Source organism: Massilia sp. S19_KUP03_FR1, from assembly GCF_036688685.1.
Classification (GTDB): domain Bacteria; phylum Pseudomonadota; class Gammaproteobacteria; order Burkholderiales; family Burkholderiaceae_D; genus JALYUM01.
The window spans coordinates 1-115,343 of record NZ_JAQQPS010000017.1 but is presented as its reverse complement, the minus strand read 5'-3'; the positions used below and the strand labels follow the sequence as shown (position 1 = coordinate 115,343).

Here is a 115,343-nt window from a genome sequence, read left to right as displayed (position 1 = left end):
GCAAGTGCAAGGTTCCGTGGCCGAGATCCAGGTCGACGTGCCGCACCGGGACGGCACCCGCATCCCGATGCTGATGAATATCGTGCGCCAGCACATCGACGGCCATTGCCACGACGAAGTGGCGTTCTTCATTACCAAGGAACGGCGCTCGTACGAACGCGAACTGGTGCAAGCACGCAAAACCGCCGAGGCCGCGCTCGAAGCGCGCCGCGACGCCGAGTCGAAATTGCTGGAACTGAACGCCGCGCTGTCACAGGCGGACCGCCGCAAGGACGAGTTCCTGGCCACCCTCGCCCATGAGCTGCGCAACCCGCTGGCGCCGATTCGCAACGTCATCGAATTGCTGAAACTGCAGCTGCCCGCCAACGAACAGGCCACCCGGCCGCTGGCGGTGCTGGAACGCCAGGTGGGCCACCTGCGCCACCTGGTCGACGACCTGCTCGACATTTCGCGCATCACGCTGGGCCAGGTGGCGCTGCGCAAGGCACGCGTGCTGCTGGCCGAGACCATGCAGGCCGCCGCCGACGACACCCGTCCTCTGGCAGCAAAAGCCGGGCACCGGCTGCACCTGGTGCTGCCCGACCCAGGCGTCACGCTCGACGCCGACCCGACCCGCCTGATGCAGGTGATCCTGAACCTGCTCAATAACGCCGTAAAATACACACCGCCCGGCGGCGATATCTGGCTGACGGCCAGCTTCGACGATGGCCAGGCCGTGATCACCGTGCGCGACACCGGCATCGGGATGCCGCAGCAATCGCTGTCGACCATATTCCACATGTTCTCCCAGCTGACCCCGGCGCTGGAACGTTCCCAGGGCGGCCTGGGCATTGGCCTGGCGCTGGTGCGTGGCCTGGTTGAGCTGCATGGCGGCAGCATCAGTGCCGCCAGCGACGGGGTCGGCCTGGGCAGCCGGTTCGAGGTGCGCCTGCCGGCCCACGCCAGCGCAGCGCTTGTACTGGCGCCGGCCACGGCGCTGGCCGTCGCGGCGGCGCAGCGCCGGATTCTGGTGGTCGACGACAACGTCGACGTCACCGAAACCATGACGATGCTGCTCGAGACGGTCGGCCACCACACGGCGTGCGCGCACAATGGCGCCGATGCGCTGTCCCTTGCTGCGGCATACCGCCCGCATATCGTGATCCTCGATATCGGCCTGCCCGATCAGAACGGGTATGAAGTGGCGCGCAAGTTGCGCCAGCGCGAAGAAGGCGCGACCGTGTTCCTGGTGGCCGCCACCGGCTGGGGCCAGGACGCCGACCGCGAGCGGGCCAGGCTCGCCGGCTTCGACCTGCACATGACCAAGCCGATCGACTTCGGAAAATTGCAGGAAGCAATCGCTGCCTTGCCGTAAAAGCACGTTTTTGAAACGCTGAAACAGTCACAAAAAGTCACCTGTGCCACGCCTTTTTATGTGCACAATTCAAGTCCCGGACCAATCTCACGCAATTCTCACAACGCACGATTCTTTGTTACTTCAAGGCGACAGTATTTGCCTTAAAAAATGACGATTTCATGCTCGCGGGATATGATTCTGTATTGCAATACGATTCCCGAACAAAAAGAACCCACCCTGGGCCATCGTGCCGGCGTTGCGGGGTACCCGAAAGTTCAACTTGGCACCACTCGACAATATCGCGCATTGGCGCACGCAGATTTTCTCTTCGCTGGTGTCCTTCATCGTGGCGATGGCCTTCGTCACCGCGATTCCAAGCATGGCGATGCTGGCCAACGAAGGCCGCTGGCCGATGTTCTTCGTCGATGCGGCAGCGCTGTGCTGGCTGGTCGGCCTGTGGTATTTCAAACATGCCGCTTACCGGACCCGGGTCCTCAATTTCCTCGCCATCCCGGTGCTGGTGGGCACGGGGATGATGATGTACGCCGGCCCGGTCAGCCAGATCTACCTGGTTGCCGCGCCGCTGCTGGCCGCTGTCCTGCTGGGTACCGGGCCCGCCATCATCGCGCTGGCAGGCACGACGATCCTGGTATTTATCCTGGCCATCAGCGGCTACGCGCGCCTGCCCGACCATGCCCTGCTGCCGTCCCTCACGATTTCCCTGAATTACCTGTTCATCGGCGCCGTCATCACCATGTCGAGCGCCATCATGCTGCAGCGGCTGGCCAAGTCGCTGGAGGATTTGCGCGCCGTCGCCACCTCGCTGCAGGAAGGCCAGGATGCCCTGCATGCGGTCAATGCCGAACTGCGCCTGACTGCCGCCGCAGTGGCGCGCCTGAACGATATGGTGATCATCTCCAAGGTGATGCCGGGCGACCTGGCGAACCAGCAGATCATTTTTGTCAATGAAGCATTCGAGCGCCGTACCGGCTACCAGCGGCCGGAGGTGATCGGCCGCGGCTGGCACCTGATGCTGGGCGCCGATACCGACGTGGCAGAAGTGGCCCGCATCGGCGAGGCGGTGGCGCGTATGGAAGCGGTCAGCGCCGAACTGCTCTACTACACCAAGGACCACGATCCGTACTGGATCGAAATGGAAATGGTGCCGTTCAACGATGAACATGGCACCAACACGCACTGGGTCATGGTCGGGCGCGACATCACCGAGCGCAAGAAGTCGGAAAAACACATCCATCGCCTGGCGTTCTTCGACGTCCTCACTGGCCTGCCGAACCGGCGCCTGCTGATGGAGCGCATCGAGCGCCTGCTGGCGCACGCACGCGAACAGGCTGGCCACGGCGCACTGCTGTTCATCGACCTGGATCACTTCAAATACATCAACGATGCGCGCGGCCATGGCGTCGGCGACGCACTGCTGCGCAATATCGCGGGCCGCCTGGCGGCACTGGTGCGCAAGGGTGACACCGTAGCGCGGGTCGGCGGCGACGAGTTCGTGGTGCTGCTGGCGCACCTCGGCGACGATGCGCGTCTGGCCACGCACTCGGCCCTGCTGGTGGCCGAAAAAATCCGCCGCGCGATTACCGAAAGCGTTGAAGTCGACAACCAGTTCTACGATACCTCCGCCTCGATCGGCGTGACCTTGCTGTCGCATCCGAACCAGTCTGCCCACGACCTGCTGCGCGAAGCCGATACCGCCATGTACCGCGCCAAGGCCGATGGGCGCAATCGCGTGTCGTTCTTCGAAGCGACCATGCAGGCCGAAGTCGAGCGCCGCCTGACGCTCGAACGCGACCTGGCCGCGGCGCTCGACAACGGCGAACTGTCGATGCACTGGCAGTTGCAGGTGGACGCGCGCGGCCTGCCCGTCGGCGCCGAACTGCTGATGCGCTGGCAGCGCCCGAACGGCACCTTCGTGCCACCCGATGTGTTCATTCCCGTGGCCGAAGAATGCGGCCTGATCGTCTCGCTGGGCCAGTGGGCGCTGCGCCAGGCCTGCCTGGGTTTCCTGGAACTGCGCCAGGCCGGCTTTGCGATGCCGCTGTCGGTGAATGTCAGCCCGTCGCAATTTCGCCAGACCGATTTCGTTGCCCAGGTCCGCACGATCCTGGGCGAAACCGGCGCGCCTGCCTCGGAACTGATTTTCGAAGTGACCGAAGGGCTGCTGATCGAGAACCTGGACGACACCATCGGCCGCATGCACGAACTGGCGGCGCTGGGCATTCGCCTGTCGATCGACGATTTCGGCACCGGCTATTCGAGCCTGTCGTACCTGAAGCGCATGCCGCTGTACGAACTCAAAATCGACAAGAGTTTTATTCGCGATACGCCCTGCGACGCCAACGGCACGGCCATCGTGCAATCGATCCTGGCCATGGCCAGCCACCTTGGCTTGTCGGTCGTGGCCGAAGGCGTCGAGACGCGCGAGCAGGCCGACTTCCTCGCGGCCAACGGCGCCCCGCGCATGCAGGGTTACCTGTTTGCGCGCCCGATGCCGCTCGAGCAGATGGTGGCACGCCTGTGCGCCACCGGGCCGCTGCAAGTGACGGGCATGCCAGAAACATTTCCGGGTTAAGTTGTATCGGATGTAAGCGAATGATTCCTGTGCGCCATAAATAGAATGCAAGCGCTATAGTGAAGTCACTTAACCAATCAAGGAGACGTGATGAAACGCATTCTTACAGCAGCAGCAGCAGCCATTGCCATCAGTAGCGCAGCATTCATTCCCGCCACCGCATCGGCCGCTGGCGCCGGGTATGTCGGCGCAGGCGCCGGCGACGTGATCATCGTCCGCACCCAGCCACCAGCACCACGCCGCGAAGCCATGCCGGGCGCACGCCGCGGTTACGAATGGGCGCCGGGTTACTGGAACTGGAATGGCCGCAAATATGTCTGGACCAAGGGCCATTGGGAACGCACCCGTCCTGGCTACGCTTATGCCCGTCCAGTCTGGTCGCAAGGCAAAGACGGCTGGGAACTGGACCGCGGCGGCTGGCGCCATGGCGACCGCGCCGACGGCCCACGCCGTGGCGACCGTGACGGCGACGGCGTACCGAACCGGGCCGACGATCACCCGAACAACCCGCGCCGTAATTAATCCGGCAGGGTAAAACAAAAGCGCGGCATGCAAATGCCGCGCTTTTTTATTGGCCTGCCAGCGGCAATACCCGCACGCCAAAAATATCCACCTTGTTCAAGGCCCCGCCCTTGCCGCCACCGTTCGCATACACGGCGTTCGCTTCCAGATAACTCATATTATAAAAGTCGTCCAGGCGCACCGCGTAGGTCCCGGCCTTGAGCAGGATATCGGCCGGTGTCGAGTACATCGGCGCTGATTCGGGTGGCAAATGCGGCATCTGGATCACGCGCCGTGCCACGGTGTGGCCGGCAGCATCGACCACCGACAGCACCTTGACGCCATTGCTGATGCCGGTGTTGATGGCGTTCCCGTGATTCGTGTAGCGCACCTGGAAGCTGAAGCGGCCCGCGCCGAGCTGCACCTGGTCGACGCTGAAGCGGTCCTGCGGCGCGCCCCAGCCGGCGATGCGCGCGCCGCTGCGCGCCACGCTGCTGCGCACGCGCGCGTCGTCGACGCCAATCAGGATACCCGCCTCGGCGCACACGGCGCCGCTGTGATGCGAGACATTGCCAGATGCCGCATCGACCACCTCGACCGCGTAGCAGTTGGCCTGCGCCAGCGGAGCAATATCGCGCCAGGCCGGCTGCTTGAGCTGGTCGGCGACCAATACCCCATTACGGTATAAACGATATACCACAGGCCCGGCCTGCTGTGCGTCGGCGATGCCGACATCAATACCCGTGACTGCGGCCACGACGTGCGAGATGGCCGCTTCGCGCGGCGCGAACAGCGCGCCGCTCAACGCAGCCGGGTCGCCCGCCACGCTGCGAATGGCCTGGCGACCGGCCTGCAGCGCACCCAGCGTCACCTCGATCAGGTTGTCTTCCTCGAGCGTATCCCATGCAATCAAACCACCGGCCACCGGTTTGCCGTTGAGGGTGACCGCATCGACCGCATAGTGACCCTCGCTGCTCGATACAGGCGGCAAGGCCACGCGCACAGCCAGCTTTTTGCCGCGCACGGACAGATCGTCCAGGACGATCCGATTGCTATCCTTGAAACTGTCGCGCCGCAGTCTGGCGGTGATGAACGGCGCCACGTGCACGCCGTCGTCGGCGTAACGCACGCCGAAGACATTCCGCACCACCATCCCGACGTAGGCGCCGACCGACCATAGCTGGCGGCGCGAGTTGACCACCGGTCCGCCCAGCTCGGGGTGACCGGCATCGGTGACGATTTGCTGACCCGACAACCACTCCATGTTTTCCATGTTCGACAAATGCACCGATGCGCCGCGCTGCAGCGAGGCATACGCCGCGTCGGCCACGCTGACATTGGCGCCGGCAATCGCGGCATCGAGGCCATACGCAGTCACGAACGGCCAGATGGCGCGGTTGTGATACACCGGCACGCCCTGCTGCTGCGGGAAGATGACCGGGGCACCCACCGGGCCGTGCGGATAGCTGGCCAGGATGCGCTCGCGCCGCGTTTCGTCGGCAATGCCGGTGACAATTGCCAGCGACAGGCCGAGCCAGTCATATTTGTGCAGCGGCGCGCCGTCGGAATGGGCCGCCGTGAGGCTGGCGTACATGCCGGCGTCTTCCAGCCAGAAGCGCGCGTTGATCGCAGTTTTCAGTTGCGCCGCCCATGCGGCGTAGCGCTGCGCGCGCGCGCTGTCGCTCTGGTCGGCGGCCAGGTTTGCCGCCAGCGTCAGGGCCTTGTAATGGGCCACATTGGTCGACAATGCTTTGGCGGTCGCCATGCGCGCCAGGTCCGTTTCGATGTCGCGGCCGTAGCTTTGTTCGCGCCAGTCGAGGAACGATTGTTCGCCCGTGTACAGGCCGTCGCGCGGGTCGAAGGCCGCAATGCGGTCGTTCTCGATCGTGTTCGAGAGGGCTTTCAGGGCGGTCACGCCAAACGCCGCGCGTTCGGGGCCGGACAGTGCAGTGAGCGCCTGCTCCGCGCCAAACGCCCACGTGACACGGTCGGTGCTGACTGGCCAGCTGCCGCCGCTGCCGGTGTCCTGGATGATTTGCAGGCCGTCGGCCGTGCCAGCCGCCTCGCGCGGCTTGCTGCTGCCGGGCCGGTAGCCGGACAATTTGAAGGTGAGCGAATCGCGCACCCGACGCGGGTCGAGCATGGCCAGGCCGAGGTTGGCGCCGTATGCCAAATCGCGGGTCCAGACGTAATGCCATTTTTCGCCGGTCTCGAAGCAGTGGCAGGCAATCGGCTGGTCGTCGTTGTACGCGCCGTCGCGGATCGCGTCCACGGACAGTTCCTTCATCTCGGAAATCGCGTGCGCAAACAGGGCATCAAAGGCAACGCTGCCGGTACGGATGAACGGCTGGCCGGGCACCTCGGCGTAGCGAATCGTCGCTGGCGCCTGCTCGCGCGTGGGCATGGTGCTGCTCTGGATGTAGCCGCTGGCGCCGTCGCGGGCGAAGCGTACCTGCACATTGGCGGCGCCGGCGACGGCAAAGTCGCGCACCTCGGTGGCGGGCGCTCTGGCGGGCGTTGTGGCGCAGCCGGACAGCGCACACAGGCTGGCGACAGCAGCCGCAATGGAAGGTTTCAACATGCGTTTTCCAGGAAACAATTAAGGAGAACGCATTATGTATGAATACTACTTAGGGAATCAAACGATCGGCCCGCAACTGGGCGAACAGGTCGAAGAAGGAATCTTCGGTGCTCTGGTAGGTCGTGAACCCGAGCTTGCGACTTTTCGACATATCGGTCATCACATCGATCGGGCGTCCGAGGTCGAGGTCGGTATGCCAGGCGGACGCCAGTTGCTGCAAGTCGGGTTCGACCAGCTGCAGGCGTTCGGCCATGGCGCGCCAGCGCGCCTCGTCACCGACCATTTGCGTGGCCAGCGGCTTGACACTGCCGTCGAACCCGGCCGCCTCGACGCCGAACCAGTTCGCCAGGCGCGGCCACAGCCACTTCCAGCGGAAGTAGTCGCCATTGACGACGTTGAACGCTTCGTTGCGTGCGGCCGGGGTGGTGGCGGCCCAGATCAGCTGGGCCGCCAGTACCCGCGCGTCGGTCACGTCCGAAATGCCTTCCCACTGCGCTTGCGAGCCGGGAAAGTGGAACGGGCGCCCGGTTTCCTTGCACAGCGACGCGAACACCGCCAGCGTGGTGCCCATGTTCATGGCGTTGCCGACCGCTTTGCCGATCACGGTGTGCGGGCGGTGCACGCTCCAGCTAAAGCCGTCGCGGCGCGCTGCGGCATAGACTTCGTCTTCCTGGGCGTAGTAAAAATTTTCCAGCGGCAGGCGCGGCTGCTCTTCGCGCAGCGGCGTGTCGGGCAAGGTGCCGGCCTTGGCGTAGGCTTCGAACGGCCCCAGATAGTGCTTCAGCCCGGTAACCAGCGCCACGTGCTGCACGCTTTTTTGCGGCGCCAGCGCGTCCAGCAAGTTGCGCACCATGGCACCGTTGACGCGGATATTTTCCGCTTCGGTGGCGTTGCGCATCCAGGTGGTGATGAACACGTGGGTCGGCTGCAAGCTGGTCAATGCCACGGCCAGGCTGCCAGGGTCCATCAGGTCGGCGGCCACCGGCACCACACCTGGCACTTCATCGCGCGGACGGCGCGCCAGCCCCGCGACATCCCAGCCCTGCGCGATCAGGGCGCGCGCCAGATTGCTGCCAGCAATTCCGCTGGCGCCGACGACCAGTGCTTTTCGTTGGGGCATGCATCCTCCGTCTGAATGGTAAAAACCCATTGTAGGACCTTGAGGCGCGATCGGCCGCACGGATGCATTCGGGGAAGGAAGAGAACTGCGATGCGGGCCGGCGCGTGTGCGCGGCCGCGGGAGGCACGACGCGCGCCGCCGACCGGGTCGGCGTGCGCGATCAAACAATTAGTCGAGTTTCCAGGCGTAGTCGACTTTGGTCCAGGTCTGGGCCGGCGCGCCGTCCTTGCTGCCTGGTTTGAATTTGCACGCCGACAGCGACTTGATCGCTGCTTTGTCCAGGCCTTTGAAGCCGCTCGACTTTTCCAGCTTCGACTCGGCCACGGAACCGTCGGCGCCGATCAGGAACGACATCGAGGTCGTGCCCTGCTCTTCGTTCATCAGCGATGCTTTTGGATAGTCGACTTTGCAGTTTTTCGGATCAAAGCTGGCCGGCACTTCGGCTGCCATAGCCAGTCCAGCGATGCTCGAGAGGGCCAGGGCGGCGATGAAGTTAATTTTGGACATATTATTTTCCTTAAAAGTGTGTCACTAAAAAACGATAAAAATGCGGCGGGTTGCGGAACATTGAACACGCCACCGGTCAGGCAAACTTAAAACTCTTCCCAATCGTCGCTGGAGGCGGCGGCAGCGGCTTTTGGTGCAGCTTTTTTCGGGGCCGGGGCGGCCGGTGCCGCCTTCGCTGCGGTTTTCGCTGGCGCCGGACGTGCGACTGGTGCCGGACGCTTCAGGGCGGCGCGCGGTGCGACCGGCCTGGCGGCCGGTGCCGGGGCACGGACCGCAACGGCGCGACTTGCCACCGGCGCGGCGGCGGCCTGCTGCACCTGTTCACCTTCGATCAGGCGGAACACGCTCACCACCCGCTGCAATTCGCCGGCCTGGTCTTGCAGGCTTTGCGCTGCGGCGGCGGCTTGCTCCACCAGTGCGGCATTTTGCTGGGTCATGCCATCCATCTCGATGATCGACAGGTTGACCTGTTCGATGCCGGCACTCTGTTCCTGGCTGGCGCTGGCGATCTCGCTCATGATGTCGGTCACGCGTTTCACGCTGGCCACCACTTCATCCATCGTCACACCGGCCTGGCCAACCAGCTTGCTGCCGGCGGCGACCTTCTCGACCGAATCGCCGATCAGCGTCTTGATTTCCTTGGCTGCTGCCGCCGAGCGCTGGGCCAGGTTGCGCACTTCAGACGCCACCACCGCAAAGCCGCGGCCTTGTTCGCCGGCACGGGCTGCTTCCACGGCAGCGTTCAGCGCCAGGATGTTGGTCTGGAAGGCGATGCCATCGATCACGCCGATGATGTCGACAATCTTGTTGGCCGAGGTGTTGATCGAACCCATGGTGTCGACCACTTGCGAGACCACTTCACCACCCTTGCGGGCCACTTCCGAAGCGCTGGCGGCCAGCAAATTGGCTTCACGGGCGTTGTCGGCGTTCTGTTTCACGGTCGAGGTCAACTCTTCCATGGCCGACGCGGTTTTCTCCAGCGAACTGGCTTGCATTTCTGTACGGGACGACAGGTCGATGTTGCCGGCTGCAATTTCGCGCGAGGCGGTGCCGATGGTTTCGGTGCCGGCACGAACCTGGCCGACGATATCGACCAGGCTGCCACGCATATTGTTCATTTCCACCAGCAGGCTGCCAGCGACGGCACGGTCGGTGTTGATGTCGATGGCCAGGTCGCCATGGGCGATGCTGGTGGCAATTTTTGCGGTGTAGCCAGGCTCGGCGCCGAGTTGACGCAGCAGGCTGCGGGTAATCACGACCGCAGCGGCGACGCCCAGGGCGACCGCGACGGCCAGCAGGATCAGCATGAAGTTACGGGCATTGGCGAACGCCGCGCCGGCATCGACCTGGCTCTGGGCATTCTGCTTGTCTTCCATCGTGGCCAGTTGCTCCAGGCCTTCCATCCATTTTTTCTGGACTGGACGGATTTCCTTGATCATCACGCGGGTAGCGTCTTCAGCTTTGTTGGCCAGGTACAGTTCCGATGCTTTGGCGATGGCTGGCATCGCGCTGCTTTCGTAACCTTCGATCTGGCTCAGCAAGGTTTTTTCCTGCGGAGTGGACTCAGCGGCAAATTTGGCAGCCAGCTTTTTCTTCAGTTCATTGTACTTTGCGGTCTGAACTTTGAAGCGATCAAGTTCCGGCTCCATGTCGTCCGGATTGGTCATCAGGGTCAGGGTGCGCAGTGAGGTGAGGCGCTCGCTGACGTTGTTGCGCATGTCGACCACGAGGCGGGTAACGACGTTATTCACACTGACCACGTGATCGAGACGGTCCTGGATTTGCGCCATGCGCAAGATCCCGACGACAGTGACTGCCACCAGCAGCACCAGCACCAAGGCGAATCCCAAGCCGAGGCGTTGCCCAACCTTCATGTTCGATAAATTCATTTCGTCCTATTTCCTCTGTCGTGTTTATCAAGCCGCTCGGCGGCCGCGTCATTTCGACGGTGCATTTTTGGTGCCTTAACGGCAACTCTGGGTCCATCAGGATAAGTCAAAAAAACGCGATGCAGACAGAAACCGTTCCCACGTGGCAATTTATTCCGCTTGCGCAACGACAGCCGTCAAAGCTAGCGCCGGGAACTGCGTCCACGAGGAAAGTATAAGAGGATAGTTTGCCGAACAGCAAGCTTTCTATGCGGAATTAGATTGTTGTGTGGAAATTTTCACACGCTTTTTGCCACAACAGGGGCACGGCAGGAAAAAATTACTATGCAAACTGAATACGTGCTGCAGCCTCCAGCAGCAAGGCTGGATCGGCCTCGGCCAGGCGGGTCGGATCGGACATCAGCTGGCGAAACGCGCGCGCACCGGGCAAACCGGTCATGATGCCGAGCATGTGGCGGGTGATGCTGTTGAGCTTGAGTCCGCGCTCGCCATGTTCGGCCAACTGTGACGCAATATAGGGCAGCATGGCGGCCAGCACCTCGGTGCGCGACTTGACGGCTGCGTCGTCGCCGTAAAAACGGGCATCGTAGTCGGCCATCACGTACGGGTTATGGTATGCCTCGCGCCCCAGCATCACGCCGTCGACATGTTCCAGGTGCAGGGCCACCTCATCGCTGGTCTTGATCCCGCCGTTGATGATAATTTCGAGCGACGGGAACTCGCGCTTGAGCTGGTAGGCGACCTCATACTTGAGTGGCGGGATTTCGCGGTTTTCCTTTGGCGACAAGCCCTTCAGGATAGCGTTGCGGGCGTGCACGATAAAGGTGTTGCAGCCGGCGTCGGCGATGGTGCCGACGAAATCGCGCACAAAACCGTAGTCCTCGTTCTTGTCGATACCGATGCGGTGCTTCACCGTGACGTCGATGGAAACCGCATCGCGCATGGCTTTCACGCAATCGGCCACCAGTTGCGGCTCGGCCATCAGGCAAGCGCCGAACGCGCCGCGCTGCACCCGCTCGGACGGGCAGCCGCAGTTCAGGTTGATTTCGTCGTAGCCCCAGTCCTGGCCGAGCTTTGCGCTGACGGCCAGGTCGGCCGGGTCGCTGCCGCCCAGTTGCAGCGCGACCGGATGTTCGATCTCGTCGTAGCGCAGATGGCGCGCCACGTCGCCATGGATCAGCGCGCCGGTCGTCACCATCTCTGTATACAACCAGGTGTGGCGCGTGATCTGGCGGTGGAAGACGCGGCAGTGGCGGTCGGTCCAGTCCATCATGGGTGCGACGGAGAGCTTGCGGCTTTTGTAAGTTGCTGATTTCATTGAGGGTCGATGTGCTGCGGAAGGCGCAATTCTATTACATTGCAGCGTCGCGGGCTGTGTCAGGCATCGCCTCCGACCGCGGCACGGGTCGCTCGCCAATCTGCTGGCGCCACATTGCGTAGTACAGCCCTTTCTTCTCCAGCAACCCAGCATGGCCGCCGCTTTCGACGATCTTGCCCTTCTCCAGCACAAAAATCGTATCGGCATGCATGATGGTCGACAGGCGGTGGGCAATCAACAGCGTGATCTGGCTGTCGCGCGCGGAAATTTCGCGCACGGTGTTGGTGATCTGCTCTTCGGTCAGCGAATCGAGCGCCGACGTGGCTTCGTCGAAAATCAGCAGGCGCGGCTGGCGCACCAGCGCGCGCGCGATCGAGAGCCGCTGCTTTTCGCCGCCCGACAATTTCATGCCTTGCTCGCCGATCACGGTATCGAGCCCTTCCGGCGATTTATCGAGCAGGTAGGCGCAGGAAGCCTGCTGCATGGCTGCGATGATGTCCGCGTCGGTGGCGTCCTGTTTCACGAAGCAGATATTCTCGCGCAGCGTGCCGGCAAACAAATGCGTGTCTTGCGTCACAAAACCGATCTGGCGGCGCGCCTCGTTGTAGCGCAAATCGGTGGTGGATATCTCGTTATAAAACACTTCCCCGCTAACCGGTGTGTACAGCCCCACCAGCAATTTCACCAGCGTCGACTTGCCGGAACCGGACGGGCCGACGAACGCGAGGGTATTGCCCAGCTGGGCCTGGAACGAGATCTGTTGCAGCGCATCGTCGACGGCGCCCCGATGGCGAAAACGCACGTCGGCAAAGCGCACCTGGGTGACGGGACCGACTTCGACCGGATCGGCCGACCGCCGCTCGATCGGTTTCTGCATCAAGGCCTCGAAGTTCAGCAGGGAGGCCTCGGCTTCGCGCCAGGCCAGGATGATATTGCCTAGCTCCTGCAGCGGGGCGAAGATGGCCACCGTGATGAACTGCATCGCGATCAGTTCGCCGGTCGACAGCACATCGCGGAAAATTAGCCACAGTAACGCGAACAGGATCGCCAGTTTCAGCATGGAAAGTGTGGTGCCCTGCAGAAACGACAGCCGGCGGATGCGCTTCACCTTTTCCATTTCGAGCGCGAAGATCGCGTCGGTCTGAGCTTTCAGGCGCCGGATTTCGGTGAAGGTCAGGCCCAGGCTTTTGATCAGTTCAATATTGCGCAGTGACTCCGTGATGAAGCCCGAGTTGCGGTTCGTCTCGCGCGTGATGGAGCGTTGCTGACCCTTGATTTCGCGGCTCAGGAGTCCCGTCAGCCCGCCCAGTAACAGGATGCCGATCAAAAACACCGGGACCAGCAGCCAGTGTTTGGTCACCGCATACCAGGTCAAAAAGCCGATCCCGACCACGCTGGCGAACACGGTATTGATGAACGCGTTGATGAAACGCTCGCTGTCTTGCCGCACCTTTTGCAGCAGCGACAAGGTTTCGCCGCTGCGCAGGTCTTCGAATTCCTGGAACTTCAGGCGCATCAGGTGGCGTAGGCCATCATTGAAAATCTGCGTGCCGATTTTCTGCACCACCAGGCGGGTGACGTATTCCTGAAACGCTTTCGCCGCCCGCGACGCGATCGCCACCAGCACGGCGAGCGCCAGCAGCCTCAGCACGCCATGGACCAGCTCGTCGCTGGTCTGGTTGCCGCGGTGGATAGCGTACTTGTCGATGATCGTGCCGAAGATGATCGGGTCGACCAGGGCGAGAATTTGACCGGCGGCCGCCAGGATCAGGGCCAGCAGGGCAAGGCGGGCGTGGGGGCGGAGGTAAGTCCAGAGAATATGCATGTTGAAATTTTACCAACGGCATGCGGTGGCCGATGTTCTGCAGGAAAAGCCGGATCCGCGCGCCTGTCAAGTGCGCACCGGATCTCGACCGCTGATATGGCGCAGTTGTCGCGCGACCTGCGGCGCGTATCGTTGCATGACTGCGGCGTTTTTCCACCGCCATGCATCTGATCAATCTTCGCCGAGGTTTGTCATGCTTATGCACAAATTCTTTGCTGTAATGATGCTGTTTTCCGCGCTACTGGCGCCCGGTTTCAGCCAAGCCGCGCCAGTTTACATCGCCAGCTTCCTGCCTGGCGCCGACTTCGCGCCAACGGGCATGAACAATGCCGGGCAAATCGTCGGGTTCGCCGGCACCGGCGCAGTTGCCATCCACACCGTGCTGTATGACGGCGGCATGCTGTCCGATCTGGGCAGCATGGGCGGCCGGGACAGCTACGCGCTGGCCATCAACGACGCCGGCGACCTGACTGGTTCCCTCGTCACCGCCAACGGCGAGGAACATGCATTCCTGTACCGGAACGGGCAGGTGACGGATCTGGGGGGCGGTACAGTCGGCTACGGCATCAACGCGCGCGCCGATATCGTCGGAAAGAAACAAACTGCCATGGGCTGGACCGGGTTTCTGTTTAGCGACGGCAAGCTCACCGAGATCGCCAATCTGGACACCGGCCTTGATGGCTGTGCGGTCGGCATCAACGACCACGGCCAGATCGTCGGCGAGTCGCGCATTGCCGCCGAGATGCCGGCCCCGACGCGGCATCCCTACCTGTACCGCCAGGGTGTCATGACCGACCTGGGTGCGCTGTCCGACGGCGACAACAACGGTGCGGTCGCCATCAATAACCGCGGCCAGGTTGCCGGGTACAGCGAGGGTGCGGACGGCGTCATGCATGCCTTCCTGTACCAGCACGGCGCCCTGCAGGATCTGGGCAGCCTGGGCGACGCCGAACTGACCATCCATGACCTCAACGAACACGGCACGCTGGTCGGCACCGCCAGCAACGAGGACGACGGTCTGGTTCCCTTCATGAATCTGGACGGCGCCCTGGTCGACCTGAATACCTTGCTTGACCCTGCCCTTGGCTGGCACATCTACAGCGCGTACGCCAACAACGATCTCGGCCAGATCGTCGGGTATGGCTGCCGCGACGCGGCGTGCGGGCTGGTCCGCCTCGACCTGGCCAGCGCCGTGCCGGCACCAGGCGGCGCCTTGCTGTTGTTGGCCGGCTTGCCGACGCTGGCGCGAGCAAGGCAACGGCAGCACGGCAGGCGCGCGGCGGCACATGCCATGCAGCGGCGGACGGCCTGACTGTCCCGCTTCACAGCACGCTGTTCGATCAAGCATCCAGCCTGCCTTTATCACCTTCGCGAGGTCACCATGATTTTCCGACGATACGTTCTGGCCCTGGCACTGGTGCCGGCCCTCCTGCTACCAGCGCTGGCACAGGCTGATGCAATTTATACCGTCCACTTCCTGCCCAAGAATTTCTATCCTGCAGACATTAACAATGCGGGCCAGATTGCCGGCACAGCCGATTTTGGCGACAACAACGCGCATGCCGCGATTTACGCGGGGGGTGTCGTCACCGATCTCGGCTCGTTTGGGGATAATTACGTGAACGTTGTCGCGATCACCGAGGCCGGCACCGTACTGGGTAACGCCGGTTCGCCCGCGGGGGAAAACCGTGCTTTTGTTCGCGGCAACGGCGCTATGCAGGAAATCGCCGGTCTGTACGGGTATGGCATCAACGCCGGCGGCGATATCGTCGGGTACAACAATACCAGCGGTGCGATTCTGTACAGCCAGGGCACATTGACTGAACTGGGGCATCTGGGCAGCGGCGACTTCAGCGTCGCGCGGGGCATCAACGATGCGGGCGCCATCGTCGGCACCTCCACCATCGACCTCGATTTTCATTCCCGCCAACATCCCTTCCTGTACCGCGACGGCGTCTTGCATGACCTTGGCACGCTCGACGAACGCGAATTCAACAGCGCGGTCGCCATCAACAGCGCCGGCCAGATTGCCGGTTACAGCGAAGGAACGGGCGGTGGCATGCATGCCTTTTTCTATGAAAATGGCGTCATGACCGATCTCGGCAGCTTTGGCGGCTTGAACCTCGACGTGGGGGGCATGAACGAGCACGGTCAAGTCGTCGGTAGTGGCGATCCATGGGAAGGCGAGAGGATCTGATTCATCTCGCAGGGCGGTGGCCTGGTGGACTTGAACACCCTGATCGATCCTGCGTCTGGCTGGCAAATCGGCGGCGCCATCGACATCAACGATAACGGTCAGATTCTCGCTTACGCCTGCCGTGAGTTCCAGTGTACCAACGTGCGGCTTGACCTTGCCAGCGCGGTGCCGGAACCGGTGGCGGCAGGGATGCTCGTACCCGGCCTGCTGGCATTGGCCGGGGTATGGCGCCGACAAAAACGCCGTGGCGCCCCCCCCGGCCGTAATCGGTTCCTGCACGGCGCCGCGGCGCCCCGGATTACTTGCCGTTCGTCGTTTGCGGCATGCCGCCATCCTGACTCGTTTTGCCGACGCCATTCATGGTGCCGGCGCCTTCTGCGCTGCCGTTACCAGAATTGCCGGACGTTCCGGTCTGGCCGGCACCAGACGCACCGGTGCTGGTCGACGATTTGGTTTTTTTGGCCTTGGTCTTTTTCGCTTTTGGCGTCGTGGCGGCGGACGTGGCATTGTCCATCGTTTTGTCCTGCGCCGTGGTGGTGGCATTGTCCTGACCCGCAGCTTGGGCGCCGCCAGCCAATGTCAACGCAATCGACGCACCGATAATACCTTTGAGGATGTGATTCATTTGTTTCTCCTGAAATGTTGGAAAAAGTTCAGTCGTTACTGAACCAGTTATCAAACAGTCTAGGCTTTCGCGCAGCTTACCAGCGCACGGTACCGCGTGGAAATTTATGACATTGACCAATCAAGCCAATCCGGCTAGCTGCACAGGCGAAAAAAAGCCGCCGGCCCTTGCGGGTACGGCGGCTTCTTACGCTACGACGCTGGTATTACGCGTCGCGGCCAGCGCGTTTGCGCTCATTTTCTTTCAGGTAGCGCTTGCGCAGGCGGATCGATTTCGGGGTGATTTCGACCAGCTCGTCGTCCTCGATGAACTCGACAGCGTACTCGAGCGACATCAGGATTGGCGGTACCAGGCGTACGGCTTCATCGGTACCCGACGAACGCACGTTGGTCAGCTGCTTGCCCTTGATCGGGTTGACGACCAGGTCGTTGTCACGCGAGTGAATGCCGATGATCATGCCTTCGTAGACTGGGTCGTTGTGGCTCACGAACATGCGGCCGCGATCCTGCAGTTTCCAGATAGCGTAGGCAACGGCTGCGCCGTCATCCTGCGACACCAGCACGCCGTTACGACGGCCAGCCATTTCACCGCGGGTGTTATCCACTGCGCCGTAGGCATCGAACACGTGGCTCATCAAGCCGGTGCCGCGGGTCAGGGTCATGAATTCGCCCTGGAAACCGATCAGGCCACGCGCAGGAATACGGTATTCCAGACGCACACGGCCTTTGCCATCCGATTCCATGTTTTGCAGGTCGCCACGACGACGGCCCAGCTCTTCCATGACGCCGCCCTGGTTGACTTCTTCAACGTCGACCGACAGGTTCTCGAACGGCTCGTGACGCACGCCGTCGACCATTTTGTAGACCACGCGTGGACGCGACACAGCCAATTCAAAACCTTCGCGACGCATGTTTTCCAGCAAAATCGTCAGGTGCAGCTCGCCGCGTCCCGACACTTCGAAAATCGTGTCGTCGTCGGTTGGGGCAACGCGCAGAGCAACGTTGGCTTTCAGTTCGCGGTCGAGACGTTCGCGCAGCTGGCGGCTGGTAACGAACTTGCCTTCGCGGCCAGCCAGTGGCGAGTTGTTGACCATGAAGTTCATGGTCAAGGTTGGCTCGTCGACGGTCAGCATCGGCAGCGCATCTGGGGTGTCTGGCTGGCAAATCGTCGAACCGATACCGATTTCTTCGATACCGTTGATCAGCACAATGTCGCCGGCAACTGCTTCGTCGACCAGAACGCGCTCGAGGCCTTTAAAGTTCAGAACCTGGTTGATGCGGCCACGGATCGGGGTCGAATCAGGACCGTTCAGGACAACCACGTCCTGGCCAGCCTTGATGCGGCCGCGGCTGATACGGCCAATGCCGATTTTGCCGACGTACGACGAGTAGTCGAGCGAGGTCACTTGCATCTGCAGCGGGCCGTCTGGATTGTCGTCACGAACTGGCACGTATTTCAGGATGGCTTCGAACAGTGGCTTCATGTCGCCTTCGCGCACATCTTCGGTCAAGCCAGCATAGCCGTTCAGGCCCGATGCGTAGATGATCGGGAAGTCCAGCTGCTCGTCGGTTGCGCCGAGCTTGTCGAACAGTTCGAACGTCTGGTTGACGGCCCAGTCAGCGCGTGCGCCCGGACGGTCGACCTTGTTGACGACGACGATTGGCTTCAGGCCCAGGGCCAGCGCTTTACGCGTGACGAAACGGGTCTGTGGCATCGGGCCTTCCTGCGCATCGATCAGCAGCAGAACCGAGTCAACCATCGACAGCACGCGCTCGACTTCGCCGCCGAAGTCGGCGTGGCCTGGGGTGTCAACGATGTTGATGTGGGTGCCTTCGTACTCAACAGCGCAGTTCTTCGACAGAATCGTAATGCCGCGCTCTTTTTCGAGGTCGTTCGAGTCCATCACGCGGGTTTCCACCGCCTGGTTCTCACGGAAAGTACCCGATTGGCGCAGCAGCATGTCCACGAGGGTGGTTTTGCCGTGGTCAACGTGGGCGATGATTGCGATATTGCGAATCGCGCGTTTGGTATCTGACATAGGTATTTAGCGGAGAAAAAGGCGTGGTGTACGAAAGTGTACGGTGTTGCGTATTTCGATAGCCGGCTAGTATAGCACGGTTAATGGGGCGGTTCACATGCTCGCGGGAAAGTCGTGCAGATTCAATGGCTTAATGCTTGCCGATATACGTTACTACTTGCTCTGCATCGTACACGGCATGTGTGACAGGCGTGTGGCAAACGCCTGTCACGCTACTAGTTACCACTATACCGCTTTGGCGATCAGTCGTTCCGGCGCGAGGATGGCATATTCCTGCAACTGTGCCGTACCCAGCAACTTACCCTCCGAGTAGACGCGCACCCGACCCAGATCGGCAGGGACTGCTACAGCTTCCTTACCCAAGGCCAGGCGCTGCCCTTGCAGAAAGCGCACCGCCAGTTCGGGCGACAATTCAAGCGCCGGAAACGACGCCAACAAGGCATCCACCGGCGCGAGCAAGGTCAGCGGCTCGGCATGCGCCTGCAAGGCCTCCATCGTGATCATCCCATCGATGGTGAGCGGACCGACCTGCGTGCGCCGCAGCGCATTCAGGTGCGCGCCGCAACCGAGTGCCGCGCCGATGTCTTCCCCCAGCACGCGCACATACGTGCCCTTGCTGCAAGTTACGCGAATTTTTAAAAACGGGGCCTCGTACGACATGAATTCCAAACCATGGATCGTCACGGGCCGCGCTTCGCGTTCGAGCGTGATGCCTTCGCGCGCGTACTCGTAGTACGCCTTGCCGTCGCGCTTGAGCGCAGAATACATGGGAGGAATTTGCATGATCGGCCCGCGAAAACGCGCCAGCGCCGCCTCGATCTGCGCCTCGGTCACGTCGACAGGCAGTGTTTCGATGGCCTCGCCTTCGGTGTCGCCGGTATTCGTCATGATGCCGAGGTGAACCGTCGCTTCGTAGGTTTTATCGGCTTCCAGCAAATCCTGCGAAAACTTGGTCGCCTCGCCAAAGCATAGCGGCAGCAAACCGGTGGCAAACGGATCGAGCGTGCCGGTATGACCGGCCTTCTTTGCGTTGAGCACGCGCTTGGCGCGGATCAGGGCGTCGTTCGACGACAGGCCCACCGGCTTGTCCAGCAAGAGCACGCCGTCGACCAGGTCGCGCATGCGCTTGATGTGCTTCGGATCCCTGCCCTGCGTCACGCTGCCGGCTCTTCTTTTGGACCGGCGGCCGCTGCCGCGTCGCCCGCTGGCGCGTCGCCAATCTCATCGTCGGCCGCGCGGGTGGCGTTGGCGGCGTCAATCAACAGCGACATTTCCATGCCGCGCGAGGTCGACGTGTCGTGCACGAAGTGCAGCATCGGCAGCGTGTGGATGTGCAGGCGCTTGCCCAGCAGGTTGCGCATGTAGCCGGCGGCGGCGGCCAGGCCTTCGACCGTGTTCTTGATGACGTCTTTATTGTCATTGAGCATGGTGAAGAAGATTTTCGCGTGGGCGTAGTCGGGGGTGACCTGCACTTCGGTGATCGTGATCATGCCGACGCGCGGGTCCTTCAGTTCGTAGGCGACGATCTCGGCGAGGTCACGCTGGATCTGGTCAGCCACGCGAAGGCCGCGGGCGGGGATGTTTTTACTGTGTTTGGCCATGGTTTGCTTATTTTATTTAATTCACTACCGCTAACACGTCATCCCCGCGAAGGCGGGGACCTATAGCCCGTCAGCTACTTCGGACAAGTGTTATGGGTCCCGGCCTTCGCCGGGATGACGGTTTTTAGGGTGGTGGTAAAACGCCGCCAACTTCACGCAACATTTCACCAATTACTTCTGCTCAAAAAAATAGGGCCAGTGCATCTTCACGGGCAAGCCCGCAAAAATCACACTGACCCCATCGTACTCCCAAGCCTGAAATTACAGCGTACGAGCCACTTCTTGCACTTCGAAGACTTCCAGGGTGTCGCCAACCTGAATGTCGTTGTAGTTCTTCAGCGACAGGCCGCACTCGAGGCCGGCGCGTACTTCTTTGGCGTCGTCCTTGAAGCGCTTGAGCGAATCGATCTCGCCAGTCCAGACCACCAGGTTGTTGCGCAGCAGGCGGACCGACGAGGTACGCTTGACGACACCATCGGTGACCAGGCAACCGGCAATCGCACCGACTTTCGAGACCAGGATGACCTGGCGAATCTCGACCTGGCCGGTAATGGTTTCGCGGCGTTCCGGCGACAGCATGCCCGACAGTGCAGCACGGACTTCGTCGATCGCATCGTAAATGATGTTGTAGTAACGAATGTCCACGCCGTTCGACTCGGCCAGCTTGCGACCCTGGGCATCGGCACGGGCATTGAAGCCGATGATGACTGCTTTCGAAGCCACGGCCAGGTTGACGTCGGACTCGGTAATGCCACCCACCGCTGCGTGCACGATCTGCACCCGCACTTCGGAAGTCGACAATTTCTGGAGCGACGACACCAGCGCTTCTTGCGAACCCTGCACGTCGGTCTTGACGATCAGCGGCAGGTTTTTGACCTCGCCCTCGGCCATCTGGTCGAACATGTTTTCCAGCTTCGCTGCTTGCTGCTTGGCCAGTTTCACATCACGGAATTTACCTTGACGGAACAGACCGATTTCACGTGCTTTACGCTCGTCGGCCATGACCATGACTTCTTCACCGGCAACCGGCACTTCGGTCAAGCCCTGGATTTCGACCGGAATCGATGGACCCGCTTCGGTGATGGCCTTGCCGTTTTCGTCCAGCATCGCACGAACGCGACCGAAGGAAGAACCCGCCAAAATCACATCGCCGCGGCGCAAGGTACCCGACTGCACCAGGATCGTCGCAACCGGACCACGACCTTTATCCAGACGGCCCTCAACCACCAGGCCACGCGCTGGCGCGTCGACCGGGGCTTTCAGTTCCAGCACTTCAGCTTGCAGCAAGACTTGCTCGAGCAACTGGTCGATACCGACGCCGGTTTTGGCCGACACTGGCACGAATGGCGATTCGCCACCGTATTCTTCCGGCAGCACGCCTTCGGCTACCAGTTCCTGCGTCACACGGTCCAGGTTGGCACCCGGCTTGTCGATCTTGTTGATGGCAACCACCAGCGGTACGCCGGCAGCTTTTGCGTGAGCAATAGCTTCCTTCGTTTGCGGCATCACGCCGTCGTCCGCCGCCACCACCAGGATGACGATGTCGGTGGCCTTCGCACCGCGGGCACGCATGGCCGTAAAGGCTTCGTGACCTGGCGTGTCGAGGAAGGTAATGATGCCGCGCGGCGTTTCGACGTGGTAAGCGCCGATGTGCTGCGTAATCCCGCCCGCTTCGCCGGATGCCACTTTGGCGCGACGGATGTAATCGAGCAGCGAGGTTTTACCATGGTCGACGTGACCCATGACGGTGACCACCGGTGCGCGCGGGGTCGACTCGAAGTGAGCGTGCTCACCCTGGTCGGCCAGCAGCGCTTCCGGATCGTCCTGCTCGGCTGCGAATGCTTTGTGGCCCATTTCCTCGACCAGAATCATCGCGGTTTCCTGGTCCAGCACCTGGTTGATGGTGCACATCTGGCCCAGTTTCATCAATTGCTTGATGACTTCGGATGCCTTGACGGACATTTTGTGCGCCAGTTCAGCCACGGTGATGGTTTCAGGGACGTAGACGTCCTTGATGACCGCTTCGGTCGGGGCCTGGAAATTCGTTTCGCGGTCGTCGTGACTATTCCGACGGCCACCTTTGGCACCACCGCGCCAGCCATCACGGCCGGTCGGTGCGTTGCCGCGCGGCTTGATGCCACCCGGTGCGCCACCACGTTTTTTATCATCCGACCAGGTCGACGAAACGTTCGCCGATTTGATCGATTTTTTGTCAGCACCAGCTGGCTTTTTATCGGCCGGCTTCGCTTCGCCCGGCTTTTTATCGGCTGGCTTGTGCAGCGTGCCTTCTGGCGGCTTCGGTTTCACCACGACAGCGACCGGCACCGGCTCAGGGGCTTTGATGACGCGACGTGGCGCGTTCATCATGGCCTTGATCTGGGCCACTTCGTCAGCCACGGCTTTGCGGGCTTTCTCGGTGGCGGCAGCGCGGTCGGCAGCTTCCTTGGCAGCACCGTCGGCTTTAAGCTTGGCGGCTTCGGCGTCGGCTTTCTTGGCGTCGTCGCTGGCAGCAGTGGCGACCCCGGCAGCGCCGGCAGCACCAGCAGCGGCGGTCGCGGCAGCAGCTGCGGCACGTTTCACCTGGGCGTCTGCTTCGCGCTTGGCGTCGATTTCAGCCTGCTTGGCCTGGGCTTCCTTTTCGGACTCCAGCTTGGCCAGGCGTTCCTGCTTTTCACGCAGGTCGGCTTCCTGACGCGCCACGAGTTCGGCGTGCTTGCGCACTTCTTCCTCGCGGCGGGCGATTTCTGCAGTATCGATCACCGGCTCGGCGACCGCTTCGACAGCAACCGGTGCAGCGGCGACATCGTCGCGCTGTACAAAGGTACGCTTCTTGCGGACTTCAACCTGGATGGTGCGCGACTTGCCGCTGGAATCAGCTTGCTTGATTTCAGTGGTTTCTTTGCGCGTTACCGTGATCTTTTTCTTCTCGGAATTCTCCACTGCACCGTGGGTACGGCGCAGGTGGTTGAGCAGCTTGTCCTTATCATCCTTTGACAAGGGATCTGACGTCGAACTTTTTTCCACGCCAGCAGAACGCAGCTGCGTCAGCAGCAAGTCTGCAGGCATCTTCAGTTCGGTGGCAAATTGGGCTACGTTGTTACTCGCCATTCAGTCCTCTTTTCTATGTGTCGCGGAGATGATAAAGATTTGCAAATTATGCCTTGGCCGTTTCTGCCATGCTCCAGGCCTTGGCCTGGAGCGCCTTGGCGCGGTCGTCATACTTTGCGTCGACCAGCTTCATCTCGTCGTCGGTCACATCATTAAATTCATTGTCGATCAATGCACGGGCACGTTCCGACGGGAGGGCCAGGATGGCGCCGAACTCGTCGTATGCAAGGCCGGTAAAGGCTGCCACGGTCTTGATGCCTGCCAGGCCCAGCTTGCCAGCGGTGTTGCGATCCATGCCCTCGAGGGTGACCAGTGCTTCTTCCATGCCTTCGAGACCTTCTTCGGAGGCGATGGCTTCGGTCACCAGTGCATCACGGGCACGGGTACGCAATTCGTTGACGGTGTCTTCGTCGAACGATTCGATTTCCAGCATTTCGGAAATTGGCACGTAGGCGATTTCTTCCAGGCTGGCAAAGCCTTCTTCCACCAGGATGTCGGCCACTTCCTGGTCGACGTCCAGTTTTTCCATGAACAGCGCACGCACGGCAGCCGTTTCGGCAGCCGATTTGTTGTGCGACTCTTCAGCGGTCATGATGTTGATTTTCCAACCGGTCAGCTCGGCCGCCAGGCGGACGTTCTGTCCCGAGCGACCAATCGCGATCGCCAGGTTTTCTTCATCAACAACCACGTCCATCGCGTGCTTTTCTTCATCGACCATGATCGACGACACGTTGGCCGGGGCCAGTGCGCCAATCACGAACTGCGCCGGGTCTTCCGACCACAACACAATGTCGACGCGCTCGCCGCCCAGTTCACCGGTCACGGCCTGGACGCGCGAACCGCGCATGCCGACACAGGTACCGATCGGGTCGATGCGTTTATCCGCCGTGTAGACGGCGATTTTGGCGCGCACGCCGGCATCGCGGGCCGCGGATTTAATATCCAGCAGGCCTTGCTCGATTTCCGGCACTTCCAGCTCAAACAATTTCATGATGAACTCTGGCGCGGTACGCGACAGGATCACTTGCGGGCCGCGCATATTGCGGTCGACGCGCAGGATATAAGCACGCACACGGTCGCCGATACGCAGATTCTCTTTCGGGATCATCTGGTCGCGCGGCAGGCGCGCTTCGATCTTGCCCGACTCGACGATGGCGTCGCCGCGTTCCATGCGCTTGATGGTGCCGGTGACGAGCGAATCGCCACGTTCCAGGAAGTCGGCCAGGATCTGTTCGCGCTCGGCATCACGCACGCGCTGCAGGACAACTTGTTTCGTGTCCTGGGCAAAGCGGCGGCCGAAGTCGACCGATTCAATCGGCTCTTCAATGTATTCGTCGACTTCGATGTCCGGGATCTGGTCCAGGGCTTCAAAGTGCAGGATCTCTTGATCAGGCAATTGCAGGCCGGCTTCGTCGGGAACGACGTGCCAGCGACGGAACGACTCGAACTCGCCGCTTTCTCGGTCGATGGACACGCGAATATCGACTTCGCCCTCGTAACGCTTTTTCGTGGCTTGCGCCAAGGCGAATTCAAGCGCGCCGAAGACAACTTCCTTGTCGACGTTTTTTTCGCGCGCAAGCGCATCAACCAATAATAATACTTCGCGACTCATGCTTTGCGACTCCTAAAATCCACTTGCGGCACCAACCGTGCCTTATCCAGATCGGCGAGCGTAAACTCCAGCAACACCGGACCATCCTTGCTTTCAAATTCCAGGCCAATTTTATCGCCTTCCGGTGCATGCAGAATGCCCGTGAAGGTTTTCCGGTTGGCGCTACCCGGCATGGCGACGTGCAGCTTGACGGTGCATTCGCAACCCGCAAAGCGCTCAAAGTCGGCCATGGTGCGCACCGGGCGATCGAGCCCCGGCGACGAAATTTCCAAACGTTCGTAGTTGACGTTTTCCACCGTCAGCACATGTGACAGCTGGTGACTCACGGTCGCGCAATCCTCGACCGTAATCAAGCCCTTTTCGAGTGCATCGGCAGCCGAAAAATCGATATAGACGCGCAGGATGCCGCGATCACCGCGCTCCACGTCCACCAGTTCGTAGCCGAGTCCGGCGACGGTCTTGTTGATCAATTCAAACTGCTGCACAGCACATCTCCAGAGCACGCAACCCGATCGGACCAGGATGCGCAAAACGATTTAGCAAAAAAAAAATGGGCACATGCCCATCTTCTTGTATTACACCCGAATACAGGACCTGCACCGTGCAACGGCGCCGAGAACGTTAATTGGGATGCACATTATAACGCGTTCCCCACGTTGCTGCAATCGCACAAGCAAGCGTGTACGGTTAAACAACAGTTGGCAAAGTTCCCACCCGCGACCTTAAAACGTCATCCCCGCGCAGACGCGGGACCCATAGCACGCATGCTACTTCGGACACGTGTTATGGATCCCGGCCTTCGCCGGGACGACGGTCTGCAGCGTTGCGGTGAAAAATCAGCCTCGACGGCCGCGCCGCGGCAAGCCGTGATCGGCAGCACGCGGACCTTGCGGGCCCTGCGGACGGCGCGCACCACTGGCATTGCCGAAACCGAAAGTCGTCTGCAATGGATCCGGCTGGCGTGGGCGACCGCCTTGTCCACCTGCGCCACCTGCACCGCCCGCACCACCACTACCCGGACGACCCGACGACGCCGCGCCGAACGGCTTGGCGCCGCGCGCCTGCCCCATGCCAGCACCTTGACCGCCATCGGTCGGACGCCCCGAACCAGGCCGCCCACCCGGACGGCCAGGACGGCCGGTGGCAGGACCAAATGGCTCGGCATTGCGGTTCGCATCGACGCGGTCGACCCGGTTACCGTCCGAGCGACGCGGATCTTCCGTGCGCGGCTTGCCGCCCTGAAAGGTTTTGCCGCCGCCAGCAGCCGCAGCGCCCTTCTTCTCGACGCCGAACGCGGTCAGCAGCGAACGGACATCGTTTTCTTCCAGCTCTTCCCAGCGACCACGTTTCAGGCCGCTCGGCAGGGTCATGGCGCCGTAGCGCGTACGGATCAGGCGCGACACGGTCAGGCCGATCGCTTCGAACATGCGGCGCACTTCGCGGTTACGGCCTTCGCCAATCACCACGCGGTACCATTTATTAATACCCTCACCGCCGCCATCGGCGATTTTGGTGAAACTTGCCACACCGTCGTCCAGCTCGACGCCGGCCAGCAGTTTCTGGCGCATGCCTTCTTCCAGCTCGCCCAGGGTGCGGACGGCGTATTCGCGGTCGATGTTGTAACGCGGGTGCATCAGGCGGTTGGCCAGGTCACCCGAGGTGGTGAAAATGAGCAAGCCTTCGGTGTTGAAGTCGAGGCGGCCGACGGCCAGCCATTTGCCGGCTTTCATGGTCGGCAAGCGATCGAATACCGATGGCCGGCCTTCCGGATCGTCATGGCTGACAATTTCGCCGGCCGGCTTGTGGTACACCAGCACGCGCGGTGGCTTGCTGCTGACTTTGCGCTGGATGAGCTTGCCGTTGATGCGCACTGCATCGGTCGGCAGGATGCGCTGGCCGATGTGGGCTGGCTCGCCGTTCACCGACACGCGGCCGGCAACGATCAGGTCTTCCATATCGCGGCGCGAACCGAGGCCCGCTTCGGCCAGCACCTTGTGCAGCTTCGGTGCGTCGTCGTCCGAGGTCAGGTCGCGGCGCACGGTTTTGGCCGGGCCGCCACGGCCGCCTTCGAGGGCATCGTAGTCGTCCGAGGTGACGAACGAGAAGGCCGTATCGGCTTCGTTCATCTTGGTGTGCGCCGGGCGCGCCTGCTTGCCCTGCGGCTTGTTGCCGTGGGCGCCAGGGACGCGCGGCTGGCCGTTGGCCTGCAGACCCGGCTGCTTGCGCTGGCCCGGCTTGCCTTGACGGCCGTCGCGGCGCGGCTGGCCTGCTTCAGCAGCGCCTTCGCTGGCCGCCTCAATGGCGACTGCAGCTGGTGCTGCGATATCGGCGACTGGCGCCGGCGGATTCGCCGCAGCATCGGCAGCGGCTGTCAGCTCGCGGATTTCGCGCTGGGCGCGCATCTGGCGCGGGCCGCGCGGCGTGCGGGCGACCGGTGCTTCACCCTCGGCGCCAGGCACGGCCTGGGCAGCCGACTCGGCCACCTCGGCAGCCTTCACAGCGCGGGCCGGACGCGTCTTGCGCGGCGCCGGCTCGGCAGTTTCAGCAGCCGGCGCAGTGGCATCGGCCGGCAGCGCGGCTTTACGCGGTGCGCGTTTCGGCTTGGCGTCAACCGCCGCGTCGCCGGCCTCCCCTGCTACTTTGGCGCGGCGTTTCGGCTTGGCGGCAGCGTCGGTCGGGGCGGCGTCTGCCGGCAAGGTCTCTTTAGTATGGATGTCGTCGTTCATTATTCGTGTCTAGGTTGTTGACCCGGCAGCGCGTGGTCGTGATTCAAGCCGTCTTCAGGTGAAGGCGCGGCCTCATGTCCGGCCGCCGTGGCTGCCGCTTTGTCAAAATTTTCCTGCAAGGCGGCTTCCAGCGCCGCCATTCCGCGTCCATCCTGCTCTGCCGCCTGCTGCAACGGCGGCAATTGCGACAGCATGCCCAGGCCCAGGTCGTCGAGAAACTGCTTCGTCGTCCCCAGCAAGGCTGGCCGCCCCACCACTTCGCGGTGGCCGATCACATCGATCCAGCCCCGGTCTTCCAGCATCTTGATCGTCTGCGAATTGACGGCGACACCGCGGATTTCTTCGATGTCGCCGCGCGTCACGGGCTGGCGGTAGGCAATGATGGCCAGCGTTTCCAGCGTCGCACGCGAATATTTCGGCGGTTTTTCCGGGCTCAGCCGGTCGAGATAAGGTTTCATCTCGGGCCGGCTCTGGAAGCGCCAGCCGGTTGCCAGGCTGACGATTTCAATGCCGCGGTCCGCCCAGTCGTGGCGCAGTTGTTCCAGCATCAACCGGATGGTATCGAGCCCCACGCCCGGTGGGGCATGGCGGCCGCCATCGACATCGATGAACAGCTTTTTCATGCCCTGGATGGTCATCGGCTCGCGCGCGCACAGCAATGCAGTTTCCAGCACCCGTTTCGCCTCGGCAGTATTCATCGCGGTAGATGGTTCAAAAAATACAATAGTGAATAGCTCACACGAAGCTCGTCGAAACCGGAATGGTTGCTGAATTCGTCGCTGAAATGCGTCACCCGGGCCGATGCGCGCCGGGCAGAAATGCCGTGGTGATCTTGCGGGTCTGTTGCTTGTACCTAAGCGAAAGTGTGTACTGCGTCGATAACCTGGAGGGCCAGCGCGACGCGAGCGAACACGACGTTTCCTGCAACTAACAGCCATTGTAACCGATAAAACCGGCAGATGGACATCTGCCAGGATAGCGCCGCGTCGCTGTGGCTTTTACGCCGCCAATCGTTCGGCGAGCAAGGCCGAAACGCCGACGAACGCAGGGTATTTCGCCGTAATGACAAAGGTCGGCACTTGCGCCAGGTAGGCGACGAAGCGGCCCTTGTGTTCAAAGCGGCGCCGGAACGGCGATTTGGCGAAGCGCTCGCCCAGGCGCGGCACAATCCCGCCGCCAATATAAATGCCGCCCTGCGCACCGAGCGTCACGGCCAGGTTGCCGGCCACGGTACCGAGCATGCCGCAAAACATGTCGATGGTTTCATCACACAGCGGGCAGCTACCCTCGAGCGCGCGGCGGGCGATGTCCGGGGCGGCCAGGCGCTCATCGGGCTGGCCCGCGTTGTCGGCCAGGGCGCGGTAGATCAGTTCCAGCCCGGCGCCAGACAACAAACGTTCGGCCGACACATGTTCGAATTCGCGCCAGGCGTACTGCAGCACGGCGACTTCCTTTTCGTTGGCCGGCGAGAACGTCACATGACCGCCTTCGCTGCACAGGGCGGTCCAGCCGGCGGCCTCGGTACTGTCATCAGCGCCTGATGACATGCTCTTGCCGGTGGGGATCATCCCGGACACACCCAGGCCGGTGCCGGCGCCCAGCAGGCCGAGCGGCGTACCGGGACGCACGCTGCCGCCGCCGATTTGCAGTTTTTCGCTGTCCTGCAAATGCGGCAAGGCACTCGCCAGTGCGCTGAAATCGTTCACGACAATCAAAATGCCGAAATCCAGCTCGGCCTGCAGTGCCGCGATCGAAAACTCCCAATGATGATTGGTCATGCGCACAAAATCGTCGACCACCGGGTTGGCAATGGCAATGGCCGCGTGGTGCACCAGGCCGAGGCCGGCGCTGGCAAGCTGCTCCGAGTCGAGGTAGGCCCGGATGGCGTCGGCCAGGCGCGGATAGTCGGCGCAGGCCAGCACCTCGATGAACTCGATGCGGCCGGGCGCCAGCTCGAGTGCGAAGCGCGCATTGGTGCCGCCCACGTCCGCTAGCAGGCGCGGTCCGCCCGCATGCAAAGGGACGGCGGTGGAGGTCGGCGGGAGAGCGTGGGTAGCGGTCATGGCAACATTGGTCAAAAAGCGATCCACAAGCTTAAGGAGTTATAACTATATACGCAAGTAATTTTGTAGTTTAGGTACAGTGCGTCGTTCTACTACGTAAATGAACGAGGAAATAGCGTAGTTCTGCTACGCGGCTTGCGCCTTGACGGGATTCGCCGCGGCCGCATTCCAGGCGTCGAGCCCGCCATGCAAGGGTTTCGCACGGTGAAAGCCGTGGGTCAGGAACTGGTGCGCCACCTGGGCCGCCGTCACGTCGTTCGGGCAACTGCAAAACACCACGATGTGGCGGTCCTTGTCGAGCGTGGCCATCAGCCGGTCGGGGCCGCATTCACCATACACCAGCGCACCCGGAATACCGTCTTCCATGCCGCGCGCCGTCAGGCTGCGCGCATCGACGATGACGGGGTCGTGGCCGGCCGCGATCAGCGCGTTCAACTCTTTCAGGCTGATGCGCTCGACGGCGTTGATGCGCGCGCGCCGGCGCCGCTGCACATACTTGTAAAGGACGAACCCGCCCAGCGCGGCGCCGAGTACCAGCAAGGCCCGGCCACCCATCAGTTGCAGAAAGCTCAGTACCTGGTCAACCCTGTCATTGAACAGAAAGCCCAGGGTCAGCCAGGTGCCGGACCACAGCAGGCCGCCGAGCGCACTGAGCGCCACGAAGTGCGGGATGGTCACACCCGTGGCGCCGGCCAGCGGCGGCGCCACGATGCTGAAGCCGGGAATGAACTTGGCAACCACCAGCGAATTGGGCCCGAAGCGCAGGAAGGTGTCTTCCGTCCTGCTGACACAGGAATCGGGAGACAGCGAGATTTTGCAGAGCAGGCGCAGGATGCGCTTGCCATAGAAGCGTCCGGCGCTGAACCAGAACCCGTCGCTGATCAGGACCGCCGTCACGCTGGCAAGCAGACACAGCCACAAATTGGCGCCACCATTGACCGACATGGCGCCGGCGACGATCAACCAGGGCGACGACGGCAGCGGCAAGCCGATCTGCTGGCACAGCACGATGCCGAAGACGATCAACACGCCGTACGTTTGGATCAGGGTGACGAGTTCGGACATGTTGTCATGGTAACGGAAATCGAACGGCGGCGTGCGCGGGGCGCCCCTATCTTTTTGAAGGGATGGCGGCCAGCAAGCTGCGCGTATAGGGCTGTTGTGGAGCGCGGTACAAGGTATCCGCATCGGCCAGCTCCACTACCCTGCCATGCTGCATCACCATCACCTGGTCGGCCATATATTTCACCACCGCCAGGTCGTGCGAAATAAAAATGTAGCTCATGCCGAATTCGTCCTGCAAATCCTGCAGCAGATTGAGCACCTGCGCCTGCACCGATACGTCCAGCGCCGACACCGATTCGTCGCATACTAAAATATCCGGCTGCATGGTCAGGCAGCGCGCAATGGCAATGCGCTGGCGCTGGCCACCAGAAAATTCGTGGGGATAGCGCCCGAATGCCGCCGCTGGCAAGCCGACCCGCTCCAGCAACTGCTGCGCCAGCCCCACCCGTTCGCGGTCGTTCGCGCCGACCGCGTGGATGCGCATCGGCTCGAGTAAAATCTGGCCCACCGTAAAACGCGGATTGAGCGATGCATACGGATTCTGGAAAATGATCTGGATCCGGCGTTTATAGGGAAGGTAAGCGCGTTCCGGCATGCTCAGCAGATCGTGTCCTTCAAACAGGGCGCTGCCGGAACTGGCCTGGTGCAGGCGCAACAGCGTCAGGCCCACAGTGGTCTTGCCGGAGCCGGACTCGCCCACGATGCCCAGCGTCTTGCCGCGCGCCAGTGTGAACGAGACGTCCTCGATAGCCTTGAACTCGCGCTTGCCGAACAGCCCCGTGCGCACAAAAAAACTTTTGCACAGCTTGTCGACCACCAGAATGGGGGTGTCGGCCGCCGTCAGGCCGCGCGTGCGTTGCTCGAGCGCGATGCCCGGTCCGGCGGCGCCGCTGAGGAAATCGTCGATCACCGGCAGGCGACGCGGGCGCGCGTCCAGCGTCGGGCGGCAATACAGCAGCGCGCGCGTGTACGGGTCGGCAGGCGCCTCCAGCACCTGCGTGGCGGCGCCCTCTTCCTTGACTTCGCCGTGGCGCATCACGATCACGCGGTCGGCAATTTCTGCCACCAGGCCGAGGTCGTGCGTGATGAACAGCACCGCCATCTGACGTTTGACTTGCAGGCTGGCGATCAGTTCCACGATCTGCTTCTGGATCGTCACATCCAGCGCCGTGGTGGGCTCGTCGGCGATGAGCAGCTTCGGTTCGCAGGCAATTGCCATGGCGATCATCACGCGCTGCTGCTGGCCGCCCGACATCTGGCTCGGATAAGCATCGATTTTGGTGGATGGATCGGGCATGCCGACTTCTTTCAGCAGCGCGATGGTGCGCGCGCGCGCTTCCCGGCCTGATAAGCCCAGGTGCAGGCGCAGCACTTCGCCGATCTGAAAACCAACCGTGAACACGGGATTCAAGGACGACATCGGTTCCTGGAAAATCATGGCGATGTCCTTGCCGCACAGCGCGCGGCGCTGGTCGATCGACAGCGCCAGCAGGTCGACGCCGTTGAACAGGATCTGGCTGCCGGGAGAAATCGTCGTCGTGTCGCGCGGCAGCAAGCCCATCACGGCCAGCGAACTGACCGACTTGCCGCTGCCGGACTCTCCCACCAGCGCCACCGTGGTGTTCGCCGGGACGGTGAATGAGATGCCTTTCACGGCCTCGCTGCTGGTGTGCTTGTCGACGCGAAAGCTGATGCGCAGGTCGCGCACTTCAAGGAGATTGGTCATTTCAGTTTCGGGTCGAGCGCGTCGCGCAGGGCATCGGTGAGCAGGGAGAACGCGGTGACCAGCACGGCCATGCTACTGGCCGCAGCCGCCAGCTGCCACCATTTACCGAGGATCAGTTCATTCTGCGCTTCATTGAGCATGCTGCCCCACGAGACGGTCCCGACCGGCACGCCGAAGCCCAGAAAGGACAAAATGACTTCGGCCTTGATAAAGCCGACCACCAGGATCGACAGCTGCACCAGCGCCACGTGGCTGACGTTGGGGAAGATATGCGAGAACATCTTGCGCCAGTTCGAGGCCCCGATCGCGTGCGCGGCCAGCACGTACTCGCGCCCCTTGTGCTTGATGTACTCGGCGCGGATCAGGCGGAACGGCCCGGTCCAGCCGGTCAGCCCGAGGATCAGCACGATGGTGACGATACCCTTTTGCTGCAGCACCGCGGCCACCGTCAGGATCATCAAAATCGCCGGAATCGAGGTGAACACGCTGTAGAACCAGTTGAACAGGTCGTCCACCAGGCCGCCGTAAAAACCGGCAAACGCGCCAAACAGCGTGCCCAGCACGACGGCCAGCAAGGCCGCTCCCAGCCCGACCACGATCGAGGTCTGCGCACCTTTGACGGTTTTCTTGACGATGTCATGGCCCCATTTGTCGGCGCCGAACGGCAGCGTCGTGCGCTTCGCTGCTGGCGCGACCAGCTTGCCGCTCTGGCCCAGCGCCGCGATATCGGCGGCCAGCGGATCGAAGGGATTCGGTGCCAGCGCCCCATGCGCCGCCTGCACCGCGGCGCTGGCGGCGTCGGCGCCTGCAAACATCGGCGGGGCATAGTTGACGCCCACTTCCTGCTCCCAGTCGGCCGCCACCAGGCCGCTGGCGGACAAGGCCAGCAACAGCAAAAACGCCGCCACCACCGCCAGCGCGAGCATCGCGATGCGGTCGGCGCGCAGGCGGCGCCAGGCCAGCATCCACAGTCCGGGAGACGCGGCCGTCATGTCAGCTGCACCCGTGGATCGACGGCCTGGTACAGCACGTCCGCCAATAAATTGAACAGCATCGTGGCTGCGGCCACGTACACGGTGATGGCTTTAATAACGGGAAAATCGCTGCGCTCGACGGCCAGGATCACTTCACGCCCGATGCCGGGAATCCCGAAAAACCGTTCCAGCAAGAAGGCGCCGATCAACAAGGCCGGCAGGTTGGCCATCACGTGGGTGATGATGGGAATCGCGGCATTCCTGAGCACATGCACCCAGACGATGCGGCGCTCCGACAAACCCTTGGCGCGCGCCGTGCGCACATAGTCCTGCCCCGCTTCGTCGAGCACGAAACTGCGGAACAGGCGCAGGGTTGGCGCAATCGACACGCACAGCCCGATCAGGATCGGCAGCGGCGCGTAATGCAGCAGGTTCTGGCCCAGGCTGTCGCCCCAGCCCTGCACCGGAAACCAGCCCAGCTTGTAGGCCAGGCCATATTGAAACGCGATGATGTAGACCAGGATGCTGACCGACATCCCGACCGTGCACGCCACCATCACGGCGCGATCGATGCGCGAGCCGCGTACAAAGGCGAGCGCCAGCGCCAGCGCAATGCCGATCCCGGTTTCCAGGATGGTCAGCGGAATGAGCACCGTCAGCGACGGGCCCAGGCGGCTGGTGATGATCTGCGAAACCGGCTCGCCGGTCGCCCAGGAATTGCCGAAGTCGAAGGTGAGGATCTGCTGGACGAATTTCCACAGCTGTACCGGATACGGCTGATCGACGCCGAGTTGGGCGCGGATATTCGCGATGGCCTGCGCATCCGACATCTTGCCCGCCAGGATGTAGGCCGGGTCGCCACCGACCCAGTTAAACAGCAGGAACACCAGCAGGACCACCCCGGCCATGGTGGGCACCATCTGCCACAGGCGGCGCAAGAAATAAGCGGACATGGAATGGAATCGCGTGTGCCTGAGGAAAGACCACACCATAGCGCAAATGTAGACGTGGCAACAAGTGCCGCGCCGTGAACGGAGAAGCGCCCGTATCCATACTCGCACAATTTGCTTTTGGTAAATACAAAAATGACAAAAACATGATTACCAGTTGTATTTTTGTCGCAAAGAAATTTGCTAATTGACATGACTCCCTTGTAAATGTTTGTATGTCTGTACGACCACTTGTCATCGTGACGTCACAAATACAGTTGTCAATTCAGACCTCTGCGCGCCGGGTGCGTGCCTGGTGGGCAGAATTACACGGGGAAATCGCTATGATCGTTGAAACTGTTTTAGCTCGTTCAGTACGCTTGATGTTTACCGGAAGTATTGCTGTCGTTATGTCCGCAGCGGCGGCGCAGGAGGCAGAGGCGCCGCCAGCGGCGCGCGTGGAAGTAACGGGTTCGCGCATTCCCACGGCCAACCTGGAAGGGCCAAGCCCGATCACGGTTGTCACTGCGAAGGACATCCAGGCAGAAGGTGCGCGTTCGGTCGAGAGTTTCCTGAACAACCTGCCGCAAGTGTTCGCGGACCAGGGCGGCAGCATCTCCAACGGCGCCACCGGCACCGCGACGGTCAACCTGCGTAACTTTGGCGCCGACCGCACCCTGGTGCTGGTCAATGGCCGCCGTCTGCCTGCCGGCAGCCCGACCTCCACTGCCGCCGACTTGAACCAGATCCCGGCGCCGCTGATCAAGCGGGTCGAAGTGCTGACCGGCGGCGCATCTGCCGTGTACGGTTCGGATGCGGTGGCCGGCGTGGTCAACTTCATCATGAACGACACCTTCAGCGGCTTGCAACTGGAAGTGAACCAGAGTTTCTACAACCACTCCCAACACGGCGGCAATGCGGCCCAGGCCTCAGCCGACCGAAATTTCCCGCTGCCGGGCAAAATCGGCGCCGATGGCAAGATCAAGGATGGCGCCCTGACGATGGGTGGCAACTTCGACAACGGCAAGGGCAATGCGGTGGTGTATCTCGGTTACAAGAAGGAAGAACCGATCCTGCAGGCCGCGCGTGACTTCACGGCCTGCTCGCTGGGCGGCTTCACGACTGGCGACAAGTTCCATTGCGGCGGCTCCGGCACCAGCTATCCAGGCCGCTTCTTCACCGACAACGGCCAGAAAACCGTGGCCGATGCCAACGGCGGCGTGCGCCCCTATGTGGCCGCAACCGACCAGTATAACTTCGGCCCCCTGAATTACTTCCAGCGACCTTCCGAACGCTACGAATTCAGCTCGTTCGCCCACTACGACGTCAGCGACAAGGCACGTTTCTACATGGAAGCGGCTTTCCACGATGACCACACGGTGGCGCAGATCGCGCCATCCGGCCTGTTCGGTTTCGATGCGTCCGGTGCGAATGCGATCCACTACGAAAACCCGTTCCTGTCGTCGCAATGGCGCTCGGCACTGGGCCTGGCGGCACCCGGCGACACGGCTGACGCGCTGATCTATCGCCGCAACGTCGAAGGCGGCGGCCGCCAGGACGACATCCGTAACACGTCGTACCGCGGCGTCATCGGTATCAAGGGCGAAATTGGCAAGTGGAATTACGATGTATTCGCGCAGATGGGCAAGGTGCTGTATGCCGAGAACTACTTCAATGACTTCTCGAACGTGCGCATCGGCCGCGCGCTCGACGCGGTCACCGATGCTAACGGCAACGCCGTCTGCCGCAGCGTGGTGAACGGCACCGATCCAAACTGCGTACCATACAACATTTGGTCCCTGGGCAAGATTACACCGGCAGCGCTGAAATATCTGCAAACACCAGGCTTCAAGCGCGGCAGTACCTCGCAAAGCGTGGAGGGCTTCAACTTGTCGAGCGACCTGGGCGACTACGGTCTGAAGATGCCGCTGGCAAAAAGCGGCGTCGGCATCGCATTCGGCTTCGAACACCGCACCGAAAAACTGGACCTTGCAACCGACGTCGAATTCGATACCGGCGACCTGGCTGGCCAGGGTGGCCCAACCCACGGCGTGGGCGGCAGCTTCAGCGTGAAAGATTACTACGTCGAAGCGCGCGTGCCGCTGCTCGAAAAAGTACCGTTTGCTGAATTGCTCAGCGTAAATGCCAGCTATCGCAATTCGGATTACACCACGGGCCAGAAGACCGACTCCTACGGCGTCGGTGTCGAATGGGCGCCGATCAAGGAAATCAAACTGCGTGGCAGTTACCAGCGTGCAGCACGGGCCGCGAATATCGTCGAACTGTACACAGCCCAAGGCCTGGGCCTGTTCGGCATGGACAGCGACCCGTGCGCCGGCGCCAAGCCGACAGCCTCGCTGGCGCAATGCGCCCGCACTGGCGTTACCGCGGCCCAGTACGGCAACATCGAAGACAGTCCAGCCCAGCAATACAATGCTGTTTTCGGTGGCGCTGCCGATTTGAAGCCGGAGAAGTCCGATTCCTACACGCTGGGCCTGGTCTTGACACCCCTGCGCGACCTGAGCTTCACAATCGACGCGTTCGACATGAAGGTCAAGGGCGTGATTGACGAACTGCCGCCAGCGACCACCCTCGACACTTGCCTCGAAACAGGCAGCGCCGCGTCATGCAGCCTGATCACGCGTGACCGGCTCGGGACCTTGTGGGCACTCGAAACCGCCCGCATCCTTGCGTTCAACCAGAACCTGGCCGTTCGCAAGACCAGGGGCATCGACTTCGGCGCCAACTATCGCTACAAGATGGCCGACCTCGGCTCGCTCGACTTCGCCCTGAACGGCACCTTCCTCAAGGAATTCATCCAGGAAGATTTCCCGGGCAATGGCGAATATGACTGCGCTGGCTACCATGGCACCACCTGCGGCACCCCGCTGCCGAAATGGCGCCACAAGGCCCGCGTTTCCTGGACCACGCCATGGGCCGCCAACCTGAACCTGACCTGGCGTCACATCAATGCAGTCGAACTGGAAACGAGCAGCACCAACAAGCACCTGACCGCGGAATCGGAAACGGCCGACCAGCGCTACTCGGCCCGCGACTACCTGGATCTGTCCGCGAGCTATCGCGTCAACAAGATCTTCACGTTCAGTGCCGGCATCAATAACCTGTTCGACCGCGATCCGCCGGTCAGCGGCGTGGTGGCCGCCACGCTGGGCAACGGCAACACCTATCCACAGGTGTACGACGCCCTGGGCCGCAAGGTCTTCATGAATCTGACCGCGAAGTTCTGATCTTCGTCGCGGCAGCCAAACGGCGCACTTCGGTGCGCCGTTTTTTTGCCCGCCTTTTCTTATAAGCCGAAGCTGCCCTCTTCTTTTGAAAACGCATCGATGGCGACCGCCATGGCCGCCACTGCGTGCCGCTCCGCCAGGCTCAGCTGCGGATGCCAGATATCGAACATCAAAATCGTGCGCGCCTGCGTGCCATCGTTCCAGGCTTCGTGCTCGACGGTGTCATCGAACACCCAGGCCTGGCCAGGCACCCACGCGCGCGTTTCATTGCCGACCCGAAAACGGCAACCGGACGGCACCGTCAGCGGCAGGTGCACCACCAGGCGCGCATTCGACACGCCGGTGTGCGCCGGGATGTGGGTCCCGGCTTGCAAGCGCGAAAACATCGCGGTCGGCGTGCGCCCCCGCTGGTCGGGCTGGGGTGCACCGGCCAGGGCCGCCATGGTGGCCGGACAGCACGCCGCGTGGTCAGCGTTGACGACACCCGCTTCGATCAGGTGGTAGGCACTCCAGGCCAAATTGCGATTCAGCTCGGCCCATTGGCGCAGCGGCTGGTCGGACTGGTATTGCAGATAGGGGCTGAGCGCGACACGATCCATCAACGCGACATCGCACTCTGCGCGGATGGCATCGGTGGCCGCCTCGATGGCATCGAGCCAGGGAAACGCCTCGCGGGGAAAAAAACTGGCCGGCGCCAGGCCGTGAAAATGAAACAGGGCCGATTGCGAATCGAAGCGGCGCTTGCGTCCCAGCATGATATCGACTGACTCGCGAAACCGCGCCAGGTTTTCGCCCTGCAACTCGTCCAGCGTGGGTGCCAGCGCCGCGTCGAGAAACGCGCCGAATTCGTCCTGGTAGCGGTCGCGCTGCGCCTGGGCTTGGCGCACCGCCGGCTGCAAATTGGGCGCCAGCCGTTCCAGCGGCGGCGCCACCGCCGCGACCGCGCCGTACGCGCGCGCAGCCGCGTGGCGCTTGCCCTGGCGCGCCAGCAAACCGGCGCGCAGGATCAGCGCAATCAAATCGCTCGGGTCGATCGTCAGTGCGGCGCGGATGGCCGCCTCTTCGCCTGCTTCATTGCCCTGGGCCTGATACACCACAGCCAGATTCACCCATGCCTGCAGGCCACAGCCGGGAAACGCCACCAGGCGTGCCAACAAGCCCTGAGCACGCGCCAGGTCGCCTGCGTAAAAGGCCGTCTGGCTCAAGGCCAGCAAGGCAGAAGGGTCTTCGATGGGCGTCATTCGCAGGTTCTATTCAGGAAAAGTGGGATCGCTCCATTCTGGCGCGCCTGTGTACTTACAGCAAGTTGTATGTTGATCGAAACTGATGGTTTGCGCAGGCCGCTGGCGCCAGCCGCATGGTATTTCGTCGCAGATGTGTTGTAAATTTGCAATATGCATTCATACACTGTTGACAGAAATCTACGCGGAATGGTTTGATGCTTTGGCACAAAATTTACATTCATTTACAAAAACGAGCGACCGGCTGGCCACGCACCCGATTCGGGCAGAACCAATACTTCCTTGCCCGAAACGACGATGTGCGCCACTTGGTCTTGCCCAAAGGTCAACTCCAGGAGTTTCAATGCATCAGAAAAAAGTACTTGTCCAGGCTATTTCCCTCGCCCTCGCCTACGCCGCTCTGCAGGCACCGGCCATGGCCCAGGTTACTGAGCAAGGCCCGATCCAGCGCGTCGAAGTGACCGGTTCGAGCATCAAGCGCGCCAGCGTCGAGACCGCGTCGCCGATCCAGGTCATCACCCGCGACGATATCGCCAAGTCCGGCAAGGGCACCGTGGCCGAATACCTGCAAACGCTGACCGCCGACGGCGCCGGCTCGCTGCCAACCGGCTTCGGCAACGGTTTTGCCGCCGGCTCGACCGCCATCTCGCTGCGCGGCCTGGGTGCGACCTCGACCCTGGTGCTACTCAACGGTCGCCGCATGGCGCCGTTCGCGCGCGCTGACGATGGCCAGAAAAGCTTTACTGACCTCGCGACCATTCCAATGGAAGCGGTGGAACGCATCGAAGTGCTCAAGGACGGCGCCTCCGCCACCTATGGCGCCGATGCCATCGCCGGCGTGGTCAACATCATCCTGCGCAAGGACTTCACCGGCCTGGCCGTCAAAATGGAAGCCGGCACCTCGCGCTACCGCGACGCCGAGCAGGGCAAGCTGGCCCTCACCTGGGGCAAGGGCAACCTGGACGAAGACGGCTACAACTGGCTGATCAATGCCGAGCTGTTCGGCAATAGCCAACTGATGAACAAGGACCGCGCCGACCGCGCATGGATCGGCCACGGCGACATCCGCCCATGGGGCTATGCTGCCAACACCCAGTTTGCCGCCGGCTACCTCACGCAGGGCGCATCGACCGCCACCCCGACCGGCGCACTGCGCGATCCTAATTCCAAGAACCTGGACTATGTTTCGCTGCCTGGCTGCGCGGCCTTGTCGACCACGGTCGCCCAGGACCCAAAAGGTGGTTGCCTGTGGTACGCCGACCAGTTCCGTTCAATGCAGCCGAAAATCGGCGGCCTGAACCTGTACACCCGCTTCACCAAGAACCTGGACGGCGACCTGCAACTGTACGCCGAAGCAGGCTACTCGAAGCGCGATACCGAATTCACGCTGATTCCGGCATCGACCAGCACCACCGTGGCGTTCCCGCCGAACGCTGCCAACCCGACCGGCGTGATCAACTACGGCAACACCATCCTGGTCGCGGCCGGTCATCCGCAAAATCCGTACGGCGTCGCGACGCGCGTGCGCTATTCGATGTTCGACGTCGGCCCGAGCACCCGCTCGGCCGACAATGAGTTCAGCCGCTTCGTGATCGGCATCAAGGGCGCGAAATTCGGCTGGGACTTCGACACCGGCTACACGCACTCGCAATCGGCGCTCGACCTGAACTACAGCAACATGATCAACATGAAGGTGTTGCAGGCCGCGCTTGGCGATCCGACCAGTAAATACTTCCCGTATTACCTCGGAGCCCAGTCCAGCAAGAATCCGGCTTCCCTGTACGCCGCCATGGTGACGAACGCCACCTCGCACTCCACCACCGAGCTCGACGTCGTCGACTTCAAGGCCTCGCGCGAGTTGATGCAACTGCCGGGCGGCGCACTTGGCCTGGCAGTCGGCACCGAATACCGCCGCCTGAAGCTGGACAACCCGTCGCTGTCGGGCACCGCAGACGGCTCCATCAATTCGTCGTATGTCGCCGCCAAGGGCACCGACGACGTCAAGGCGGTGTTCGTCGAACTCGTGGCGCCGGTCATCAAGTCGGTCGAACTGAGCGGCGCATTGCGCTATGACCGCTACAAGAACTTCTCCTCGACCACGCCGAAACTGGGCGCCAAGTGGACCCCGGTGAACAGCTTCGCGCTGCGCGGCACCTACTCGGAAGGCTTCCGCGCCCCGGGTCCGGCTGAATCCGGCGTCGACAGCCAGAGCACGGGTAACTCCTCAGTACGCGATCCGGTACGATGCCCGGGCAACGTCCCGGCTGCCGGCGGCGCCACCCTGGCCGACTGCTCGATCACGATCGGCGCGGTCAAGGTCGGCAACCCGAACCTGCAACCGGAGACGTCGAAAGGCGCCACCCTGGGCATGGTCTGGGATCCGCTGCCATTCACCAGCATGTCGCTGGACGCCTGGAAGATCAAGCGCAGCAACGAGATCAACCCGCTCTCATACGTCGAAGCGGCCGCACTGCCTACCGCGATCCGCAACGACAACAACCTGGTTGTGAATGGTGTCGTCGTACCGAACACCGGCACCCTGCTGCTGTCGAACGCGCCGTACCAGAACTCGAGCTACACCGAAGTCAAGGGTATCGACCTGGACGTCAAGCAGCGCATTCCGATGGGCAGCTATGGCCGCTCGATCATCAACCTGACCTGGACCCACGTGGCCTCGTGGCGCCGCGCCGAGAAAAACGGCACGACGTTCCAGTACGCCGGTACCCACGGCAACTGCGATACCTCGAACTGCGCCGGCACGCCGAAGGACAAGATCAGCGTGAACGCCACCTGGGAGCGTGAACTCCTGAGCGTGAGCGCGATTGCCAACTACCGCGCCGACCTGGCCAATACCTCCTTTGCCGGCGACAAGTGCGCATCACAGTATGCCGACGGTTCTGGTGCACCGAATGGCTGCCGTCTGGCATCGTTCACCACCGTCGATGTGTCGGCACGCTACAAGCTGAGCGCACAATGGCAGGTGTATGCGTCGATCTCGAACCTGTTCGACAAGATCGCGCCGCTCGATCCGCTGACCTATGGCGGCCTGAGCTACAACCCGATGGACGCCAGCGGTGCAATTGGCCGTTACTTCAAGATCGGTGCGCGCGCCCAGTTCTAAGCGTTTAAGCGTAAGCAACGACAAAAAAGGCGCACCCTCGGGTGCGCCTTTTTTTACATCACTCTGCCTTCACGCGGCGCTGGCGCACCGCCGCCGCCAGCCCCTCCAGCACGGCCACGCTGCTGTCCCAGTCGATGCAGCCATCGGTGACCGACTGGCCGTACACCAGTTCTTGCCCGGGCACCAGGTCCTGGCGTCCGGCCACCAGATGCGATTCGATCATCACACCCACGATGCGCTCGTCGCCGCCAGCGATCTGACGGCCGATGTCGGCGCACACCGGAATCTGGTTGGCCGGGTTCTTGCTGCTGTTGGCGTGGGACGCGTCGATCATCAGGCGCGAGGCCAGGCCAAGGGCGGCGATCTGCTTGCAGGCGTCGTCCACGCTGGCCGCATCGTAGTTCGGCGTTTTGCCGCCGCGCAGGATGACGTGGCAATCTTCATTGCCGCTGGTCGAGACGATGGCCGAGTGGCCGCCCTTGGTCACCGACAGGAAATGGTGCGGATGCGACGCCGCCTTGATCGCCTCCACGGCAATTTTGGTGTTGCCGTCGGTGCCATTTTTAAAGCCGACCGGACAGGACAGGCCGGACGCCAGCTCGCGGTGTACCTGCGATTCGGTGGTGCGCGCGCCGATCGCACCCCAGCTGACCAGGTCGGCAATGTATTGCGGGCTGATCACATCCAGAAACTCGGTCCCGGCCGGCAAGCCCAGCTCGTTGATGTCGCGCAGCAGCTGGCGCGCCATGCGCAGGCCGTCGTTGATGCGGAAACTGTTGTCCATGTACGGGTCATTGATCAGGCCCTTCCAGCCGACCGTGGTGCGCGGCTTCTCGAAATACACGCGCATCACAATTTCCAGCTCGCCCGCGAAACGCACGCGCTGCTGCGCCAGCCGCCTGGCGTATTCCATGGCGGCGGCGGTGTCGTGGATCGAGCACGGGCCGATGACCACCATCAGGCGGTCGTCCTGGCCGTGCAGGATGCGGTGCAGGGCCAGGCGCGCATTGGCGGCGGTGGCGCTGGCCGCATCGGTGCAGGCGAACTCGCGGATCAGGTGCGAGGGCGGCGTCAATTCCTTCATTTCGCGGATGCGTAAATCGTCGGTGCGCTGCATGGTGGTTCTCCGTGGGTCGTATGTGGGAAATCTGGACTGGTAAATGCAAAAAACCGCCTGGTTAGGCGGTTTTTGCTGGATGTTGATGCTGGTTCTGCTGTTACGTGAACCTGCCGCTACTCCACCGCCTTGGGGCTGGAATGGCTAAAGTAAAAGAAGCAGGTAAACAAGACAGGCTGGTGCATGCTATTTCCAGTAAGGGCTGCGCTGACTATAACAACAAGTCCTGCGCATTGGCAAGGTGTTTGTCTGTCGCCTGTGCTGTCCAGATTTGGCAAATGGTTGCGCCGATCCCACAGCAAGCGCCCTCTTCCGCAGCTAGCTTGCGCCAAATCAATGGTCGTGTTGACGCGAATGCAAAAGTTAGCTTTCACTCATCTTGCTGGAGCTGAATATGACCGAAACGACACTCTGCCGCCTGCTGCGCGGTTTGTTTGGCGGCGCCGCCGCGAGCCTTGCTGTGTGCGTGCTGCCTGCCGCTGCGCAAACGCAGGCGCCGCAGGCAGACGCGCCCATTCCCCGCGTTGAAATCACGGGCTCGAACATCCGCCGCGCCCAGAGCGAGACGGCGTCGGCGGTGCTGACCGTGAACCGGGCCGATATCGAACGCTCCGGCAAAAGCTCGGTGGCCGAACTGCTGCAAACGCTGGCGGTCGACAACCAGGGTTCGGTGCCGACCAGTTTTGGCAACGGCTTTGCCGCCGGCGCCTCGGGCATTTCGCTGCGCGGCCTGGGCGCCGCGTCCACGCTGGTGCTGCTCAATGGCCGGCGCATGGCGCCCTACGGCCTGGCCGACGATGGGCAAAAGCAGTTTTCCGATTTGAATGTCATTCCCACCGACGCGGTCGAGCGCATCGAAATCCTCAAGGATGGTGCCTCGGCCATCTACGGCTCGGACGCGATCGCCGGCGTGGTCAACGTCATTTTACGGCGCGATTATCAGGGCACCACCGTGCGCGGCCTGGTCGGCCTGTCGCAGGAACACGACGGGCGCCAGGTGAATGCCGCCTTCACCCACGGCGTGGGCGACCTCGACAAGGACCGCTACAACCTGTTGTTCAGCCTGGAATACAAAAAAAACGAGGCTGTCTGGCTGCGCGACCGGCGCGACCGCGAACACATCGGACGCGTCGACCTGCGCCGCTGGGGCTATTCGGCCCAGGAAGCGCTGGGCGGCACCGGCGCCATCACCGGCAACAATGCCGGCGGCAGCGCCGTCAACGGCAACGTGCGTAATCCCGTCACGCTCGACTACTACAACCGCGGCAACCCGGCCGGCGCCGGCTTCACGCGCGTGTTTCCGGGCGCCGCGTGCAGCAACTTCACCAGCCATCCGCAGGGCGACCCGGGCGGAGGCTGCCTGATCGACGCCACGCTGGAATACAACCAGATCCAGCCGCAACAGGAAAACCTGTCGTTTTTCACGCGCGGCACGCTGCAGATCACCCCTGACCTGCAGGCCTACAGCGAACTGAATTACTACACCAGCCAGTCCGGCTCCTCCACCACGCCGACCGGCATCAGCGGCTCGGTCGGCTACCCGGGCGGGCCGGTCAGCAATGCGGCCGTCGCGCTCGGCGCCAGCCATCCGGACAACCCGTATTTTGGCAGCGCTGCGCGGCTGCGCTACCTGGCTGCCGATGTTGGCCCACGCCGGTCCACCATCCCGTCGCTGTTCGTGCGCTGGGTGGGCGGCATCAAGGGCAGCAACCTCGGCTGGGACTGGGATACCGCCCTGCTGTTCTCGCGCAGCGCGGTGTCAAACCGCCAGACCGGCTACCTGCAGCGTGACGTCGCCTTCGCCCTGCTCAACCCCACGCCCGCCAATGTTGCCGCCGCCAGGGCAGGCAGCGCCGCCTACGCCGCCCTGCCCGCGGGCAGCCTCTGGCGTATCGGCGAGAACGCCGGCCTGAACTCGGCGGCCCTGTACGCGGCCTTGTCGCCCGAGATCACCAACGATGCCAGCAGCAAGGTCGGCCAGCTCGACTTCAAGGCCTCGCGCGAATTCGCCGGCCTGCTGCCGGGCGGCGCGCTGGGCGTGGCGCTGGGCGGCGAATGGCGCCATGAAGCAATCGAACTGCGTCCCACCACCGGCACCGAACGGGGCAACGTCATCGGGCTCGGTTATTCGGCCTACTCGGGCGGGCGCAATGTGTTTGCGTTATACGGAGAAGCGCTGGCGCCGGTGATCCGCAACGTCGAATTATCGGCCGCACTGCGCTGGGACCATTTCACCGACGTGGGCAACTCGTACACGCCAAAGGCCGGCATCAAGTGGACGCCGCTGCGCCAGCTGGCCCTGCGTGCCACCTGGGCACGGGGTTTCCGCGCGCCGAGCCCGGCTGAAAACGGCGCCGGCGGCCTGGCCGCCTTTTCCACCGCCGACGATCCGGCGCGCTGCGCGCTGGGCGTCACGGCCGCCTGCAGCCCGGCCAGCGTGGCGCTGATCACGTCACCCAACCCCAATCTGCAACCCGAGCGCTCGCGCAACTACAACCTGGGCATCATCTGGGACCCGTTGCCGCGCACCAGCGTGTCGGTCGACTACTGGCAAATCAAGCGCAGCAATGAAATCAACCAGAACCAGGTCGACGCCGCCATTGCCGCCGGCGACGTGTCGCGCGACCCCAGCACCGCGACCAGCATTCCCGGCGACCCGGGCGCCATCACCGCCGTGCTGAACCGGTACGTCAATTCGGCGCAAAGCAAGGTGCGCGGGATCGACCTCGACGCGCGCCAGAGTTTTGCCTTGCCGAATAACTGGGGCAACCTGATTTTCGACGCGAAATGGACCCATTTATATGAATGGCTGCGTACCGAGCAGGACGGCAGCGCGCGCGATTTCGCCGGCACCCACGGCAATTGCGACGTCACCAACTGCATCGGCACGCCGAACAACCGCGCCAATCTGCGCGCCAGCTGGGAGCGCAACGATTGGCGCGTGACGGCCAACCTGAACTACCGCGGCAAGCTGGACAACACGCTGTACAAGGGCGACCCGGACGGCTGCGCCAGCCACCTGGCCGATGGCAGCGATGCGCCGTCTGGCTGCGAGCTCGCTTCGTTCAGCACGGTCGACCTGGTACTGCGCTGGAAGCCATTGCCGAAATGGGAGGTGTTCGGTTCGGTGCAGAACCTGTTCGACCGGGTCGCACCGCTCGATCCGCTGACGTATGGCGCGCAGGCCTACAACCCGCTCGATTACGCAGGGGCGGTGGGGCGGTATTTCACGCTGGGAGCGCGCTATTCGTTTTGATCTGCGTGATCGGTGACGTCGCGATTTCTGATGCGCAGCATGGATCCCGGCCTTCGCCGGGACGACGACTTGAAACCGGATACCGGCCTTGAAACCGTCACACCTGCGCACGCCGGTGCCCATACTGAGGGGAAGAAACCAGCAACCGTATCGACGCGCAAAGCGCAAAAAGCAAAAGCCGCGCAGTGCGCGGCTTTGAACGACAGCACAAACGGCGTCACGCCGTCCCGCCCACCGTCACGTCCTCGATGCGCAAGGTCGGCTGACCGACGCCCACCGGCACGCTCTGGCCATCCTTGCCGCACACGCCCACACCCGGGTCGAGGCGCATATCGTTGCCGATCATCGAGACGCGGTTGAGCACGTCCGGACCGTTGCCGATCAGCGTCGCGCCCTTCACCGGATACGTCACTTTACCGTTTTCGATCATGTACGCTTCGCTGGCCGAAAACACGAACTTGCCGTTGGTAATATCGACTTGGCCGCCGCCGAAGTTCACCGCATACAGGCCGTTTTTCACGGACGCCAGGATTTCTTCCGGGTCTTTGTCGCCACCTAACATATAAGTATTGGTCATGCGCGGCATCGGCAGGTGGGCAAACGATTCACGGCGCGCGTTGCCGGTGACCGGCATTTTCATCAGGCGCGCGTTCATGGTGTCCTGAATATAGCCCTTCAAAATACCGTCTTCGATCAGCGTGGTGCACTGGGTCGGATTGCCCTCGTCGTCGATATTCAGGGAACCGCGGCGGTCCTTCAGGGTGCCGTCATCGACCACCGTGACGCCCTTGGCGGCCACGCGCTGACCAAGTTGACCGGAAAAGGCAGAAGACCCCTTGCGGTTGAAGTCACCTTCGAGGCCGTGGCCGATCGCTTCGTGCAGCAGGATGCCGGGCCAGCCCGGTCCCAGAACGATGGTCATCGGACCGGCCGGGGCCGGGCGCGCGTCCAGGTTGACCAGCGCCGATTTGACGGCTTCGGTGGCGTACTGGTCGAGCAGCGCATCGTCGAAATAGGCGTAATCGAAACGCCCGCCGCCGCCGGCACTGCCCACTTCGCGGCGGCCGTTTTGTTCAGCGATCACCGTCACCGACACCCGCACCAGCGGGCGAATGTCGGCCGCCAGCACGCCGTCGCTGCGCACCACCAGCACCACGTCGTATTCACCGGACAGGCTGGCCATCACTTGCACGACGCGCGGATCCTTGGCGCGGGCCATTTTTTCGACGCGCTCAAGCAGGTTCACTTTGGCCGTCGCGTCGAGCGAAACCAGCGGGTCGCGCGGCAGGTACAGATCGCGCCCGCCGACATGGCGCGTGGCGCCGGCGATTTTGACTTTCCCGCTGCCGACTTTGGCAATGGTGCGGGTGGCGGCAACGGCGTCGAGCAAGGCGCGCTCGGAGATATCGTCGGAATACGCAAACGCGGTTTTCTCGCCGGAGATGGCACGCACGCCAACACCCTGGTCGATGGAAAAACTGCCGGTCTTGACGATGCCTTCTTCCAGGCTCCAGCCTTCGCTTTTCGTGAACTGGAAATACAGGTCGGCATAGTCGACCTTGTGCGTGAACATCGTGCCGAGCGTGGTGAGCAGCTTGCTTTCATCCAGCCCGAACGGCGTGAGCAGGATATCGCGCGCCACGGCCAGGGTGGAGAGATTCGGTTCGAATGGGGTCATGGTGCAGTCTTTCTTCTTTGGACGGCACATTGTGCCATATCTACATGCGTCGATGCCGCAGGGCCGGCAAATTGCCGCGCACCTGGTCGAGGAAAGCCTGGTCGATATTGCCGCCGACAATACCCTCGCCGTCGGCCAACACATCGACCACTTTGCCCCACGGATCGATCAGCATGCTGTGGCCGTAGGTGCGGCGGCCGCTGGCGTGCGTGCCGCCCTGGGCCGAGGCCAGCACGTAGCACTGGTTTTCGATGGCGCGCGCGCGCAGCAGCACTTCCCAATGCGCCAGACCGGTAACATAGGTAAACGCGGCAGGCACCACGATCAGCGCACATTCGCCCATGGCGCGGAACAGTTCCGGGAAGCGCAGGTCGTAGCAGACCGACAGGCCAACCCGCCCGAACGGCGCCTCAAAACTGCCAACCTCGGTACCCGCCACAATGGTGCGCGCTTCATCGTACGATTCGGCGCCCTGCTGGAAGCCGAACAGGTGAATTTTATCGTAGCGCCCGACACTGTTGCCATCCGGGCTGTAGACCAGCGTGGTGTTCATGACTTTCGCAGCGTCGATCGACACCAGCGGCAAGGTGCCGCCGATCAGCCAGATGCCGTGCTCTGCCGCGGCCTGGGCCATGAAATCCTGGATGGGACCTGCGCCCGGCTGCTCGGCGTGGATCACCTTGTCGGTGTCGCGCATGCCCATGATGGGCCAGTATTCAGGCAGGACCACCAGCGTCGCGCCAGCGACGGCGGCGTCGGCCACCAGCCGGCGCGCGGTGGCAATATTTTCTTCCACGTCGGGCGTGGACACCATCTGGATTGCAGCGACACGATTCATCATTTCACCCTTGTCATGACCGGCACTTCCGGCTTTTCGTCGAGCTTGGTAATGACCGGCGCCTTCCACGGCCCGGTCACCATCATCTGGTACGTGAGCGCCTTCATCACCGGCGCCCTCAGGAACCATTGCGCCAGGAAGCTGCCCAGGCCGATGACCGGGTTGACTGCCAGGCCGTACATCAGCGGGCCGGTCCCCAGGTTGAATTCAGGGATCACCACCACGTGCAAATTGGTCGATTCATTCGCAATATCGGCGCTGCCGTCCATCAGCACCGTGGCCGCGATACCGTGCATGTTCAGGTTATTGGTCTTGACAACGCCACGGTTGATGACGGCGTTGGCCGTGATGCCGTCAAACGCCAGCCCATCCGAGAACACATCATGGAAGTCGAGTTTAAGCAGGCGCGGCAAGGCTTGCAAGCTCAGCACTCCCAGCAATTTGGCGGCACCCGGATCCTGCTTCAAAAACTGGCCGTTGGCAACATTGAGTTCGATTTGGCCGGACAGCGACGGGATATCGAGCGAATACGGCAAGCCGCTCCAGCCGATGTCGCCGTTCAGTTCACCCTTGCCGCGCCGCACAGTACCGGGAAAACCCAGGCGATCGAGCAGGCGCCCGGCGTCGACAATATCCAGCTTGAAATTCATGCCGGTGTTGCTCTTGCCGTCGCGCGTGACCCAGCGCCCGCTGGCATTGAGCGCCCCGTCGGGGTTGCTCAGCGCCAGTTTCTCGATGCGCCACTCGCGCCCGGCCAGCGCCTTGGCGTTGCTGGCCTGCAGTTCCAGGCGGCCGAATTGCTTGTTGAACAGCTCAAAATTTTCCGCCACGATGTCGAGTGCCGGAATATTCGCCGCCGCTGATTTGTCGTTTTCCAGCAAGTCTTTGACCTCCAGCGCGGTCGACTCGGGAATGTTCAGCGATGCCAGGCGCGCCGTGACCTTGCCCATGGCCTGGCCGCTCGACTCGCTCCACGACACGTGCCCGCTGACTTGGCGCGAATCGATGTTCGCCTGCCAGACATTCTGTTGATGCGACGCGCCGACCACCACATCGTTGAGCTTGCGCTCACCCAGTTCCAGCACGGTGGCGCGTGCGGCGATGGTGGAAGGAATGAAATACTGCGCCATCCCGGGCCCGGCGCTGGCCATGGCCGGCGCAGCCTCGCGCGCGTCAGCGATAGCGCCGCCCAGCGCCAGCCACTGGTCAACGTTGAGCGACTTCATGTTCACGTTGATCATCATGCCCTCTTGCGGCTCCGGCGCCGGCACGTTCACGCCAATGCCGCCGCGCGTGACGGTCCACATGCCGCGCAGCGGCCGTTCGCGCTCGTAGCGGGCCGCCATATTCGTGCCCAGGCTGACCTTGATCTCGTCACGCGCGGCGCCGGCATCGGTGGCGGCCTTGCCGGTCAACACGAAGTGCAGCGGCAGCGCATCGGCAGCCGGCTTGGCGAGTGGCGCCGGGAACGACAGACCGAGCCCGGCCAGCGTGGTATCGACCGTCACCGTGGCATGGTGCTCGCGCACCTCGACCAGCCCGGTGTAGCGGGTGTTACCCGTGATGTGGTCGGCCACGCGCTGCATGGCCGGCGCCGGATACGCCTGGCGGATGCCGTCGGACGACAGCGTCCCACCGAGCTTGATGACGATTGCGCCGTCCGGCTGGGTGCCACCAGAGACAGCCAGCGGCCCGCCCAGGAAACTGGCGCCCAGGCCGGTCAGCGCCACGCCATGCTCGGTAAAGCCGATGGTGCCGCGGGTGGCGTGCATGGTCGGCAAATCGGGCAGCAGGTCGATCTCGTTGCCTTGCAGTTGCAGGGCCCCGTTGACGCCGGCTTCGTGCAGGCGCGCCAGCGGCAGACGCAGGGACAGGCCGAGCGTGGCGTTGCCGGTCGCCTTGGTGTCTTCCGTAAAGTGGCCGATCCACCCCAGCACCGGACTGGCTTGCATGTAGCGCAAGAATTCCTGCAGGGCGCCGCTGGCGCCGCCGTCGATTTCCAGCTGCATGTCGTGCGAGGCCAGGTCCGGCACCACGGCTTGCACCTTGCTCAGCGCCACCCCGGCCGTGCGCGCGCTGGCGGCATTGATTTCCATGCGCGTGCGGTCGAACACGATGCTGCCGTTGATCTGTTCGGCCAACGGCCACAGCGGTGACTTGCCATCCGGCGCGTGGCGCGCCGGGGCATAGTTCAGCTTGCCGTTCTGGATGCGGCCGGCGACGTGGAATTCCCCCAGCGCGCGCTCGGCCGGCGTGTCGGCCCGAAACGGGAAGTGGGCCAGGTCACCGCGCAGGCGCAGCCTGACGTCGTGGACACTGCCGCCGACCAGCGCGCCGGTGAGCCAGTCGCGCAGGTGTTCACTGGTCTTCAAGGGCAGATAGCGGCCGATACTGGCAATCTCGAAACCGTCCACGCTGCCTTTCAGGTCGGTCACGCCGGGGCCGCCCGGGTGGGCCGGATCGAGCGAGAGCACATGGCGCCCGCTCAGGGCCGCCTTGAGTTTGCCCTGCCGCGCCTCGGCCTGGTCGATATCGACCTGCAGCTTTTTATGCGGGAATGACCAGCGCGCCTTGACTGCCAGCGCATCGAGCGGGAACGCGTCTTCGGCGAACCACGGGCCCAGGTGCAGCACCAGATTGTCGCTGGCAACGGCCACGCTGCCGCCCTGCTCGCTGGCCTGGATGGCGCCGCTGAGGTTGTCGACGCCGGCCAGGGCCGGGCGCGCTGCACGCGCGGGCGCCGTCGCCGTGGCGGCCGTGGCGGCACGCGCCGGCTGCGCAGTCAGGCGCAAGCCCTGCACGGCGGCCTTGACCTTGAAACTTGCCTGCGCCGCCGGATAGCGTCCGCGCCACGCCAGCGCCACATCGTTGACGGTGCCCTGCGGCGCAAAATCGGCCAGCAGGGTGCGCTGGTAGTCGCTCAGCGGCAGTTGCGCGGCCAGCTCGGCCACGGCGCCCAGTTCGAGCGTGCTGACGCGCAGGCTGCCCTGCTCGAGCTTGCCGGCGCGCGCGGGCACGAAGGTTTCGGCCAGCGTGGTGGGCGGCAGTTGCAGGCCGGCGCCGGTGGTCAGCGCAAAATTGGTCAGCGTGATGGCGTGGCCGTAAGCGCCCCAGGTCGGCTTGCCGGCCGTGCCGGCGCCATGCAGTTCTTCGCGCACGGCCACGCGCCCGCTCATGCGCGCCAGCGCCAGCGGCGGCAGGTGTGGCGCCAGCTGCGCCGCGACGCCGGCCAGGCCGACGTCGGCCGTGAAGCCGGCCAGGCGGGCCTGGTCGAGGGTCAGCCAGGCGCGCAGCGAGCCTTTACCCTGCGTCAGTGCAAACGGGTAATCGAGATAGGGTTTCCACGCAGCCAGGTCGGTCTCGCGCAGGTCGAGATACATTTCGCCGCGCCACAAGCGCGCATTCGACGGGTGGCGCACAAACGGCGGATGGGTGAACGCGGCGCGCACGTCGAGCGGTTGCGCCAGCGCGCGCGGCGGCGTGGCGCGCAAGGCGAAGCGGTGACTGTTCCAATTGTTTTGCAACACCAGCGCCACCCCGTCGAGCGCCAGCGGCGCCGCGCCGCGCTGGGCATCGGTCCAGACCACGCGCCCCTCACGGATGACGATTTCGCGCTGGCGCAGCAACCAGTCGGCGCCGCTGCCGTCGCCGCTTTGATTCGGGTCGATGCGCACGCCGGCAATGAACAGCGCGCCACTGGCGTCGCGCCGGGCGGCCAGCTGCGGCCGGATGATGGCAAGCGATTCGAAGCGCACCTCGCGCGCCATCACGCTCCACCACGACAAGGTCGCCTGTACCGACGGCAGCGCCAGCACTTGCCGGCCCTGGGCATCGCGCAAGGTCACATCGCCCAGAAACAGGGAAGGACGCAAGCCGTCCCAGGCGGCATACAGGCGCTCGATGGTGACCTGGTTGCCGAGCGCGCGCCCGGCCAGGCGTTCGATTTCCGGTTTGTACAGATCGATGTTCGGCAGCACAACATAACGCAACACCAACAGCAGCACCGCAAACGCGAAGTACACGAACAGCGTGGTCTTCACGACGAAGCCAAGTACGTGGTGCGTGGCAAGGTTGGCGTAGCGGTAGCAGGCACGCACACGTTTCCAGCGCGCCACGATGGGTGCGGGCACATGCAGGTGGGAAGGTTGCGCAGCTTGCGCGGGTTGCTCCGGGATGTCCATCAGCTTGCTGATACAGTTGCTCGTCGTGTGGGTTGTTGTCTGCGGGCGCCCTTGCCTGGACGGCAATGCCCCCTTACCATCACGCTGAACCAGCCAGCATGGCGTGCAATTTTACCGCATCGCTCGACTGGCACCGTACACTTCCACCGCACTGGACGCCTCGATGACCACCGATTTTGCCACCGCCGCCGCCGCTTCACCGCCAGCCTCCCGTTTCCAGCAGCGCTGGCTGGCGGCCGATCCCGCCCGGCCGGACCAGCTCGCGGCCATGGCCCGGCACTCGATGGCCACGCTCGACCTGGACGCGGCGCTGGCGCTGGAGGCGGCGGCTTTGCCTCCAGGCACGCCAATGGGACGCCCGATGCGGCGCCTGCGCAACGCCCTGATCGCCACGCTGATAGAACGCGACCTGGCCGGCCGTGCCGACCTGGACGAGGTAGTCAGCGCCATGACCCGCTTCGCCGATTTTGCCATCACGCGCCACCTGAACGTCCTGATGGCCGAGCAGGTGGCGCTACACGGCATGCCCATCGGTGAAGAGTCGGGCCGCCCCCAGCACATGATGGTGCTGGCCATGGGCAAGCAAGGCGGCGGCGAGCTGAATGTCTCGTCCGACATCGACCTGATCTTTGTTTATCCAGAGCAAGGCGACACGCAGGCCGGCCCGGGCCAGAAAAGCCTGTCCAATCACGAGTTTTTCGTGCGCCTGGGACGCAAACTGATCGGCGCCCTGTCCGAAGTGACGCAGGACGGTTTTACGTTCCGCGTCGACATGGCGCTGCGCCCGAACGGGGCATCCGGTCCGCTGGCGGCCAGCCTGGCCATGGTCGAGGAATACCTGATCGTGCAGGGGCGCGAGTGGGAGCGCTATGCCTGGGTCAAGGCGCGCGCGGTCAGCGGCGATGCGCAGGACATCGCCGCGCTCGAGGCCATCGTGCGCCCGTTCGTATTCCGCCGCTACCTCGATTTTGGCGTCATCGATGCGATTCGCGGCATGCATGCCCAGGTGCGCGCCGAGGTGGAGCGCCAGGAACGCTTGCACCCGGACCGCAGCAACAACGTCAAGCTGGGCCGCGGCGGCATCCGCGAAATCGAATTTCTGGCCCAGGTGTTTCAGCTGATCCGTGGCGGCCGCGATGCCCCGCTGCGCGAGCGCTCGACCCGCGCCACCCTGCACCTGCTGGGCGAGCGCGCCCTGATGCCACCTGACGCCGTCGACGGTTTATTGGCCGCCTACAGCTTCCTGCGCAACCTGGAACACCGCCTGCAATATGTCGACGACGCCCAGACCCACACGGTGCCGGCCGGCGCCGCCGAGCGAGAAGTGCTGGCCCGGATGATGGGCTTGCCCGACGCTGCCGCCCTGCTCGCCGCGCTCGACGCCACCCGCGCCTATGTCGCCGGCCAGTTCGACCAGATGTTCTCAGACAAGGGCAATACCGACCCGGCCGACCTGCCCAGCATGGACGTGGCGGCCGACGGGGCCGACCACGACAGCCGCGACATCGTCGCCGAACGGCTCGCTGCGCTCGGTTTCGACGATCCGCAGGCAGGCGCCGCGCGCCTGGTCTCGACCTGGCAGGCGCCGCGCCTGCAGTCGCTGGGCGACGCCAGCCGCACCCGCCTGCTCGGCCTGATCAACCAGGCCCTGCCGCTGATCGCCACCGTGACGGCCGAGGCGCACATTGGCAGCCAGGCGGCCACGCTGGGCCGCCTGCTCGATTTTTTCGAGGCCATTGCGCGCCGCTCCGCCTACCTGGCGCTGCTGACCGAATACCCACACACGCTGGAACGGGTGATCCGCATGATGCATGCCAGTGGCTGGGCCGCGACCTTCCTGACGCGCCACCCGATCCTGCTCGACGAACTGATGGACGACCGCAACAGCGCCATGCCCGACTTCCCGGCGCTGGGCGCGGCCCTGACCGTCGAACTCGACGCTGCCGCCGGCGACACCGAGCGCCAGCTCGACATCCTGCGCGAAACCCACCACGCCGCCTTGTTCCGCCTGCTGGCGCTGGACCTGGCGGGCGAATTGACGGTGGAACGGCTGGCCGACCATTTGTCGGCGCTGGCCGACGCCATCGTCGCCGCCACCATCCAGGCCGCCTGGAACACGATTGCCACGCGCCACCGCGAGGTGCCGCGCTTCGCCGTTATCGCGTACGGCAAGCTGGGCGGCAAGGAACTGGGCTACGTCTCCGACCTGGACGTGATCTTCCTGTTCGACGACGACGACCAGGATGCACCGGCCAACTACGCCAAGCTGGCCCAGCGCTTCATCACCTGGATGACCGCGCATACCCCGGCGGGTATCCTGTTCGACATCGACACGGCATTGCGCCCGGATGGCGCCAGCGGGATGCTGGTGTCGTCGGTGGGGGCGTTTGCCCGTTACCAGACCAGCTCGGCCTGGCTGTGGGAACACCAGGCCCTGACCCGTGCCCGCTTTTGCGCGGGTGACGCGGCCATCGGCGCCCAGTTCGAAGCGATTCGCGAGCAGGTGCTGCGCATCGACCGCAGCGCGCGCAGCACGGCATTGGCAACCGAGGTGGTCGCCATGCGCCGGCGCATGCGCGACGCCCATGTCAACCACACTACCCTGTTCGATCTCAAGCACGACGCCGGCGGCATGATCGATGTCGAGTTCATCACCCAGTACCTGGTGCTGCGCCATGCCGCCACTTACCCGCAGTTGACCACCAATGTCGGCAATATCGCGCTGCTGACGCGGTTTGCCGAACTGGGGCTGATCGACGCCCCCCTCGCCGCCGACGCGGCGACCGCCTACCGCACCATGCGGCGCCTGCAGCACCAGATGCGCCTGCAAGGCCAGGACAATGCACGCGTGGCACCGGGACTGGTGGAAATGCACGCAGCCAATGTGGTGAAACTGTGGGGTGAGATCTTCCCGCAATAAGCATGCGGCTTTCCGTAAAACGGCGCGTCAAATTATATCCAAATCTATCAATTTTTATGTAAAAAGCATTTTGTATTCGTTATGCATGACTAATCTGTTGTATTTCGGTGGATTGTCACTGTCATCGTATTGACATATAGCAACGCCGAATGGTCTGATAGGTGCGTGTTGTCGCTGGTAAATTGTCACGAATTGTAAAGAGTGTGACAAGAATTACCTTTGATTCGCGTCCTGACATTGCCGGCTGCCGCCGGCAAGCATCATTCCAAAACTCGGAGAATTCATGCAACAACGTACCAAGATCGCCGTCGCCGTTACGCTCGCCCTCGGCGCCATGAGTAACTTCGCGCAAGCCCAGGAAGCCATTCAGCGCGTTGAAGTCACCGGTTCGCGCATTCGCCAGGTCGACCTGGAAACCGCGCAGCCGCTGCAGGTAATGACCCAGGAACAAATTCAGAAAACCGGTCTCGTCACCGTTGGCGACATCATCAACAACCTGTCGGCGGCCGGTACGCCAGCCTTCAGCAAAGGCTCGACCCTGACCTCGAACCGCGAGCAGGGCGGCCAGTACATCAATATGCGCAACCTCGGCGCCAACCGCCTGCTGGTGCTGGTCAACGGCAAGCGCTGGACCGCCACCGTGGCCGGCTACACCGACCTGTCGACCGTCCCGGCTTCGATGATCGAGCGCCTGGAAGTGCTGAAAGACGGCGCCTCCTCGATCTACGGCTCCGACGCGATCGCCGGCGTGGTCAACATCATCCTGAAAAAATCGATGGAAGGCGGCAGCGCCAGCGTCTACGTTGGCCAGAACGACAAGGGCGACGGCAAGACCAAGGACTACTCGCTCTCCTACGGCACCAGTAGCGAGAAGACCTCGCTGATGTTCGGCCTGACGCACTCGGACCAGGGCACCGTCTGGGCCAAGGACCGCGAGATCACTTCCTACACCTCGGGACCGAACCACTACGCGGCCGCCCTCGGCGCCGGTCCATGGGGCCGCATCGCCGCGGTCAGCGCCACCGGCGCTGCCGCGACGACCGGCGCGACCGGCTTCAACCGCTACCTGAACCACACCGGCAGCTTCGACGGCACCGGCACCGGCGCAGATGCGCGCAACATCGCCAACTACCACCCGTACACCGGCGTCGATGCCGACACCTTCAATTCGACCTCGCAAATGATGTACACGTCGCCAACCAAGTTGACGACGCTGTTCACCAAGGGCGAAGTGCAGTTGCCGTGGGATACCCGCTTCACCACCACCGCGATGTACTCGGAGCGCAATTCGTTGCGCCAGATCGCTGGCTACCCGGTCAACAGCCTGGTCCAGTCGCGTTATCCGGTGTACATCGACAAGAACAGCTACTACAACCCGCTGGGCACCGCCGCCGTGGGCGCCGCTGCACAGGACCTGTTCTTCTATCGCCGCACCGTCGAAGTGCCGCGCGTGACGAACAATGAAAACCGCACCCTGCACATCGATGCGACCCTCGCTGGCGAATTCAACCTGCGCCAGATGCCATGGAACTGGAGCGTTGGCTACAACCACAGCGCCATTTCCGGCAACGTCAATTCGACCGGCAACCTGAATCTGCTGAACCTGAAAAAAGCCGTTGGCCCATCGTTCCTGAATGCGCAGGGCGTCGTCCAGTGCGGCAGCGCCGCAGCGCCGGTCGCCCTGACCGAGTGCACCCCGTTCAACATCCTGGGCGGCCCGTCAGCATCGAACGCCGAAGCCCTGAAATATGTGATGTCGAACGGCCAGGCCACCTACGGCTCGACCATTAACAGCGCCACCGCAGATATCGGCGGCGAGCTATTCGCCCTGCCCGCCGGTCAGCTGGCTTTCGCTGGCGGCCTCGAGCACCGTGAAGTACGCGGCTATGACCGTCCAGGCCAATTCGAGCAGTCCGGCTATTCGACCGACCTGGCGGGCAACACCACCATCGGCAATTACTCGGTCAAGGAAGCTTATCTGGAACTGCAGGTGCCGCTCCTGAAAAACCTGCCGTTCGCAGAATTGCTGAACGCCAACGTAGCCACCCGTTATTCCGACTACAGCAACTTTGGCAGCACCACCAACAGCAAATTCAGCCTGATGTGGAAGCCGATCAAGGACTTGCTGGTACGCGGCACCTACGCAGAAGGCTTCCGCGCGCCATCGTTGGGCGACACCTTCGGCGGCGGTTCGCAGTCGTACGACACCTACCTCGACGTCTGCGACAGCCTGTACGGCGACGCCAAGGCCAACGCCACCACGGCGGCCAACTGCGCCCGCGCCGGCGTTCCTGCCGGCTTCCGCCAGAAGAATCAGGCCGGCACCCCGGTACCGGCGGCCGGCGCCCAGACCCCGACGCCATTCAACGGCGGCGCCGGCAACGGTACGTTGACCCCGGAAACGGCTGTCACGCGCACCGCCGGCCTGGTCTACAGCCCGTCGTACGTCACCGGCCTGACCATGGGCCTGGACTACTTCGACATCCGCATCAAGAACCGGATCACCGCCGTCACGGTCAAGTACACGCTGGACCAGTGCTACATCAGCGGCGTGCAGTCGTTCTGTAACAACCTGACCCGTGACCCGCTCACCGGTCAGATCGTCCAGCTCTCGCGCGGCAATACGAACCTGGGCTCGCTGGGCACCAAGGGCATCGACCTGTCGTTGAGCTATCGCATCCCGGTCACGTCCTTCGGCAAGTTCGGCATTCGTTCGGAATCGACCTACACGAAGTCCTACACCGTCAAGAGCACCGACATTGCCGCGCCGATCGACTACGCCGGTGAATACCTGTACAACCGCGTCAAGGGCAATGTCGCTGTCGACTGGAGCCTGGGCAACTGGAACGCCACCCTGAACAACCGCTACTACAGCGGCGTGCAGGACCGTTGCTGGACCGTGATCCCGGCCGTCGAGTGCAGCGACCCGACCGCGAAAACATCGTGGGGCACGGGCGCCAATAAAATTGGCGCCACGGTCTACACCGACCTGAACGTCAGCTACAAGTTTGCCTGGAAAGGTACCCTGGCAGTGGGCGCGAACAACCTGTTGGACAAGCAGCCACGCATCGCCTACGGTGCGGCCAGCGCCAACGGCGGCACCTCGTCGTCGTCGTCGGTCGACGCCGAATTGCCAATCGACCGCTTCGTGTACGTGCGCTACAACCAGGCGTTCTGATCCAGACCGCCGCGTCACCTGGCCAGCCCAGGTAACTGCCCGTCACGATGCCCGCCCGGTCCGCCCGGCGGGCATTTTTACGTCGGCACGCTTTGTCGCGCCGATGACGCGCCAACCATCCGTGCTGACTGAACAACACCCAGACGCGCTTCGCGCTTCTGAAATGCTCTTTTCCGCGCGCGCAATTTACAAACCAACATAGCAGCTATCCAATCCGGGAAAGACAATTTTTCTGCCAGTGAGAAAATATGGATGGAACAAATTCGCTATGCGACCCAGACACTCGACGGGCTCACCGAGAGGTCGGCGCAGTGAGAAAGCAGCAAGCCCGGCGGGTTGCCTTCTTCATACGCACCGCAAGTATGCATAAACGATATGAATGCACCACGCAAGTGCTTTTTTGTAAAAATTTAAAGTGTTGTTTGTAACATGATTGAAACATTTATGTGGTCGAAATTGCGGGACAGCCATTGACCAACTGTTAAGGCAAGTGTTTTGATTGCATGCTTCGAACGAAACGTTTCGAATATTAAGTCAAAATAACTTGGAGTAGCACAATGATCCACGAAACAATCTTGTCGCGGTCAATCCGCCTGATTTGCCTCGGTGGCGTGACGCTCGGCATGCATGCCGCGTACGCTCAGACGACAGAAGCGCCGATGCAGCGCGTCGAAGTAACCGGCTCGCGCATTCGCCAGGTCGACCTGGAAACGGCGCAACCGGTCCAGGTCATGACGCAGGAACAGATCCAGAAGTCGGGTCTGGTCACGGTCGGCGATATCCTCAACCAATTGTCGTCGGCCGGCACGCCTGACTTCGATCGCGGCGGCGCACTGACGTCGAACCGTGAAAACGGCGGTCAGTACATCAGCCTGCGCAACCTCGGTTCGAACCGCCTGCTGGTCCTGGTGGACGGCAAACGCTGGACCCAGACCGTGAATGGCTATACCGACATGTCGACCATCCCGTCGGCCATGATCGAACGCATCGAAGTACTGAAAGACGGCGCCTCGTCGATCTACGGCTCGGACGCCATCTCCGGCGTGGTCAACATCATCCTTAAAAAGCGCCTCGAAGGCGGCCAGTTGAGCTTGTACACAGGCCAGAACGACAAGGGTGACGGACGCAACAAGGACTTCTCGCTCAGCTACGGCGCCAACTCCGAGAAAACCTCGCTGATGTTCGGCCTGTCGCATACCGAGCAAGGTACCGTCTGGGCGAGCAATCGCAACATCACCGCGTATCCAAAAGGTCCGAACCACCCACTCGACGGTCTGGGCGGTGGTCCATTCGGCCGCGTGCAGGACCTGGACGGCACCTTCGACCGCGTGATCAACCATACCGGCAATCAAGGCGGCGATGGCACCGGCGTTGGCGCAGACCCGCGCAATCCGGCGAACTATCACAACTACAGCAGCAGCAACTCCTCGGACAAGTTCAACAGCGCGTCCCAGATGATGTTCCAGATGCCGAACAAGCTCGATACCCTGTTCACCAAGGGCACCGTCGAACTGCCATACGGCATGCAGCTGGCCACCACCGCGATGTACTCGCAGCGCAAATCCGTTGCCCAGATCGCCGGCTACCCGCTCAACAGCGAAAGCCAGTCGTCGTATCCTGTCTACGTTGACAAGAACAGCTACTACAACGGTTTCGGCCAGGACCTGTTCTTCTATCGCCGCACGGTCGAGCGTCCACGCGTGACCGAGAACGAAAACAAAACGCTGCACGTCGACGCGACCCTGTCGGGCAACTTCGATATCAAAAATCACGCGTTTAACTGGGACATCGGCTACAACCACAGCTCGGTCAGCGGCAACGTCACCGGTACCGGCAACCTGAACCTGCTGAATCTGAAACGCGCACTCGGTCCGTCGTTCATGAACACGGCCGGCGCGGTGCAGTGCGGTACAGCTGCCGCACCGATCTCGCTGGCTGAATGCGTGCCGTTCAACATCATCGGCGGCCCGGGCGCGTCCAGCAATGAAGCGCTGAACTACGTCATGTCGACCAGCCAGGCAACCTACGGCAGCACGGTCAACAGCGCCACCGCCAACATCGGCGGCGAAGTATTCCAGCTGCCTGCCGGCATGGTCGGCATTGCTGGCGGCATCGAGCACCGTGAAGTGCGCGGCTACGATACCCCGGGTCAATTCGAACAGTCGGGCTACTCGACCGAGCTGGCCGGCAATCCAACCGTTGGCAAGTACACCGTGCGCGAAGCTTACGCAGAGATCAATATTCCATTGCTCAAGGACGTACCGTTCGCCAAGCTGCTGAGCGTCGATCTGGCTACCCGCTACTCGGACTACAGCAACTTCGGCAGCACCACCAACAGCAAGGCGAGCTTCATGTGGAAGCCGTTCTCCGACCTGCTGGCCCGCGGTACCTATGCTGAAGGCTTCCGCGCTCCTGCCGTCGGCGACACCTTCGGTGGTGGCCAGCAAAGCTTCGACACCTACACCGACCCATGCGACAGCGTGTACGGCCAACGTGCTACAGCCGGCGTCGATGCGCGCTGTACCACAGCTGGCGCCGCGCCTGGTTTCCGCCAGGTCAGCCAGACCGGTCCGATCACCGATTCCGGTGGCGCGCAAGGTACCAGCCCGTTCAATTCCGGCGCAGGCAATGCTTCTCTGCAGCCTGAAACCGCGAAAACCAAGACCTTCGGCCTGGTTTACAGCCCGTCGTTCGTGACCGGACTGACCACCTCACTCGACTGGTACAACATTCGGGTCGATAACCTGATCTCCGGCATCACCGCAACCCAGACCGCCGAGTACTGCTACGTACAGGGTATCCCGTCGTTCTGCAGCTCGATCCGTCGTGACGCGACTGGCGCCATCGTCAACCTGTCGCACGGCAACGCCAACATTGGCGCGCTGGAAACCGAAGGCGTCGACCTGGGCATCAACTATCGCCTGGCGCGCAACAGCTACGGCCAGTTCGGCCTGCGCTCGGACACGACCTTCGTGACCAAGTACCGCCAGAAAGCCGACAACGAGTCGGATTTCATCAGCTATGTGGGTGAATACGACGAAAACGGCGTGGCTTACTACCGCATCAAGTCGAACGTGTCGCTGGACTGGAGCCTGGGCAACTGGAGCGCCACCTGGACCGCGCGTTACTTCGGCGGCGTGAAGGACAAGTGCTACAGCGCAACGGTAGAATGCTCGAACCCGACCGGCCAGGCCAACTGGGGTTCGCGTTTCAACAAGCTCGGCGCCAGCGTCTACAACGACGTGAGCGTGTCGTACAAAACGTCGTGGAAAGGTCAGCTGATGGTCGGCGCCAACAACATCCTCGACAAAAACCCGCGCACAACCGTGCTGGGCGCAGCATCGTCGTCGGCGGTAGACGCCAACTTCCCGATCGACCGCTTCGTCTACGTTCGTTACAACCAGGCTTTCTGATCGACGCAGCCCGTCCGGGCTGCTGACAATCGCTCGTCTCCTGCCCGCCCGGCGCAAGCCCGGCGGGCTTTTTCATGGCCTGCCGAATGTATGTGTCGTGCGAGTTCGCGTCAATTCACAAAAAATGCAAGCCGCTTGCACCGGTTTAATTCATGTTGTATGCAACATGGATTAAACATTTCTATTGTTTCAAGTGAGGCCTACGCATTGACCGGGCTTGACGCCGGATGGTCTGATGTTGGCACCCGCCCTGCTGCAGCGCGAACCTCCATCACCGTTTGGCGTTATCCCATGTTCAAAGAAACCATCCTGTCGCGCTCTGTGCGCGGCATGTTCTCGGCCGGCGCCATTGGCGCCACCCTGCTCGCGCAGCCTGCATTCGCCCAGCAAACCGACGACGCCACCATGCAGCGCGTGGTCGTCACCGGCTCTGCCATCAAGCGCATCGATGGCGAGACCTCGGTGCCCGTCACCGTGCTCAAAATGTCCGACCTGAAAAAGGAAGGCATTACGACCATCGAGCAGATCATGTCCAGCATTTCGGCATCGCAGGCGTCGCAGGGCACCAGCCAGACCGTGGGCGCGAGCACCGGTGGCGCCTCGTTCGCCGACCTGCGCGGCATCGGTGCGAACAAGACCCTGGTCCTGCTCAACGGGCGACGCCTGGCGAATAATGCGCTCAACAGCTCGGCGCCTGACCTGAACATGATTTCCTTCGCCGCGATCGAACGCATCGAAGTGCTGCGTGACGGCGCCTCCTCGCTGTACGGCAGCGATGCGGTCGGTGGCGTGATCAACGTCATCACCCGTAAAGACCTCACCGGCGGCATCGTCACCATCGGCGGCGACACGCCCAAAGCGGGCGTCGGCGTATAAAAAATGCCAACCTCGGCTTCGGTTATGGCGACCTGGATAAGGACGGCTTCAACCTGTTCGGCGTACTGGACTACCAGACCCAGAACAGCGTCAGCGGTACCGAGCGCAGCTACAACGCGCGCTACCCGGGCGGGCTGTCGTCGTCGACCATCCCGGCCAACTACGTCCAGGGCGGTACGACCTACTTTGCGCTCGCATTGGCCGGCTGCGCCTCGAAGCCGCTGCTCATTTCCAATGGCGAGTCGGCTTGGTATATCACCATCTCGCCATACGTTGACTACGTGCCGAAGAGCGAGCGCGATTGAGGCCTGTTCAAGGGTGCGTTCAAGCTGCCGCAAGGCCATGAACTGGGCGTCGAGTACCTGTTCACCTGCAGCTCGGTGCGCACCACCGTCGCGCCGGTGCCGTATGGCGCGCTGGCCATGACCAGTACGATTCCTGACACGACGCCGGGCGCGACGATCGCCAATCCCTGCTACCCTGCCAGCGCCGCGCCGGGCAACGTCAGCGTCAAATGGCGCGATACGCCCAACGGTCCGCGCACCGACAACAACGTCAATACGCAGCAGCGCCTGGTCACGTCCCTGCAAGGCGTGGTGGCCGGCTGGGATTACCAGACCTGCAATGAAAACAACGCAAGTACCGGTATCGATCCGAAGACCTACAATGCCGGCTAACGCAATGTGTACGCGCTGTTCGCCGAGCTGAACTCGCCGGTCACGAAGGAACTGGACATCACCCTGGACGCCCGCGATGACCAGTATAGCGACTTCGGCAACACCTTCAATCCGAAGGTCAGCTTCCGTTACCAGCCGACCAAGAAAGTGTTGTTGCGCGGTTCGTATTCGACCGGTTTCCGTGCCCCGTCCCTGTATGAAATCGATGCAGCCCAGACCTACACGAACACCACCACGCAAGACGACCCGGTCCTGTGCGCCGCCACCGCAAAGTCGACTTGCAACCAGCAATTCCAGGCCCTGTATGGCGGTAACAAGAACCTGTCGCCCGAGAAATCGAAGAACGCAACCTTCGGCCTGGTGGTCGAGCCGATCGACAACCTGACGCTGGGCGCCGACCTGTATTTCATCAAGCATTGCCTGGGGAGGGACCGGCGCTGATCTTGCGTGCAAACGCAAGATGAAACTGGTTTCGGCGAAGCAGGAATCCAACGGCAAGAAAGCTTAACTACGGTTAAATTTGCATAAGTTTGGAAGAACGGTAACGTGATCACGAACGGTTTCGACCTGTAGGCCACCTATCGTTATCGGAAGCCGGCCTACGGCATATTCAACTTCGGCATGAACAGCACCTGGGTGCACAAGTACGCGTACCAGGCCCAGACCTTCCAGGCTGGCTACGACCCACGTTACACCGACGTGCCGGGCCGTACCTACTATGTGCGCGCTTCGTACACGTTTTAACTAGTAACTGCTCCAGCCTCAACCCTCCCCTCGCGCGACGGGAAGAGTTTTTTCTGCCTGCGCAACAGCCTGCTGCACCAGCAGCGGCAGCAGCGCGTCGGCGATGCGGCCATTACCCGTGTCCGAGACGTGGTCGCCGTAGCTGTACAGGTACTTACCCGCCAGCGTCATCGGGCACACCTTGCGCGCCAGGTCGCACAGGACCTGCGCCGGGTCGTAGACCAGCAGGCTGGCGTGGCGGCGCTGCAGCCGGTCGACCATGGCAACAAACACCTGGTGCTGTGCCAGGTGCTGACCGTACGCCAGGTCGCAGCGCGCGGCGGCACCGTCGCGCAGCGCCAGCGCGCTGCGCACGCCCGGCCATGCCATCACCGCGCGCTCCATGCAGCGGCGCGGATCGGGCAGGGTCGGATTGTCGAGCACGACAGCGACCCGCTTGCCAGCGCCCTCGAGCGCTGTCACGGCGCGGTCGAGGCCTTCGAGCACCAGCGCCGTATGGTCCCCCTGCGGCCCGGCGCCGCTGTACGCAAAGCTTGGACCGATCGTGGCGCGCACCGAAAAACTGAGCACGACCGTGTCGATGGCGGGATTGGCCAGCAACGCCTGCAGGATCTGGCGGTTGGCCGCAGCACAGTCCGCCGGACGGTCGCCGGCATAGATGCTGGTCCGTTCCACGCCGGCGAGCGGCGCGCAGCTTGAGCGGCCCAGCATGGTCCAGCTCTGGCCCGGCGCCGAACGGCGCACCAGCCCCCAATACAGTGCATCGGCCTTGCTGTCGCCCCAGATCGCAAAGCGCGATGCAGCGCGGCGATCGGTGGCGCAATACGGCACCAGGCGGCTGTCGGCGATGCCGCAATCGCTGCGGACGAACGCACGCCCCTCGCCCACGCTGGCGGTGGCGACGTCGGCATGGGCGTCATGGCCTTTGCGAAATTTAAAACCGTCGCGCTCGTAGACGCGGTTGCCGACGAAGCCGATCGCCAGCATGGCCAGGCACGGCACCATCACCTTCGCCACGTGCGCCGGGCCAAACCGGAAGCGCGCCTCCAGCAAATGGGTGGTCAGCCAGGCCAGCACGACACTCGCTGCCAGCAGGGCCAGGCGCACCCACGCCGGCACTGGCTGTTCGCCCGCCACGATGAAGGTGTACGACAGCAGTGGCCAGTGCCACAGGTAAAGCGGATAGCTGATGCTGCCGATCCAGACCGCGCACGGGTGGGCCAGGATGGTCCGGTTGACCCAGCCCTGCGGACCGGCGCCGATCAGCGCGCAGGCGCCGAGCACGGGCACCAGCGCCCACCAGCCGGGGAAAGCGTATTCCGCTCGCAGCAGCAAGAATGCCACGCTGCATAGCGCCAGCCCGGCCACTGACAGAAGGTCGGCCTGGCGCCCTGCTGTCGGCCGCGCGCGTGGTACCAGCGCCAGCAGTGCGCCGGCGAGCATTTCCCAAAACCGGGTCTGGGGCAGGAAAAACGTGGCCGCGGCATCGGCGCGGATCATCCAGGCATTGGCGCCAAACGACAGGACCAGCAGCATTGCACAGACGGCCGCAGCGCGGCGCCAGCGCATCGCCAGCCCCAGCACCAGCGGCCAGAACAGGTAGAACTGCTCCTCGACGGCGAGCGACCAGAGGTGCAGCAACGGTTTTGTGTTGGCGGCGTGATCGAAATAGCCGGCCTCGCGCCACAGCACCCAGTTCGACAGGAAACCGGCGCCGGCCCAGATGTGCTTGCCGAGTTGTTTGTATTCGTCGGCAGTCAGGACGAACCAGCCGAGCGCGTAGGTGCCGGTCAGTACCAGCGCCAGCGCCGGGAAGATGCGGCGCACGCGCCTGGCATAGAAGCGGGCCAGGCTGAAGCTGCCGGCGGCATGGCCCTGCGCCAGGATGCCGGTGATCAGATAGCCGGAGATGACGAAAAACAGGTCGACGCCGGCAAATCCGCCGGGCAATGCATCGGGAAACGCGTGAAAGACGAGCACGGCGCAGACAGCCAGTGCGCGCAGCCCGTCGATGTCAGGACGGTAGGCGTGGGCGTCTGTTGCGCTCTTGGCGAGTAGCCGCATGGAGTATTGTCCCTAGGAATTTTCCGAAGGATAATACAGAGCGTCTGTTCTTAACGCAAATTTACATTCGATAATTAATTAAATGTTGTTTCAAAAAAAATGCCGCCCATTGCAGCCGGGCGGCATTCACGACGTGCAGCGAAGATTACTTCGCGTTCATCAGTGCGACAGTGGTATCGAGCATGCGGTTCGAAAAACCCCACTCGTTGTCATACCACGACGATACTTTCACCAGGCGACCCGACACCTTGGTCAGCGTCGAATCGAAATTCGACGACGCCGGGTTGTGGTTGAAGTCGACCGACACGAGCGGCTCGGTCTGGTAGGTCAGGATGCCTTTCAGCGGACCTTCCGATGCTGCTTTTTCCATCAGCTGGTTGACTTCTTCGACGCTGGTGTCGCGCTTGGCGATGAAGGTCAGGTCGACCAGCGACACATTGATGGTCGGCACGCGGATCGCGAAACCGTCCAGCTTGCCGTTCAGCTCAGGCAGCACCAGGCCAACCGCGGCGGCAGCGCCGGTCTTGGTCGGGATCATGCTCATCGTGGCCGAACGGGCGCGGCGCAAGTCTTCATGCATCACGTCCGACAGCACCTGGTCGTTGGTGTACGAGTGCACCGTGGTCATCAGGCCGCTCTCGATGCCGATGGCGTCGTTGAGCGGCTTGACCAGCGGGGCCAGGCAGTTGGTGGTGCAGGAGGCGTTCGAGATAACGGTGTCGCTCGCCTTCAGGACTTGCTGGTTGACGCCGAACACGATGGTGGCGTCGATATCCTTGCCGCCCGGTGCCGAAATGATGACTTTTTTCGCGCCGCCCTTGAGGTGGGCCGAAGCCTTCTCTTTGGTGGTGAAAAAGCCAGTGCATTCGAGGACCACGTCCACGCCCAGTTCGCCCCATGGGATTTCGGCCGGATTACGCTGCGCGAACACGCGGATCGGGTCGCCATTGACGATCATGGTGTCGCCTTCGACCGTCACGGTGCCGGGAAACTTGCCGTGCACGGTGTCGTAGCGGGTCAGGTGGGCATTCGACTTGGCGTCGCCCAGGTCGTTGATGGCAACGATCTGGATATCCTGCTGTTTGCCGCCTTCGTAGAATGCGCGCAGTACATTGCGGCCGATGCGGCCATAACCGTTGATTGCAACTTTGATCGTCATGCTGATGCTCCTGATTTAAAAAAAGAAATCGGGGGGACGCCGCGGTGTCTCCTGCGTGCGTCCGTTCTTGTTACGCTGCCAGCACGCCCTTGGCCGTGGCCACGACGTTCTCGACGGTAAAACCAAAATACTTGAACAGGACCGGCGCCGGGGCCGATTCGCCGAAGGTGTCGAGGCCGACGACCGCGCCTTCCAGGCCCACATACTTGTACCAGAAAGCGGTCACGCCGGCTTCGATGGCGACGCGTGGCGTGCCACGGGTCAGTACGCTGGCCTTGTAGGCTGCGTCCTGGCGGTCGAACACGTCGGTCGACGGCATCGACACCACGCGCACGGCCACGCCCTCAGCCTCGAGGGCGGCAGCCGACGCCATCGCCAGTTCGATTTCCGAACCGGTGGACATGATGATCAGCTGCGCGTTCGGCGCATCCTTGAGCACATAGCCGCCCTTGGCGATATTCGCGATTTGGGTGGCGTCACGCTCCATGAACGGCAGGTTCTGGCGCGAGAAGATCAAGGTCGACGGGCCATCCTTGCGTTGGACGGCGGCGCCCCATGCCACTTGCGATTCGACCGTGTCGCACGGACGCCAGTTGTCCAGGCCCGGAATCAGGCGCAGCGACGAAACATGCTCAACCGACTGGTGGGTCGGGCCATCTTCGCCCAGGCCGATCGAATCGTGGGTGAACACGAAGATCGAACGCAGCTTCATCAGCGACGCCATGCGCAGCGCATTGCGGCTGTAGTCGGAGAAGGTCAGGAAGGTGGCGCCGAACGGGATGAAGCCGCCGTGCAGGGCGATGCCGTTCATGATCGCGCTCATGCCGAATTCACGCACGCCATAATTGATATGGTTGCCTGGTTTGCCGGAGCGCAGGTTGGTCGATTCTTTCCAGTTGGTCAGGTTGGAACCGGTCAGATCGGCCGAGCCGCCGAGGAATTCCGGCAGCACCGGCGCCAGCGCCTGGATGGCGTTCTGGCTGGCCTTGCGGGTAGCAATGGTTTCTTTTTTGTCGACACAGGCGGCGATCGCCGCGTTCAGCACTTCTTCGAAGTTCGCTGGCAGGTCGCCTGCCATGCGGCGCTCGAGTTCCGACGCCTTGGTCGGGAACGCGGCGCGGTAGGCGTCGAATTTGGCGTTCCATTCGGCTTCCATGCTGGCGCCGGCAGCCTTGGCGTCCCACGCGGTGTACAGGTCGGCCGGGATGTCGAACGGGATCGGATCCCACAGCAGATGTTCGCGCACTGCGGCAATTTCTTTATCGCCCAGCGCGGCGCCGTGCACCTTGTCGCCGCCTTGCAGGTTGGGCGAACCCTTGCCGATGATGGTCTTGCAGCAGATCAGGGTTGGCTTGTCGGACAATTTGGCTTGCGCGATGGCGGCATCGACCGCTGCCACGCTGTGGCCGTCGACGTCGGCAATCACGTTCCAGCCGTAGGCGGCAAAGCGGCCCGGGGTGTCGTCGGTGAACCAGCCTTCGACCTTGCCGTCGATGGAGATGCCGTTGTCGTCATACAGCGCAATCAGTTTCTTCAGGCTCAGGGTACCGGCCAGCGAGCACACTTCGTGCGAAATGCCTTCCATCAGGCAACCGTCGCCCAAGAATGCATAGGTGTAATGGTCGACCACTTCATGGCCAGGCTGGTTGAATTCGGCGGCCAGCAGATACTCGGCCAGCGCCATGCCGACGGCATTCGCAATACCCTGCCCGAGCGGGCCGGTGGTGGTTTCAACGCCTGGCGTGATGCCCACTTCCGGGTGGCCCGGAGTTTTCGAGTGCAACTGGCGGAACGCGCGCAGGTCGTCCATGGTGAGCGCGTAACCGGTCAGGTGCAGCAGCGCGTAATGGAGCATCGAGCCATGGCCGTTCGACAGCAGGAAGCGGTCGCGGTTGGCCCAGTGCGGATTGGCCGGATTGTGGCGGTAGTGACCGTCCCACAGCGCGACCGCGATCTCGGCCATTCCCATCGGCATGCCGGGGTGGCCGGAGTTGGCCTTCTGCACAGCATCCATTGCCAGTGCGCGGATCGCATTGGCCATCAAAGTCGTCGTTTGTGTCGGTTTCATGGGTAGAGTCGGTAGGGCTGATGAGGAAAGCGGCGGCGCCTGGTTGCCGTGAAAAACGCGGCGCACCGGTAAGCCATAGACAACTATTTTACCAGACAGGGGCGGCGCCGAATTAAAATGCGCGCTCCAACCGCCATCATTACAGGCCCTGCATGCCGCGTTTTTACTGTCCCCTGCCCCTGGCGCCCGGCCTGGTCGTCGACCTGCCCGAGGCGGTCGCCCATCATTTACACGTGGTGCGCCAGCAAGCCGGTGCGCAACTGACGCTGTTCAATGGCGCCGGCGGCCAGTACGGCGCGACCTTGCAGGAAGTGGGCAAGCGCCGCGCCAGCGCGCGCGTGGATGCCTTCGAAGCGGTCGAGGTCGAACTGGGCTATGCCATCACGCTGGCACAGGCGCTGCCGGAAGCGTCCAAAATGGACTGGATCATCGAGAAGGCGGTGGAACTGGGCGTGGCGGCCATTGTCCCGCTGGCCGCACAGCGCTGCGTGACGCGGCTGTCCGGCGAGCGCGCCGAGAAACGCCAGGCGCACTGGCAAGGCATCATCGTGGCGGCATCCGAACAGAGCGGGCGCAACCGGCTGGCCACGCTGGCAGGCCTGGAGGTATTTGCGAAGTGGCTGGCGCAGCCTGCCCCGGCGGCGCGGATCCTGCTGAGCCCGCGCGGCAAGGCAACGCTGGCCGAATGGGCTGGCGCGCACGCGGCGCAGGATGTCGTGTTGATGGTGGGTCCGGAAGGCGGCTTTGCGCCCGAGGAAGAAGATGCGGCGATTGCCGCCGGCGCGCTGCCGCTGACGATGGGACGTCGCATCTTGCGCACCGAAACGGCGGGGCTGGCGGCGCTGGCGACGCTGAACGCACACTGGGGCGGCATGTAATACCGCACCGGCACGCCCCAATAAAAAAACCGCCGGCTTGCACCGGCGGTTTTTGCATACCTTGCACATTTGCATGTGCAAGGTATCCGGGCTGGATCAGAACTTGTGGTTATATTCCGCCGAAAAGCGCATCGTACGTGGCGCCGTGTAGCTGATCGTACGGCCGTAGGTCGGCGATACGGTGCTGCCGCTGTTGTAGACTTCGTCGATCGTCTGCGTGGCCTGACGATTGAACACGTTGTAGATATCCCATTTGAACGACAAACCTTTGACGACCTCAGGACGGAAAATCAGGTTCGCATCCAGCCGCACATCGGTCGGCAGACGACCCAGCGCACCGCGTGGCGAAGGGGCGCCATTGCAGTAGTGGTAAGCCGAACCGTACAAGAAGTCTGCATCCGCCACGTCGTTATTGCCCAGGCAGTTTTTTGGACGACCAGTTGCAATGAGTCCGTTCGCACCAATAATGAACTGCGACGAGATTTCATAGAAACCGTATGCCTTCAGCTGGTGGGTACGGTCATTTGGCAGATAACCAAATGCGCCTTCCATCAGCTCAGGGAAGTCCCAGGCCTGGGTTGCAGCCACATCGGTTTGCGCGATGTCCGACAAGGTCTGACCTTCGGTATTTCCCTTGCTCTTCGACCAGGTGTAGTTCACTTTAGCGTACCAGCCATTACGGTATGGGTGTTCAGCGAATAAATCAACCGCTGTGTAGGTACGCTTGGTATCCGGGAACCCCAGGTCTTCCTTGCTCAGGTTGACGCTGGTGTATTTGCCATTTCCAGCGAAATCGACCAGAAAGGTATTGGCTTCACCTGGATTGAAGTTGGCGCAACCGAAACCACCATAGTTGGAGGTGTCGACCTTGTTCCGTTCAGCCCACGCCGCCACTGGACGGGAGTCGCAGAAGTCGTCGATAGTTGCACCCAGTGTGCGGTAGGTTGCCTTGGCGCCAATGTTCAGCGACGGCGACATCATTTTTTCGAAACCCAGCGTGATTTCGTCCTGATACGTCGGTTTCAGGTTGGTCGCGGACAGCGTCTTCACGTCCTTGGACTGGTTGTATTCGTTGTTGCCCGAAAACGCAGGCGCCATGTTCACGCGGCCAATCGGGGCGCCGTTCGCGTCCACACCGGTGTAGGTGAAGTATTGATTTGTGAACAGGGAACGACTGGCTCCACGTACTGCCAGGTGAGTCGGGATTTGCAGGTGATAACGACCGGCGCTACCGAACACTTTCAGCGAAGCGTCACCGTTCACGTCCCATGACGCGGAAAAGCGCGGTGCGATCTGGTTCTTCATCTCGATGAAGGTTTCGTGATCACCGTTCTGGTTGCTGAATCCTTCACGACGCACGCCAAATTTCAGCAAGACCGTTTTCGACACTTGCCATGCATCTTCCAGATACTGCGCATCCTGATCCGAATAGGCATTGGTGACGGTACTGAACAACGTTTCCTGTCCATAGTAGCCCGAGACACCAAGGCCACCGAAAGCGCCGGGGGCGCGTCGTACACCACCACCGGTGTTAATCGTCGTCGCCACGGTCGATCCTGCAGGCAAGACACGGTAGGTGTACAGACCGCCACCAGCACGGATATCACCAGCATTCAGCGACGACAGTTTGTTTTTATCGAGACCGGCCTTCAACGTATGATCGCCGAGGCGATATTCGAGGTCCAGACGGGTCGACTTGGTCTCATCTTCGGCACCAGGGGCGGTGATGTTGCCGCTCAGGACTTGCGGAGAGACGTAGCTGATGCCCGGCGCGCGTGCCGCGACCGGCGCGGTAACCTGGAACAGCGGTTGATTGATATTGTAATTGCCATAAGTGTTGATATGGCTGGCTTTATTGCGGCCAACCAATGCCGACACGGTCAGGTCATCCGTGATGTTGCCCGTATACTTGAGTACCTGGGCCTTGCCGCCATTGCCGCCATCCTGGGTTGCGATGTTGGAATAATGCTCTCTCGAGACAACTGAACCGACACGGGTTGCAGTTGCATAATTGAAACCCGACAACTCGACGTCCGATTTCGGCGTGTCGCCAATCAAGGTCAGTTCGAGGCGATGATTGTCGGTGATATTCCAGTCAAATTTGCCGAGATAGCGATCGATCGTCGAATCGGAGGTACCGAAGCCGGATGTTGGCGCATTGGTGCTCGAGGATGCCAGGTTGATGAAGTCGCGGTCGGTGCGTGTCTGTTCTGCAGCCACGAACATGAACAGTTTGTCCTTGATGATCGGACCACCGACATACGCGCCGAAGATCTGGCTGTCGGTTTTGTTCTGTTCACGATTGAACAGAATTTTGCCATCAGTCAATGGATTCTTGCCGGTGTTCTCGTAGTAACCGTTGCGTGCCTTGGCGCGGGTGCCGTTTGGCGTGATGCTCATCGTGCCGCCGACTTCCCAGTCATTGGTACCACTCTTGGTCGTGATGTTGACCACGCCACCCACGGAGCGGCCGAACTCAGCACCGTAGCCGCCGGTGAGGATCTGCGCCTGCGCGATCGCGCCAAATGGCAACTCCGACGAGCCCAGCTGCGTCAATGCATTGGTCACCACCATGCCGTTGATGTAGTAGGCATTTTCAGAAGCGCCACCGCCGCCGAAACTTGCGCCGCCCGAGTAGCGCGAGTCAGCACGGGTGGTGTTCGGCGCCAGTTGAATGATGGCACCGACGTTTTGTGCGATCGGCAATGCGGCCAGTTCGCGCGCGCTGAACGAGACGCCGTTGTTCGTATTCGACACATCGATCCGGCTGCGGCGGCCGGTCACCTGTACCGACTGCATCGCAGCAGCGGCGAACGATGCGTCCACGCCCTGTCCGACGATCACGTCGACTTCGACCGTATTCACGACAGCGCCATTGCGCACCAGGTCGACCTTGTAATGCCCTGCTGGCAGGGTCGTGGCCTGGAAGCGGCCATTGGCTTCAGGCGTTACTGTGCGCTTCAAGCCGGTACCGGTGTTCACCAAATTCACTGTCGTACCCGATGGTTGCTCCACCGTGCCAACAATGTTACCCGATGCATTCGACTGCGCCGACGCGGTCTGGATAACGCCTGCGGACAAGACAGCAGCGCCGAAAGCCAACGTCAATGCATGTACCAATACGGTTTTCTTAAACATGTGGTTTCCTATTAGTTTTATCGTGAAAATGTATCTTGGGGATTTGGCGCGACAGCAATGACGCTGCCTGACGCGTGTCCTCTCATCTCCGTCGTCGCCGGGTAAGCGAAACGTCCATACGCTTAAGGGTTAATTAAGAATATGCAAAAGACATAAAACCATACGGAAACTTCCGGTGTCAACGTACATATGTAATCTGGGTGGATTTACAACAGATAATTTTCACTTGCGGTGCAAATGCCATATGGCGGGGCATGCGTGCCATATTCTGATACAGCGGTGCACCGTATCGGGGCGAGGATTTTCTGAAAATAAAATACCTAAAGTAATAATATGGAACCCTATAGTTACAATAAAATACCATTTAGTCCGGTTTTCGTGACTTTCTACGGCAAATAAGTTCATGCAATAAAAACAATTGATAGCTTTTTTATTATCATTATCAGTTGAGAATTTTGTCGATATTTAAGCTGCCGCATTCTTGCAAACGGGAATGTTATAGTTCCAAGTAGCAATTCGGATATCAACCCATTAAATTCTGCTGATTGTTTCTGTCCAAGGCTTGCAGACAAATGGTAGCGATCTCAGAGAAGGTAAATGTGTGGCGTGAGCCTGAATAAAATCGGGGCATTCACGGATTTGACCAGCATGAGAATGGTGTCGATGCCCGTGCCGCCAATATGAAAGCGTTGATACGAGGAGACTCGCGTTAGCTATTGCCAGAATTGCAGATGCTTCCGCTTCGGACATATTGCCGCAACAACTTGGCACTCGATAAGGCTGTTCAGTAACCCGATAGAAACGATAACGAGGGTATTTTATTTTTTGTGATTTTTTATACCTGGTACCAACTACGGATATGAGTGATATCGCGTGCGGGCTGGGCGAAATGATGGGACCTGGTTACGTCGTATCGCGCATGAAGACATCAGGCGATTTTAAAGGCCCGATGAATGCCGATCGGCAAAGATGCAATCGGGATCAAGCATTTCCATGGTTGCAGCGCGCGCCGGCCATTGCAGTCCGAGACAAGTGCGCCCTGCCGGGTGCACCAAACAAAAAGGCCCGATCGAAGATTGATCAGGCCTTTGCTTGACTCAGCGCCGGACCGCACGCATCAGCTTTTTCGCATCATGACTATCAGAAGACGTAGCTCAGACCCAGGCTGTAGAAACGTCCTACGGCGCCCGCTTGATGCAAGGAGGCGTTGTACGAAGTCTGGACGCCTGCATTGCCATAGGTGCCGACGTCGATCGGCGGCGCCTTGTCGAACAGGTTCAGGATCGTGCCTTTCAGCGTCAAGTTCTCGGACAACTTGTACTGCAGGTTCAGGTTGGTGACCGTGAACGAAGCAGTATGGCAATAGTACGCGGGCTGGCCGCCTGGCACGCCATCGAAGTAGTCACGTCCGCCCGCGTCTTTCGCGGTCGACGCACAATCGGTGGCGCTTACGGATGGGTCAAGCGTCGAGAACGAACTGGTGTAGTTGACGCTGGCCGTCACGTCCAGCGGACCGCGGTTCCAGTTCAGCGAGAACTGGGCACGGTCTTTTGGATTGCCGGTTGCGCCGCCCACGCCCGATGGACCCTGGGTGCCTGCCAACTGGTAGCTGGTGCCGTTCACGCTTTGGGTATAGTCAAAAGTATGGGCGGCCGAGAGGTCGGCGCGCAATGAACCCATCTCACCCGGCAAGCGGAACCGGTAGTTGATGGCCGCTTCAATGCCGCTGGTGGTGGTCTTGCCGGCGTTGATGTAACCCGAGGTGGCGTACAGGACCGGACCGACCGGCGACAGGACCGACGCGACCGTGCCATCGGCCTGCACGGTGTCGAGCTGGGTTGGCGCACCGCGCACGAAGGCCGGCACATAGTTCGGATCGTTGGTGGCGGCGCTGACGATCTGGTTCGACAACTCGATCTTGTAGTAATCGAGCGTGGCACCCAGGCCGGCCATGGGCGCCAGCACGATGCCCAGGTCATACGACTTGGATTTTTCAGGCGACAGCGTCTGGCTGGTTTGCTGGACGAACACAGGCGTGAAGCTGCAATAGATCGGCACACTGCCGGGTGTATCTCGGTTGCCAGAAGGACAGAGGATCGGATCGTTGATTTTATTGAATGAGAAGAACGACCCGGCGCTGCCCGACTCGGACGGGTTCGGTGCACGGAAACCGCGGGCGAAGTTACCACGCAGGGCGAACACCTTCGACGGCGTCCACTTGAAATTGGCAGCCGGCGTGAACGAATTGCCGTAGGTATCGAAGTGGTCATAACGGCCGGACACGTCGAGCTCGAGGTTCCGGATCGGCGTGACTTGAACTTCAGCAAAGGCCGCCGTATTGGTTTCCGAACCAAACACGAAGGGCGAGGTGCTGGCGACCTGGCCGTTCGCGGTCAGCGCGGCCGGCGGCGCATTCCATTCACGCTTGTGATAGTGCAAGCCACCTGCGAGGACCAGCGGCCCGGCGCCCAGCTGCATCAGTTCGCGGCTGCCGGAGAGGTCGACGTAATTGAGCTTCGAATCGTTGGTGTTCGAGAACGTCGGCGAAATCGCGGCGATCTGCGCTGGCGAATTGCCACCGAGGACGTTGAATTGGCCAGCCACCAGAGAGTTGTACAGCGCGTTGCGGTCGACATAGCCGCTGTAGTCGATCTTGACTTCCGACTCGGTAATGCCGGCGGCAATCCGCGTATCCCAGCCGAAGGCACGACCGGTCAGGTCCAGCGCAAAGCGGGTCGCCGTGGCGGTGTTGGCCGAGGTGCGTTCCGCATCAATGCCCGGGATGTAGCCGTACAGACGGGCGCGGCCGTCTTGTGCTGGCGCCGTGGCGGTTTCCGGCACTGCCACAAACGGGTTGACAATGCCAGCACCGACCGCCGCACCGGGGGCGAATGTGGTTGGATTGATGGCGCCGACGGCGGGACGCAGCGTGCCGTCAGGGCTCAGGGCATTGAAACCGACGAAGCTGGAGGTCGAGAAAAGGAGCGGCACGCCGCGGTTATTGCTGCCGTTGCGCTTGAAGAACGAGCCTTTGAACGCGAGTTCCCAATCGTTGCCCAGTTTTTTGGTCATGCCGACCAGGACGTTGATGTTGTCCGTTTCCGGCTGGATGAGGGAGGAATTGTCGGTCACGGCGCACTGGCCGGCGCGGTACTTGGTGTAGTTGCAGCTCGGATCGAGGAACGCGAAGTTGGCCGGATTGCTGGGGCCATTCACACCGGACGCGTTATACAGGAACGGGGTGCTGGCCTGGGTCACGAAGTTGTTCAACGACGTCGGCACACCCAGCGTCAGGTCATTGCCGCCGCGGGAACGCCAGTCACGCGTATTCCAGTCGTTGCCGAGGCGGTCGGCCACCTTGATGGCGCCCTGGTGGCGCCATTCGGCGGTGATGAAGGCGTTATAGCCGTCCGAGTCGAGGTCGCCCAAACCGGTGGAGATGGAGGCGCGCTGGGTCTTGCCACCGCCGTGCTGGGTGTTGCCGGCTTCAGCAGCCAGGCGCGTACCCTGGTAATTTTTCTTCAGTTTGATGTTGACCACGCCAGCCACCGCATCCGAACCGTACAGCGACGAGGCACCGGCTTTCAGGATCTCGATGCTTTCGATGGCGTCGAAGGGAATGTTGGACACATCGACGAAGGAACGCTGCGCGTCGTCGCCGAGTGCGTACGGCGCCACGCGGTGGCCGTCGAGCAGGACCAGGGTGGCACCGACCGACAGGCCGCGCAGCGAGACGCCGGCAGCGCCGTTGGCGAAGGCACCCGCGAAACCGGTGCCGAGTGTGCCGGCGCCGTTCGACGCCAGGTCGCTCAGCAATTCAGCGACCGAGGTTTTGCCGCTGCGCTGAATATCGGCGGCGGTGATGACTTGCACGGGGGTTGCCGTTTCGGCGGTGGCGCGGCTGATCAGCGAGCCGGTCACGACCACGCGTTGTGGCGCGGCCGGATCGGCGCTGGTGGTGTCCTGCGCCATCGCCGGATGCATGGCACCCATCGACAAGGCGCCGGTGGCGATTACGCTGGCAATAGCGAGGGGCATCGATTTCAATTTGAAACGCATGTCTACATCTCCTTCTTGGGACGATATCTCGGATGGTCTGGCCGCTGTTTCCGCAGGACTGCAGCCCTGTGGTTGCACCTTGTGGGTGTCTGTAAAAGATGTGACCCTTTGGTTACATCTCTGTTACATAGGATCATATGTGTAGTTTCAGTGTCAATTGAATCGCAACCAAAAGTATGAGCAGGACATAACCGTGTATGTGGTACAACACTGCGTCCCCGCGGGGAAAGTGCGCCACTGAGGCAACAGTCGGCGCTGCGTGTCCTTGCGGCAGCCCGAAACGGTTAAAATAGCCGGTTGAATCCCGCTGCCACACGCTCATATCGCCCGCCATGCTCAGAATTGCCGAACTCAAGCTCCCCCTCGATCATCCGAACGACGCCCTGCGCGACGCCATCCTGGCGCGCCTGTCCATTGCGCCCGAAGCGCTGATCACCTTCGACGTGTTCAAACGCAGCTACGACGCCAGGAAGCGCAGCGCCATCGTGCTGATCTACTCGGTCAATGTCTCGGTGCACGATGAAGCCGGCGTACTGGCGCGCATGAAACACGACCTGCACGTGCAGCCCTCGCCCGACACCAACTACCGCTTCGTCGCCGGCGGCGAACGCCTGCAGGGGCACGACGCCAACGAGCGCCCGGTGGTGGTCGGCACCGGTCCGTGCGGCCTGTTCGTGGCGCTGATCCTGGCCCAGATGGGCCTGCGCCCGCTGATCCTCGAGCGCGGCAAGGTGGTTCGCGAACGCACCGTCGACACCTTCGGTTTCTGGCGCAAGCGCGAGTTGAACCCGGAGTCGAATGTGCAATTTGGCGAAGGCGGCGCCGGCACCTTCTCGGACGGCAAGCTGTACAGCCAGATCAAGGACGCGAAACATTACGGCCGCAAAGTGCTCACCGAGTTCGTCAAAGCAGGCGCGCCGGAAGAAATCATGTACGTCAGCAAACCGCACATTGGCACCTTCCGCCTCGTCAAGATGGTCGAAGAAATGCGCGCGACCATCATTGCGCTGGGTGGCGAGTACCGCTTCGATTCACGGGTGGACGATGTCCTGATCGACCGCAACGGTGCCGGCGACGGCCAGGTGCGCGGCGTGGTGCTGGCCAGCGGTGAAGAAATTCGCACCCGCCACGTGGTGATGGCGATCGGCCACAGTGCGCGCGACACCTTTGAAATGCTGTACGAGCGCGGCGTCTATATCGAAGCGAAGGCGTTCTCGGTCGGCTTTCGGGTCGAGCACCCGCAGTCGCTGATCGACGTCTGCCGCTTCGGCCCCAACGCGGGCAATAAAATCCTCGGCGCGGCCGACTATAAAATCGTCCACCACGCCGCCAATGGCCGTTCGGTCTACAGTTTTTGCATGTGCCCGGGCGGCACGGTGGTCGCGGCGGCGTCGGAACCGGGCCGCCTGGTCACCAACGGCATGAGCCAGTATTCGCGCAACGAGCGTAACGCCAACAGCGCCATCGTGGTCGGCATTACGCCCGCCGATTACCCCGGCCATCCACTGGCCGGCATCGCGCTGCAGCGGCGCCTGGAAGAAGGCGCGTATCTGCTGGGCGGCTCGAACTACGATGCGCCGGGCCAGTTGATGGGCGATTTTGTGCGCGGCGTGGCGTCCACCAAACTGGGCAACGTCATCCCGTCGTTCAAGCCGGCCGTGCACCTGACCGACCTGGCCCCGGCCCTGCCCGATTACGCGATTGTCGCGCTGCGCGAAGCCTTCCCGGCATTCGACAAGCAGATCCGCGGCTACTACCAGGAAGACGCGGTGCTGACCGGTGTCGAGACGCGCACCTCGTCGCCGATCCGCATCAAGCGCCGCGACGACGACCTGCAAAGCCTGAACACGCGCGGCCTGTTCCCGGCCGGTGAAGGCGCAGGTTACGCCGGCGGCATCATGTCGGCGGCCGTGGACGGCATCCGCGTGGCCGAAGCGGTGGCGCTGTCGATGCTCGAGACCGTGCCAAGCGTGCCGGCTTGACCGGCGCTGCGGCCACCTCTGCGCGGCCCAGCGCCCTGCTGCCGGCGCTCGCGCTGTTCGGATCGATGGTGTCGGTGAACACCGGCGCGGCGTTCGCCAAGGGCCTGTTTCCACTGGTCGGCAGCGAAGGCGTGACCGCCCTGCGCGTGGGCATCGCAACCATCCTGCTGCTGGCCGCATTCCGGCCGTGGCGCCGGCCGCTGGCGCGTGCCGACATGGGGAACTTGCTGATTTACGGCCTGATGTTGGGGCTGATGAACCTGCTGATCTACGGCGCTTTCAAGACCATTCCGATCGGCGTGGCAGTGGCCATCGAAGTGACCGGCCCGCTGGCGGTGGTGATCCTGCACTCGCGCCGCGCGCGCGATTTTGCCTGGGTCGCCTGCGCGGTCGTCGGTTTGTACCTGCTGCTGCCATTGCGCGCGCAGGCAGCCCCGCTCGATCCGCTCGGTGTCGCGTATGCGTTCGGCGCCGCGCTGTGCTGGGCCTTGTACATTGTTTTTGGCAAGCGCGTGGCGCACATGGATGGCACGCAGGCCGTGTCGTGGGGCATGTTGGCAGCATGCTTGCTGGCGCTGCCGCTGGGGGTCGCGCACGCGGGGTTGACACTGCTCGAGCCGCACGTGCTGGCCATCGGCGTCGTGATTGCCGTCCTGTCGAGCGGCATCCCCTACCTGCTTGAAATGACTGCGCTGCGGCGCCTGCCGCACCGCGTGTTCGGCATCCTGGTCAGTTCTTCTCCCGCCATCGGCGCGCTGGCCGGCTTCGTGCTGCTCGGCGAACGCCTGACCGGCATGCAATGGCTGGCGATGGCGCTGATCATCGGCGCCTCGGCCGGCAGCGCGGCCATGTCACGCGACTGACTGCACTTCCACGCCATCGAGGGCGCGCCGCATTTGCTGCATCTCGGCGGCGATCCAGAGGCGAAACCGTTCGATTTTCGGCATGCCCAGCTTGCGCCGGTTCACCAGCAGCCGGTAGCCGTAAATGCACGGCGCGCTGCGGCAAGCGATCATCTTCAAGGTGCCGTTCAGGAGGTCCTGGTACGCGGCGGTGTACGACACGATGCTGATGCCCTGCCCGGCCAGTGCAGCCTGCGCCCGGACTGCCGCATTGCTGTAACTGCGCGCGAAGTGGTAATCGCCATCGAGCACGCGGTTTTCGTGCAGCAGCTGGATCCAGGTTTCGGTCGTATCGCCATAAATCAGTGGAAAGCGCCGCAGGTCGGCTAGCGACAGCGCCGCCTGGCCAGGCGCCAGGAGCCCGGGACTGTAGACTGCGACCATGCGTTCGGCAAACACCAGTGCTGGGTCGAGCGGATCGGCCAGCCCGAAGCGGATCGCCACGTCGATGCTGGCGTCGTCGAGGTCGACCAGTTTGTCGTTCGAGTCGATCCGGATATCGATGTCCGGGAATTGCCGCGTGAAGTCGACGATGCGCGGCACCAGCCATTTGATGGCAAACGAATGGGTGGTTGAGATGCGCAACACTTTTTCTTCGTCGTGCCCTTGCAGTGCCGCGACTTTACCCTGCAGATCGCCGAGGAACTTGGCCACCGATACCGCCAGCTCCTGCCCTTTTTCGGTCAGCGTGACCTGGCGCGGGTGGCGAATGAACAGCACGAATCCCAACGCCGCTTCCAGCTGCCTGATTTGCAGGCTCACTGCCGCAGGGGTCTTGTGCAACTCCCGCGCCGCGAGCTTGAAACTGCCCCAGCGCGCGGCGCAATTGAAGTCCATCAGGCCGGACAGCGAGCGTAGCGGGCCGCTCATGCAAACACGTTGGACAAGTTTTTCTTGCTCATACTGACAAAATTCCTCGTTTGCGCGCCAGGTAGACAGGAACGAGAATTGTACTAGTTCGTCAATAAAATTTTACGAGCAAGAAAAATTAAAAACCCGCCCATCCGTGCAGCACGATGAAAGATGTCCATGACTACCACCTGCGCGCCACTGGCGCCATCCGCCGCAAGCACCTCTGCCGCCGCCCCGGCGCCCACCTTTTGGGGCGAGCTGTTCAAGATGCTGTCGACCCTGTATCAGCGCCATTGATCAGGTGCCGGTGAAGCTCGCCTCGGCGACGATCGCACCGCGCTCGCGCACCACCAGGCCCTGGCCCTTGCCGTTGCCGTCGACGCTGAAGCGCACCTCGATCGCGCGCTCTTTCATGGCGAAGTTGTTGGCGCCTGTCGGATACAATTCAAAGGTGCTGCCGCCCGCCTTGACGATCAGGCGATTGCCAGCCGCTGTCACCGTCAGCACCATCTTGTCTTTCGCCGTATAGGTTCCGACCAGCATGGCCAGTGCTTGTGGCGCCGCCTGGACTTCGGCCAATTTGGCCGCCGCCTGCACCGGCGCATGGGCATAGCTCAGGGCGCGCGCGAGCTGCCAGGCGCCATCCTTGAACAGCAACAGCGAGTTAAAACGGGCCCGTTCTTCCAGCACCTCAGGCGCGTCTGGCGCGGCGCTGTAAAACTGGTGCCCGCCTTCGATCACCGCGCCGTACAACACGCCGCCCGCCATCATCGGATAAACCTGCACGGTGCCAGCCATCGCTTCGCGGCGTAGCTTGCGGGAAGGATTGCCGCAGATATTCTTTGCCACAGCGGCATCGAACTGCGCCTTGCCATGCATGACGCCGCCGAGGTCATGATAGAACTCGAGGTCGTCCGCGTTCATGGCATGCAAGGCCTCGGTGTCGCAGCGATTGTAGGCAGCCCAATACGCATCGTCGAACTTGCGCACCTCGGCTTCCCAGCCAGCCTGAGGCGCGGCGTGGGTCAGTGAGGCGCACATGGCGCTGGCGAGCAGCAGGGCAAAAACAGGTTTTTTCATGGTGAAGAGCGCGCAGGCTGTTGGGAGACAAGCTGCCAATGTAGCAACGCCCTTTCTGCCGCCCGGGCGCGATCACGACCAGCGGGGCAATTCGATGCATGAGCGGTCGCGCATGCCGATCAGCGGTGCCGTCTGCGCGCGGCGTTTATCCATGACGCAAGCGTAACTGCGTCGGCGCCGGTGCACGCGCTGGCACAGGCACGTCGTGCACGGCGCGACCAGGCCTGGTCGAGAGCTTGAACACGCCGACCGCATCGCGCATGTGGGTCGCCTGTTCCTGCAGGGAGCCCGCCGCAGCGGCAGCCTGTTCTGTCATGGCGGCGTTGCGCTGGGTCGATTCATCCATTTCATTGACGCTCAGGCTGAGGCTCTCGAGGCCGCGACTTTGCTCCTGGCTCGAGGCGCTGATCTCGCGAATCAACTGGCTGACCTGGCCGACCGACGTGACAATCTCGCCCATGGTCCGGCCGGCGTCGGTCACCAGCAGCGAGCCGGCGCCGACGCGTGCGACCGAGTCGTCGATCAGGGTTTTGATTTCCTTGGCTGCACTCGCACTGCGATGCGCCAGATTGCGGACCTCCGAGGCAACCACGGCAAAGCCGCGGCCCTGTTCACCGGCCCGCGCGGCCTCCACCGCGGCGTTCAAGGCGAGGATATTGGTCTGGAAAGCGATCGAATCGATCACGCCAATAATGTCGGAAATCTTGCGCGCCGAGGCGCTGATATCATCCATGGTAACCACCACCTGCGAAACCACCCGCCCGCCTTTGGCCGCCACGTCGGAAGCGACGGTCGCCAGTTCATTGGCATGGCGCGCGCTTTCCGCGTTTTGCTGTACGGTCGTGGTCAGGTTGCCCATCGAGCGCGCCGCATTGCCCAGGTTGCCCGCCTGGGCTTCGGTTCGGGTCGACAATTCGGCATTGCCGCTGGCGATTTCGCCGGAAGCCACCTGCATCTCCTCCGCAGAGGTCTGAATGCCCGCCACGATGCCTTCGAGGCGAGTGCGCATTTCGGCCAGCGCCGCGAGCAGGCTGTCGTCGTAACGCGCATCGGCGGCGATCTCGATGGACAGGTCGCCGGCGGCGACTGCCTGCGCAATCTTGCGCGCATATTCCGGTTCGCCACCGAGTTGCTTCCAGATCGCGCGGATGACGAACCACGACACCAGTATCAAGGTCAGGATCACGATGATGGCCACCCCGATGCTGATGCTCAGCACCAGCGTGACCCGGGCCGCACTGTGGGCGATCCCGTTCTTGAACTGGGCGTTCGCGGCGACCACTGACCGGTCGAGGTCGCCAGTAAGGACGGTCAGCGTTTTTTGCATTGCCGTGATGGCGCCAGGGACGTTGCCCTTGTCGATTTCCAGCATGATGCGCGTGGCAGCGACGGCATCGGTGTAATACGCGTTGAACTCGGTATTCAGGCGCGCCGCAGCGCTGGCCTGGCCATCGATGGCGCCAAAGGCGGCAAATTTCTTGCGCAGTTTTTCGGCCGATTCGTTGACCGTATCGAGGCGTTTCTTGTCGCCTTCGAGCACCGCATTTTTGAGATCATCGGCAATTTCCTGCACGTTGGTGCGGAGCAGAGCCGTTTGGCTCATGACGGGGTAGTCGACTGCGCCGGTACGCTCGATGGCCTGCAGCGCACTGGTGGAATAGTAGGAGGAGACGGCCAGGCCCAGGCCAAAGATGATCGCCGAGATCGCGGGCAGCGACCAGATTCTTTTTTTGATATTCATGCTGCGCCTTTCAAATTGCAGGTGCCGGGACCGGCAGGACGGGCGCGGCTTGCACGCCGGCGCCCTGAACAACTTACTTCAAGCTCAGCACTTGTTTGACCGAGCTGTCGAGCGCACCCTTGTCGATGTAGCCGATCATGTTGGGATTGCTCGCCACCAGGGTTTTCACGGCAGCACTGTCGCCGACCTCTTTCGGCGGCTGACCTTTGCCGCTGAAAATTTGTTTCGACCAGTAGGCCTTGACCTGGGCGCCGGTCTTGCCGGTAGCCTTGTGATAAAAGTCGTCGCGCACCGGACCGTCGGCCTGGTCGATCGGTACCGCCTGGCCGCCGCCGGGCAACGCCGACGACTTGCCCAGGAAGATGTCCGATACCTGATCCGCGGTCAAGGCGCCGGCAGGCGACTTGGCAGATACGACCACCACGGTTTCCGCGAAAGCGTGGGAGATGCCGAAGTGCAGCATGGAGACCAGCAAGATGCTGCGCAAGGTAGTTTTAACGATCATGGTGAAATCCTGCTCTCTTAATAAACGAAATCAACTGCAGCACCCAGGATCTTGGCGCGGCTACCGGCCGTGCCAGCCTTGGCATTGGTAAAGAAGCCATTGCTGCCAGCGGCCAGCTGGACTTCGTCGAGTTGCACTTTGAGCGCGGTGTTTTTCATGAAGTCCCAGCGGATGCCAGCCGATTTCGCTACCTGGGCGCGCACGCTGAGTTTGACCTGGTTGTCATCCACATCCAATTTCGAGTAGGTCGCATACGGGGTGAATTTTTTCCAGCGGTAGCCAGCCGTGACGTACTTGGCTTGCTGGGCGCGCTGGACGGCGCCGAAATCGGTCTTGGTCCATTCACCCATCACGAACCAGTCGCCAGGGTCATACATCGCGCCCAGGTTGTACACATTGGCCTTGGCGTAAACAAAGGTGCCGCCGGCGCCATTGAGCCTGAAGTCAATGGCCGTCACTGCGCCGCGCATTGTCAAGGCACCATAGTCGACCGTGTCGGCGATGCCCAGGATTTTCTCGGCCCGCACGCCATTCGAGACAACCCCGGTCGAACCGACCGACGCCACTTCGGTCTTGCCATACCAGAGCTGGGTCGTGTTGTTGACGCTGCCGAAGGCGTGGCGGTAGGACACATCGACACCGTCCGAATTGGTGGTCGACCGCAAGCTGTAGGTTTCGATCGGCGGACGCAGCCATGGATTGGCGAAACCGACCAGGCGCGTCTCCGAGTTCATGAAGGTGGGCATGGCGGTCCGCCCCAGCCGCACGCTCAGCTCAGGCGTGATGGCGTACTTGATATTCGCCCACTCCACCGACGGCAGGTAGTTGCGGTTGACCCGGTTGCGCGAGACCAGCTGCACCACGGCGGACAGATTGTCGAGCAGCTTGGCATCGATCTGCAACGCCACCTTGCTGTCCACGCCGAGCGCCGAGCTGCGCGTGTAACCGGCGCCGTTCGGCTGGAACACGTCCGCGACATAATCGGCGGTCTTGAGCGAGCTGTGTACTTCGCCGATGGTGCCAAAGCCGCTTACGGTGAGCATGTCCACCAGTTCGCCTGCATGGGCGGCGCCAGAGAGCAGTGCAATACCCAGCATCAGACCGCTTTTACGGAAGCCGGGATGGGATGATTTTTTTGCAGTCGTTTGCATGAGTTCCTTTTATTTAAGATATCTGTGGTGGACCTGATCACGAGTAATTCCACAGGGCAACGAATCATCTCAAAAAAAATCATTCCAACCAAATAAATCGTGTTTATTGTTGTTTTTGTGTTTTATTGTATTATTTAAAATATTTAATTTTTATTTACAAGTTGCAAGGCATGGATGCCAGGGGCCATCGCCAGGCACGCAGTGCGATGAGCCAGTCTCAGCAGAAAGGAGGAAGAGCAGGTGCACCCGGGTATTGCGGGGCTGGATTTAGGCGAGCTGGTCGGCAGCCACGATGTGCTGTCCGGGTGGATGATCGACGGCCGCCGCGAGCAGCGCGCGGGCGATGCTGGATGCCGGGTTGATGCGCCAGCGGCGCGGCAGCAATGGGCCGGCCACCATCAACGCGGCTGCGAGCAGACGTTCGGCAAAACGCACTTCCGTGCGCTTGCCACCAATCAGGCCGGGCCTTACGAACGTGAGGGAAGAAAAACCTTCCTGCGCCAGGTCGCGCTCAAGTTCGCCCTTCACCCGGTTGTAGAAAAAACGGGATGCAGGATCCGCGCCGGCGGCGGAATTGAGGACATACGTTGGCGTGCCATCCCTGCGCGCCAGGCGGGCAAAGGCCAGCGGGAAATCGTGGTCGACGCGCCGGAACGCGGCCTGCGAGCCCGCCACGCGCATGGTCGTGCCCAGGGCGCAGATGACCGCATCGACTTGCCACCAGGCGGCCCCGGCATCGAGATTCTCAAAATCGACCAGCGGCGCACTCAGCTTCGGATGGGGCGCCAACGCGCTGCGCGTGGGCGCGATCACGCACGCGACGCGTGGATCGGCCAGCGCCAGCGCCAGCGTATGGCGCCCCACCAGGCCGGTCGCGCCGAGAACAAGGATTTTCAGAGCCAGCCCGACTTGCGGAATTTGTAGTACATATAGCCGCACACGATCACCATGGAGCAAATGGCCATGTGATAGCCGTAATGCCATTTCAGTTCCGGCATGTATTCGAAATTCATGCCCCACACGCCGGCAAAGGCCGTGAACACGGCAAAGATCGCGGCGTAGGCTGCCAGGCGTTTATTCACCTCGCTGTCGTCGATGGCCACCATCGACAGGTTCACCTGGATGGCCGTGCCGATGGTGTCGCGCACCGAGTCGAGGCGGCCGAGGATGCGTGCCAGGTGGTCGTGCACGTCGCGAAAATATTCCTGGCAGTTTTCCACCAGCACCGGCACGCGCCCGCCATACAGGCGCCCCATGGCGTCGAGCAGCGGCATGACGGCGTGGCGCAGGACCAAACCTTTACGTTTCAGTTCATACAGACGTTCGATGTTGTCACGCTGGGCGCCGGCACCGCTGGCAAACATTTTTTCTTCGATGATTTCCAGCTCCGCTTCGAGCGCATCGACGATGGGAAAATAGCGGTCGACGATGGCGTCCATCAGCGCGTACAACACAAAGGCTGAACCGATCGACAGCAGGTGCGGCTCGCGCTCGGCGCGTGCGCGCACGCCCACCAGGCCCTGCTGGGCATCGCGACGCACCGACAGCACGTAATTCGCACCGACGAACACCGCGACCTCACCGACCGTCAATTCATCGCCATGCGGCTCGACGGTCTGGATCACGGCGAACAGCGAGTCGCCATACTCCTCGATCTTGGGGCGCTGCTTGCCGCGCAGGGCGTCTTCCACGGCCAGTTCGTGCAGGCCGAATTCTTCCTTCATCGTCGCCAGTTCTTCCGGGGAGGCGTCGCGCAGGGCGACCCAGACGAAACACTTTGGATGGGAAAGGTACTCGCTGATGTCTTCGATGGGAATATCGGCGAGTTTTTTGCCTTCCTGGTAGGCGACGCAATTGATGAGCATGCTGGACTGATAAAGTGACGCGGGTCGCGGATGCGAGAGCTTACTATAAATCAGCCCGACGCTCGCCTACTCGTCCTTCGCCCCGTCGATGCCCAGCTCCGCAATCTTGCGCGTGATGGTGTTGCGCCCGATACCGAGCCGCACCGCCGCGTCGTTCTTGCGTCCGTGCGTGTGCTTGAGCGCGGTCTTGATCAGCGCCGACTCGAACTGTTTACCCAGCACGTCCATCACCTCGACCTGCCCCGCCGCGAGCATGTTCGCGGCCTGCAGTTCCAGCAGGCTGATCCAGCCGTCCGCGCCAGCGGCAAATGCGGCCGGCAGGTTGGACGACATGCCCGACGATGGCGCCGGCACAGCCAGCGCGCCCGCGGCCGACAGCGGCACTGGCGCCGGCAGCACGCTGGCGCCAGCGGCATCGGCCGCGTACGGCGACACGAAGCCGGCGCCCTGTGTCAGGTCGAGTGGCAGATCCTTCACTTCGACGGTCTGGCCGGGCGCCATCACCGTGATCCAGTTGCACAGGTTTTCCAGTTGGCGCACATTGCCCGGCAAGTCCAGCCCGACCAGAAATTGCATGGCCGCTTCGCTCATGCGCTTGGTTTCGCCGCCCAGTTGACGGGCGCTTTGCAGCAGGAAGTGGCGCGCCAGCAGCGGGATGTCTTCGCGCCGTTCGCGCAGGCTTGGCAGGCGCAAACGAATCACGTTCAACCTGTGGAACAAGTCTTCGCGGAACTGGCCTTCGCGCACGCGCTGTTCCAGGTTCTGGTGGGTGGCGGTAATCACGCGCACGTTCGCCTTGATGGGCTGGTGCCCGCCGACGCGGTAGAAATGCCCATCCGACAGCACGCGCAAAAGTCGCGTTTGAAGATCAAAAGGCATGTCGCCGATTTCATCGAGGAACAGCGTGCCGTTCTCGGCCTGTTCGAAGCGGCCGCGCCGGGTCGCCTGGGCACCCGTAAAGGCGCCGCGCTCGTGGCCGAACAGTTCGGACTCGAGCAAATCTTTCGGGATCGCCGCGGTGTTAAGCGCAATAAAAGGTTGCGCGGCGCGCGGGCTGTGCTTGTGCAGCGCATGCGCCACCAGCTCCTTGCCGGTGCCCGATTCGCCCGTGATCAGCACCGTCACGTTCGATTGGGACAAGCGCCCGATGGCGCGGAACACTTCCTGCATGGCGGGCGCCTGGCCCAGGATTTCCGGCGTATCGGCCGGCAGCGTTTCGACCGAGGCTTCGCGCAGGCTCTCTTCGAGCGCGCGCCGGATCAGCGCGACGGCCTTGTCGATGTCGAACGGTTTCGCGAGGTATTCGAAAGCGCCGCCCTGGAACGAGGCGACCGCCGAATCGAGGTCGGAGAAAGCGGTGATGATGATGACCGGCAGACCCGGATGCTGCTCCTTGACCACGGCCAGCAGATCGAGGCCGGATTCACCCGGCATGCGGATGTCGGACACCAGCACTTGCGGGGTGTCGGTTGCAAAGGCGGCCAGCGCGTCGCGCGCGTTGGAGAAGCTGCGCGTCTCCAGGTTTTCACGCGCCAGGGCTTTTTCCAGCACCCAGCGGATGGAGGCGTCGTCGTCGACAATCCAGATTGGCTTCATGTGTTCTTGCTTCCCGCAATGGATAGATCATATTCATCAGGGACTGGCACCCTGATGCATACCCATGGTCAGGGCAGTGGCAGCAGGATCCGGAAATCGGTCAGTCCAGGCCGGCTCTCGCACTCGATCACACCCAGGTGCTGTTGCACGAAGGTCTGCGCCAGCGTCAGGCCCAGCCCGCTGCCGCCATCCCGTCCCGACACCAGCGGATAGAAAATGCGATCGAGGATCTGGGGTGCGATACCCGGTCCATTGTCAGTGATATGCAAGTCTAATGCCAGCCCGTAGCGGATCTTCGCCAGCGTGACCTGGCGCGCCACGCGGGTGCGTAAAACGATCTCCGCATCGCCCGCCGCAATCCGGTCGACCAGGGCTTGCGCGGCGTTGTGGACGATGTTCAGCACCGCCTGGATGAGCTGCTCCATGTCGCCGCGGAACTCGGGAATCGACGCATCGTAGTCGCGCCGGATGGTCAGACCGACCGGGAATTCGGCCAGCACCAGGCTGCGCACCCGTTCGCACACTTCATGGATATTCACGTCGCCGACGATGTGCGGGCGGCGATGGGGCGCCAGCAGGCGGTCAACCAGCGTTTGCAGGCGGTCCGCTTCCTTGATGATGACTTGCGTGTATTCGCGCAGGGCAACCAGGTGCACGTCGGGCAGCTCGAGTTCGAGCAACTGCGCCGCGCCGCGGATACCGCCCAGCGGGTTCTTGATTTCGTGCGCCAGGTTACGGATCAACTCTTTATTGGCCTGGCTCTGGTCGAAGATGCGCTCTTCGCGGTCGAGCTTCAATTGCTGCTCGTACTCGCGCATTTCGATCAGTACTTCCTCGTTGCCCACCACTGACAGGATGCTGTGCACGTGCAGCAGTTCGCGCCCGGGCCGGACCAGGGCCAGATCCTGACGCAGGTCGGCATACTGATGTTCGAGCGACTGCTGGCACAAGGCTTCGAGTTCGGCGCCATTCGTAAACAGGTTCGACAAGCGCTGGCGCGCCAGCGCTTTGAGCGACACGTCGAGCAGGGTTTCGGCTGCAGGGTTGGCATACCGTATCGCGCCCCACTGGTCGACCAGCAACACGCTTGACGCCAACAGGTCGAGGCCGGCGAAGCGTTCGGGTGGCGCCACCGTCATCGGATATTCGACATTTCACGCCGCAGCGCTTCGATATTGCGCTCGGCGCGGGCGATGTCTTCTTTCATCGAGGCGACCCGTTCCTGGTATTTGGCGTAGTTCTTTTCATTGCCCTGGCGTTCAGGCTCGCCGCCGTTGTAGCCAGCCTTCAGGTCGGCCAGCTTTTTTTCTTCGGCGCGCAGTTCTTCGCTGAGGATGCCGCGGCGGTCGTCGTCGCGGGCCTTTTGCGCGGCCCCGTCAACGCGCGGGAAATTGGCCGGACTTGCGATTGGTGCAGACGCACTACCCTGGCGCGAGCTCGCACCACCGCGGCGCACCGGCGCAGGATAGGAGCCGGGCAAATCGAGCGACTTGCAGCCGGCTTTGCTGACGTCGGTAAACTCCACGCGGCCCTGCGCATCGACGCATTTATAAATGGCCGACTGGGCGTGGGCGCCGCCACACAGCAGGGCGGCACAGGCCGCAAACGCGCCTGTAGCAAGTCGGATTGTCATTCGCATCGGGAGGATAAGCACGGGCGATGCCGTGCGTCTATAAAGTCAGCCAAAATATACCGCATCCATGAAAAAACGCGAGGAAAGCCAGGGCTTTGCTCGCGTTTGTTACACCAGCGTAACACTTTCTGGTGTTTTTACTACCCGTTGTTGTCTGCTTGTTAGCAGGAGTAGTACATATCGAACTCGACCGGATGGGTCGTCATGCGCATGCGGGTCACTTCCTGCATTTTCAGTTCGATGTAGGCATCGATCATCGAATCGGAGAACACGCCGCCACGGGTCAGGAACTCGCGGTCCTTGTTCAGTGCGTCGAGGGCTTCTTCCAGCGAAGCGCAGACGGTCGGGATCAGCGCGTCTTCTTCCGGCGGCAGGTGGTACAGGTCTTTCGACGCTGCTTCGCCCGGGTGGATCTTGTTGGCGATACCGTCCAGGCCGGCCATCAGCAGTGCCGCGAAGCACAGGTAGACGTTGGCCAGTGGATCCGGGAAACGGGTCTCGATGCGACGGCCTTTTGGATTGGCGACGTGCGGGATGCGGATCGACGCGGAACGGTTACGGGCCGAGTACGCCAGTTTGACCGGTGCTTCGTAGCCAGGCACCAGGCGCTTGTACGAGTTGGTGCCCGGGTTGGTGATGGCGTTGAGCGCCTTGGCGTGCTTGATGATGCCGCCGATGTAGTACAGGGCGGTATCGGACAGGCCGGCATAGCCGTCGCCGGCGAACAGGTTCTTGCCGTCTTTCCAGATCGACTGGTGCACGTGCATGCCCGAGCCGTTGTCGCCAACGATCGGTTTTGGCATGAAGGTGGCGGTTTTACCGTAGCTGTGGGCCACGTTCCAGACCACGTATTTCAGGTTCTGGGTCCAGTCTGCGCGCTCGACCAGGGTCGAGAAGCGGGTGCCGATTTCGTTCTGGCCGGCGCCGGCCACTTCGTGGTGGTGCACTTCGACCGGAATGCCGAGCGATTCAAGGATCAGGCACATTTCCGAACGCATGTCCTGGAAGCTGTCCACTGGTGGTACCGGGAAGTAGCCGCCCTTGACGGTCGGACGATGGCCGCTGTTGCCGCCTTCGGTCTTGGCATCGGTCGCCCACGACGATTCGTCGGAGTCGATTTTGACGAAGCAGCCGGACATGTCGATTTTCCAGCGCACCGAATCAAAGATGAAGAACTCTGGCTCAGGACCGAAATAGGCGGTGTCGCCCATGCCGGACGATTTCAGGTAAGCCTCGGCGCGCTTGGCGATCGAGCGCGGGTCGCGGTCGTAGCCCTTGCCGTCCGACGGTTCGATGACGTCGCACTGCATGAACAGCGTGGTCTCTTCCATGAACGGGTCGATGTTGGCGGTAGCCGGGTCTGGCATCAGGAGCATGTCCGACGCTTCGATCCCTTTCCAGCCGGCGATCGACGAACCGTCGAAGGCATGGCCGGACTCAAATTTGTCGAGGTCAAAGTGCGACACGGGAACCGTCACGTGTTGCTCTTTGCCGCGCGTATCGGCGAAGCGGAAATCAACGAATTTTACTTCGTTGTCTTTAACCATTTGCAGTACTTCTGCGGCGGACATTGCCATTCGTTTCTCCTAAATGAAAAGGGGGCGTGGTGGCCTTGTTAGCAGCACCACGAGCACCCAGCGATAATAGCAGAATCCATGCCAGCTTAATGTCAATACACCACTACCCGCGAGGAATGGAAAACCCCGTAGTGAGCGCTTAGAATAGGCTTTTGCGCGCCGATTTCGAGTATTGTTGAGCACGATCAAAACGCACCGCACTAGTGCATTCGATCAGCAGCGCACCCGGATGGTGCGCACCGATTTTGTGCATTCGCATTTGTATCTACTGAGGCTACCGCCATGAGTTCCACCGAACGTCTACTTGCCGCCGCCCGCACCCGGGCGCTGGACCAACCGTATGCCGGCGCCGTCACGCCGCAGGAAGCGTATGCGCTGTTGCAGGGCGACCCCAAAGTCAAACTGATCGATGTACGCACCAATGCTGAACGTGACTGGGTCGGCAAGGTCGTCATTCCCGTCACACAGCATGCCGCGGTCGAATGGAGTACCTGGCCGGGTGGCGTGCCCAATCCGGTCTTTGCCGAACAGCTCGATCAAGTCGCGTCGCGCGACGAGGTGCTGATGTTCCTGTGCAGATCGGGCGTGCGCTCAAGGCACGCGGCGCGGGTGGCGACCGAGCGGGGCTATCAGAATGCGTTCGATATCCTGGAGGGTTTCGAAGGCGACAAGGATGCGGAAGGACACCGCAAGAGCGTCGGCGGGTGGTGCAAGGCGGGCTTGCCGTGGATGGGGGCGTAACGGTTTCAAGGGCTTGAGCGCACGCATCCCCCCCCTTTTTTCCGCGACTGTCGCGCCGTCATCCCGACGAACGTCGGGACCCATGCTCAATAAGCGAAACAGTACGCTCGACGCTGTATGGGCCCCGGCCTTCGCCGGGGTGACGGTCTTGATGCTGGTGACGGTCTTCATGCTGGTGACGGTCTTGATGCCGGTGGTGCTTACGGCTTCGCCACATCGACCGACGCCGCCGCTCGCACCCGCTGCCTGACAAAATTGATGTGATTGCGCAGCCCATACAGGGAATCGGCAAACGCCAGCGGAATCGACACCTGGTTCACCCCCGCCTCGATTTCGTCCAGGCGCTTGAGCAATGCATCGCACAGCCCTGCCCGCCCCTCGCCGTCGACCGACTGCGCCAGCTGCTGCTCCACCGCACGCAGTTGCCCGTACCAGCGGTACACGCGCGAGCGGATCCGCCACACGTACAGCGGCGGCACAATCTTCGACAGGGGAATGATCAGCGCAGCCAGCGCCACCGCGATCACGCCCATCCGCTCGAACAGATTGGCCAGCCAGAAACGCATGTAACGCTGCATCAGCGGCGGGCCGTCGCGGTAGAACTTGGCGGCGCCGGGCGCCACCGGAATCTCGGTGTAGCGCGGCGACGGGAACTGGCCCTGCTGCTGAAACCAGCCAGTGCCGCCATGGATATTTGACGCCGCCTGCACGAACAGTTCGATCAGGGCCGGGTGCACGTCTGCGCGCGCGACCAGCGTGGCGGTCGGCGCAATCAGGTGGTAATCCTGGGCCGGGATATCGCGCCCCAGGTCGACGATCCCGCGCGGCAGCACCACGTGCGACAGAAACGGCAAGCGGCGCGTGTAGGCTTCGGCCTGGGCGAAGTTGAACAGCCTGATGCCGGGCGTTTGCAGCAGCATCTGGATCAACGGCGCTTCCGGCGCCGAACTGAACACCAGGCCATCGATGCTGCCGTCCAGCAGCGCCATCGTGGCCGGGGTGTTTTCCAGGGACGTGACTTTCAGGTCCTGCAGTTCGACCCCGTTCACGTCGAGCACCTGTTCAAACAATTTGGGCACGCCGGTGCCGGCGGGACCGAGGTTGATGCGCAGGCCACGCAGGCTGGTCAGCTCGGTGACGGCGACCGGTTCGCGCATGAACAGCCAAACCGGTTCGGTAAACAGGCTGCCCAGCGATTCCAGTCCCGCGGCACTGGCCTGGGCCGCGCCGGCCGAACCGCTTTGCACGAACGCAATATCGACTTTCCCGTCGATGAGTCGCTGCAGATTATCCTGCGAGCCGAGCGACGGTTGCAAGGTGACCGCAATATCGTTTTTGGCAAGGCGCTGCAGGTACTGCTTGCCGAACGCATCGTAGGCACTGTTTTCCTGGCCGGTGGCCATGCTGACGTATTTCGGCGGCGCCGGGTCGACGATCCACCACGCGGCGAACAAGGCTGTCGCCACCAGCACGATGGTCGGACCGGCAGCGACCAGAAAGTCGCGCAGTGAAAAATGGGAGAAGGCGCGGATACGGGTCAGGATTTTTGCACCTGCCCCGCTGGCCCTTGTAGATGCACGCCGCTCCTCACTCACTGCGTGCAGGTTTTAAGCACGGGCGTCGCCGCCGCTGCCGGTGCTGTTGCCGACTTCTGCGGCTCGATCATCGGCATCAGCGTCGGCGCCAGCGTCACCAGCAGTTGCACCGGCAAGGCGCTGGTGAAGTCGTAGTTCGCGGCCTCGGGGCCGTGCACGTACGCCGTCATGCTGCCAAAAAAGCGCTCGCCGATGTTGAAGACGAAGGTGGCCGAACGGTTTACGAAGCGCGACTCGACCAGGCGGCCGCCCTTGGCGTAGACATCGAAGCGCTGGTCGCCGGTACCGGTCTTGCCACCCACGGCGATGATGCTGCCATCGGCCTGCTTGAATGCTTCCTTGACACGCTTGGCAGTGCCGTCCGAGACCACACCCCGAATCGCATCGGCCGCGGTGCGCGCCACGTCGGCGGAAATGACGCGCTCGCGCGCGCCGGCAACCGTGTGCTTGACCAGCGTTTCGTACGGCGTTTTTTCGGCGAAGTGCAGCGCATTGATGCGCTCGACCGGCTTGCGCACGCCGCCATTGATGATAATGCCCATCATCTCGGCCAGCGCGGCGGGACGGTCGGCCGACGCGCCGAGTGTGGTGGCATAAGACGGCACCAGCGAGTCGAACGGATAGCCCATCTTCTTCCACTGCGCGTGGATTTTCAGGAAGGCTTCGACTTCGATCAGGCCGGCGATGCGGCGGTCCTGGGCATATTTGTGGTGCGTCTTGAACAGCCACGAATACACTTCCTGGCGTTCCTTGACGCTGGCCTTCGACAGCTCGTCCCAGTTCGCTTTCGGATGCTTGCGCATATAACCCACCAGCCACAGTTCGAGCGGGTGGATCGACGACACGTAGCCGCGGTCGGCCAGCGACATCGCGCCCGGATCGTAGGTTGCATACATCTTGACGACGCGAGCATCATCGACTTCGTTCGCCGACGGCAGGTTGTCGTGCACGAACTTGCCGAACTGCTCCAGCGTGGCGGTCGGCTCGACGGTGCGGTAGGTGGCGGCCAGGCGCGACGGGGTCGGACGCATGCTGGCCAGCAGCAGTTTTTCGGCCTCAATGGCATCCTTGCCGCGGTATTTCTGATAAAAGCGCATCAGGAAGTCGCGCCCTTCGCGGTCGGCGAAGCGGGCCAGATATTCGGCGCGGCGCGGGTCATCGGCGTCGGCCAGCAGCGCGGCCGAGGAACCCGGCAACTGGAACATGTAGTAGCGCACCACGTCGCGCATCAGGCGCACGAACAGCAGGTTGGTCGAGTGGCGCAGGCCCTCGGTGACGGTCAGGATTTTCGAGTCGTCGTTCTTGCTGAAGTTGCCGAAGGTATGCAAGCCGCCGCCGGTGAAGAAGCCTTCGCCCGGGTTGCCCGAGTACTTGCGCTCCATTGCCGCGTCCAGCATGGCCTTCAGGCCGCGGTCCTTTGGCGCAGCCAGGAAATAATCAACGGCCCAGCGCGACAGGTGGTCCTTCGGATCGATGACGATCTTTTTCAACGCCCCCACATCCTGCGGCTCGTAGCGCTGGTGCAGCTGGTCGACGATGTCGAGGTACGTGACAAGCGTGCGCAGCTTGGCGGTGGAGCCGAGATCGAGCTTGGCGCCTTCGTTGATGTCGAGCGGCTGGTCGTAGTTATCGGTCTGGATGCGCAGGTAATTGACGTCCTTGCCGCGCTCCATCAGCGTGAAACTGTAAACCACTTTGGACGGGTCGCCATTGCCCAGCATGCCCTTGCCGGTGAGACCGGCAGCCACTGCGGTTTCCTGGTCGCGCAGGCGGCGCAGCGCTTCGGTAACCGCCTTCTGGGCGCTGCCGTCGAGCGTGGTAGTGACCGACAGATCGAGGCGGTCGACGTTGTACAGGCGCGAGTCGCCCAGCAGGCCGGCCAGATGCGCGCGGATGGCGTTCGACGCCTTGCGCGACGTGAAGGTGTTGGCCACCGGCGCCGCCACGCCGGAGTGCAGCGCCGGATGCAGCACGGTGGCAATGGCCTTGTCGCGCAATGCCGGCGTGATGACACCGGCCTGGGCCAGCACCCGCAGGTGGCTGTTGGTGAGGGTTTCGAGGTCTTTTTCGCCGGCGCCCAGGTAGTAGGCCGGACGGCGCTGGGCGATCATCAGCGACAGTGCCTCCTTATAGGCCAGCACGGCTTGCGGCGATGTGACATCACCTTTCAGTTCGCGGTTCACTTCGGCGAAGTCGCGCCCGTACCAGACCCACAGCCCGTCGCCGATGCCGTTCACTTCACCGTAGCCGCCCTTGGCCGACAGCGGCACCGTGTTCAAATAATCGAGCACGATCTGGCGCCGCGCGACGGTGGTGTCTTCGCCGCCCTGGTAGGCGCGCAAGGTGGCCGAGGCCATCTGCGTCAATTTGTCGGACAGCGAACTGGTGCGCCCTTCCGGCGAGTGGCGGTACTTTTCGATTTGCGTTGCCAGCGTGCTGCCGCCTGCCACGCGTCCGCCGCTGCCGATGCCGACCGAGTGCAGCGATTTGTCGAACACGGCTTTCGAGAAGCGGTCCCATTCCACTGCCGGATTGCGCTTCGGGTAGGTGGTGTCAAGCAGTTCGCGGTTTTCGATGAACAGCAGGCTGGCCACCAGCAGTGGCGGTGCTTCGTCGAATTTGGCGTAGTAGCGCTCCGGGAAGCGCGATGTGAACAGCGGCGCGGCGCGGCAGTCGAGAATTTCGAGGCCGACCTTGGTTTTTTCGCGGTAGGTGGCGAACAGGCCCAGGTCGGACAGTTCCAGCATCTTCGGCGACAGGTGCGCCTGTGCCGCGATGGAATAGTCGCGCGCCTTGAGCTTGGTGAGATAGTCGGGCAGGTTCGAGTAGCCGAGCCGCTCGTCGTACGGGCTGTCGCTCGGGAAGCGGATGGCGTTGCTGGCGCCCGCTTCCATCTTGTAATTGGCCTTGGCCACCAGTTCGCTGAAGAACCTGGCCTGCATGTTCGAGGTGCGCGATTCGTGCACGGCCCAGAAGGCGAACATCGACAGCAGCACCAGCAACAGCAGCAGCAAGGCCGGTTTGATGCGGCTGCGACGCGGCGGTTGTGAACGCGGCTGGGGCGGGTCTTCGGGTGGCGGTGGATCGATGTCGCCGGCGCCGGGCGCCAACGAATCGGTGGCCGGCACGGCGCCGACCACGGCCAGGTGGGGCGGCACGTGCTGCGTCACGCTGTCCTCATTGAGGGGCACGGCATCATCGGTTCCAGTGCTGAGGTGAGAAGATTCACCGCGCAATTTGCGCGCGGCGCGTTCGACGAGGTGGGTCCGTTGCGAACGGTCTTGGCTATCCATGATGATTCAATCGGTATGATTCTTGTTTCCCTGCCATCGACGCTGCAAGCATGTGCCGCGCGTGGCCGAGGTTGCGTAAAAGGTAGTTGCTGGTCACGGTGACAAGCTGTATCTACAGCCGCCATCCGCAGCTACCATTCCACCACACCGACACCTCGTGCACGAAGCACTGTTCAACTAATTTGATCTGACCCGCTCATTTTCGCATAAAAACAACGTCGGGATTTTCAACACGTAAGGCAGCCAGCGCATGCAGGCAGTAGTACTGAAACCAGAGCCCGGTGAAGATGAATATCACAAGGTAAAGCCATAGCGACAACAAGGCTAGTACGGGAAACAACACCACCGAGATCAGGGCGCCGCCGATCCACGCCATGCCGGGCAAGGCGCCGGCCGCGCCGGAGATCGTGCCGATCAACAGCAGTGCGCGCCGGTGGCGCTGGCGCAGGATGCGCAGTTCGTCGGCGCTGGCGTAATCGGCCAGCGCGTCGTAGCTCATCACGCGCGCCGTCAGCGCACCCCACAGCAAGGCATGCACCAGCAACGCCAGCGGCGCAAAAAAGTACAGCGGCAAGGTCACCAGCCACAGCACGATGAATACCACCACCGCCGACAGGTTGACCAGCACGCTGCCCAGGAGGCTGCCGCCGTGCTTTTTTTCCAGCTCGGGGTAGGCGTGCGTGCCGACGTGGCGGCCGATGGCGGGCATCGCGGCCAGGCCCATGAACAGCAGCGAGGTGCAGATCATCAGCGGCAGCAGCAACAGCAAGGCGACCAGCGGGACCACCAGGGTTTGCACCATGCCCAGGCCCATGCTGCGCATCCAGCTGCTGCCGCTGGCGAACCAGCCATGCTCGGTGAAGATGGCCTGCACCGTGTCGACCAGCGGCTGTGCGCCGAAGGTCAGCGCCACGCCCCACAGCACCACCGACATGAGCAGCGGCGCCACCGACAGCAGCAGCATCTTGCGGCTGAACTGCGCGCGCAGCGCGCGCCGATAGGACGGAAAGACGGCGCGCATCAAGACGCCTTGCGGCGGCGCAAGGTGGCGGCCAGGCGGTGCAGGCCGAGCCACTGCTGGCGCCAGAAGCCGCGCCCGTAGTCGCGCCCGGCCAGCTGGTCGCGGATGCCGGTGGCGGCAAACTGCGGCGTGAAATTGGCGCTGCCGAAGGCGATGTCCCACCATGGCAGCAGCACGCCGAAATTGCAGCCGCCCAGCGTGTCCTTGCCTTTTGATTCATGGCCGATGCCGATGGCGTGGTGCATGCGGTGAAAGCGCGGCGACACCAGCAGGCGCTCGCCCAGAGCGCCGAAATGGATGCGCACGTTCGCGTGCTGCAGGCTTTGCAGTGCGCGCGAGACCGACACCAGCAGCACGTACTGCGCTGGGGCGACGCCGATCGCCAGCGCGATCACGGCCAGATAAATGTCGTGCGTGACGTCATCCAACAGGTGGTTGCGGTTGTCGCTCCACAGATTCATGTCGCGCTGGCTGTGGTGCAGACTGTGCAGCGCCCAGCCCTGGCGAATGCTGTGCTGACCGCGGTGGTACCAGTATTCGAAAAAGTCCAGCACCACCAGGTAGATGAAAAAGCTGGTCACCGCCGACATCCCTGGCAGTATCGATTCCAGGTTGAACGGATGCACGCCTTCGAGGCGCAGCAGGCCGGCCACATGGTCCATCAAGGGATCGAGGGTGAAGAAGGCGGCGATGGAAAACAGGCCGAGCCGGTGCACCATGGTGTAAATAAAATCGGTCCGGCGGGCGCGCTTGTCGGCCAGCGCCTGCACCGGAATCATGGCCTCCAGCGGACGCAGGATGATGTACAGCGCCGCCACTTCGAGCAGGCCCATCATGAACCACTCGGTGCCTTCGAAGGCTTCTTCGATATAGGCACCAAAGCCGGTGGAATAGATGACAGGTTCGATCAGGGTCTCGAACAGCCAGCCCTGGGCGATGCCGAACCAATCTGCGAAATGCTCGATCATGGATGCTTTTTGTAGTCGGGATGTTCCCGCAGTGTAGCGAAACAAAAGCCTTTCTGCTGCAGGCCGGCAATCAAGGGGTCCAGGTTGGCCGGCATCCACGGGTCCTTGCGCGACCAGATGCCCATGTGGCCCATGATGATGTCGCCATCTTTGAGATGATTCAGCATGCCGGCCAACAGCTGCGCATTCGAAAATTTTTCGCTCGATGTTTCATCACCACTGAAGCCGGCCTGGGCCCAGGCCACGTGCCGGAAGCCGCATGCTTGCGCGGCCGCCAGTGTATTCGGCGACGTGTGGCCACCCGGGGCGCGCCAGATCGGATCGATGTGGTGGCCGGTCAGTTCGACAAAGCGGGTGTCGACGCGGCGCAGTTCGCGGCAGTAGGCGGCCGCATCCATCGTCTGCTTCTGGCCACCGTGCGCGCCGAACTGCGGCTTGACCAGCATCGCGCCGTGCGCCAGATCCTGTTGCCAGTAGACGTGATCGAAGGTGTGGGTGCCGATGGCGTGGCCTTCGGCGACGCGCGCCTTCCAGTAGGCCGACCACGACGGGTCGAGCGACCAGTCGCCGCGCACGGTCTTTTCGTTGGCGAGAAAAAAAGTCGCCTTGATGGCATGTTTGTTCAGCGTGGCGGCAATCAGCTCGGCCTGCGACTGGCTGCCGGTGTCGAAGGTGAGATAGGCGGTGGCTTTGCAGGCAGCGGGGGCCGCCGCCAGCACCGGGGCACCGCTTGCCAGCATCACCAGGGCCGCGATGGCGCGCGCTTGCATAAGGGTGGCCACCAGGTTGGCCCCTAATCGCGCGGCGCTGCGTTCGCGAAGAACACGCCGTGCGGCGAACGGCCCACCGGGATCATCTTGATGATCTTGCGGCTTGCCACATCGATCACGGCGACCTTCTTGATCCAGCGCAGCGTGGTCCACAGCGTTTTGCCGTCGGCGGTCAGTTCCATGCAGTCGGGACCGCCCGGCACATTGATCTGGCCAACGTTTTCCAGGGTGACGGTGTCGATGATGTTGATCGAATTGCTGACCCGGTTCGACACAAACGTGTGGCGCTTGTCGCCCAGCGAGCGGAAGTTGTGCGCGCCCGCGCCGGTCTTGATGGTTTTGACGGTCTTGGCCGTGCGCCAGTCGATGACTTCGACGTAATCGCTGCCCATGATGCCGACCAGCAGGTGCTTGTTATCCGGCGTCATGGCGATCCCGGCCGGCAGCTTGCCTACCGGGATGGTCCATTTGACCGTCTGCGTGGCCAGGTCGATGGCGCTGACCTGGTCGTTGCCCTGCTGCGTGATGAAGGCCACGCTGCTGTCGGCATTGAACGCGATGTGGCTCGGCATTTTGGCCAGCGGCACGCGCTTGGCCAGCGTCATCCGCTTGCCGTCGAAGCGGTAGATATCGACCCGGTCCAGGCGCAGCGCGGCCGAGACGAACCATTTCTGGTCGGGCGAAAAACCGATCTGGTAGGGATCGAGCACATCCTTGGCCACGCCCTGCTGCACGCCGGTGACCGGGTCGAGGAAAATGAGTTCGTTGCCGACCGAACTGGCGACGATCAGGGATTTATTATCCGGCGTCGACATCAGGTGGTGCGGCTCCTTGCCGACGGCGAAGGTGCCCTTGTCGGCATAGGTTTGCTGATCCAGCAACTGGATCGTCGCATCGCGCGAATTGAGCACCACGACGACATTCGCATGGACGGCAGGCGCAGCGGCCCCGAGAAGTACAACGGACAGGCAGAGCTGTCGAAAACTGCGCAACATGGGGTGGTTCGCTTGAAGGGGCTAAAACGTTATTGTAAGTGGAAATCCCACCCTCGCAAGGAGCGTCGGTGAGAATACTAGCCACGGTGCAACAACCTTGTGAAAAGCGTGCGCGTAGCGAAATGACATGCCATCGTCTACAATCCGCTTTTTAGACCGAACCACACAAGGAAAATTATGTCGACCACTACTGATTCCGGCTTGCAATACGACGACACCGTCAGCGGCGAAGGCGCCGAGGCCAAAGCAGGCCAGCACGTGACCGTGCATTACACCGGCTGGCTGCGCAACGACGACGGCACCCAGGGCGCCAAATTCGATTCGAGCAAAGACCGCAACGACCCGTTCCAGTTTTCGCTGGGCGCCGGCCAGGTCATCAAGGGCTGGGATGAAGGCGTGCAAGGCATGAAAGTCGGCGGCCAGCGCCGTTTGACCATTCCAGCAGCGCTGGGCTATGGCGCGCGCGGCGCCGGCGGCGTGATTCCACCGAACGCGACGCTGATTTTCGACGTCGAACTGTTGGCGGTTTAAAGCCCTGTCCCGGCGCTCGCCGGGAACCATGACTTGACAGCGTGCGCGCCTGCTGTGCGCACGCTGCTCCTGAAGATCCCCTCTAAAGTTCTGCTCAAAAGCCCGTGTGCAACGCACCCGTGCGCTACCATCCCTGCGCTTTGATTTTTACTTAACCAGGAGTTTCCCCATGAGCTTGCAAGACCAATTTACCCAGGCCCAGGCCGATTCGAAAAACCTGTCCGAGCGTCCTGACAACATGACCATGTTGAAAATGTACGCCTTGTTCAAGCAGGGTTCGAAAGGCGACGCCAGCGGCGAGCGCCCGGGCTTCACCGACATGATCGGCCGCGCCAAGTTCGATGCATGGGAGGCGCTGAAAGGCACCTCGCAGGACGACGCCATGCAGCAATACATCGACCTGGTAGCAGACCTGCAAGACTAAGTACTGAAAACCCGGCGCATCTTGTCGGCGGCTTTCGATTCGATCGCGCCGGCAAAAGCGCCCATCAAAAAGCCCAGCTTGATGCGCAGGGCGGCGCGATGTTCGCCCAGGGTCAGCGCGCCGTCCACGCCGGTGCGTTCGAAGCGCAGCACGTTCTCCCCCTCCCAGCGGCATGCCACGCCATATTCGGTGGCAAACTTGTCCGCGACCTTCTGCGCCGCCGCGCGCGCCATTGGTGCCGTCATGCTGTGTTCCTGCACGATACTGATCTCTGCCATGCCATTCTTTCCGAGTGCGCCTGGTCGACACGCCAGGCAATCCGCCATGATGCCAGTTGCATTCTGATGATGCCAACAGGGTTCTTTATTCAAGCGCAATTGATCCGCATCAATATGGTCTGTTGATAACCCGCGACCATTTCTCCAGAGCATGTCTCAGCAGATCTTTTGAGGAGCAGTCATGGAGCAAGCACCCCCGGTCGGCTATATCCCGACTCCCACCGCCGCATACCGCCAGCACCGCAAGACCGCCCAGTTGCTCGACCAGCCCGGCACACCTCGTGCCGGTGCGCCCGGCGCTGCCGACACGCCGGTGCCCCTGCCCTACGCCTTCGGCGCGCGCGTGCTGATGTGGAAACAGGATCCGTCAGTTGACGAAATCGGCACCAGGAAGGCGTTCTTGCCCGGTCTGATCCTGGACGGTCCGCGCGACGCGCGTATCGCGTCCGGCGCCGGCATCGACCCGGTGGCGCCGAATGCGTTCGGCGACTTCGTGGCGCAGCCCGACACGCCCCAATTCGACGCGGTCCACACCTTCGCCGTCGTGCGCCAGACCTTGACGATGTACCAGCGCGCCTTGTCCGCCGCCGGTGCCGAGATGCCGCTGCCCTGGCAATGGAACAGCAGCGTCGACACGGCCCCGCTGCAAGTGTTCCCGTACGGCTTGCCGAACGTAATGAACGCGTTCTACAGCCGCGCGCAGGGCTGCCTGAAATTCGGCGACTTCATCCCCACTGGTCAGAAAGAGCGGGTCTACACCTGCCGCTCGTTCGACATCGTCTCGCACGAGACCGGCCACGCGGTGCTCGATGGCCTGAAACCGAACTGGCTGCTGGCTGACAACCCGCCGCAGACCGGCGGCCTGCACGAGTCGTTCGGCGACCTGACCGCCATCTTTCTGGCCCTGGCGCAACTCGATCAGTGCGAAGCGGTGATTGCCCAGACCAAGGCGCGCCTGCACGACAAGACGTTTTTGGCCGACATCGCCGAGCAGTTCGGCCTCTCGCTCGGCACCACCACCGGACTGCGCAACGCCGACAACAACCTGACCCTGTCCGATGCGGGCAACGAGGTGCACGCGCTGTCCCAGGTTTTTACGGGCGCCATCTACGACATCCTGGCCGACCTGTTCGCCTTCGAGCGCAATCCGGCGCTCGAAGACGACGCCGCCGTGCTGCACAGAGTGGGCGCTTACCTGCGCGGGCTGGTGCTGCGCAGCCTGATTGCGGCACCGGACCGGGCCGCCACGTATGCCGATGTGGTGGTGCAAATGCATGCGCTGGTCGCGCGCGATGCCAAACCGCCCGACTACGCCAGCTTCATCCGCGACCGCTTCAGTGCGCGCGAGGTGGTGGAAGTGGTGGTGACGGCGCCCGCGCCGGCGCCGCAGGACGTGCCGAACGTGGCGCTGGCGCCGGCGGTGGTCGATGCCCCCGGCACGGTGCAAGACCGGCGCGCCTGCTGCGGCACCATGAACTTGCCGGAGTATTACAACATTGAGGCGATCCTGGCGCAGGAAGTCAATGCACTGGCGCAGTGGTGCGCGCAGCATGGGCGGACCGGGCCAGCGGGGTAAGGACCAATCCCACGTGAAAGTTCACCTTTCAATGCAAAGCCTTGGCACAGCCAGGATGCGCCGGTGATCAAGCACCGACCACATTTGCTTATTCGATTTGCGTCTAAGCCCCATTTGTCGTGAGAGCGAAATTGCCCTAAAATACAGTGCTTTGCCAAGTCAGGCGGGTTTCGTTCGTCCCGACGCGCTGCACCCTCGCACCACACAATAAATTGATAGGAACGTTATGACCCACGTTGTCACCGAATCGTGCATCAGCTGTCGCTACACCGATTGCGTTGATGTATGCCCGGTAGATTGTTTCCGGGAAGGCCCAAATTTCCTGGTCATCGACCCCGACGAGTGCATCGATTGCGCCGTCTGCGTGGCCGAGTGCCCGGTAAATGCCATCTTCGCCGAGGAAGACGTGCCGTCCGAGCAGATGAACTTCATCAAGATCAACATCGACCTTGCGCGTACCTGGCCTTCGATTACGAAGACCAAGGCGCCACTGCCCGATGCGGACCAGTGGAAAGACGTCAAGGAAAAGCTCGGCCAGCTGGTACGTTAAACACAAGGCGCCGTTCACAAACGGCGTTGGCATACCTTTGCGGCTCGAGCAGCCCGCAAGCAGGCGCGCGCCATCCGTGGCACACTACGCGCCACCGAAACACCTCAAAATCAACAGGAATCGCGCATGACTATCAATGCCACCCATGAAGCGGGCAGCATCGCTCCCAACAGTTCTTTTGCCGGCGCCATCGAGGCCGACGCCGTCATCATCGGCGCCGGTCCGGTCGGCCTGTTCCAGGTCTTCGAATTGGGCCTGCTGGAAATCAAGGCTCACGTCATCGATTCACTGGCAGCCGTCGGCGGCCAGTGCGTGGAGCTGTATCCCGACAAGCCGATCTACGATATCCCGGCCGTACCTGTCTGCACCGGCCAGGAATTGACCGACAACCTGCTGAAACAGATCGAGCCGTTCGAGCCAACCTTCCACCTGTCGCAGGAAGTCACCGGCGTACAACGGCGTGAAGACAACCGTTTCAATGTCGAGACATCGACCGGCACGCGCTTTATCACCAAGACCATCTTCATCGCTGCCGGCGTCGGCTCGTTCCAGGCGCGCACCATCAAGGTCGAGGGCATCGACAAGTTCCACGGCACGCAACTGCACTACCGCGTCAAGGATCCGGCCCAGTTTCACGGCAAGAACCTGGTCATCTGCGGCGGCGGCGATTCGGCCCTCGACTGGGCCCTGAACTTCGTCGGCAAGGCGGAATCCGTCGTGCTGCTGCACCGCCGCGACGACTTCCGCGCCGCGCCAGCCTCGGTCGCCAAGATGAAAGCCCTGTGCGACGAATACGAAATGCAATTGATCACCGGCCAGATCAGCGGATTCGACGAAAAAGACGGCCAGCTGTCCGAAATCAAGGTGACCGGCCCGGACGGCGTCACGCGCCGCGTGCCGCTGGACATGCTGATGGTCTTCTTCGGCCTGTCGCCAAAGCTAGGCCCGATCGCCGACTGGGGCCTCGACATCGAACGCCGTCAGCTGAAGGTGCAGAGCACGGAAAAGTTTGAAACCAATGTGCCGGGCATCTTCGCCGTGGGCGACATCAACACTTACCCGGGCAAGAAAAAGCTGATCCTGTCGGGTTTCCATGAAGCCGCGCTGGCCGCGTTCGGCGCCGCGCCGTACATCTTCCCTGACAAGAAGATTCACATGCAATACACGACGACCTCGCCGAAGCTGCACAAGATCCTCGGCGTCGAAACGCCGGTTTTCGACTGATCAGATCAAACGCAACATCCACCAGTGCCCCGTCCAGTACGGGGCATTTTCGTATCCGGGGTCCATGTGGTACGGATAACATACGGATCACGCTTGTTGTGTGCCGCAAACTCCATAACGATATATAGTTGTATCCCGCGTGAATAAGCCATGCTATGTTGCAATGCGACACGTAAATGTTTGCTTGTCGATGTTGCACTTATTGAAGGAATAATATGCTTTACCAACTGCACGAATTACAACGGTCGCTCCTGACGCCGCTGATGCAGTGGGCTGACGCGTCATCCAAACTGTTTTCCAACCCCGTCTCCCCATTTGCCCACACACCGTTTTCGCAGCGGATCGCCGCTGGATACGAGCTGATGTACCGTTTAGGCAAGGATTACGAAAAACCGGCATTCGCCATCGACAGCATCATGGTCGAGGGTGCGCAGGTCGGCATCATCGAATACACAGTTGTCACAAAACCATTCTGCCGACTGTTGCATTTCAAGAAGGACTTGAGCGACACCGCGCGCGCCGCCCTGAACCAGCCCAAAGTGTTGCTGGTTGCGCCGCTGTCGGGCCACCATTCCACCCTGCTGCGCGACACCGTGCGCGGGTTGTTGCCAGGTCACGACGTCTACATCACCGACTGGACCGACGCCCGCATGGTGCCGCTGTCGGCCGGCCCGTTCCACCTGGACGACTATATTTATTATGTCCAGGACTTCATCCGTCTGCTCGCCCCGGACCTGCACGTCATTTCCGTCTGCCAGCCAACCGTGCCGGTGCTGGCCGCCATTTCACTGATGGCGACGCAAAAAGACGACAAGCTGCCGAAAACGATGACGATGATGGGCGGCCCGATTGACCCGCGTAAGTCGCCGACCGCGGTCAACGACCTGGCGACCGAAAAGCCGTTCTCGTGGTTCGAGAACACCGTGATTTATGCGGTGCCGGCCAATTACCCTGCCTACGGCCGCAAGGTTTATCCTGGCTTCCTGCAGCACGCCGGTTTCATCGCTATGAACCCGGGCCGCCACGCGCAAAGCCATCGCGAGTTCTATCAGCACCTGGTGCTGGGCGACGACGAGCCGGCAGAATCGCACCGCCAGTTCTACAATGAGTACAACGCGGTGCTGGACATGCCCGCCGAGTACTACCTGGACACGATCAAGACCGTGTTTCAGGACTTCAGCCTGCCGATGGGCACCTGGGAAGTGGGTGGGCAGCTGGTGCGACCGCAAGACATCACCACGGTGGCGCTGATGACGGTAGAGGGCGAGCTGGACGATATCTCCGGCGCCGGCCAGACCCAGGCCGCGCACGAACTGTGCAGCGGCATTCCGGCCCATATGCAGCAGGATTTCGTAGCACCCAAGTGCGGGCACTACGGCATCTTCTCGGGCCGCCGCTGGCGCGAGATCATTGCACCGAAGATTGGTGAGTTCATCAAGGCGCACGGTTGATCGAGGCGCCGCCGAAATCAAAAATGCCGCGAATTTCGCGGCATTTTTGATTGGTACAGGCTGCGAGTTACTGGCTCAGCAGAATCGACGCAATCAAGCCCGTCGCAGCCGCCACCAGCACATAATCGCTGCCCGTCTGCACCCACTGGTAACCACGTGGCGGCGAGCTCAGACGATGACCGCGCCAGTCGTTGACGACGTATTGGCGGTTGCGATACTCGCTAGGCAAGCGGCCGCCGCGACGCAGGTCGTGGCGCGGGCCGGCGCCGCGGTTGTGGGCCATCGGGCCGCGCTGGTCGTTGCCACGATAATCGTTGCGGTGGTCGTCACGGCGGTCATTGCCGCGGTGATCGTTCCCACGGTGGTTATTGTCGCGGTTGTTATCGTTATTGCGTTGCATATTATCACCGCGGTTGCGGTCATCGCGGCCGCGGTCCTGGCCGCGGTCCTGGGCCACCGCCACGCTCGAGATGGTCGCTGCGATCAGTACTGGAATGAGGAGTTTCTTGAACATGATAGTTTCCTTGGTCTTGGTGTATGTTTTCTAGTAGACACCCTTTTCGCATCACGCTCTGTTCGCTAGGCAACCTTCTGTAAAATCAGGCAAATTTGCAGGATAATGACGTCTTTGCCACTTTCGCCTACGCCGTGACCAAACCGCTCGCCGACATTCTCGAGGACCTGCTGCCGCAGACCCAATGCACCAAGTGCGGCTACCCCGCCTGCCGGCCGTATGCCGAAGCCATCGCAGCGGGTGAAGCGGACATCAACCAGTGCCCGCCGGGCGGCATTGAAGGTGTCCGTCGCCTGGTAAGCGCCACGGGACGCACCGTCATTCCCATCAATCCGGTCAACGGCGTAGAGCGCCCGCGCCCGGTGGCCGTCATCGACGAAAGCCTGTGCATCGGCTGCACGCTGTGCATCCAGGCCTGCCCGGTCGACGCCATCCTGGGCGCGTCGAAGCAGATGCACACCATCCTGCCCGACCTGTGCACCGGCTGCGACCTGTGCGTGGCGCCCTGCCCGGTCGATTGCATCGCGATGGTGCCGGTTACCACCACGACCGGCTGGGACGCCTGGTCGCAGCCGGAGGCGGACGCTGCGCGCGCGCGCCACGATTTCAGGACCGCCAGGCTGGCGCGCGAGCGGCTTGAAAACGATGCACGGCTCGCGGCCAAGGCAGTCCAGAAAATGCGCGACGTGACGGCCGAGACCACCAACACGCCGGAAGAATTGGCCGAGAAGGAACGCAAGCGCGCCATCATCGCCGCCGCCCTCGAGCGCGCACGCAACAAGGGCACGCCGACATGAATCCCGCCAAACGCCTGACCATCTTCCAGCGCTTTCGCCAGGCCAATCCGCATCCGAAAACCGAGCTCGAATACACCACGCCATTCGAACTGTTGATTGCCGTGCTGCTGTCGGCCCAGTCGACCGACGTGGGCGTGAACAAGGCCACGCGCAAGCTGTACCCGGTGGCAAACACGCCCGCTGCGATCCTGGCGCTGGGCGTCGATGAACTGAAAACGTATATCTCCACGATCGGCCTGTACAACAACAAGGCGAAAAATGTGATTGCGACCTGCCAGATCCTGGTAGATCAATACGGCGGCGAAGTGCCGCCCGTGCGCGAGGCACTGGAGGCCTTGCCGGGCGTGGGCCGCAAGACCGCGAATGTGGTGCTCAATACCGCGTTCGGGCAGCCCACGATGGCGGTCGACACGCACATCTTTCGGGTGGCGAACCGGACCAATATCGCGCCGGGGAAGACGGTCGAGATTGTCGAACAGAAGTTATTGAAATTCGTGCCGAAGGATTTTTTGCAGGATGCGCATCACTGGCTGATCCTGCACGGGCGCTACACCTGCATCGCGCGCAAACCGCTGTGCTGGAATTGCCTGATTGCCGACCTGTGCGAATTCAAGGCGAAGACGCCGGCACCCGAAGGCGCCATGGCGCCGGCGGCGTTACAGCAAGACCATATTGTCGCGGTGGATTAACTCCGGACCTTCCATATACCCGAGGATGCCCTCGATCTTGCTCGATGGCTGCCGCATGATGCGGCGCGCTTCGATGCTGGTGTAGTTAGTCAGCCCGCGCGCCACCGCCACGCCATCCGGCCCGACGCACGTAATGAGCGCGCCGCGCCCGAACTCACCCGCCACGCGGGTGACACCGATCGGCAGCAGCGATTTGCCTTCCTTGACCAACTTCTGCACGGCGCCGGCGTCGAGCATCACCTCGCCCGTGGTGTGCAGGTGATCGACCAGCCACTGGCGGCGGGCGGTCAGGCGCCCGGTTGGCGCGGTCAGTTGGGTGCCGATCGCCTCGCCCTGCGCCAGGCGCGTCAGGACGTCCTCTTCACGGCCCCAGGCAATCACGGTCGATGCGCCCGAACGGGCCGCACGGCGCGCCGCCAGCACCTTGGTCAGCATGCCGCCGCGGCCTATGCTGCTGCCGGCGCCGCCCGCCATGGCTTCGAGCGCCGGGTCGCCAGCCTGCGCCTCGGCGATCAGGTGCGCGGCGGGATCCTTGCGCGGGTCGGCGGAAAACAGCCCACGCTGGTCGGTGAGAATGACCAGCGCATCGGCTTCGATCAGGTTCGCCACCAGCGCGCCCAAGGTATCGTTGTCGCCGAACTTGATTTCATCGGTGACGACCGTGTCGTTTTCGTTGATGATCGGCACCACGCCCAGGCGCAGCAAGGTGGTCAGCGTTGACCGGGCATTCAGATAGCGTTCGCGGTCGGCCAGGTCGGCGTGCGTGAGCAGCACTTGCGCCGTGCCGATGCCATGCGCGCGAAAACTGGTTTCGTAGATTTGGGCCAGGCCCATCTGGCCGACGGCGGCGCAGGCCTGCAATTCGTGGATATCGGTGGGGCGCTTCTCGAAGCCGAGCCGCAGCATGCCTTCGGCGATCGCGCCCGAACTGACCAGGACGACTTCCTTGCCGAGAGCGCGCAAAGCGGCAATCTGACTGGCCCAGCGGGCAATCGCCGCGTGGTCGAGGCCGCGGCCGTCATTGGTGACGAGCGAGGAACCTACTTTGACGATGATGCGGGAAGCGTGCTGGATAAGGGTCATGGCGGAATCAAGGGCGTGGACGGCGGACGCAATGCCAGCAGCGCGAGGCCGGCCAGCAATTCGAGCGCACAGACGGCAAACAGAAATCCGGTAGGCAAGCCAATCGCAAACGCGGCGATCAGGCGGCCCGCGGGGGGCGCCAACAGGAACATGGCTGTCAGGTCGCCAAGGAGGGGCTGATCGCGCCGTCCGGCTGCCAGGTAAGCCAGTGCCGCGGTAGCGACACGGACTCCGACATAACTTGCGTAGAACTGGCTGTAGCCGTTTACGCCAATCAAAAACTCCCCGGTCGCGCGCGCGACCCGGTCAGGGTCGAGCAAGGCAATGAGCGCCGCCAGCGAACTGGCGGTCGCGCACAGCCATAACAGCCGTGCGCGCAAGCTTGCACGCAAACCCGCACGCGACAGGGATACTGCCAAGATCAGTCTTCGAGGATCTTGAAACGCGGATCGTCCGGATCGATCGAGGCAATGCCACGCGCTTCTTCGGTCATCTGGGTTTCTTCGGCGCGGAAGGTCTGCGCTTTCTTTTCTTCCAGGTGCTTGTAGATGGCGTTAACCAGTTCCGGGCAACCGTCGTGGCTCAAGGCCGAGATCTCGAAGTAAGGACCCTTCCAGGCCATCTTCTTGATGAAGTCCTTGACCTTTTTCTTGCGCTCTTCTTCGTCCACGACGTCGAGCTTGTTGAGAACCAGCCAGCGTGGCTTGTTCAGCAATTCCTCATCGTATTTTTCGAGTTCACGCACCAGCGCCTTGGCTTCCTTGACCGGGTCGACGTTTTCGCCGAATCCCGAGAAGTCGACAATGTGCAGCAGCAAACCGGTGCGCTGCAGGTGGCGCAGGAACTGGTGGCCGAGGCCCGCGCCTTCCGATGCGCCTTCGATCAGACCGGGAATATCGGCGATGACGAAGCTTTTTTCGTGCGACACGCGCACCACGCCCAGATTCGGGTGCAAGGTCGTGAACGGGTAATCGGCAATCTTCGGCTTCGCGTTCGACACGGCCGTGATGAAGGTCGATTTACCGGCATTCGGCATGCCCAGCAGGCCCACGTCCGCGAGGACTTTGAGCTCGAGGCGCAGTTCGCGCCGTTCGCCTTCCTTGCCCTCGGTCTTTTGCCGTGGCGCGCGGTTGGTCGACGACTTGAAGTGGATATTGCCCCAGCCGCCTTCGCCGCCTTTGGCGAGCAGTTCCATCTGGCCGTGTTCGGTCAGATCGGCCATGATCTCGCCGTTGTTGTTATCGACGATCAGGGTGCCGACCGGCATGCGCATATAGATATCGTCAGCGCCCTTGCCGTAGCAATCCGCGCCGCGACCCGGCTCGCCGTCTTTGCCCTTGTGCATTTTCGAATAGCGGAAGTCGACCAGGGTATTGATGTTGCGGTCTGCAACAGCCCAGATCGATCCACCTTTGCCGCCGTCGCCGCCGTCCGGCCCGCCGAATGGACGGAACTTTTCGCGGCAGAACGAGGCGCAGCCATTCCCGCCGTCGCCGGCGATGACTTCGATTTTTGCTTCGTCGATAAATTTCATGTTTTGTACCGCCAAAAAACTAAAAAGGCTCTACCTTGGGCAGAGCCTTTCGATGGAAGGCTTGCGCCTTACAGATCGTACTACCTGATTACGCTGCTACGGCTTCAACTGCAACTGCTTCGTTCGCGATAACGGTAACGAACTGCTTCGAACCGATACCTTTTTTAACGAACTTGACTTTGCCTGCGATCAGCGCGAACAGGGTGTGATCCTTGCCGGTGCCGACGCCTTCGCCTGCGCGCACTGGGGTGCCGCGCTGACGGATGATGATGCCGCCGGCGTTGATAGCCTGGCCGCCGTAGACTTTAACGCCGAGGCGCTTTGCTTCTGAGTCACGGCCGTTGCGCGTTGTGCCGCCGCCTTTTTTGTGTGCCATTTAATGCTCCTGATAGCTCTGGTTACTGGACGAACAGCGATTAGCCGTTGATCGAGACGATTTGGATTTCGGTGTAGTTCTGACGATGGCCTTGGTGCTTCTGGTAGTGCTTACGACGACGCATCTTGAAAATCTTCACCTTATCGTGACGACCGTGTGCCACAACAGTAACCAGAACCGTTGCACCTTCGACCAATGGCGCACCAAATTTAATGGTGTCGCCCGCGCCTACTGCGAGGACTTGATCGATGGTGAGTTCGGAACCAATGTCTGCCGGTATCTGTTCTACTTTAAGTTTTTCGCCAGCGACAACTTTATATTGCTTGCCACCGGTTTTTATGACCGCGTACATGATTGAAAACCTCATCAAATGATAAATAAAATGCCCTCGGCACATGCCATGAAACTGATACGCAACCGGGGGAACCGCAGATTATACACGGAACACAAATCCTCGTCAAAAGTCATCCACGTTGCTTCTGTTCGTGGTATGTCGACAACTTGCGCGTTGACGTCCTCGTGAAATCAAGGTGGTACGCGTCCCCGCCTGCGCGGGGACGGCGCCTGCGTGCATGCCGTATAATGCTGGCACTATCGTCACTCGCAGGTTCGCCTTGTCCGCCGCTCTCCTACCCGCACAGCAGAACAATATTGCCCACTCGATCGCCACCGACATGGAGGCTGTCAACCGGGTGATCCGTCAGCGCCTGCATTCCGAGGTGAGCCTGGTCAATCAAATCGCCGAATACATCATCAGCGCCGGGGGCAAGCGCATCCGTCCCGTGCTGGTGCTGTTACTTGCCAATGCCCACGGCTACGAGGGTGTCGCCCACCACGAGCTGGCCGCCACCGTCGAGTTCATCCACACCGCCACGCTGCTGCACGACGACGTCGTCGATGAATCGTCGATGCGGCGCGGACGCCAGACCGCCAACGCCCTGTTTGGCAACGCCGCGTCGGTACTGGTCGGCGACTTCCTCTATTCGCGTTCATTCCAAATGATGGTCGGCCTGAACGATATGCGGGTCCAGCAAATCCTGTCGGATGCGACCAACGTGATTGCCGAAGGCGAGGTGCTGCAGCTGCTCAACATGCACGACCCGGATGTGACCGAGGAAAGTTACCTGAACGTGATCCGCTCGAAAACAGCCAAGCTGTTCGAAGCGGCCGCTCAGCTCGGCGCCCTGGTCGCCGGCGCTGGCGAGGCGCACATCGAGGCCGCTGGTGAATACGGCCGCTCGCTCGGCACCGCTTTCCAGCTGATCGACGACGTGCTCGACTACGCTGGCGACGCCCTTGAAATCGGCAAGAACGTCGGCGACGACCTGCGCGAAGGCAAGCCGACGCTGCCGCTGATCTGGCTGATGGAAAACGGCACGCGGGCCCAGCGCGAGCTGGTGCGCGAATGCATCGAAAACGGCGACGAGTCGCATTTCGACGCGGTGCTCGCCGCCGTCACCAGCAGCGGTGCGCTCGATTACACGCGCGACGCCGCCGTGAGGGCCGCCGACCGCGCCGCCAGCGCGATTGCCGATTTGCCGGAGACGGAATTCAAACAGAATTTGCTGCAGTTGTGCACGTTTGCGGTGGACCGCAATCACTGATCCAGCCACGTACGTTCAGTAGCAATTGACAATGACGGGAAAGCGGAATTACATTCTGCTTTCCCGTTTCTTTTTTCAGGCTCGCATTGCCGTCGGGGTGTAGCTTAGCCCGGTAGAGCGCTACGTTCGGGACGTAGAGGCCGGAGGTTCGAATCCTCTCACCCCGACCATGCAGTCCCTTCAAAAAACAGCCGCCAACAGCGCGGCTGTTTTGCTGTCAGCGTCTTGCGTCGCCGATCAATGCAAACGTGGGCGCC

Annotated in this window: 82 protein-coding genes and 1 tRNA gene (1 of these 83 running past the window's edge); 29 read left to right on the top strand and 54 right to left on the bottom strand. The window is 62.2% G+C overall.

All coding sequences use genetic code 11. From position 1 onward, the window contains the following. The 3 genes from V6M87_RS18960 to V6M87_RS18950 all read left to right on the top strand — a co-directional run. On the top strand, positions 1-1,354 hold the 3' portion of the coding sequence (locus tag V6M87_RS18960) for a hybrid sensor histidine kinase/response regulator (protein ID WP_332878215.1). The gene continues 215 nt to the left of window position 1, outside the view; only the last 1,354 of its 1,569 coding nucleotides appear in the window; its start codon lies off the left edge, out of view; it ends in the stop codon at positions 1,352-1,354. Between the two features lie 262 nt (positions 1,355-1,616). Then, a complete protein-coding gene (locus V6M87_RS18955) occupies positions 1,617-3,929 on the top strand; it encodes a putative bifunctional diguanylate cyclase/phosphodiesterase (RefSeq protein ID WP_332878214.1) in 2,313 nt (770 codons plus the stop codon). A 90-nt stretch (positions 3,930-4,019) separates the two neighbouring features. After that, on the top strand, positions 4,020-4,451 hold the full coding sequence (locus V6M87_RS18950; RefSeq protein WP_332878213.1) for a YXWGXW repeat-containing protein: 432 nt from the start codon (positions 4,020-4,022) through the stop codon (positions 4,449-4,451). Between the two features lie 46 nt (positions 4,452-4,497). Here the strand turns inward: V6M87_RS18950 and V6M87_RS18945 are convergent, their stop codons facing one another. The 6 genes from V6M87_RS18945 to V6M87_RS18920 form a co-directional block, all read right to left on the bottom strand. Then, on the bottom strand, positions 4,498-7,011 hold the full coding sequence (locus V6M87_RS18945; RefSeq protein ID WP_332878212.1) for an alpha-L-rhamnosidase-related protein: 2,514 nt from the start codon (positions 7,009-7,011) through the stop codon (positions 4,498-4,500). Between the two features lie 49 nt (positions 7,012-7,060). After that, positions 7,061-8,131: an SDR family oxidoreductase gene (locus tag V6M87_RS18940; RefSeq protein ID WP_332878211.1), complete on the bottom strand. Its 1,071-nt coding sequence runs from the start codon at positions 8,129-8,131 to the stop codon at positions 7,061-7,063. 168 nt (positions 8,132-8,299) lie between these two features. Further along, positions 8,300-8,638: an energy transducer TonB gene (locus V6M87_RS18935; protein ID WP_332878210.1), complete on the bottom strand. Its 339-nt coding sequence runs from the start codon at positions 8,636-8,638 to the stop codon at positions 8,300-8,302. 86 nt (positions 8,639-8,724) lie between these two features. Continuing rightward, entirely contained in the window at positions 8,725-10,527 is a 1,803-nt protein-coding gene (locus V6M87_RS18930; protein WP_332878209.1) for a methyl-accepting chemotaxis protein, read from the bottom strand. A 322-nt stretch (positions 10,528-10,849) separates the two neighbouring features. Further along, positions 10,850-11,845: a tRNA dihydrouridine(20/20a) synthase DusA gene (gene dusA, locus V6M87_RS18925; protein WP_332878208.1), complete on the bottom strand. Its 996-nt coding sequence runs from the start codon at positions 11,843-11,845 to the stop codon at positions 10,850-10,852. A 34-nt stretch (positions 11,846-11,879) separates the two neighbouring features. Then, positions 11,880-13,670 carry an ABC transporter ATP-binding protein gene (locus tag V6M87_RS18920; protein WP_332878207.1) on the bottom strand — a complete coding sequence of 597 codons (1,791 nt, stop codon included), beginning with the start codon at positions 13,668-13,670 and terminating at the stop codon, positions 11,880-11,882. Positions 13,671-13,863: 193 nt separating this feature from the next. Here V6M87_RS18920 and V6M87_RS18915 point away from each other — a divergent pair, with 193 nt between their 5' ends. After that, entirely contained in the window at positions 13,864-14,982 is a 1,119-nt protein-coding gene (locus V6M87_RS18915; protein WP_332878206.1) for a hypothetical protein, read from the top strand. 69 nt (positions 14,983-15,051) lie between these two features. Continuing rightward, positions 15,052-15,867 carry a hypothetical protein gene (locus V6M87_RS18910; protein WP_332878205.1) on the top strand — a complete coding sequence of 272 codons (816 nt, stop codon included), beginning with the start codon at positions 15,052-15,054 and terminating at the stop codon, positions 15,865-15,867. Positions 15,868-16,165: 298 nt separating this feature from the next. Here V6M87_RS18910 and V6M87_RS18905 read toward each other — a convergent pair whose 3' ends face one another. From V6M87_RS18905 to V6M87_RS18840, 14 genes are all read right to left on the bottom strand, one after another. Next, complete coding sequence (locus V6M87_RS18905; protein ID WP_332878204.1) at positions 16,166-16,492, bottom strand: hypothetical protein; 327 nt, start codon at positions 16,490-16,492, stop codon at positions 16,166-16,168. A gap of 205 nt (positions 16,493-16,697) precedes the next feature. Continuing rightward, positions 16,698-18,530 (bottom strand): translational GTPase TypA, encoded by a 1,833-nt coding sequence (gene typA, locus V6M87_RS18900; protein WP_332878203.1) that lies wholly within the window; start codon positions 18,528-18,530, stop codon positions 16,698-16,700. A gap of 225 nt (positions 18,531-18,755) precedes the next feature. Further along, a complete protein-coding gene (gene truB, locus V6M87_RS18895) occupies positions 18,756-19,652 on the bottom strand; it encodes a tRNA pseudouridine(55) synthase TruB (RefSeq protein ID WP_332878254.1) in 897 nt (298 codons plus the stop codon). A gap of 32 nt (positions 19,653-19,684) precedes the next feature. Further along, a complete protein-coding gene (gene rbfA, locus V6M87_RS18890) occupies positions 19,685-20,131 on the bottom strand; it encodes a 30S ribosome-binding factor RbfA (protein ID WP_332878202.1) in 447 nt (148 codons plus the stop codon). A gap of 261 nt (positions 20,132-20,392) precedes the next feature. After that, on the bottom strand, positions 20,393-23,239 hold the full coding sequence (infB, locus tag V6M87_RS18885; RefSeq protein WP_332878201.1) for a translation initiation factor IF-2: 2,847 nt from the start codon (positions 23,237-23,239) through the stop codon (positions 20,393-20,395). Positions 23,240-23,285: 46 nt separating this feature from the next. Then, a complete protein-coding gene (nusA, locus tag V6M87_RS18880; protein ID WP_332878200.1) occupies positions 23,286-24,851 on the bottom strand; it encodes a transcription termination factor NusA in 1,566 nt (521 codons plus the stop codon). Then, positions 24,848-25,336, bottom strand: a complete 489-nt coding sequence (gene rimP, locus V6M87_RS18875; RefSeq protein ID WP_332878199.1) for a ribosome maturation factor RimP — start codon at positions 25,334-25,336, stop codon at positions 24,848-24,850. The genes nusA and rimP overlap by 4 nt, the downstream gene beginning before the upstream one ends. Positions 25,337-25,687: 351 nt before the next feature. Next, positions 25,688-27,577: a 23S rRNA pseudouridine(2605) synthase RluB gene (gene rluB, locus V6M87_RS18870; RefSeq protein ID WP_332878198.1), complete on the bottom strand. Its 1,890-nt coding sequence runs from the start codon at positions 27,575-27,577 to the stop codon at positions 25,688-25,690. Beyond that, a complete protein-coding gene (scpB, locus tag V6M87_RS18865; RefSeq protein ID WP_332878197.1) occupies positions 27,577-28,275 on the bottom strand; it encodes an SMC-Scp complex subunit ScpB in 699 nt (232 codons plus the stop codon). Before scpB ends, rluB begins: the two co-directional genes overlap by 1 nt. Positions 28,276-28,575: 300 nt before the next feature. Next, positions 28,576-29,640 (bottom strand): glucokinase, encoded by a 1,065-nt coding sequence (locus tag V6M87_RS18860; protein ID WP_332878196.1) that lies wholly within the window; start codon positions 29,638-29,640, stop codon positions 28,576-28,578. 126 nt (positions 29,641-29,766) lie between these two features. After that, positions 29,767-30,705, bottom strand: a complete 939-nt coding sequence (locus V6M87_RS18855; protein WP_332878195.1) for a DedA family protein/thiosulfate sulfurtransferase GlpE — start codon at positions 30,703-30,705, stop codon at positions 29,767-29,769. A gap of 46 nt (positions 30,706-30,751) precedes the next feature. Beyond that, complete coding sequence (locus tag V6M87_RS18850; protein WP_332878194.1) at positions 30,752-32,431, bottom strand: ABC transporter ATP-binding protein; 1,680 nt, start codon at positions 32,429-32,431, stop codon at positions 30,752-30,754. Further along, positions 32,428-33,423: an ABC transporter permease gene (locus V6M87_RS18845; protein ID WP_332878193.1), complete on the bottom strand. Its 996-nt coding sequence runs from the start codon at positions 33,421-33,423 to the stop codon at positions 32,428-32,430. The genes V6M87_RS18850 and V6M87_RS18845 overlap by 4 nt, the downstream gene beginning before the upstream one ends. Then, entirely contained in the window at positions 33,420-34,358 is a 939-nt protein-coding gene (locus V6M87_RS18840; RefSeq protein ID WP_332878192.1) for an ABC transporter permease, read from the bottom strand. Before V6M87_RS18840 ends, V6M87_RS18845 begins: the two co-directional genes overlap by 4 nt. Positions 34,359-34,744: 386 nt before the next feature. Here V6M87_RS18840 and V6M87_RS18835 point away from each other — a divergent pair, with 386 nt between their 5' ends. Beyond that, the gene (locus V6M87_RS18835; RefSeq protein WP_332878191.1) at positions 34,745-37,582 is read left to right on the top strand and encodes a TonB-dependent receptor domain-containing protein; all 2,838 of its coding nucleotides are present in this window, start codon (positions 34,745-34,747) and stop codon (positions 37,580-37,582) included. A 59-nt stretch (positions 37,583-37,641) separates the two neighbouring features. Here the strand turns inward: V6M87_RS18835 and V6M87_RS18830 are convergent, their stop codons facing one another. Further along, positions 37,642-38,823, bottom strand: a complete 1,182-nt coding sequence (locus tag V6M87_RS18830) for an aspartyl/asparaginyl beta-hydroxylase domain-containing protein (RefSeq protein WP_332878190.1) — start codon at positions 38,821-38,823, stop codon at positions 37,642-37,644. A 343-nt stretch (positions 38,824-39,166) separates the two neighbouring features. Between V6M87_RS18830 and V6M87_RS18825 the strand changes: the two genes are divergently transcribed. Beyond that, positions 39,167-41,944, top strand: coding sequence for a TonB-dependent receptor (locus V6M87_RS18825; RefSeq protein ID WP_332878189.1), 2,778 nt, complete (start codon positions 39,167-39,169; stop codon positions 41,942-41,944). A 58-nt stretch (positions 41,945-42,002) separates the two neighbouring features. Here V6M87_RS18825 and aroG read toward each other — a convergent pair whose 3' ends face one another. Next, positions 42,003-43,061 (bottom strand): 3-deoxy-7-phosphoheptulonate synthase AroG, encoded by a 1,059-nt coding sequence (gene aroG / locus V6M87_RS18820; RefSeq protein WP_332878188.1) that lies wholly within the window; start codon positions 43,059-43,061, stop codon positions 42,003-42,005. Positions 43,062-43,455: 394 nt separating this feature from the next. Between aroG and V6M87_RS18815 the strand changes: the two genes are divergently transcribed. Continuing rightward, on the top strand, positions 43,456-46,317 hold the full coding sequence (locus V6M87_RS18815; protein ID WP_332878187.1) for a TonB-dependent receptor: 2,862 nt from the start codon (positions 43,456-43,458) through the stop codon (positions 46,315-46,317). Between the two features lie 217 nt (positions 46,318-46,534). Here the strand turns inward: V6M87_RS18815 and tldD are convergent, their stop codons facing one another. Genes tldD through V6M87_RS18800 form a run of 3 tightly spaced genes read right to left on the bottom strand, consistent with a single transcriptional unit; the run spans position 46,535 to position 53,014 of the window. Then, positions 46,535-47,995 (bottom strand): metalloprotease TldD, encoded by a 1,461-nt coding sequence (gene tldD / locus V6M87_RS18810; RefSeq protein WP_332878186.1) that lies wholly within the window; start codon positions 47,993-47,995, stop codon positions 46,535-46,537. A gap of 40 nt (positions 47,996-48,035) precedes the next feature. Then, the gene (locus V6M87_RS18805) at positions 48,036-48,836 is read right to left on the bottom strand and encodes a carbon-nitrogen hydrolase family protein (RefSeq protein ID WP_442920616.1); all 801 of its coding nucleotides are present in this window, start codon (positions 48,834-48,836) and stop codon (positions 48,036-48,038) included. Further along, complete coding sequence (locus V6M87_RS18800; RefSeq protein WP_332878185.1) at positions 48,833-53,014, bottom strand: YhdP family protein; 4,182 nt, start codon at positions 53,012-53,014, stop codon at positions 48,833-48,835. Before V6M87_RS18800 ends, V6M87_RS18805 begins: the two co-directional genes overlap by 4 nt. A 163-nt stretch (positions 53,015-53,177) precedes the next feature. Here V6M87_RS18800 and glnE point away from each other — a divergent pair, with 163 nt between their 5' ends. From glnE to V6M87_RS18765, 7 genes are all read left to right on the top strand, one after another. Next, complete coding sequence (gene glnE, locus V6M87_RS18795; RefSeq protein WP_332878184.1) at positions 53,178-55,934, top strand: bifunctional [glutamate--ammonia ligase]-adenylyl-L-tyrosine phosphorylase/[glutamate--ammonia-ligase] adenylyltransferase; 2,757 nt, start codon at positions 53,178-53,180, stop codon at positions 55,932-55,934. A 283-nt stretch (positions 55,935-56,217) separates the two neighbouring features. Beyond that, positions 56,218-59,112 (top strand): TonB-dependent receptor domain-containing protein, encoded by a 2,895-nt coding sequence (locus V6M87_RS18790; protein ID WP_332878183.1) that lies wholly within the window; start codon positions 56,218-56,220, stop codon positions 59,110-59,112. A 557-nt stretch (positions 59,113-59,669) separates the two neighbouring features. After that, complete coding sequence (locus tag V6M87_RS18785) at positions 59,670-62,525, top strand: TonB-dependent receptor domain-containing protein (RefSeq protein ID WP_332878182.1); 2,856 nt, start codon at positions 59,670-59,672, stop codon at positions 62,523-62,525. Between the two features lie 291 nt (positions 62,526-62,816). Next, positions 62,817-63,401, top strand: coding sequence for a TonB-dependent receptor plug domain-containing protein (locus V6M87_RS18780; protein WP_332878181.1), 585 nt, complete (start codon positions 62,817-62,819; stop codon positions 63,399-63,401). Between the two features lie 380 nt (positions 63,402-63,781). Continuing rightward, complete coding sequence (locus V6M87_RS18775; protein WP_332878180.1) at positions 63,782-64,078, top strand: hypothetical protein; 297 nt, start codon at positions 63,782-63,784, stop codon at positions 64,076-64,078. 6 nt (positions 64,079-64,084) lie between these two features. Beyond that, complete coding sequence (locus tag V6M87_RS18770) at positions 64,085-64,519, top strand: TonB-dependent receptor domain-containing protein (protein ID WP_332878179.1); 435 nt, start codon at positions 64,085-64,087, stop codon at positions 64,517-64,519. A gap of 180 nt (positions 64,520-64,699) precedes the next feature. Continuing rightward, complete coding sequence (locus tag V6M87_RS18765; RefSeq protein WP_332878178.1) at positions 64,700-64,822, top strand: hypothetical protein; 123 nt, start codon at positions 64,700-64,702, stop codon at positions 64,820-64,822. Between the two features lie 18 nt (positions 64,823-64,840). Here V6M87_RS18765 and V6M87_RS18760 read toward each other — a convergent pair whose 3' ends face one another. The 3 genes from V6M87_RS18760 to tkt form a co-directional block, all read right to left on the bottom strand. Beyond that, positions 64,841-66,886: an acyltransferase family protein gene (locus V6M87_RS18760; protein ID WP_332878177.1), complete on the bottom strand. Its 2,046-nt coding sequence runs from the start codon at positions 66,884-66,886 to the stop codon at positions 64,841-64,843. Positions 66,887-67,031: 145 nt separating this feature from the next. Next, positions 67,032-68,045, bottom strand: coding sequence for a type I glyceraldehyde-3-phosphate dehydrogenase (gene gap / locus V6M87_RS18755; protein ID WP_332878176.1), 1,014 nt, complete (start codon positions 68,043-68,045; stop codon positions 67,032-67,034). A 70-nt stretch (positions 68,046-68,115) separates the two neighbouring features. Then, positions 68,116-70,113: a transketolase gene (tkt, locus tag V6M87_RS18750; RefSeq protein WP_332878175.1), complete on the bottom strand. Its 1,998-nt coding sequence runs from the start codon at positions 70,111-70,113 to the stop codon at positions 68,116-68,118. A 152-nt stretch (positions 70,114-70,265) separates the two neighbouring features. Here tkt and V6M87_RS18745 point away from each other — a divergent pair, with 152 nt between their 5' ends. Further along, on the top strand, positions 70,266-70,991 hold the full coding sequence (locus V6M87_RS18745) for a 16S rRNA (uracil(1498)-N(3))-methyltransferase (RefSeq protein ID WP_332878174.1): 726 nt from the start codon (positions 70,266-70,268) through the stop codon (positions 70,989-70,991). A gap of 96 nt (positions 70,992-71,087) precedes the next feature. Here the strand turns inward: V6M87_RS18745 and V6M87_RS18740 are convergent, their stop codons facing one another. Both V6M87_RS18740 and V6M87_RS18735 read right to left on the bottom strand, forming a co-directional pair. Further along, positions 71,088-74,129, bottom strand: coding sequence for a TonB-dependent receptor (locus V6M87_RS18740; protein ID WP_332878173.1), 3,042 nt, complete (start codon positions 74,127-74,129; stop codon positions 71,088-71,090). A 1,140-nt stretch (positions 74,130-75,269) separates the two neighbouring features. Next, on the bottom strand, positions 75,270-78,188 hold the full coding sequence (locus V6M87_RS18735) for a TonB-dependent receptor plug domain-containing protein (protein ID WP_332878172.1): 2,919 nt from the start codon (positions 78,186-78,188) through the stop codon (positions 75,270-75,272). A gap of 332 nt (positions 78,189-78,520) precedes the next feature. Between V6M87_RS18735 and V6M87_RS18730 the strand changes: the two genes are divergently transcribed. Then, complete coding sequence (locus tag V6M87_RS18730) at positions 78,521-80,170, top strand: NAD(P)/FAD-dependent oxidoreductase (protein ID WP_332878171.1); 1,650 nt, start codon at positions 78,521-78,523, stop codon at positions 80,168-80,170. After that, the gene (locus V6M87_RS18725; protein ID WP_332878170.1) at positions 80,167-81,033 is read left to right on the top strand and encodes an EamA family transporter; all 867 of its coding nucleotides are present in this window, start codon (positions 80,167-80,169) and stop codon (positions 81,031-81,033) included. The genes V6M87_RS18730 and V6M87_RS18725 overlap by 4 nt, the downstream gene beginning before the upstream one ends. On the opposite strand, the gene V6M87_RS18720 is transcribed toward V6M87_RS18725, so the two are convergent. The 11 genes from V6M87_RS18720 to glnA all read right to left on the bottom strand — a co-directional run bounded on the left by V6M87_RS18720 (position 81,022) and on the right by glnA (position 93,072). Continuing rightward, positions 81,022-81,942, bottom strand: coding sequence for a LysR substrate-binding domain-containing protein (locus V6M87_RS18720; protein ID WP_332878169.1), 921 nt, complete (start codon positions 81,940-81,942; stop codon positions 81,022-81,024). The two genes, V6M87_RS18725 and V6M87_RS18720, sit on opposite strands and share 12 nt — an antisense overlap. A 279-nt stretch (positions 81,943-82,221) precedes the next feature. Continuing rightward, positions 82,222-83,004 (bottom strand): nuclear transport factor 2 family protein, encoded by a 783-nt coding sequence (locus V6M87_RS18715; protein ID WP_332878167.1) that lies wholly within the window; start codon positions 83,002-83,004, stop codon positions 82,222-82,224. Between the two features lie 145 nt (positions 83,005-83,149). After that, positions 83,150-84,745 carry a methyl-accepting chemotaxis protein gene (locus V6M87_RS18710; RefSeq protein WP_332878166.1) on the bottom strand — a complete coding sequence of 532 codons (1,596 nt, stop codon included), beginning with the start codon at positions 84,743-84,745 and terminating at the stop codon, positions 83,150-83,152. 73 nt (positions 84,746-84,818) lie between these two features. After that, entirely contained in the window at positions 84,819-85,250 is a 432-nt protein-coding gene (locus V6M87_RS18705; protein WP_332878165.1) for a phosphate ABC transporter substrate-binding protein, read from the bottom strand. Positions 85,251-85,267: 17 nt separating this feature from the next. Continuing rightward, complete coding sequence (locus V6M87_RS18700) at positions 85,268-86,401, bottom strand: hypothetical protein (RefSeq protein WP_332878163.1); 1,134 nt, start codon at positions 86,399-86,401, stop codon at positions 85,268-85,270. 267 nt (positions 86,402-86,668) lie between these two features. Then, positions 86,669-87,298 carry an NAD(P)H-binding protein gene (locus V6M87_RS18695; RefSeq protein ID WP_332878252.1) on the bottom strand — a complete coding sequence of 210 codons (630 nt, stop codon included), beginning with the start codon at positions 87,296-87,298 and terminating at the stop codon, positions 86,669-86,671. Then, the gene (gene corA, locus V6M87_RS18690; protein WP_332878162.1) at positions 87,295-88,266 is read right to left on the bottom strand and encodes a magnesium/cobalt transporter CorA; all 972 of its coding nucleotides are present in this window, start codon (positions 88,264-88,266) and stop codon (positions 87,295-87,297) included. The genes V6M87_RS18695 and corA overlap by 4 nt, the downstream gene beginning before the upstream one ends. Before the next feature lie 66 nt (positions 88,267-88,332). Further along, a complete protein-coding gene (ntrC, locus tag V6M87_RS18685; protein WP_332878161.1) occupies positions 88,333-89,862 on the bottom strand; it encodes a nitrogen regulation protein NR(I) in 1,530 nt (509 codons plus the stop codon). Between the two features lie 68 nt (positions 89,863-89,930). Next, complete coding sequence (gene glnL / locus V6M87_RS18680) at positions 89,931-91,001, bottom strand: nitrogen regulation protein NR(II) (protein WP_332878160.1); 1,071 nt, start codon at positions 90,999-91,001, stop codon at positions 89,931-89,933. Then, positions 90,998-91,495, bottom strand: a complete 498-nt coding sequence (locus V6M87_RS18675; protein WP_332878159.1) for a DUF4124 domain-containing protein — start codon at positions 91,493-91,495, stop codon at positions 90,998-91,000. The genes glnL and V6M87_RS18675 overlap by 4 nt, the downstream gene beginning before the upstream one ends. A 161-nt stretch (positions 91,496-91,656) precedes the next feature. Further along, positions 91,657-93,072, bottom strand: coding sequence for a type I glutamate--ammonia ligase (gene glnA / locus V6M87_RS18670; RefSeq protein ID WP_332878158.1), 1,416 nt, complete (start codon positions 93,070-93,072; stop codon positions 91,657-91,659). Between the two features lie 282 nt (positions 93,073-93,354). Between glnA and V6M87_RS18665 the strand changes: the two genes are divergently transcribed. Next, positions 93,355-93,813, top strand: coding sequence for a rhodanese-like domain-containing protein (locus V6M87_RS18665; RefSeq protein ID WP_332878157.1), 459 nt, complete (start codon positions 93,355-93,357; stop codon positions 93,811-93,813). Positions 93,814-94,013: 200 nt separating this feature from the next. On the opposite strand, the gene V6M87_RS18660 is transcribed toward V6M87_RS18665, so the two are convergent. From V6M87_RS18660 to V6M87_RS18635, 6 genes are all read right to left on the bottom strand, one after another. Beyond that, entirely contained in the window at positions 94,014-95,354 is a 1,341-nt protein-coding gene (locus V6M87_RS18660; protein ID WP_332878251.1) for a TAXI family TRAP transporter solute-binding subunit, read from the bottom strand. Between the two features lie 50 nt (positions 95,355-95,404). Beyond that, positions 95,405-98,701: a transglycosylase domain-containing protein gene (locus V6M87_RS18655; RefSeq protein WP_332878156.1), complete on the bottom strand. Its 3,297-nt coding sequence runs from the start codon at positions 98,699-98,701 to the stop codon at positions 95,405-95,407. Between the two features lie 196 nt (positions 98,702-98,897). Next, positions 98,898-99,722 carry an EI24 domain-containing protein gene (locus tag V6M87_RS18650; protein ID WP_332878155.1) on the bottom strand — a complete coding sequence of 275 codons (825 nt, stop codon included), beginning with the start codon at positions 99,720-99,722 and terminating at the stop codon, positions 98,898-98,900. Beyond that, complete coding sequence (locus V6M87_RS18645) at positions 99,722-100,690, bottom strand: sterol desaturase family protein (RefSeq protein WP_332878154.1); 969 nt, start codon at positions 100,688-100,690, stop codon at positions 99,722-99,724. Before V6M87_RS18645 ends, V6M87_RS18650 begins: the two co-directional genes overlap by 1 nt. Then, positions 100,687-101,460 carry a polysaccharide deacetylase family protein gene (locus tag V6M87_RS18640; protein WP_442920618.1) on the bottom strand — a complete coding sequence of 258 codons (774 nt, stop codon included), beginning with the start codon at positions 101,458-101,460 and terminating at the stop codon, positions 100,687-100,689. Before V6M87_RS18640 ends, V6M87_RS18645 begins: the two co-directional genes overlap by 4 nt. A gap of 23 nt (positions 101,461-101,483) precedes the next feature. Then, the gene (locus V6M87_RS18635) at positions 101,484-102,455 is read right to left on the bottom strand and encodes a YVTN family beta-propeller repeat protein (RefSeq protein ID WP_332878153.1); all 972 of its coding nucleotides are present in this window, start codon (positions 102,453-102,455) and stop codon (positions 101,484-101,486) included. Between the two features lie 177 nt (positions 102,456-102,632). Here V6M87_RS18635 and V6M87_RS18630 point away from each other — a divergent pair, with 177 nt between their 5' ends. Together V6M87_RS18630 and V6M87_RS18625 are read left to right on the top strand one after the other, a co-directional pair. Next, a complete protein-coding gene (locus V6M87_RS18630; protein WP_442920615.1) occupies positions 102,633-102,986 on the top strand; it encodes an FKBP-type peptidyl-prolyl cis-trans isomerase in 354 nt (117 codons plus the stop codon). Positions 102,987-103,155: 169 nt separating this feature from the next. Next, positions 103,156-103,410 carry an acyl-CoA-binding protein gene (locus V6M87_RS18625; RefSeq protein ID WP_332878152.1) on the top strand — a complete coding sequence of 85 codons (255 nt, stop codon included), beginning with the start codon at positions 103,156-103,158 and terminating at the stop codon, positions 103,408-103,410. Here V6M87_RS18625 and V6M87_RS18620 read toward each other — a convergent pair. Beyond that, positions 103,407-103,688, bottom strand: a complete 282-nt coding sequence (locus V6M87_RS18620) for a polyhydroxyalkanoic acid system family protein (protein ID WP_332878151.1) — start codon at positions 103,686-103,688, stop codon at positions 103,407-103,409. The two genes, V6M87_RS18625 and V6M87_RS18620, sit on opposite strands and share 4 nt — an antisense overlap. Before the next feature lie 181 nt (positions 103,689-103,869). On the opposite strand from V6M87_RS18620, the gene V6M87_RS18615 reads away from it, so the two are divergent. From V6M87_RS18615 to V6M87_RS18600, 4 genes are all read left to right on the top strand, one after another. Next, on the top strand, positions 103,870-105,264 hold the full coding sequence (locus tag V6M87_RS18615; RefSeq protein WP_332878150.1) for a hypothetical protein: 1,395 nt from the start codon (positions 103,870-103,872) through the stop codon (positions 105,262-105,264). Between the two features lie 226 nt (positions 105,265-105,490). Beyond that, positions 105,491-105,814 (top strand): ferredoxin FdxA, encoded by a 324-nt coding sequence (fdxA, locus tag V6M87_RS18610; RefSeq protein ID WP_332878149.1) that lies wholly within the window; start codon positions 105,491-105,493, stop codon positions 105,812-105,814. Between the two features lie 126 nt (positions 105,815-105,940). Next, a complete protein-coding gene (locus V6M87_RS18605) occupies positions 105,941-107,038 on the top strand; it encodes an NAD(P)/FAD-dependent oxidoreductase (RefSeq protein WP_332878148.1) in 1,098 nt (365 codons plus the stop codon). 215 nt (positions 107,039-107,253) lie between these two features. Continuing rightward, positions 107,254-108,489 (top strand): polyhydroxyalkanoate depolymerase, encoded by a 1,236-nt coding sequence (locus V6M87_RS18600; RefSeq protein WP_332878147.1) that lies wholly within the window; start codon positions 107,254-107,256, stop codon positions 108,487-108,489. A 67-nt stretch (positions 108,490-108,556) separates the two neighbouring features. On the opposite strand, the gene V6M87_RS18595 is transcribed toward V6M87_RS18600, so the two are convergent. Beyond that, entirely contained in the window at positions 108,557-109,003 is a 447-nt protein-coding gene (locus V6M87_RS18595) for an RcnB family protein (protein WP_332878146.1), read from the bottom strand. Between the two features lie 134 nt (positions 109,004-109,137). On the opposite strand from V6M87_RS18595, the gene rsxB reads away from it, so the two are divergent. Beyond that, positions 109,138-109,800, top strand: coding sequence for an electron transport complex subunit RsxB (gene rsxB, locus V6M87_RS18590; RefSeq protein ID WP_332878145.1), 663 nt, complete (start codon positions 109,138-109,140; stop codon positions 109,798-109,800). Continuing rightward, positions 109,797-110,489, top strand: coding sequence for an endonuclease III (gene nth / locus V6M87_RS18585; RefSeq protein ID WP_332878144.1), 693 nt, complete (start codon positions 109,797-109,799; stop codon positions 110,487-110,489). Before rsxB ends, nth begins: the two co-directional genes overlap by 4 nt. Here nth and proB read toward each other — a convergent pair. The 5 genes from proB to rplU form a co-directional block, all read right to left on the bottom strand. Further along, entirely contained in the window at positions 110,457-111,572 is a 1,116-nt protein-coding gene (gene proB / locus V6M87_RS18580; RefSeq protein WP_332878143.1) for a glutamate 5-kinase, read from the bottom strand. The genes nth and proB overlap by 33 nt on opposite strands. Then, on the bottom strand, positions 111,569-111,991 hold the full coding sequence (locus V6M87_RS18575) for a hypothetical protein (protein ID WP_332878142.1): 423 nt from the start codon (positions 111,989-111,991) through the stop codon (positions 111,569-111,571). Before V6M87_RS18575 ends, proB begins: the two co-directional genes overlap by 4 nt. 2 nt (positions 111,992-111,993) lie before the next feature. Further along, positions 111,994-113,106, bottom strand: a complete 1,113-nt coding sequence (gene obgE / locus V6M87_RS18570; RefSeq protein ID WP_332878141.1) for a GTPase ObgE — start codon at positions 113,104-113,106, stop codon at positions 111,994-111,996. 88 nt (positions 113,107-113,194) lie between these two features. Further along, positions 113,195-113,482 carry a 50S ribosomal protein L27 gene (gene rpmA / locus V6M87_RS18565; RefSeq protein ID WP_332878140.1) on the bottom strand — a complete coding sequence of 96 codons (288 nt, stop codon included), beginning with the start codon at positions 113,480-113,482 and terminating at the stop codon, positions 113,195-113,197. 40 nt (positions 113,483-113,522) lie between these two features. Further along, a complete protein-coding gene (gene rplU, locus V6M87_RS18560; RefSeq protein ID WP_106760570.1) occupies positions 113,523-113,834 on the bottom strand; it encodes a 50S ribosomal protein L21 in 312 nt (103 codons plus the stop codon). 262 nt (positions 113,835-114,096) lie between these two features. Here rplU and ispB point away from each other — a divergent pair, with 262 nt between their 5' ends. Continuing rightward, positions 114,097-115,086 carry an octaprenyl diphosphate synthase gene (gene ispB / locus V6M87_RS18555; protein ID WP_332878139.1) on the top strand — a complete coding sequence of 330 codons (990 nt, stop codon included), beginning with the start codon at positions 114,097-114,099 and terminating at the stop codon, positions 115,084-115,086. A gap of 93 nt (positions 115,087-115,179) precedes the next feature. Continuing rightward, a tRNA-Pro gene (locus V6M87_RS18550) sits at positions 115,180-115,256 on the top strand. The last annotated feature ends 87 nt before the right edge of the window (positions 115,257-115,343 follow it).

What these genes read in the sequence shown, in the direction of transcription:
- V6M87_RS18835 (WP_332878191.1), top strand. Translation starts at nt 34,745, where the DNA reads ATGTCCGCAGCGGCGGCGCAGGAGGCAGAGGCGCCGCCAGCGGCGCGC.
- typA (WP_332878203.1), bottom strand. Translation starts at nt 18,530, where the DNA reads ATGTCAGATACCAAACGCGCGATTCGCAATATCGCAATCATCGCCCAC.
- V6M87_RS18905 (WP_332878204.1), bottom strand. Translation starts at nt 16,492, where the DNA reads ATGAATCACATCCTCAAAGGTATTATCGGTGCGTCGATTGCGTTGACA.
- V6M87_RS18860 (WP_332878196.1), bottom strand. Translation starts at nt 29,640, where the DNA reads ATGACCGCTACCCACGCTCTCCCGCCGACCTCCACCGCCGTCCCTTTG.
- V6M87_RS18790 (WP_332878183.1), top strand. Translation starts at nt 56,218, where the DNA reads ATGCAACAACGTACCAAGATCGCCGTCGCCGTTACGCTCGCCCTCGGC.
- tldD (WP_332878186.1), bottom strand. Translation starts at nt 47,995, where the DNA reads ATGACCCCATTCGAACCGAATCTCTCCACCCTGGCCGTGGCGCGCGAT.
- rluB (WP_332878198.1), bottom strand. Translation starts at nt 27,577, where the DNA reads ATGAACGACGACATCCATACTAAAGAGACCTTGCCGGCAGACGCCGCC.
- V6M87_RS18625 (WP_332878152.1), top strand. Translation starts at nt 103,156, where the DNA reads ATGAGCTTGCAAGACCAATTTACCCAGGCCCAGGCCGATTCGAAAAAC.
- V6M87_RS18640 (WP_442920618.1), bottom strand. Translation starts at nt 101,460, where the DNA reads ATGCAAGCGCGCGCCATCGCGGCCCTGGTGATGCTGGCAAGCGGTGCC.
- tkt (WP_332878175.1), bottom strand. Translation starts at nt 70,113, where the DNA reads ATGAAACCGACACAAACGACGACTTTGATGGCCAATGCGATCCGCGCA.
- corA (WP_332878162.1), bottom strand. Translation starts at nt 88,266, where the DNA reads ATGCTCATCAATTGCGTCGCCTACCAGGAAGGCAAAAAACTCGCCGAT.
- fdxA (WP_332878149.1), top strand. Translation starts at nt 105,491, where the DNA reads ATGACCCACGTTGTCACCGAATCGTGCATCAGCTGTCGCTACACCGAT.
- V6M87_RS18595 (WP_332878146.1), bottom strand. Translation starts at nt 109,003, where the DNA reads ATGTTCAAGAAACTCCTCATTCCAGTACTGATCGCAGCGACCATCTCG.
- nusA (WP_332878200.1), bottom strand. Translation starts at nt 24,851, where the DNA reads ATGAGTCGCGAAGTATTATTATTGGTTGATGCGCTTGCGCGCGAAAAA.
- V6M87_RS18710 (WP_332878166.1), bottom strand. Translation starts at nt 84,745, where the DNA reads ATGAATATCAAAAAAAGAATCTGGTCGCTGCCCGCGATCTCGGCGATC.
- proB (WP_332878143.1), bottom strand. Translation starts at nt 111,572, where the DNA reads ATGACCCTTATCCAGCACGCTTCCCGCATCATCGTCAAAGTAGGTTCC.
- V6M87_RS18825 (WP_332878189.1), top strand. Translation starts at nt 39,167, where the DNA reads ATGCATCAGAAAAAAGTACTTGTCCAGGCTATTTCCCTCGCCCTCGCC.
- V6M87_RS18655 (WP_332878156.1), bottom strand. Translation starts at nt 98,701, where the DNA reads ATGGATAGCCAAGACCGTTCGCAACGGACCCACCTCGTCGAACGCGCC.
- truB (WP_332878254.1), bottom strand. Translation starts at nt 19,652, where the DNA reads ATGCGCGACCTGGTCGACGGCGTGCTCTTGCTGGACAAGCCGGTGGGC.
- V6M87_RS18665 (WP_332878157.1), top strand. Translation starts at nt 93,355, where the DNA reads ATGAGTTCCACCGAACGTCTACTTGCCGCCGCCCGCACCCGGGCGCTG.
- V6M87_RS18605 (WP_332878148.1), top strand. Translation starts at nt 105,941, where the DNA reads ATGACTATCAATGCCACCCATGAAGCGGGCAGCATCGCTCCCAACAGT.
- V6M87_RS18940 (WP_332878211.1), bottom strand. Translation starts at nt 8,131, where the DNA reads ATGCCCCAACGAAAAGCACTGGTCGTCGGCGCCAGCGGAATTGCTGGC.
- rplU (WP_106760570.1), bottom strand. Translation starts at nt 113,834, where the DNA reads ATGTACGCGGTCATAAAAACCGGTGGCAAGCAATATAAAGTTGTCGCT.
- glnA (WP_332878158.1), bottom strand. Translation starts at nt 93,072, where the DNA reads ATGGCAATGTCCGCCGCAGAAGTACTGCAAATGGTTAAAGACAACGAA.
- rpmA (WP_332878140.1), bottom strand. Translation starts at nt 113,482, where the DNA reads ATGGCACACAAAAAAGGCGGCGGCACAACGCGCAACGGCCGTGACTCA.
- V6M87_RS18855 (WP_332878195.1), bottom strand. Translation starts at nt 30,705, where the DNA reads ATGTCCGAACTCGTCACCCTGATCCAAACGTACGGCGTGTTGATCGTC.
- scpB (WP_332878197.1), bottom strand. Translation starts at nt 28,275, where the DNA reads ATGAATACTGCCGAGGCGAAACGGGTGCTGGAAACTGCATTGCTGTGC.
- V6M87_RS18935 (WP_332878210.1), bottom strand. Translation starts at nt 8,638, where the DNA reads ATGTCCAAAATTAACTTCATCGCCGCCCTGGCCCTCTCGAGCATCGCT.
- glnE (WP_332878184.1), top strand. Translation starts at nt 53,178, where the DNA reads ATGACCACCGATTTTGCCACCGCCGCCGCCGCTTCACCGCCAGCCTCC.
- V6M87_RS18780 (WP_332878181.1), top strand. Translation starts at nt 62,817, where the DNA reads ATGTTCAAAGAAACCATCCTGTCGCGCTCTGTGCGCGGCATGTTCTCG.
- obgE (WP_332878141.1), bottom strand. Translation starts at nt 113,106, where the DNA reads ATGAAATTTATCGACGAAGCAAAAATCGAAGTCATCGCCGGCGACGGC.
- gap (WP_332878176.1), bottom strand. Translation starts at nt 68,045, where the DNA reads ATGACGATCAAAGTTGCAATCAACGGTTATGGCCGCATCGGCCGCAAT.
- V6M87_RS18850 (WP_332878194.1), bottom strand. Translation starts at nt 32,431, where the DNA reads ATGACCAATCTCCTTGAAGTGCGCGACCTGCGCATCAGCTTTCGCGTC.
- V6M87_RS18765 (WP_332878178.1), top strand. Translation starts at nt 64,700, where the DNA reads ATGAACAGCACCTGGGTGCACAAGTACGCGTACCAGGCCCAGACCTTC.
- V6M87_RS18705 (WP_332878165.1), bottom strand. Translation starts at nt 85,250, where the DNA reads ATGATCGTTAAAACTACCTTGCGCAGCATCTTGCTGGTCTCCATGCTG.
- V6M87_RS18915 (WP_332878206.1), top strand. Translation starts at nt 13,864, where the DNA reads ATGCTTATGCACAAATTCTTTGCTGTAATGATGCTGTTTTCCGCGCTA.
- nth (WP_332878144.1), top strand. Translation starts at nt 109,797, where the DNA reads ATGAATCCCGCCAAACGCCTGACCATCTTCCAGCGCTTTCGCCAGGCC.
- V6M87_RS18730 (WP_332878171.1), top strand. Translation starts at nt 78,521, where the DNA reads ATGCTCAGAATTGCCGAACTCAAGCTCCCCCTCGATCATCCGAACGAC.
- V6M87_RS18645 (WP_332878154.1), bottom strand. Translation starts at nt 100,690, where the DNA reads ATGATCGAGCATTTCGCAGATTGGTTCGGCATCGCCCAGGGCTGGCTG.
- V6M87_RS18620 (WP_332878151.1), bottom strand. Translation starts at nt 103,688, where the DNA reads ATGGCAGAGATCAGTATCGTGCAGGAACACAGCATGACGGCACCAATG.
- infB (WP_332878201.1), bottom strand. Translation starts at nt 23,239, where the DNA reads ATGGCGAGTAACAACGTAGCCCAATTTGCCACCGAACTGAAGATGCCT.
- V6M87_RS18715 (WP_332878167.1), bottom strand. Translation starts at nt 83,004, where the DNA reads ATGAAAAAACCTGTTTTTGCCCTGCTGCTCGCCAGCGCCATGTGCGCC.
- aroG (WP_332878188.1), bottom strand. Translation starts at nt 43,061, where the DNA reads ATGCAGCGCACCGACGATTTACGCATCCGCGAAATGAAGGAATTGACG.
- glnL (WP_332878160.1), bottom strand. Translation starts at nt 91,001, where the DNA reads ATGACGGTGGCGCCACCCGAACGCTTCGCCGGCCTCGACCTGTTGGCG.
- V6M87_RS18785 (WP_332878182.1), top strand. Translation starts at nt 59,670, where the DNA reads ATGATCCACGAAACAATCTTGTCGCGGTCAATCCGCCTGATTTGCCTC.
- V6M87_RS18675 (WP_332878159.1), bottom strand. Translation starts at nt 91,495, where the DNA reads ATGACAATCCGACTTGCTACAGGCGCGTTTGCGGCCTGTGCCGCCCTG.
- V6M87_RS18720 (WP_332878169.1), bottom strand. Translation starts at nt 81,942, where the DNA reads ATGAGCGGCCCGCTACGCTCGCTGTCCGGCCTGATGGACTTCAATTGC.
- V6M87_RS18740 (WP_332878173.1), bottom strand. Translation starts at nt 74,129, where the DNA reads ATGTTTAAGAAAACCGTATTGGTACATGCATTGACGTTGGCTTTCGGC.
- V6M87_RS18650 (WP_332878155.1), bottom strand. Translation starts at nt 99,722, where the DNA reads ATGCGCGCCGTCTTTCCGTCCTATCGGCGCGCGCTGCGCGCGCAGTTC.
- V6M87_RS18805 (WP_442920616.1), bottom strand. Translation starts at nt 48,836, where the DNA reads ATGATGAATCGTGTCGCTGCAATCCAGATGGTGTCCACGCCCGACGTG.
- V6M87_RS18615 (WP_332878150.1), top strand. Translation starts at nt 103,870, where the DNA reads ATGGAGCAAGCACCCCCGGTCGGCTATATCCCGACTCCCACCGCCGCA.
- V6M87_RS18930 (WP_332878209.1), bottom strand. Translation starts at nt 10,527, where the DNA reads ATGAATTTATCGAACATGAAGGTTGGGCAACGCCTCGGCTTGGGATTC.
- V6M87_RS18630 (WP_442920615.1), top strand. Translation starts at nt 102,633, where the DNA reads ATGTCGACCACTACTGATTCCGGCTTGCAATACGACGACACCGTCAGC.
- V6M87_RS18845 (WP_332878193.1), bottom strand. Translation starts at nt 33,423, where the DNA reads ATGACGGCCGCGTCTCCCGGACTGTGGATGCTGGCCTGGCGCCGCCTG.
- V6M87_RS18735 (WP_332878172.1), bottom strand. Translation starts at nt 78,188, where the DNA reads ATGCGTTTCAAATTGAAATCGATGCCCCTCGCTATTGCCAGCGTAATC.
- V6M87_RS18950 (WP_332878213.1), top strand. Translation starts at nt 4,020, where the DNA reads ATGAAACGCATTCTTACAGCAGCAGCAGCAGCCATTGCCATCAGTAGC.
- ntrC (WP_332878161.1), bottom strand. Translation starts at nt 89,862, where the DNA reads ATGAAGCCAATCTGGATTGTCGACGACGACGCCTCCATCCGCTGGGTG.
- V6M87_RS18635 (WP_332878153.1), bottom strand. Translation starts at nt 102,455, where the DNA reads ATGTTGCGCAGTTTTCGACAGCTCTGCCTGTCCGTTGTACTTCTCGGG.
- V6M87_RS18910 (WP_332878205.1), top strand. Translation starts at nt 15,052, where the DNA reads ATGATTTTCCGACGATACGTTCTGGCCCTGGCACTGGTGCCGGCCCTC.
- V6M87_RS18815 (WP_332878187.1), top strand. Translation starts at nt 43,456, where the DNA reads ATGACCGAAACGACACTCTGCCGCCTGCTGCGCGGTTTGTTTGGCGGC.
- V6M87_RS18700 (WP_332878163.1), bottom strand. Translation starts at nt 86,401, where the DNA reads ATGCAAACGACTGCAAAAAAATCATCCCATCCCGGCTTCCGTAAAAGC.
- rbfA (WP_332878202.1), bottom strand. Translation starts at nt 20,131, where the DNA reads ATGGCCAAACACAGTAAAAACATCCCCGCCCGCGGCCTTCGCGTGGCT.
- V6M87_RS18920 (WP_332878207.1), bottom strand. Translation starts at nt 13,670, where the DNA reads ATGCATATTCTCTGGACTTACCTCCGCCCCCACGCCCGCCTTGCCCTG.
- V6M87_RS18600 (WP_332878147.1), top strand. Translation starts at nt 107,254, where the DNA reads ATGCTTTACCAACTGCACGAATTACAACGGTCGCTCCTGACGCCGCTG.
- V6M87_RS18830 (WP_332878190.1), bottom strand. Translation starts at nt 38,823, where the DNA reads ATGACGCCCATCGAAGACCCTTCTGCCTTGCTGGCCTTGAGCCAGACG.
- V6M87_RS18945 (WP_332878212.1), bottom strand. Translation starts at nt 7,011, where the DNA reads ATGTTGAAACCTTCCATTGCGGCTGCTGTCGCCAGCCTGTGTGCGCTG.
- V6M87_RS18745 (WP_332878174.1), top strand. Translation starts at nt 70,266, where the DNA reads ATGCCGCGTTTTTACTGTCCCCTGCCCCTGGCGCCCGGCCTGGTCGTC.
- V6M87_RS18760 (WP_332878177.1), bottom strand. Translation starts at nt 66,886, where the DNA reads ATGCGGCTACTCGCCAAGAGCGCAACAGACGCCCACGCCTACCGTCCT.
- V6M87_RS18800 (WP_332878185.1), bottom strand. Translation starts at nt 53,014, where the DNA reads ATGGACATCCCGGAGCAACCCGCGCAAGCTGCGCAACCTTCCCACCTG.
- dusA (WP_332878208.1), bottom strand. Translation starts at nt 11,845, where the DNA reads ATGAAATCAGCAACTTACAAAAGCCGCAAGCTCTCCGTCGCACCCATG.
- V6M87_RS18840 (WP_332878192.1), bottom strand. Translation starts at nt 34,358, where the DNA reads ATGTCCGCTTATTTCTTGCGCCGCCTGTGGCAGATGGTGCCCACCATG.